Raw genomic sequence first — 113,055 nt, 5'->3', positions numbered from 1 at the left:
GTCGCCGTGCGCGGTACCACCGGCATCGACCCGGCGGTGGTGCGCTCCTTCATCTATAGCGAGCCGGGCGATCCCTATTCACCCAAGGCCGTGGCCGACATTCGCCGGTCCGTCGCCAAGGTGGAGGCCCTGGGTTCCGTCCGGGTACGCGAGGGCGAGGCGCTCGACGCGCAGGGCAACCTGCCGATCTTCGTCGACGTGACCGAGCGCGACCGCAACCTGATCGGGGTCGCGGCCCGTTTCTCCACGGTCGATGGCCCGGGCATCCGTGCCTATTATGCCAACCGCAACCTGTTCGGCGGCGGCGAGACCCTGCGGCTCGACGCCGACATCTACTATCTCGGCAACGACCTCTACGCTGCGCAGCGTAAGGCTGCCGGGATCGACTCTAACGGGCTGGGCGGCAGGGTCTCCGCGACCTTCGTCAAGCCGGCTCTATGGGGCACGCGCAACGATCTCGTGGCCAATATCTTCGCGGGCCGCGAGGCGCAGCAATCCTACGTCTCGGACGCGGCCGGCGGCACGATCGGCATCCGGCACCGGTTCTCCGACACGTTCTACGCGCAGATCGGCGTCGACGGTCAGGCCGGACGCTCGCAGGACGCGCTCGGAAAGGTCGATTACCGCCTCGTCGGCGTGCCACTCTCCGTCGCCTACGATTCCACCGACAATCTGCTCGATCCGACGCAGGGGTTCCGTGCCACCGCCTCGGTGACACCCTATGCCGGGTTCCTGGGCTCGGATCCGTCGATCTTCGTCGCCAAGGCGCAGGGCTCTACTTATTACGCCCTCGACGACGAGGCCCGCTACATCCTCGCCGGCCGCGTCGGATTCGGCTCCATCTCGGGCGCGAGCCTGGAGGACATCCCGGCCAATATCCGCTTCTTCGCCGGCGGTGGCGGCTCGGTGCGTGGCTTCCCCTATCGGACCTTGGGCCCACGCGGGCCGTTCAACCTGCCGGTGGGCGGGCGTAGCCTGCTCGAAGCTTCGGTGGAGGCGCGGGTCAAGATCACCGACACAATCGGAATCGTGCCGTTCTTCGACGCCGGCACAGCCTTCGAGGGCAGCCTGCCCGATTTCGAAGAGCGCATCCGCTACGCGGCGGGCCTCGGTCTTCGCTATTATACCGGCATCGGCCCCATCCGCGTCGACGTGGCGTTCCCCCTCGACCGCATCAAGGGGAACCGCGAACGTCCCGTGGCCCTGTACATCAGCCTGGGGCAGTCGTTCTGATGGAATTTTTCGGACGGGTTATGGTTCGGTGCGCATCGACCCTCCCCCCTCTGCGGGGGAGGGTGCCTGCGGAGCAGGCGGGAGAGGGGACGACCTCTCCGGAGCTGGCGCTCCCCTCTCCCGACCCGCTTCGCGGGCCACCCTCCCCCGCAAGGGGGGGAGGGAGAACGCGCGTCATCGTGGCGATCGTCTCTCTGACCGTCTGCATCGCCGTTCCCGCGACCTACACCCGCGCCGACGACGGCGAGAAGACCGTGCTCGGCGGGCTCCTGTCGAAGGCTTTGTCCACGCCGGGCTCCCAGGTGTCCATCGGTGCCGTGGACGGGGCGCTCTCGTCGAACGCCACGATCCGCGACGTGGTGATCAGCGATCGCAACGGTCCCTGGCTGAAGCTCGACAAGGCGCGCCTCGTCTGGAGCCGCCTCGCCCTCCTCTCCGGCCGGCTGCAGGTCGACAGCCTGGAGATCGGCCGCCTCGAAGTGCTGCGCCGTCCCCTCCCCGCCCCGGTCTCGGCGACGCCGGAGCCCGATGGCTCGCTGCTGCCCGAGTTGCCCGTGAAGGTGGAGATCACCGCCTTCAAGCTCGCCGAGCTCGTCCTCGGCGAGACCGTCGCCGGTCAGCCGGCACGACTGTCCGCCGAGGGGAAGGCCAAGCTCGGCGCCCCGTCCGAAGGGCTCGACCTCGACCTGTCCGTACGCCGCCTCGACGCCACCGGGCAGTTCGTCGCCCGCCTGCTCTTCGTGCCCAAGGGCGAGAAGCTCGAGGTGAAGACCACCCTGGTGGAGGCCGCCGGTGGCCTCCTCTCCAAATTCGCCAACCTCCCCGGCGAGCCGCCGATCAACCTCGATCTCGACGGGCGCGGCACCCTCGATGCCTGGAACGCCCGGCTCGATTTCGATGCCGGCCCCGATCTCGGCGCCAAGGGTACGGCCCGCATCGCCCGGGCCGGCGCCGACCGCTCCCTCACCCTCGACCTCTCCTCGCGGATCGAGGGGCTGCTGCCCGGCCCGGCGGCGGCGATCTTCTCCGGCACCACCAAGCTCGACGGCGCCCTGCGCTTTTCCGATAACGGCGCGTTCGGCATCGACCGCCTCGCCCTCGCTTCCCGCACCGCCCGCCTCGACGCGTCGGGCGGCCTCACGCCCGAGCGGGTCGCCGACTTCACGATCTCCGCCCGCGCCGTCCCCACCGAGGGCAGCGTCACCAAGGCGGCCAATGCCGAGCTCGACACCCTCGTCTTCGACGGGACCGTGAAGGGGCCGATCGCGCGGCCACGGGTGAACGGCGACCTCAAGGCGGCGGGCCTGCGCGCGGACGGCAACGTCCTCGAGCGGATTACCGCCAGCCTCGCCATGGAGCCCACGGGCGGCGACCCCAATGCCACCCGCTTCGCGCTTCGTGCGGATGCCAATGTGGAAGGATTGAAGCTCGCCGACCCGGCCCTGCGCCGTGCGGTCGGATCGCGCGGTGCCTTCACCTTCCGTGGCACGCTCCAACCCGATGGCGTGGTCGATGTGGCGGCGTTCGATCTCGACGCGCCCACCGCCACGCTCTCCTATGCCGGCCGCGTCGGCCAGAACACGCTCACGGGCACGCTGAAGGCGGGCCTCGCCGATCTCTCGGCCTTCTCCGATGTGGCCGACCGGACCCTGGCCGGCAGCGTCGCCGTTAAGGCGAACTTGAGCGGGGACCCTGCCCGCAAGGCCGTGACCGCCGATGTAGATGCGACGACACAAGGGCTTGTCCTCGGCCTGCCGGCCGTCGACCGGCTCCTGGGCCGCGAGCCGCATTTCTCGGGCAGGCTTTCCCAGGTTTTCGATGGGTACAGCTTCGATGGTGTGAAGCTCGACGGCGCCGAGATGGTGGCCCGGCTGGAGGGCAAGGCCACGGCACGCCTCGCCGACGCCAAGCTCCTCGTGGACGTGAAGACCCTCTCGGCCGTCGATCCGCGCCTTGCCGGCCGCGCCCTCCTCGACGGGCGGCTCTCCGGAACCCTGGGAAAGCCGGACCTCACCGCCACCCTCACCGCTGCCGACGGACGGGCGCTCGGCCGCCCGATCCGGGACGTGCGCGTGGCTGCGGCGCTCAAGGACCTCACCGGGGCGCTCGATGGAACGGTGGCGCTGGGCGGCGAGATCGGCGGCAAGACCCTGCGCGGGGACGTGCATCTCGCCCGCACGGGCGCAGATTGGTCTCTCGACCGGCTTGCGGTGAATCTCGGCTCGGCCACCCTCGCCGGCAAGGCGGCCGTCGATGCGGCGACCCTCCTGACGCAGGGCAGCGTCACGCTCTCGGCCGCCAATCTCGACGATCTGTCGCCGCTCGCCCTCACGCCGCTGGCCGGAAGCCTCGACGCGACCGTCGCCCTCTCGCGCGATGGGGGACGCCAGGACGCGTCGGTGAAGGCCAAGGGCGCCTCCCTGCGCTTGGGTGAGATCGGCCTCGCGCAGCTCGACGCCGACCTCACCGGCCGCGATCTCCTCGCCCATCCCGTGGTGGACGGCCGGGTCAATGCCGACCGGGTCATCGCCGCCGGCGAGTCCATCGACACAGTGCGCCTCCTGGCCGTGGGGTCGCCCAATGCCAGCGACATCACCCTCACCGCCAAGGCGCGAGGTTTCGATCTCGATGGGGCTGCCCGGCTGGTTCCGGCCGAGGCCACGCGGATCGAGCTGTCGCGCTTCTCCGCGTCACGCGGCAAGGATCGTCTGGCGCTGGCTGGTCCCGCCACGATCACCCTCGACCGGGGCTCGGCCGTCATCGACGGTCTCGTCATCGCCGCCGGTACTGGGCGGGTCAGCCTCGCCGGCCGCGCCGGATCGAATCTCGACCTAAAACTCGGCATCCGGGCGCTGCCGTTGGCTCTTGCCCGCATTGCCTCGCCGAGCCTCGCCCTCACCGGTACCCTCGACGGGGACGCCGATATCCACGGCACGGCCGCGCGGCCGGAAGGGCATTATGCCCTGTCGGTGGCGAAGGTCGTGACACCGGAGACGCGCAAGGCCGGCCTTCCGCCCATCGACGCCAAGGCGAGCGGCACCCTGAGTGACGGCCGCGCCGGGATCGAGGGCCGGGTCTCGGCCGGTCGTGGCGCCGAGCTGACCCTTGCCGGCTTCCTGCCCGTCTCGGCTGGCGGACCCATCGCCCTGAAACTGCGCGGTACCCTCGACGCGGCCATGGCCAACAGCCTGCTCAGCGTCGGCGGCCAGCGGGTGGGCGGCCGGATCGCCCTCGACGGGGGCGTCTCGGGCACGCTCGACGCGCCTCGTGCCGAGGGTGCCGCCACCCTCTCCGGCGGCAGCTTCACCGATCCGCTCCAGGGCATCGCCCTCAAGCAGATCGAGGGCCGCGTCACCGGGCGGGGCGATACCCTCGTTGTCGAGCGTCTCACCGCCCAGACCCGGAACGGCGGCGGCCTTCAGGCCAGCGGGCGCGTGGCCCTGGACCCGAATGGCGGGTTCCCCGGCACGTTCAAGATCACTGCCGAGCGGGCCGAGCTCGTCTCAAGCCCCATCGTCACCGCCACCGCGAGCCTCAACCTCGCCCTGAGCGGTCCTTTGGCGCGGACGCCGAAAGTGTCGGGACGGGTCGACCTCGTCTCCGTCGATGTGACGGTCCCCGATCGGCTGCCCGCGACCGTGCAGCCCCTGCCCGGCGTGCGCCGGGTCAATACGCCCGCCGACGTACGGGTGCGCCTCGATGCGAAGGCCGACCGCAAGGCGAAGGTCGCCGCATTGGGCAAGCGCAGGAAGGCGCCCCCGCCCTTCGACGCCACGCTGGACGTGGCCGTCCATGCGCCGAACCGCATCTTCGTGCGTGGGCGCGGAATCGACGCGGAACTCGGCGGTGACCTGCGCCTCACCGGCACTTCGCGCGACCCGGTGGCGGTGGGCGATTTCGCCATGCGTCGCGGGCGCCTCAGCATCATTGGTCAGCGCCTCGATTTCACCCGCGGCCGTCTGGCCTTCAACGGCGAGCTCGCGATCCCCGATCTCGACTTCCAGGCCGAGACCAAGGCCGCCGAGGTCACCGCCCGCGTCGCCGTGACCGGCCCCGCCAACCAGCCCGACTTCGTCCTCACCTCCGACCCGTCCCTGCCGCAGGACGAGGTGCTGTCGCGGCTGCTCTTCAAGAAGGCGGCCGGGGGACTTTCGCCCTTCCAGGCGTTGCAGCTCGCTCAGGCCGTGTCGCAGCTCTCGGGCGGGGCCGGCGGCCCGGACGTGTTCGAACAGGCCCGCAAGGGCCTCGGCCTCGACAGCCTGGACGTTTCCACCGGAGCCAGCGGCGGTCCGGCCCTGGGTGCCTCGCGCTATCTCAGCGACCGTCTCAGTGTCGGCGTCAAGGCGGGCGCCAAGCCTCAGGATACCGCCGCCACCGTGGATTACGACGTGACCCGTCGCATCAAGATCCAGGGCGAGGCCGGCAGCGACGGCCGCACGGCCGTGGGGGTGGGAGCCGAATGGGAATATTGATGGGGTCGGAGCGAATGACCGGCACCGGAGCGGCCTCGAAGACGTTATCGGCCGGCAGGACTCTCAGGGCCACGGCCACCTGACGGCTGACATAGCCTGCGGCGCCGAGCGGAGAGTGCCCGCCACATCGGGAAGGGGCACGCCGAATGATGGGCTGGTTTCGGGCCTTGATGCCGCGGGAGGATCGCTTCTTCGACCTGTTCGAGCGCCATTCTCAGACCCTCGTCGCGGGAGCGGAGGCGCTCCAGGGTGTCCTGAAGGGCGGCGACGGCGTGCCGGGCTATTGCCAGGTGATCGTTGATCGCGAGCACGAGGCGGACGCGATCACCGCCGAGGTTCTGCTCGCGGTCCGGCGCAGCTTCATTACCCCGTTCGACCGCGGCGACATCAAGGACCTGATCCAGTCGATGGACGACGCCATCGACCAGATGAACAAGACCGTGAAGACCATCGCCCTCTACGAGATCCGCTCCTTCGAGCCTCTGATGCGCGAGATGGGCGACACCGTGCTCGAGGCGGCGCGTCTCACGGCCGAGACGATCCCCCTGCTCAACGCCGTCGGCACCCATGCGGGACGCATCAACACCCTCACGGAGCGCATCACCCGGGTCGAGGGCCGCTCGGACGAGTTGCAGGAGCGTGGCCTCAAGGCCCTCTACCGGGCCCATCGCAAGGATGGCGGCGACGGCGACACCATGGCCTACATAATCGGCGCCGAGATCTACGGGCACCTGGAGGATGTGGTCGATCGGTTCGAGGACGTCGCCAACGAGATCAGCGGCATCGTGATCGAGAACGTGTGACGGGCATGGACGCCGCCTCCCTCGCGCTGCCGGCGCTGGCCGGCCTCATCGCCGTCGCCCTGTTCTTCGACTTCCTCAACGGCCTGCACGACGCGGCCAATTCCATCGCCACCATCGTCTCGACGCGGGTGCTGCGCCCGCAATACGCGGTGCTCTGGGCGGCGTTCTTCAACTTCATCGCGTTCCTGTTCTTCGGCCTCCATGTGGCGCAGACCCTGGGGACCGGGATCGTCGATGCCGGGATCGTCGACCCGCGCGTCATCCTGAGCGCGCTGGTGGGCGCCATCGCCTGGAACATCGCCACCTGGGTGTTCGGCATCCCGTCGAGTTCTTCGCACGCCCTGGTGGGCGGCCTCGTCGGGGCGGGCATCACCAAGGCGGGGTTCGACGTCGTGGTCTGGTCCGGCCTGTCGAAGACGATCGCCGCCATCGTGCTCTCGCCGCTCGTCGGATTCCTGCTCGCTCTCCTCCTCGTGCTGATCGTGTCCTGGACCTGCCGGCGCGCCACGCCCTTCGGGGTCGACCGGAGCTTCCGGCTCCTGCAATTCGTCTCGGCCTCGCTCTATTCCCTCGGCCATGGCGGCAATGACGCCCAGAAGACCATGGGGATCATCGCGGTGCTGCTCTACTCGCAGGGGCATCTGGGGAGCAGCTTCCACGTTCCGCTCTGGGTGGTCCTGGCCTGCCAATCGGCGATGGCGCTCGGGACCCTCTTCGGCGGCTGGCGCATCGTCCACACGATGGGCTCGAAGATCACCCGCCTGAACCCGATGCAGGGTTTCTGCGCCGAGACGGGTGGCGCCATCACCCTGTTCCTGGCGACCTGGCTCGGTGTCCCGGTCTCGACCACACACACCATCACCGGCGCCATCGTCGGCGTGGGCGCAGCCCGCCGGACCTCGGCGGTCCGTTGGGGCATTGCCGGGAACATCGTCGTCGCCTGGGTCCTGACCCTGCCCGCCGCCGCCCTCATCGCCGCGTGCTGCTACGTCCTGACGGGCTGGCTCGGCTGAGCGATCTTGCCCGGCTCGCCTGGAGCCATGATGCCGCGAACCTCCCCGCGAGACCCTTCTACTTGTGGTCGAGGAAATCAGGCACGCCTCACACTACCGCTGCTGCGCCAGTATTGGTGGCAAGTTGTGATGCGCGCGAATACTGAAATAAGTTTCGCGGTAAGGTTTTCGCGAGTTGGACGTGACAATACATGATTTGTCGTTATTCAAGTCATTGGTGGGGCGGGCAGAGTTTTTATTTACGTAAATTTGAATACGTGACCGTTCAGGCGGAGCGAATATAAATCAAATATCGATGAACTATATTTCATACAAGTAGTTATAAAATATTAAATAAGACTCTTTATTCGGTTATTATCATTGTATCGTTGGGGGAGTATAAGTCATGCGATTGTCGATCAAGGCCGTACTGATCGGCTTGTTCAGCATCGTCGTTTCGATTTCGGCAGCGCAGGGCTTGGTGGCCCTATACAAGCTTCAGGACATCGGCACGAAGATTGCTGTTCTGGTCGACAATGCCGTGCCGTCGGTGACTCAGGCCGACAAGATCAATCGTCTGGTGCTCCGGGTCCGCACGTCCCAGCTGCGCTACCTGACCGCTCCCAACAGCACCATCGAGCAGGCCGATCTCAAGCTCGCGAACGAAATGATGCTGGAGCGCAATAAGTCCATCGAAGACTACAAGTCCCTGATCACCGAAGCGGAAGAAAAGGCGATCTATGAGGATCTGATCGCCAAGATGGAGATTCTGAAGGCCGATTGGGGAAAGCTCCGCTCCATGCGCGAGAGCGACAGAGAGCAGGCGCTGAGCTTCTTCCGCGAAGGCAACCACGCGAATTATCGGGCGGTCGCCGACGCGGCCACCCGTCTGGTGGAGATCAATGTGGCGGCGGCCAACGCCGCCGGAGAGGCGGCGCGCAGCCAGCAGGCCGAAGCGATCCGGATCTCGATCATCATGCTCACGGTTTGCATCGTGATGGCCGTCTCGGCCATGATCTTCTCGTTTCTCGGCGTTGCCCGCCCGATCGAGCGCATGACCCAGGCCATGCGTCACATCGCCGGCGGTGACGAGACGACCGCCGTTCCCTCCATGGGCCGCCGCGACGAGATCGGCGAGATGGCCCAGGCGGTGGAAGTGTTCCGGACCAACCTGATCCGCACGCGTCAGCTCGAAGAGGACACGGTCCTCGCTCGGGCTTCCGCCGAGGAGCAGCGCCGTGCTGGAATGCGCAAGATGGCCGAGGATTTCGAGACGGCTGTCGGCGGCATTATCGGCATGGTCTCCTCCTCCGCCACCGAGCTTCAGGCCACGGCGCAGGCCATGACGGTGACGGCGACACAGACCGCGTCGCAATCCACCACCGTGGCTGCCGCAGCCGAGGAGGCCGCCGTCAACGTGAACACCGTCGCTGCCGCTGCCGAGGAACTCGGCACGTCCGTGCAGGAAATCGGCCGACAGGTCTCGAGCTCCGCCACTCTCGCACAATCCGCCGTCACGGAGGCCGACATCACGGCCGGCCTCGTGCAGGAACTCAGCGGCGCCGTGAGCCGGATCGGGGATGTGGTGAGCCTGATCTCGACGATCGCCAGCCAGACCAACCTGCTCGCCCTCAACGCCACCATCGAGGCCGCGCGCGCCGGTGAAGCGGGCCGGGGCTTCGCGGTGGTCGCCGCCGAGGTGAAGGAACTGGCCAACCAGACGGCCCGCGCCACGGAGGAGATCTCCCAGCAGATCGGCCACATCCAGGGCGCTACCGGCCAAGCGGTCTCGGCCATCGGTTCGATCACGATGCGGATCCGGGACATCAATGCCGTGGCGACTGCCATCGCGGCGGCGGTCGAGCAGCAGAGCGCGGCGACGCAGGAGATCGTGCGCAACGTCTCGCAGGCCTCGGCCGGTACCAACGAGGTGACGAGCAACATTGCCGGCGTGGCCAGTGCTGCCGAAGAGACCGGAGCCGCCGCGAGCCAGGTGCTCGGCGCCGCTGGCGAACTCTCTCAGCAATCCGAACATCTCACCGGAGAAGTGCACCGCTTCCTCGCCACGGTGCGGGCCGCCTGACCCGATTCCACCGCGCGGACCTACAAACGGGTCGGGCTCGCGGGAGCCTGACCCGTTCTCATGTCGACCGTCCGGGTTCACCCCCGGTGGGCGAAACCCTCACCGTCCGTCGGTCACCCTCTGTCCCGTCTCGCCGTAGCCGAGCCGGGCTCCCTGGCGGTTGACGCTTCCGAAGCGCAGGATGGCCTGTTCGAGGTAGTCGATCGCATCGATGAGGGCATCCCGCGCGGCCCCGACCGCCTCCTCGCCGTCCTCGTCCGGTGTCTCGGCGAAATTGACGGCGGCGATGAGAACCCGGTCGCGTTCCTCTTCGATCCGGCGGTCGCGCTCCACATGTCCACGCACATCGGCATCGAAGGCCTCGATCACCGCCCAGGGCAGTGCGTCCTTCGACGACGATCCGTCGAAGGCGCGGGCCTTGCGCCGGGCCTGTGCCGCCGCCGCCCTGACGATGTCAGCGAGTTTGACATCCATGGTCGGTCTCCTGGGGTGATCGGGTTCGAGGCGCTTTCGTTACCGTGCATCCCCTCGCCCCGCCCGCGGTGAGAGGGGGAAACCAGCCGCTCAGCTCCTCAGCCCCGGTGCCTCCTGGCCGGTGCGCGCGACGTATTCGGTGTAGCCGCCGCCATATTGATGGATGCCGTCGGCGGTGAGTTCGAGGACGCGGTTCGACAGGGCGGCGAGGAAGTGCCGGTCGTGGCTCACGAACAGCATCGTGCCCTCGTAGTTCGCCAGCGCGGTGATGAGCATCTCCTTGGTGCCCATGTCGAGGTGGTTGGTCGGCTCGTCGAGGACGAGGAAGTTCGGCGGGTCGAACAGCATCTTGGCCATGACCAGCCGGGCCTTCTCGCCGCCCGAGAGCACGCGGCAGCGCTTCTCGACATCGTCGCCCGAGAAGCCGAAGCAGCCGGCCAGCGCCCGCAGGCTCCCCTGGCCCGCCTGCGGGAACGAGCGCTCCAGGTCCTGGAACACGGTGAGCTCGCCGTCGAGGAGGTCCATGGCGTGCTGGGCGAAGTAGCCGAGCTTGACGCTTCCCCCCACGGCGATGCTGCCGTCGTCGGGCGGGGTCGAGCCGGTCACGAGCTTGAGCAGGGTCGACTTGCCGGCGCCGTTGATGCCCATGACGCACCAGCGCTCCCGGCGGCGGATCGAGAAGTCGAGTCCTTCGTAGATGGTGCGGCTGCCGTAGCGTTTGTGCACGTTCTTGATGATGACGACGTCGTCGCCCGAACGCGGCGCCGGCTGGAACTCGAACGCCACCGATTGCCGGCGCTTGGGGGGCTCCACCCGCTCAATCTTGTCGAGCTTCTTCACCCGGCTCTGCACCTGTGCGGCGTGGCTGGCGCGGGCCTTAAACCGCTCGATGAACTTGATCTCCTTGGCGAGCATCGCCTGCTGGCGCTCGAACTGAGCCTGCTGGTGCGTCTCGTTCAGGGCCCGCTGCTGCTCGTAGAAGACGTAGTCGCCGGAATAGGTGGTGAGTGTGCCGCCGTCGATCTCGATGACCTTGGAGACGATGCGATTCATGAACTCGCGGTCGTGCGAGGTCATCAGCAGGGCGCCCTCGAAGTTCTTCAGGAACGCCTCGAGCCAGATCAGGCTCTCGATGTCGAGATGGTTCGATGGCTCGTCGAGGAGCATCACGTCCGGGTTCATCAGGAGGATGCGGGCCAAAGCCACGCGCATCTTCCAGCCGCCCGAGAGCTTGCCGACATCGCCGTCCATCATCTCCTGGGAGAAGCTCAGCCCCGCCAGCACCTCGTAGGCTCGGCCTTCGAGGGCGTAGCCGTCGAGCTCCTCGAACCGGGCCTGGACCTCGCCGTAGCGCTCCACGAGGGCATCCATCTCGTCCATCCGGTCCGGATCGGCGAGGCCGGCCTCGATCTGCTTCAGTTCTGTGGCGACCACGCTCACCGGGCCGGCCCCGTCCATCACGGCGGAGACGACGGAGCAGCCCGACATCTCGCCGACATCCTGGCTGAAATAGCCGATGGTGATGCCCCGATCGGTGGCGACCTGGCCCTCGTCGGGCTCCTCCTCGCCGGTGATCATCCGGAACAGGGTGGTCTTGCCGGCGCCGTTCGGCCCCACGAGGCCGACCTTCTCGCCCTTCTGGAGAGCGGCCGACGCCTCGATGAAGACGATCTGCCGTCCGTTCTGTTTGCCGATTTTCTCGAGGCGGATCATGCGCGCATCGTTGTCCTGAGATCTGTCCCGCGGCCTTACGGCATGGCGCGCGGAAGCGGAAGGCGGGGTACCACGGGCACGATCCGGGAGGCACGGCTTCGCTGTCGCGGATGGGTGCCCCGGCCGGACCCGAGCCCAGATGCCGCGAGGGCCTTGCTTGGACAGCGCCGGGCCGATCGCGTATCCACGCATCGCCTCATTCAAAGGGTATTTGCCGAAGCTTCTCTGCCGAAGGTCCCCTACCCCGTGCCGGTCCAGTCGCTGATCCTCTACCCCGATCCACGGCTGCGTCTGCGCGCCGAACCGGTAAGCGTGTTCGACGAGGACCTTCGCCGCGATGCTGCGGATCTTGTCGCCGCCCTCGCCCGGGTTTCGGCCATCGGCCTCGCCGGGCCACATGTGGGGTGGCTCGCCCGCGTGGTGGCTTTGCGGCTCGAGCCCGGTACGCCGGCGACGATCTACGTCAATCCGGAGATCGTCTTCGCCTCACCCGAGACGGAGCCTCAGACCGAGGGCAGCGTCTCGATGCCGGGCGTCTCCGACATCGTGGAGCGGGCGGCGCGGATACGCCTTCGCTATGCCGATCTCGATGGGGCCTGGCATGAAATCGAATCGGAGGGGTTCGAGGCGGCCTGCCTGCAGCACGAGATCGACCAGCTCGACGGCATTTTCTGGATTGAGCGCCTGTCGCGGCTTCGTCGGGACCGTGCGGTGAAGCGCTACGCGAAGGCGAGGCGCGCGGCATGAGGCGTGGATCCCATTCCCGCCCGCTGGCGGCCTTGTTCCTCGCAGCGATAGGGGCGGCGCGCGCCGAAGCGCAGCCGGCCAAAGCTCCGACGCCCCTGCCGTCGTCCGCGGCCCTGCCCTCCGCGCCGGCGATTGGCTGCCCGTCATTGGCCAATCTGCGTCTTCTCCTGCGCCAGTCGGAAGGTGACCTCAAGAAAGCGGCCGCGACCCTGGCCGATCCGAAGGCCGACCACCTGAGTTGCAATCTTCTCGGACGTGATACGGTCGATGCCATCACGGACCATGCCGCCCTCAACGGCAACGAGTACGACTGCGTTGGCATCACCGGAACCAGCATCTGTTCCTGGACCATCGCCGGAACGGTCGTCCCGGCCGATCCGGCGCGAGCGGTCAAAAAGGCGCCGCCCCCCAAATCCAAGCGCTGACGGCGCGGCATGGCGGCGGGCGATGCCGCAGCGCGCCCTATATCGCCTCCGGTAGAGCCAAGCCGGAGATCCACACCATGAAGCTGTCGCAACGCCGGGGAATCGCCCTCCTGTTGATCATGACGGGAGTGGGCATGGCGGGAACGACCCTGGCCGGCGCCGGCTCGATGTCGGCGAGCGAGGTGGTCGCCTGCGATACCTTGGTCAACCTGCGGGTCTTGATGGGGCAGGCTCGGGCCGATCTCGGCGACCATCCCGGCTGCCGCCGAATCGCCCGCGATCGTGTCGGCGCACCGGAACACCGCGCCATGATCGGCGGCGCTCCGTTCGAATGCCTCGCGGTGAGGGACGAGCCCTCCTGCCTCTGGATCAAACCATAGGAGTCGTGCCGGAGGGAAGCGGATATTCGGCACCTAATACCGATGCGCTTTTCCGACGAACCGCCCTACCTTAGCCGCAACGAAGGGGGGTAAACTCATGGGTGACACTGCCGGATCATGCGGTGGAGAATCGGCTGGCCGTCAAGGGCGCCGCATCGCCTGCATGGTCGCTGTGGGATTGTTGGGATTGGTCTCGCAGGCTCGAGCAGAGGCCCCGATCAAGAGCCAGCAGGATGCAGCCTGCCGTAACGAGGCGCGTGCGAAGGTGTTCGTCACGCCCGATCCGGGTGGGATTGGGCTCTACGCGGTCGGCCGGCAGATCTACATGACCTGCATGGCGCGTTCCCAGCCACGCGCCGCACGTCGGCGACGATAGGCTACGTCCGCCGACGATCAGACGCTGCGCGGTGCGCCGATACGCGCCCGCAGGCGCAGGCGCAGGTTCTCGTTGGCCGTAGCGTCTGCATCGACGGCGAACATCAGCCGAAGAAGCCGGCTGATCGGGGTCGTGCCGTCTTGAACTGCGGCCTCGACCTGGTCCTGGAGCGCCATCCGCTCATAAGGACGCTGAGAATCGAAGCTCGACTGGGCCTGATGCGCCATGGTCTGCGTTCCGTCGCTCGGGATCACTTTTCCCCGGGCGGTTCGCTACGCGAAGACGTCCGCCTCCGCCAGTCCCTTTCGCCGACTATTCATAGCCGGCAGCCGGTTCGGACGCATTTGTGTCATGTGTGGCTTGCAGAGCGGTTCCAGACTGGACCCTCAGCGCGGGACAATGTGGAGACCATCATCGGGCAAGAGGTTGCGTGCCGGCCCGCCGGTCTGCTGGCCACGGCCCTGCTGATAATAGGGCAGTTCCGGCCGGCGGTCGTTATCGCTGCCGGAATCGTATTCCCAGGCCTGGTTCCACGGCGCCCGGCCACCCACGGTGATGCCACCGGTGGAGTCGATGTCCCGCACCACCGGACGATCCCGATAGGGACCGGAGCCGGCCTCCGCGGCAAAGGGAGCCGCCATCATCGTCAGGGCGAGCAAGGCGGAAAAGGCGGTCTTCATCACAGGCCTCGGAAGCACTGGCCGGGATCCGGCGCGAATCGATCACGTGATCCTATAACAGCAAAGGTTGTCGCGACGTTCCGCCCGTCCCATCGCTGCGCCATGGGAAGGGCGGACCAGAACGGAGAGGATCTCCATTGGTTCTGCCCGACCTGTCCCTACGCTCTCGGCATTTCCCCGACCCAAATGCCGCGCTCGACATGGTCCGTTTCATCAGGCGTTCGGGCATCAACACGGCCTACCATCTGGGAGCCTGGGCCTGTCACCTGCGTCATCCCGGCCTGCCGCTGCTCTTCGCCACCGGGTTCCTTGTTCTCGGCGTCTTCGTCGCGACCTTCAACGACCTGACGTTCCGGCTGAGTGCCCTGCCCTACGGCCTCAACCAGGCCCAGATCAGTCTGGTCTTCGCCGTCTTCCTGTTCGGTGTGATGTCATCCTCGACGGCAGGCTCCCGGGCGGACCTGTTCGGTCGTGGTTCCGTCCTCGCCTCGGGGATCCTGATCATGGCGGTGGGCATCGCCCTCACGCTGCTGCCCTCGCTTCCCGGCATGATCGCCGGCTTTGTGGCGGTCACGGTCGGGTTCTTCGTGGCGCGTTCGGTGGCGAGCGGCTGGGTCGACCGGATGGCGGCCGGGTCCAAGGGCCATGCGGCGTCCCTGTACCTTCGCATTGACTATCTCGGTTCGAGCTGCCTTGGTTCGGCCGGCGGATGGTTCTGAACAGCCGGGGCTTGGCCGGCTGTGGCAGCGTTCAACGTTGTCCTGCTCGCGCTCGCCATGGTGGCGGCCGCGCTCTTGTGCTGGAGCGAGCGACGGCGCGCCGCCTGAATCACAAGGTACAAAAAAGAAGCCCGACGCCCGGCGAGGGGCGGCGGGCTTGAGCGGATCCGCTTGCCGTCAATGCACGGTCGCGGCGGATTCCATCGGCGCCACGGCGCGCGGCTTCGTGGCGCGGAGCGGTTTCGTCGCCGTGGAGCTCGATGCAGTCTTGTTCGATGCGGTCTTGGTCGCGGCAGTTTTGGTCGAGGCGGTCTTGGGCGCCTTGGGCGCGGCCGGTGTTTTGGCAGAAGCAGCCTTGGCCGAAGACGATTTAACGCTGGCCGTCCTGGTCTGGCGCGGCGCGGTCTCGGACGCCTGGACCACGGCCTTCTCGGTGACGGCCTTGGCGGCGGTGCTCCGCGAGGCGCGGGGTTTCAGGGTCTTGGCCGGGCTCGGTGCCAGGCTGAGATCGGCGGTCACGGGCTGAACGTAGACCGGTGCGGAAAGGCTCGCCGCGCGCAACTCGGCCTCGGCCGTCAGCCAGTGATCCTCGGCGCGGCCGAACACTCGGCCCTCGCTTTCCCAAATGTCATAGGCGCGCTCGCGCACCAGCTGCTCGAAGGGATTCATTCGCGCTCTCCTCGTGGGTGGTGGCCCCGATGGAAGCGGAGGTTGGTTAATGCTCGGTTAATGTCACCCCGCGGCCAGGGCGTCTCAGGCTTGCGAGAGGCGTCGCGCGTTGGCGCGGACCTTTCGGCGGTATCCCGTGACCACCTTCTGCGTAGAGACCCCGGTCGCGATCATCATGGCCGCCTCGCCGGCCGCCATGATCTTCTCGCTGACCATACGCTGAGCCTCGATCTGCGCGGCCGGACCGCCCAGGGAGAGCTTCGCGAGACGAAGGCCGATCACCTGCTGCGATTCCATCGCGAGCAGGGTCGCGTCCATGCCGAGCTTCCACCACGCACCGAACATGTCAGTCCTCTCCACGCCGATGGGCGCAATGGCCGCGCTTATGCCACGCGGCTCGCCATGGTCGAAACGGGCGGCTCGGTCGAACCGACGTCACGGATGCACGATTCCGTGAGCGCGTCTCAATCGAAGGAGCGCGACTTCGCGGAGGACCCGCCGAGGCTGATCTTCTTCGGGGCCGAACCGCCGCCGAGGCTGATCTTGCGGGGCGGCGGCGGGGCGGCGGGGTTCGGAGCCGCAGGCCGTGCGGATTTTATCTGCGCCTGGCCATGGACCACCGAGCCGATCTCGCCCGCGACACGCACGAGGTCGTCCCGCTCGCAGGCTCGGGCGACAGAGAGGCCGAGCTGATGCATGTGGCTCTTGCCGTAGAGATAGACGGCAAGCTTGGCGCGAGTGGTGGGGGGGATTTCGGCGAGGATCTCGGGCAGGTCCTCGGGCTCGGCACGGTAGACCGCTCCGAGCAGGTCGAGGGAGACCGGGCAGGCGGGATCCGGCTCGGCGCCGCTGGTGGGGTGCGACTGGGTCATGGAATACCTGTCTGGCTCGTGGATGTCTGGGCGAGTGTGTGGGCCGGAGCCGTGTCGGCGGCGGGCGGTGTCGTCTGCGTCCGGACGACGGCGTCCTCCGGGCGCGGTTGAGGATTGGGCCGCGCCGGCCGCTCCGGCTGCAGACAGCCGCTGCAGACGGAGGCGATCGCGATGCGGGCGCGGCGGTCGGCTCGCTCCCACACCGCTTCGCGAGCGGCCCGGGCCCGTGCCACTTCCTCCGCCGATGGCATTCCCCCGCTGGCGCCGATCTCGGCCGGAGCGGCGTCGGGAGGCCTGATTCTCAGGAGGAGCGGTTCCTGGGCCAGAACGGGCGATCCTGCAAGAGTGCAGGCGAGAGATGAAGCGGCGAGCCGGCAAGCGAGGATCGTGCGGCCCATCGGCTCCTCAATCGGATCGGCAGACCCCTGGTCCGTCCGGGAACGATCGTCGGCCCAGGGTTAACATGACCTTAACGCGAAGACGACCTTGCCCCATGGGAGTCTCCATTCTCACCCAACACCGCTGTGCCCCGTATTCGACCCGACAGCCCGAAGCGCATCGCTGCGCATATGTCGGAGGGCCTGCCGGTTGCCGAGGGATGAATCTCGACCAGCGACGGTCGGCGTCTGGAGCTTCGCTGACAGGACGACAAAAGCCGATCCGGCTCTACACCACCCGTCAATATCTGAACCGTCCGGCATAAACAGGCTGCCCGGAACGGATACCGCACGCCTCGATCGCGCAATGACAGGAGAGGGCCAACCAGCGAAAATCCGTGATCTTCGGACTCCCCACGGCTGGACGAAGCCCCCTCTTTCCTTTTACGGGATAGGCGTGGGGCCTGTAGCTCAATGGTTAGAGCCGACCGCTCATAACGGTCTGGTTGCAGGTTCGAGTCCTGCCGGGCCCACCACCTTTTCCCTCTGTAGCTTCGACCTGCGGGACCCACTCCCATTTTAGGGGGACATTTATGGGGACAGATACGCGCGTTTCGGCCCCACTCGGAGGTTCTCCGGCGGGGTTGTCGGCGACTCGGGATTAGGGCTCGTGGCTCCGTCCGTGGCGGTCACGGGAGCCGCATGCATCTGCTCCCGTGACCCGTTCCAGGTCACGCCGCGAGCAGGCCGCTCTTGATCCTAGAGACGGGTCGGTCGGCATCCATTAGCACCGCCGCCTGCAACACCTTGGGATCGAGGGGCCGATCCTTGTGGACTAGGCCCCAGGTGACCTGATCCCGGAGCCAGCCCGGCTTGACCCGCGGACCGCCCTTCCCCCGCAGTTGCTCGCACCAGTCTTCGATCTCGGTCACTTGGAGCCGGCGGTTGAGGACGTTGAGCACGTGCTGCGGGGGGAAGTCGGGGGCGACACGAACGTCGTCGTAGACGGCGTTCAGGGCGAGCCGGGCGTCGTTGGCCGTATACTAGGCAAAGCTCATCTCCACCGTCTCGATGAAGAGACCGTTTGGCTTGTTGCCGTCCTTGACGACCCCGTCCATCAGGCGGTTCAGTTCGGTGTTGCGGGCCTCGGCGGCCTCGATGCGGGCGACGGCGACCTGCGTCTCGAAATCCATTTCCATTGCTGCTCTCCCTCGTTTGATGGGAGGCAAGCTGAGCCACGGAAGTGACCGCCACGCTTAGGAGCCGGGGCCAGTGGGGATCGCGGTTGCCGCCCGGTTTCCGGGATCAGTCGCATTCTACCCGTTAACCCTGGGGGGGGGGGCGAGCCGAACCGCCTAGTGGAGGAAATCTGACGCTTGGTACCCTCTGGCCGCGTCCGAATTCGACCCAACCCGGAAGTTAGGCTTGCCCGCTCCGAAGGTCCGATCTTGCGGCCACCGCGGCTTCCGAGAGCTTGCCGACCTCGTCGGCGACCATCGGAGGCAGCGTGAGCACGCCAGCCTGCAGGACGTCGCGGATGGGCACGAGAAAGTTCGTCCGGTAGGGCTTCGGCGTCTGTTGCCCCAAGAATTGGACGTGGACCTTCGATTTCGCACCGCGGGTGGCGGGAGCCGTCGGGAAGCCTAGGCGGCCGTGTACCCACACCAAGGTTGAGGGCTCCACTCGCTCGGAGCTTGTGGCGGAGCGGAGTTCGGCATCGGGACATGCCCCTATCGCGTCCGACAACAGGCGCAACGCCTCACCCGCCCTGACCGTGCCGAGCCAAGCGCGGGTGGCGGCGAGGCGGTCGTTGGGGGGCAGAAGTCTCGACGCCCACCGGTCGAGCTCGGCCAGCACGGACTCGGCCGACCCGCCGCCGAAGAGCGATGGATGCGCTTGGTGGAACACCGCGGCCGAGAGACGGAACCAGAGCGCGTCGGCATCCTCGGCCGCCCACTCTGTCGCGCTCCAGAGGGCGAGGGCGGCCGACAGCCGCGGAGAGCATAGCGCCGCCATGAACGCGTCCCTGTCCGGGGCCGCGATGGAGCCAATTCGAGTGGTGAGCGTTCCAGGGGCATCGCCGCCCCCGAAGAATAGGGTGCTCCACAGGCCTCGGGTGGCGCGTCGATAGTCGCTCGGCTCCAAAAGCCCGGTGGCGAGCCCTTTGACGAGGAGGACGGCCGCCATGGCTAGGTCGGCCCCGAGCAATGCAGGCGTCCGCGTCTCCACGAAGGCCGGCGCTCGCAGCGCCTGCTCCATCGCGGACAGGGCGCGTCGCAGCCGAACGCCCTCGCGCTCGTCTGGCGCGGGGGGGCGTTGACCGAGTAATTGCTGCTCTGCGGCTTCGGCATCCGGCTCTTCGCCGTCGGCGTCGCCCAAGTCTGAAGGCGCTGCGGGAGGATCGCCGGCTGCCCCGCCGACCGCGAACAGCGCCTCGACGATGGAGAGAAGGTCGGCGGCAGCTGTCTCGGCGTGATCGCTGGCAGCCCGCGCCGAAGGGCGCCCGAATTCCTCCGAGAAGGCGTCCAGGGGATCGTAAGGCTGGGCGGCGCCCCTGCGCGGCGGCGCCCGCTCGAAGTGCCGCCGGGCGGCTTGCGGATCGCAGACGTAGTCCCTGAACAGCTCGAGCACGTCGCGGAACGTGCGGCTCGGCAGCCAAGCCGCATCGCCCTCGTCACGAAGGCGCTGGATAACGCGCCGGAGCGTCGCAGGAGCCGAGAGGCTCGCCTCGTCGTCGACCCATGCCTCGGCGCTGACAAGTGTCGTTCCGTCCGGCGCGAGGGCCTCGATCGATACCGTCCTCGGCCTTAAAGGGACATCGAAGGCCACGACGCCGGCCGCGGGGTCAAGCTCGGTCGCGCGCTGGGCCGATCCGGACAGCACGACCCGGACGCGATCAACCCCCATAGGGCCGCGATAGGCGATCCGCAGCCGGCCGGCCTCGAACCGTGCAGCGAGTATCCGGAGCGGCGCATCGGCCGGGATATCCCAGCCCTCTGAAGGAGGCGACTCCGGCAGCGGCGGGGGAACATCGCTCCGCACTAGCCCGGCGAACAGCGCTTCCGCGACTTCATGCCTGACCGCCTCGACCGCCATCAGCTCGGCGTTGCCCCATGAGCCCTCGGCGAGGAGCGCGGCCTGCGAGCAGTTGGCGCTGCCGACGGCCAGGACCGTCCGAGCGTCGCCCCGCAAGGCCAAGACTTTGGCGTGGATGAAGCTGGGGCGCCGGTCCTGCTCGCAATCTATGGATTTCAGGGTGACGGTCGCGGGCAACTCCTCCGCCGCGGCGCGCGATAGGCCGGCCCTGCCAGGCTGGATCCAGCATGTTACCGGCGCCGCGAATCTTCGCGCGACGGCTGCAAGGGCGGCCCCGCGATCGTCGTGATAGGGAGCGAGCACCTCGACCGCACGCACCGGCTCGTGGACATGGGCCGCTATCTGCTCAAGGAGGTTACTCGCCGCGGGCGAGCCGACGAGACCCGCCGGCGCCGGCAGCTCCGCGGCCCAGGCCTGTTCGCGGTCGAACACCGCCCCTAGCCAGTCGCTGAGCGGTTCCGAAAGCGGCAGCCGCGGAAGCAGGGAGGTTACGTAGTCGCGCAGCGCAGCGATAAGCGACGCGCCCTCGCCATCCGTCGCGGCGAACGCCCACGCCTCGTGATTGGCGGACATCCCCCCATGAGTGAGGTTCCCGCTGCCCACCGCCAGCGACGCCCCGGCCCGACCGGAGAGCAAGAGCGCCTTCGGGTGGAAGCGCCTCGCACTCCCGAGGTCGACGGGCACGACGCGGTACCGGTCGCCGAGGCCGTCGAGCAGGCCGGATTGGGCGGCGAACGCCTGGGATGCGCAGGCCGCGTCGGCGAACACGACGAGCCGCGGATCGCCCGCTCGGCGGAGCATTGGCGCCATTACGGATTGCAAGAAGAGGAAGTCGATATTGTGGGTCAGGACCAAGGCGTGCAGCGCGTCGGGAACCTTGCCGGTCAGCCAACCCAGGACGTTCCGCCTCACGATACGGCCCCGAGGCCGGGTACGCCTGCGTCCTGGAGCATTTTGATCGCGTTCCACAGCCGCGTGCCGCTCCGGCCGGGGCTCGTCGGCCTCCTCGTCGCCAGCAGTTTCGGCCCTTCGGGGAAGAAGCGGAGTGAGCACTTCTGGCGGCCGCCCATCTTCCGGAAGGTCGTCGCGAGATGTGCTTCGATCGCGACCGCGGCCAACGACTTTAGCGTCTCGGCGAAGGGACGTATGTCTGCGGCGGCGACGCACGCGAGCGCGCGCTCGCCGACGGCCTGCCGGTCGGCGAAGCGCCCCGTGGCCCGAAGGTCCGCGCTTTGGGCAGCCAGCGCGGCGACGAGCGCGAAGGCGGCGAGGGCCCGCGCGTGCGGGCGGAGCGATCCGAGGTCGCTTGGGATGGCTTCGCCGAGCCACAGTTCCGGCGGGACACTTCCCCGTGCGTCGACGCCGGACATGGCGCCTGCCTCGCCGGCCCTCGGCCAGGCGACCACGAGTCGAGCGGGCAGATCCGCCTCCGCCAGCCACGCGGCGATCAGCTCCGAGACAGTAGCCTCTCCTTGCGCGTCGACCGCCGCCGACACCGCGCTCAGCATCAGCTCGATCGCGAAATGCAGGCGGCAGCGCCACTCGTACTCAGCCCAAGCGAGGTCAACCAGATCGGCACTCGCGCCGGTCGCGGCACGGCGCCATGCCGCGGCCAGCAGTGCATCCGCGCGTATCGGCCCAGGCCCGCTTCCGGCGCGCAGCCAATCGACGGTCTGCGCGAAGCGGCAGTACGCGTCGGCAACCCGCCCGGGGCCTTCATGAGGGTGCCACGGCTCCAATAATGCGCTCTGTAACGCGGCGCGCTCGTTAGGCGAGGTTGTCAGTGACTTTAGCGAGAAGTGAGCGGCGAGGGCGCGCGCATCCTCCCGTCCGATACCTTCGGCCGATGCGACCGCTCTCCACGCCGTGCCGTTGAGCGCCTTTCGGCGGATCTCCCACACGGCGCTCCCGCGCGTAGTCACGGCGATCGGAACGGCCGAGCCTGCCGGTGGGTTCGTGAGCAGCCCCACGGCGCGGCACGGGCCGAAGTAGGTGCCAAGCATGGCGCCACCCCCTGTCGCCGGGAAGGACACGACCTCGCCGGCTGCGAGCGCCTCCATCTGGCTCTCGAACGTCTGCCTACCGATGGCTCCGGACGCGCCCTCGCCCGCGTCGACTGTCGTGCAGGCCAGCACGAGGAACTCGATACGGCGCAGGAACGCGGCGAAGCGGTCTTGCGAGTAGCTTGCCTCTCCGGCTGCGGACTCGGACGAGAAGAACTCCGCGACCGCCCAAGGCAGGATGGTTATGTATCGCCCTCGCTGCGAGACGGTCGTGATGCCGTTGACAAGCGAGGCCTCCATCTGCTGATCGAGCCCCCTGACCCCGGCGATATCCAAGCCGGCCGTGCTGTCCTCGGCCGCATCGCCCCATGCAACATCCACCGTCGAATTACCCCTCTGGCACTATCAAGCGGGATGCTGCCATGGCAGTGCAGTTGGTGCCATATCCTTGCAGTCTTGGGTACTTTGCCGAGGCGATCGCTGCCAGGTACCATTCAGCGCGCAGCCCCGTTCCGACATCCGTGATCACGCGCGTAGCGGCAACAGGCTACCGGGTGGGCGAATGGTGAGAAAAACAACCGGACACTTCGGCTTACGCCAAAGGCGGCGGGATTTCCGGACCGACCGCATTCTGCCAGACCATGCCGAAAGCAATATGCTCCAGCTAGGCACGGAGATCCGCTGTTGCGTGCAGACCGGACATTCCGGAGCCCACCGCTTGAAGTCCGAAAACCACCCATAGCGAACGATACCAAATGTCGGATATGGTCCACTAGGCTGCCTGGGCCTTCGGGGCGCGCCGCGGCGGCCGGGCCTCGTCCTCGATCATGAGGGCTAGGTGGAAGCGGGCGTACCTCGGGTCGGCCTCGCGCAGGTCGGCGTGCTTGGGCCGCGCGAGTTCGACGAGCCGGCGGGCAGCGTGATGCGCGAGCCAAATCGCGTCCAGCCGCGGACCGGCCAGCCGCTGGACCGCGGCCGCCCAGTTCCGGCCCTTCGCCGCGGCGTGACGCAGCCGGGCGCTGAGCGCCAGGTTGACCATCCAGTCGGGGCTGTCCGTCCGTATCCGGACCTTGCGGCAGAACACGTCGAACCTAGCGATCTGCCGCGCCTGGGCTTTTGCATCCCATGAGAGCGGGATTCGACCGTGAGCGAGTGCCACGCGCCGCATGTCGTCGATGTCGTCCTCGTCCATCACCGGCATAGCCCGCCCTCCGTCGTCGGGGCGAGATCCTGGGCGGTGCGGGTTACCGCCACGCTCAGTTGCCAGGGCCGATGGTAATCGCGGTTGCTGCCCGGTTTCCAGAATTGTTCGCATTCGAGCCATTCGCCCTCATCGCGGGTCGTTGTTGACTGGCCACCCGGCCCCGCACGACGCGCGGCAGATGCGTCACAATTCTTTGGATCCGATCTGGAGCCTTGGCTTACCGATTGACCCGGCGGCCGCAGCATGGCCCCTGTTTGTTCGGGTTAAATTTCTTCAGAGAGAAGGCGCATCATGCCGATCCTGGCCGGAAACGACGACAGATGAACTTCATGTTCCCCGCAACCACCCCGGCGTCCGATCCGAAGGGTCGGTATGCCGCGCTGAGCGCGGACAAGTTGCGTGGTGGGTACTACACGCCGTCGCCGGTGGCCGAATGGCTGTGCGCCTGGGCCATCCGTGACAAGGGCGACACGGTCCTCGAACCGAGTTGCGGGGCCGGGGCCATCGCGACCGCCGCCGCCGCGCGACTGCGGACCCTCAAGGCGAGTGCCACCACCGCGGCTAAGCAGGTGACCGCCGTCGAGCTCGTCGCCGACGAAGCAGCGAAGGCGAGAGACGGCTTGGCAGTGAGCCTCGGCAAGGGCGCGGCCAAGGCGGTCGTGGAGAACGACTTCTTTGCATGGTGGGACGGGTGCCAGGAGCCCGCGTTCCATGCCGTCGTCGGCAACCCCCCGTTCATTCGATACCAGTCGTTCCCCGAGCCGGCACGTGGGCGCGCGATGGCCATGATGGAGCGTCTCGACTTCAAGCCCAACAGGCTCACGAACATTTGGGTGCCGTTCGTCGTCGCCTCCGCCGAGGCCCTTCGTCCCGGCGGACGCCTCGCCATGGTCATCCCGGCCGAACTGCTGCAGGTCACCTATGCCGCGCAATTGCGCAGCTATCTGACCGCCAAATTTCGGCACATCGACATCGTCGCCTGCAACGAGCTCTTCTTCCACGGTGCGGAGCAGGAGGTCGTCCTGCTCATGGCCGACGGCGCCCTCGCGGAACGGTCGCCGACCAACGTGTGCCGGGTTGCCGTCACCGAGGCCGCGACCGTCAAGGACCTGCTCTCGTCCGATCCCATCGACCTCCTGTCCAAGAGCGAGGAGAAGGACGTCCGAGGCGACAAGGAAAAATGGCTCAAGTACTTCCTGTCCGCACAAGAGATCGGCCTGCTGCGGGATCTGCGCGACCACCCGCGCATCGTGAACCTCGGCACCCTGGCCGACGTCGATGTGGGAATCGTCACGGGAGCGAACGCGCACTTCGTCCTGCGACGCAGCGAGGTCGCGTCCAGGAAGCTCAAGAAGCACGTCTGCAAACTGGTGTCGCGGTCGGCGCACCTGCGTGGTGCCAGCCTATCGAAGGACGATTGGGCGGCCCTCGATGCGGATGACGAGCGCGTCCATCTGGTCGACATCCGAGCGGGCTTGGCCGGCCTTCCCCCTGGGAGCGCCGCCGCCGCGTACGTCGCCGTCGGCGAGGCGGCCGACGTCCATCTCGGGTACAAGTGCAGCATTCGGAAGCCGTGGTTCCACGTCCCGAGCCTGTGGTCCCCGGATGCGTTCCTCTTCCGCCAGATCCACGACTTCCCGCGGATGGTCCTGAACGGCGCCGGCGCGACGGCGACCGATACGATCCACCGCGTAAGGTCCAGGACGGTCGATCCGGGTATGCTGGTCGCCGGAACCTTCACCCATCTGTCGGCGGCCTCGGCCGAGATCGAAGGGCGGAGCTACGGTGGGGGCGTCCTTGAGCTTGAACCGACCGAGGCGGAGCGGCTGCTGGTCCCGGATGCCGAGGCCATCGCCGCAGCCCTGCCCTTGGACGAGTGCGACCGCTTGGTGCGTGCCGGCAAGCTGAACGACGTGCTCGTGGAGAATGATCGCCTCGTCCTTCGCGGCGCCATGGGCCTGTCGGCGACGGACTGCGAGACCCTTAAAGGCGCATGGGACCGGATGCGCGGGCGTCGATTTGCTCGCGGACGGGCAGCAAGAGCGAAAGCCTAGAATCTGAACTCAAGCTGCTTCACATTGCAGCTCTGCTCGCGACACCTCTCGGACGTTCGCTGCTCTCCGGGCGCTCGGGGAAGCAGAAGTAAACGAGGCCCCGCTGGCCCGATTCTCGACTGAGATATGTGAGATATCGTTCCCATGAACCGCGGCGCCAAAGGTAGATGGCCGGCGCAACAGATTTGCTCTCGGAACCAAGAAGCAAGGTTGCGCTCCGCTACCAGTGCCGCTCGGGATCATCGCGCCGCCAAAACCGCCATTCGTCTGGATCATGGCGATGCCAAGCAAGCAGCAGCGTAGCGCGCTCCCGGACTTCGTCGCCATAGCGCTCTTCATCCGCGATTTGCCGTAGCACGGATAGCGAGTCTTTCGTCATTCCCCAAAGCGGCATAAGGCTGTAACCGAGACTGGGCCGTTGAAAATCGCACTCCGGCAATAGCGCAAGAGCCTTGGCTATCTCGTCGGCGCCGAACTTTAGCACGGCAGATACTGCACTACGCCTCACATCATTCGGAATATCTCCGGAGTGATAGCCGATGTCGTCGTGCCCGAGCAGCATGGCGAAAGAAATCGGCGTATCAATAGTTAGTTGTTCGAGAGGCCGGTTTCGATAGGCTTCTAACAGGCACTTCCATGCAGGTGCTTTATCTCGGTGCCGGGCTCGAAGTACACGTGCTCCAAGGCCATGTGTTTCTGGGTCTGTATCATTGATCCACTCGCAAAGTGTGTTGAGTGGAATGATCGGCGCCTCACCGAGGAGCGTGGGCACGAGAATGTTCGAAAATTGGACGGCATCAAATCGGTTCCAGGCCGATTTGGCAAATGTGAATGTCGTTCCAGTCTTAGGCGTGGACTGGCGATGATGGCGGGAGGCGGCTTGTAAATCGATCCAGTAAGCAGATGCCTCGCCTGGATCATAGACGACACCAATAGTAAGCAAGTCATGGTTTGCCCAATAATAAATATGAGCAGATTTCGCTGGAATACGACAGTGATCTGTCGTTACATAGCTGTCGCCTGACTTAATTTGGAGCGCGATCTCTCGGGGGCGGACTACCCCGTCCACCACTAATACGATGGTAGCGTCCTGGCCGACATCGTGCTGGAGATTGATCTCCTTAAAAAACGAGCCCGCGCTTTCGACTATGGTGCGCGCATAGTTTACGCCAGCGCGCTCGGTGACGAGATTGCCCCTGGTCTTCATATCGTGTTTTAACCCTAAATCTCAGCCCCCCGGCGGCGGCACCGGGACATCGAGCTCCTCGTCCTCGGCGATCTCCGCCGCCTCCTGCTCCTCCTCCGCCTCATGCGGGGGGAGGTTCTTGTAGCGGTCGAGATAGGCCGGATAGATCCGACGGGGCATCTCCTCGATGCGGAGCGGGCTATCGCGGGGCGGGACGTTCTGGTCGATCAGCCCGGTGTCCGGGTCCCAGACGCACATCGCGATGGCCTCGGCCAGGTGATGCTGATCGAGTTCGTCGTCGCGCGACCCGAGGCGTTCGAGGGTGCGGATAAGCGCGCGTTCCTGGGCCTGCTGCAGGGCCGGACGCGGCAGGGCAACGACGAACGCCACGATGCAGTAGGGAAACCTGGTGTGCACGGTCGACGCCTCGGTCGCGAGGTCGTTGATCATGTTCTGCCAGTTTTTCCGGATGCTGCTGGCCTCGTTCAGGCTCTTGGAATCGTAAACGACGCGCGGCCCATCCGGACGATAGGCGGCGTCATAGTTCTGGGGTCGAATGCCGCCGACGATGCGCGTCTTGCCCTTCTCGACCGAGTTCGGATGTTCCGGTGGCGGGAGCAGGCTGTCGTTGACCGGATCGACCACCGGGATGTCGCCCAGCATCGCCGCAAGCGCATTCGCGAACGCGGTGTCGAATACCATGCCGAAGTCCATGCCCTGCTTCTTGTCGAAGCTATTCACGGCCTTGGCCTTAGGGACACCAGCGGCGGTCGGAGTTCCGACGTCGCTCCGCCAGATCCGGCCCCATTCCAGGAGCGTGGCGACATCGACCTGCAATGGCGGCATCTGTCGGAGGATGCTGGTCTGACGGGGTGCGCGCGGCCTTGGCGGTCGTCTGGCCATCATCGTCCCGGAGCTTGAGTGCAACCTCACGGCCGTATCTGATTCCATCCCGGAGGCCTAGCGGCGTCCCGGCATGGCGCCGGCTTTCCGACCTTAACCAAGGAGGAAAGCCGTCGTTGACGAGATTTCCGGCCAGGGTAGGTTGGGATGACCGCCGCGTTGGCGTTCAGACCACTCAGTCGAAGCGGAGCCGGCATCAACACCGGTGATGTTTCGCCTCCTCGTGAGGGCAAATCCTCGTGGGCGATCCCACCGGTCAGGTGGCCTGAGTTGATTTCCCGGCGCACTCAAGCTGGGGCATACCAAGACGGAACTGGGCTCCCAATCGGGGGCCCTTTTTCGTACCAGCATGCTATCCATGGGCCCCATGCTGATCGTCCTTGACCACATGCTGCCCGACGTCTGGCCCGCACCTGAAGGATGGATCGTCGTCGGACGCGTCGGCTCCCGGGCCCTGGCCTACGACGAGGCGCGGCGGCCGTACCTGATCGGCGACGGCGAGCCCGAGGCCCTCGATCCAGCCGCCGTAAATCCGGCGCTGCTCCCCGCCGTCGACGCCGCCTGCCTGCGCCTCTGGCCGGGCGGCTGGGTCCACGCCCTGCCGGCGGCGCTGGGCCTGAATACCCGCACGACATCGAGGGACCGGATCGCGGCAAAGGGCCTGTCGCCGAACGTCCTGCGCGTCATCGCCTCCGCGTCCAGCCACGACGACGCCGAGGCGATGGGACGGCTCCTCTCCGCGCTGGCCCACTACGCGGACACCGTGTCCGACGGCCCCGGCGAGGGCGACCGGATCGAGGACGCCCTACGCGCGGCCGAGAACGCCGCTGACATGTTGGCCAGCGTCCGCCGGGGGAAAACCTCACGACCAGAAGGATGACCTTCACCGTCCGTTAGGATTGCCCTGCTAGACTTGCAGGCATTCGCCAGACGGCTGCCTCGTGCATCCCCCGTCAGGCTCCTCGCCCAGCGGCTGCCTCTGTGCATCGCCGCCAGGCCAACACGGTGACTTCCGATGACCAACGACCGTTCGCGGGCGGCTGCGGCCGCCGTCACGCTCGACGCCTGCCTGAGTGGGCTCTGTCCACCCCCCTCCCGACACGACTCGCCGTTCCGGCTGCTCCACCTGCTCCTTGCGGTCCGCTGCCCGCGGGACCAGCCGCGCCGGCGTGACGTGACGCGCTTCGGCGACGATGACCGGGTCCTCGCCCTATGGCAGGCTGCGTACGCAACGGCCGAGGACGTCCGCGACAAGGGGTGGACCGACCCGTACCGGGCGCACACCGCCCGGGTCCGCCTCGTTTGCCTCCTGGAGACGTCGGAGCGCTTGCTGCAGGAGCTCGAGGAGCGCCTGGACCTCGACGCGTCCGAAGTCGAGGACGTGCTGGTCTTCCGGGAGGAAGTCGAGCAACTCGCGGGCGCGGCCGCGGGCTGCCTCGCCGAGTGCGGGGACCAGGCGGGCCACGACTACTGTCGGGAGCGCGCCGCCTGGCAGTGCGAGCACGGCCTGGAAGGGCACCGATTCGCCAGCGCCCTGGTCGGCCTCTCGGGCGGGTTGCGGTGCTCGTGGCGGCCCGGAAGTCCTGGCCTCGGGACGTTGGCTGCCGCGCTGCAGAGCGGGGACGCGACGGTGCATGATGCTGCCCGTGCGGCCGCGCCGGAGACGCATTCCGAGGCCACGGACGACGACCGGGCGGGGCTCCATCGGCTGCCGCCCAGCGTTGACCCGGAGCCGAAGCCCTCGCCGCTGACGCTCGTCGTGTGCCCGCGGCTCGATCACCTCCCCAAGCCCGGCACGCACGCCCGCGACCGAGGCGAGAGCCCGCGTGCCCTATGCGACAGCGTTTCCGAGGTCGCGCTGCCGCTGTCCCCGACGCCCGATCCTGTCGCGTTCGCGGCAGGGCTGCGGGCGGCCTATCCCTGGGCGAGCGAAGTGATCGAGCGGTACGCCACGGACCTCGCAGGCGCGACGTACGCAGCGTTCCGCCCACGTGTCCTCGTAGGCGGCGCCGGCTGCGGGAAGACCTCGTTCGCCCTGGCGCTGCTCCGGGCGGCGGGCCTGCCCGAGACGCTCTTTTCGGCGTCTGGAATGATGGATGGGGGATCCTGGGCAGGCACCAGCCGGCAATGGGGAACATGGCGACTGTCCGTGCCCGCCCAGGCCATCCTTCGGGCGCGCTGCGCCAGTGTCGGTATCGTCGTCGACGAGGTCGAGAAGGCCGGACCATCCCGCCGGTGGGGCCGCCTCGACGAGACGCTCCTGCCGTTCCTGGAGCGGGGGACGACGGCGAGGGCGATCTTCGACCCGGCCGTCGAGGCGCCCTTGGACTTGAGCGGCGTGTCCTACGTGATCACCGCCAACGACACCGCCGGCCTGTCGGGGCCGCTGCTCGACCGGGCGCCGGTCGTCCATTGGCCGCTGCCGCGGCGGGAAGACCTGCCCGTCGTGGCGGCCGCCATCCTCGACGGTATCCGGCGCGAGCAGGGCCTCGACGAACGCTGGGTCCCGGCCCTGGACGGCAGCGAAATGGACGCCCTCTCGGCCTGGCGTGGTGGATCGCTGCGGCCCCTCCGCCGCATGGTCGAAGTCGTCGTGGCGTCTCGCGACGGGTTCGCCCGCCGCCAGCCGAACTGAAGGGGAGTCGGTTGAGATGGGCGCCCTTTCCGAAGTCCGGGACCGGCTGCGGCTCGCCCAGGCTTGGGGCGAGCCGTCGCGCCTCTTCCTCGTCGCCGCCGAGCTCCATGTCGGGCGCCTCGAAGACCACGTCGGGGCCGGCCTCATCGGTCCAGACGTCGCCCTGGCCGAGGCCCTCACGGCGGAGGCGGCCGCCCACGGCGTTCACAACCGCGGGTCCGTGGAGGCGCGCCATGACCGGCCATCGCTTTGAAGGCGTCGAGGTCTACTGGCACCGCGGCCTCCATGCCTGGAGCGTCCGCGGTGCCCCGCGCGGCCGGGTCGTCGGGCACGTCCCGGCGCTGGCCCTGGCGGACTGCCGGTTCCTTGCGTCGGACGCGGCGCGCCGCCGGTGCCAGGCCACCGGTCGGCGCGAAGTCCACGCCTTCGTCCGGGGCACACGCTTCGACGGCGCCCGGCCGGCCGGTGCCGTTCGCGTCGGCTACCGGATCGATACGCCGGGTTTCCGGCGGAGCGACACCGGCGGGATCGTCACCGCCGCGACCGCGGCTTGGTTCGAGGAGGATGGCTCATGTTGGTTCGCGTAGTGCTGATCGCCCTGGCCCTGGTGGCCATCCCCGCCGCGGCGCAGGCGTTCCCCTCGGAGGGCGAGCCCTGGCACCTGGAGGTCCGCGCGCCCGGGCCCCCGGGCACGCAGCGATTCGCTCGGGTCGTCGCCGAGCCGGAGGCGGGCAGCGGCTGGTCGGTCACCGTCACGTGCGGGACGGTCAATGCGCGGACCGGGAAGGAGGCCGTGGATCTCCGGGCCCGGGGCCACGCCGCCATCGGGCGCGGGGGGCAGCTAGGCGGGACGTGGACGCCCGTCGGCGGTGGGACCACGGGCGGGTTCTCCGTCGACCGGCCGGACGACAGGTTGCTCGACGTTCCGGTAACGATGGCGGCCCCATGCCCGTCCGGCGGCGGTGACCTGTCGACCGGGGACTGAGTGAGCCCTGGTGCCATGCGCGGCGCCGGCGGAGGATCGAGACAGGACGAGGGAGGCGAGCGTGAGACTGAGGGACCAGACCAACGAGGAGCTCGCCGACGCCGCCGCGCTGCGGGCGCGCCTGGCCGGGGCGTTCGGCGCCGAGGCCGCCGCCGCGCCGTTCTTGGACAAGTGGGAGCTCAAGCGGGCGCCCGTCGGCCACGGCGTGGTCTTGTTCGGCTTGTGCTGGGGGCACCCTCTCCACGGCGACGCGTTCGTCACGACGTCGAACGTTACCGAGCTTGGCGAGGGCTACGCGAGGACGGCGTCGGGCCGGTTGTACGCCCTCGGACGCGAGGACCGAGAACACCGCCGGCGGCGAGTCCTGACCGGGCAACGGGGGCCGTTCCGGATCGAGCAGGCCCCCGAGCCGGACGCGGCGCCGGGAATCCGGCGCTAGGCGTTTTCTGCGACCCTGGGCGGCTTCGCCAGGGACACGGCCTCAGGTGCGGCCTTCGGGGGCTTCGCTAGGGACACGAAGAACCGCGGGTTAGCCATGGTCTCGGCGTAGACCTTCGCCCGCCTCGCGCAGTCGGTCTTCCACCAAGCCTCGAAGCGGGCCAGCCTGGCCTCCTCCTTGGCCGCCGCCGCGGCCTTCTTGGCCGCCGTCACGGCCTTCTTGGCATCGGCCACGGCCATGTTTTTGGCGTGGATTTCCAGTGCACGCTCATGGGCGGCGCTCCTCCTTCCCGCTTGGAGATCGACCAGCGGGCTCGCGAGCTTGGCCTCCCCGATGGCCGTGAGCGCATTGATGGCGAGGGTTAGGAGGTGGTCCCGCGCCTTGCCCATCTCCTCCCTGCCCGGGGCACCCTCGCCATCGCGCCAACGTCGGAACGTCCGTTCGTCGCCTAGACCGAGGCGTTCTCTAGCGTGCACATGCCAGCGGGGTCCGAGGACATCAGAGTACATCCGGTTGAGGTTGGCGTAGCTCGGCTCCAACTCGGGAAGGAGGGCGGCAGGATCGACCGCCTCGGGCTCCACGGGCGGGACAGGCTCGATGCCCTGGTCGGGCGCGGTGGGCTCGTCGGGCGGGCCGTTCCCGCCGATGGCATGGCGTGCCGCCTCGGCCTCGGCCTGCTGGGCGAGGAGGACGTTATCCAGCAGGGGGATCATGTCGGTTTGCCCCGGCAGGTTAAGCCTCGGGCCGAATGTCGGCTTAATGTCCTTGGCCATTAGCCGATCCTCGGAGCAGGGCCGCCGTCTTCGTCGACGTCGGGCGCGAGTTCCGCCGCGGGGCCCAGGACCCGGGAGAGTAGCTCCTGCTCGATCTTGCTCCTGAGCTTGTGCGTGGCGACGGTCTGGCGCCGGAGCTCGTCGACCCGATATGCCATTACAAGGCCCAACGCCTCGGCGACCCAGGCCGGCACGGGGCGGGCATGCGAGATCCACTGATGGACTTGCGACGGCGCTACCGTCCGGCCAACGTAGAGGCTGAGCGTCTCGGCGAACGGCGCGATCCACCGCTCCCCCCAGGCCAGCGCGGCGAAATCCGCCAAGCGCTCGATGCTGATCGACAACCGACTTTCCTTGGCCATCAGCGTGCTCCCCCCAGGGCCCAGGCGTACCGGGTGTCGCCAGAAAAGCGGCGGCGATGGGACGTGGCGGCCCGACGGCCGACGAGGGCCTCGTCGACGAGGCGGGCGCGCGCCTGCCGGCGGACGAAGCGGACGGTGCCGTAGGCGGCGAACAGGCCGAACGTGGCCCCGAGGAAGAAGGAGATGAGGAGGAGAATCATCAGCGGGCTCCATGGTTGATAAATAAACTGTGCCCATCTGATGCGAATTCGTCAACGGATTTGATAAAGAAATACCGCCCATTCACATGCGGCGGATTGCGTAGGCCCGGAACGAGAAGCCCCGGCAGCGCGGGGCTGCCGGGGCGATGGGGAACCTACGGGGAGATCGGTACGCGTTACTCGCGCGGTGTCAGATGCCGGGGAGCAGGCCCTGGCGGGGTGGTGGCGGGTCCTGCCCCTGCCCGAGGGCGGCCGCGGCGAGGATCGCGAACACTGCCAGGTATGCCTCGCCAGCCTGCCCCGCCGGTTTTCCAGCCATCACCTCCCGGGCGGCCGTGACCGCGTCGGCCGAGAACAGCCGCGCCTCCTCGGCCGGCGTCAGGGCCCTGCGGCAGGGATCAGCCTCGGCCATGTTCGGCCTCCGCGGCGTCGAGGGCGACTAGGGCGCGTTCGAGGGCGGCCTGCATGGCGTCGGGGAGCGGCCGGTCGTCCGCAAGGTCGAGGTACCACCGGCGGTGGCGGACGACGTCCCGGGCCGCATCGAGGGCGGCCTGCGTAGCCCCGCGGTCGATCTCCGGACGAGGCGCCATAACGATGGTCACGGACGACCCCTCCGGAGACGAATGATGGCCGCGGCGACGTCGGCGCGGGCCGGGGGCGGGGGCACCGTCTTGACCCGCAGGACCGCCACGACGCGGTCGAGATCGGGTGCCGGTGTCGGGGGCGGCACCCAGCATGTCAGGGCGACCAGGGCGGCGACCGGGGGCACGGCTTCCCTCTGACGAGACCGCGGACGGCCCCGAGGCGGTCGCGGCAATCGGCGTGGGCGTCCCGCAGGTCGACGACGTAGCCGGCGACGTCGCGCTGGGTCCCGCCCTTCCGCCATGTCGGCGCGTCGGCGCAGGTGAGGAGGGATGCGGGGACGGTCGAGCGACCCGCTGTCTCGCAGCCGGCGAGGCAGGCGGCGAGCGCGGCCGCGGCGAGGATGCGGATCACCGGCCGCCCTCCAGGACCTGGCGCAGGACCGGCGCGACGGGGGCGTCTTCGGAGGCCGGCGCGGAGAGGATGGCGTCGCGGGCGGAGCGGGTCGCCTTCGCACGGACCGCTGCTTTTCCAGCAACTCCCTCGACGGCCTTGATGCCCGCCGCTTTTCCGGCGGCGTCGGCCTTGGCCTCGTCGCGCTCCCGGCGGGCGGCGCCGAGTTCAGACTGGAGGGACGCGATGTAGGCGGCGCCGGCCAGGATCACCGCGACCGCGGCGAGCGGCAGGGCGAGGCGCGGCATGTAGACCACGGTCAGCGCGGCCGCGCCGGCGGCGACGATCCCGAGGGGCGTCCAGACGAGGGCGAGGAGCAAGTCAAGCACGGCGGGCGGCCTGGGCGATGGCTGCGTCCATGAGCTCGCGGGCGCGCCAATGGTCCGCCTTGTCGGCCGAGGCCCGGAGCCGGTCCGCCTTGGCTATGTCTTCGGCCAGCGACATCAGCTCGTGCGCGTCCATCCGAGGCTGGGACCTGGAAGCCCTCCAGGACCTCCACATCGACCTGCCCAGCATCCAGGTCGCGTAGGCGAGCACCACGATGGCGGGCAGCTTGAGCAGCAACGCCAACCCAGGCGGGACGCCGGAAGCGTCGACGGCGTACAGCCAGAACATGCTGGCGATGCTCAAGGTGAACGGCTTGTCCGTCGCGATCCGGTTCGCGAACGCCTTCCGGTCGAGGAACATCTCGCAGACCAGGGAGGCGGCGAGGACAAGGAGCACGAGGGCGTAGAGGGTCACGGTGAGGATCTCCGACGGGGACGGGATGGGCGGACGGGCGCCGGCAGGTCCGGGGTGGCCGGCGCCGGGGACTGGGAGGGGCAGGCCCACGCGAATCGAGGCGTCCCCGCGGGGACGAGCGGAAGGCCGATACTGAGGCAGGCGGCGAGCGCGAGGCCCACCGTCAGATGCCCTTCAGGCAGAGGGCCTGCTCGCGCTTCCGGCGGGCGACGAGCCCGGGGACGACCCGGCCGCCGGCGCGGTTGAAGGCGAGGACCGCGTCGCAGGCGCCACGGTGGTCGCCGGCGTTCCAGCGCTTGACCACCGTGCTCTTGCAGAAGGCGCCGGACCCGATGTTGTAGGCCAAGTCCAAAAACGCGACGTAGGGCTCGTCCTTGATCGGCCCCTTGATGCAGCGCTCGACGGAGCCGTCGGCGAACTCGCCCATCGCCTTGACGAGCATGGCGTCGCACTCGGCCTTGGAGAACCGCATGCCGAGCTCGATCCCGCGGGTCTCTCCGAGGCAGACGGTCGGCAGGTCCCGGGCGAGCCGGTCCTTGTAGGCGACGAGCTTCAGGCCCTCGTTCGGGCCCGTGGTGTTGACGGCCATAGCAGCCACGCCGGTGACCGTGCCGGCCGCGGTGATGGCGGCGAGGATCCTGTTCCTGGCCTTGCCGGGGGCCTTGGCCGTGGTCGATTGCCGACGGAGGCCGAAGATCGAGAATTTGGGCAGGGGCATCACTGGTCTCCGGCGAGGGCGGGTTGGGCGACGAGGCGTGCGACGGCGCCCGCCAGCGAGACGCCGGCGAGGCAGAGGGCGAAGGGGACGGGTGCGATGGGCGGGCTGCCCGCGAGGACGCCCATGCCGGCCTCGGCGGCCGAGCATGCGAAGCCGAAGATCGCGAGCCAGAACGACCACGAGTGCTTGGCGACGCGCTTCGGGTGGGCGACGAGCCGGGGGCGCCTCATGCGTGCGGCCTCCGGTTCCGATGGGACCGCTGCGACCTGGGCGGAGGCGCGCCGCCGTCGTCGCCGTCGTCGGGCCGGAACGCCCGGCGAAGGATCTCGCCGTGGTCGTTCAGGGCCCGCGTCAGGTCGGTTCCGGTCCGGACGAGCGTGTAGCCGAGGTCACGGTCGGCGGGATCGAGGGCGATCCGCGGCGACCCCGTGACCGTCTCGGCGGGACGGCGCGATTCCTTGATGCGGGCGACGACGTAGGTCCCCAGGGCGAGGAAGGCGCCGCCGAGCAGGGTGCCGGCGGTCTTCAGGTACTCGGCCGGGAGGGCGGCGACGGAGGAGAGCCAGTCGGTCACGCCGCGGCCCTCCGGACGATGGCGGCCCGGGCGTCGTTTCGGCCCTGGTCCCAGATGGCGCGGAAGGCACAGTAGGCGTCGACCGTGGCGAGGACGCCGTAGGCACCGCAGCCGGTGTTCACGCCGGGGTAGCCATCGTGCCAGAGCAGGGCCGTGACCCAGCCCCAGACGGCGGCGCCGGCCGCGGCGGTGACGAACCGGATCGACGGACTGTGCCTTTTCCACCCGTTGACCCAGAGGCCGAGCATCCGGATGAAGGACACGCCGAGGAGTGCGGCCCCCCATGTGCCCTCGGGGGCGATGGCGGCGAAGGCGTCGAACGTCGGGCGGCTGAACGTCGGGCCCGGCAACAGCAGGGCGACGGCCACGCCGGCCAGGATCAGGGCGCCGACCCATTCGGCCTCGCGCCGCTCGTGGTGACCCTGGAACGGGGCGCCCATCACGACCGGACCTCGGCGTCGTCGAGCTCGGCCACCAGGTCGTGTTCGACTACGCCGGTCAGTCCGCAGCGGGAGCAGGTCACCGTCCGGGAGGCGTAGCCGTCCGCCTCGAACTCGGAACCGCAGGTGGCGGGATCGGCGCAGCGCGCCTGGCGTCAGCGACGGCGGTGGCGCCGGTGACGTCGAAGGCCGTGGTGATGTCGGGGGCGGTCTCGGGGGGCACGGGAGGCACGGGGGCGGTCTCGGGGACCGCGACGCGGTCGGGATGACCCGAGGGTGCGGTCGCGCCCGTGACCAGTTCCAGGCCACGCCAGGGAGGCCCTTAGGCCCCGCGCATGACGACGGTGACGACCCTCGATCCGGCCAGCACCAGCCCCACCTTCCCGACGACGACGCCCTTCGCCCCCCAGCGCGGCCCCGGGTAGCCGTAGAACGCCAGCCACCTCCGGATGCCGTCGACGTCGTATCCGAGCCCCATGACGGCATCGACGGCATCCACGTCGTCGAGCCCTTCCAACGCCGGCTCCAGGCCCATGACGCGGTCGGCGAAGCGGCGGATGGCGTGGAGCGTCACGCGCGCCCGGTAGCCACCGGACCGATCATGGGTGACGCCGGCTGGCGCCGGGGACGGGTGAGCCGGCGGGGCGGACAGGGCGACGAGGGAAGGGGCAGCAGCGGGTACGAGGACCTCCGGGTGTGGAGGAACGGTGCTCGCGTCGGACCGATTTGGGCAGGCCGCAGGGGCGAGGTCGTGCCCGTCGCGGTCCCGGATCGGGGAAACCAGAAACGACGACGCCCTCACGCCGGGTTGCGGCGGAGGGCGCGTCTCAACTGTGGTGCAGTTGGCCCGGGTCAGGACATGTGAAGTCTACTGGGGAGGCATGCCCGGCACAAGGTGAAACGGCCTACAGGCCCGGCGAAACCTTGCCTGAGCGAGGGAGGGCGTGCGGGTCGTGGCCGAAAGCCTGGAGCGCGCGGGCACGGGGCTCCAGGAACAACGGCGGCCCTGTAACGACTCTGCCGTCGGGTTCCACGACGCGCCAGCACTTCCCCTTGGGAACGTCGAACGCGGACCGGGGACGGGGGGCTGGAGGAGGGGCGAGCGTAGGGGGCATGACGATGTCCGACACGACGTTGGGGAGACGAGACGGCGACTTGGCCAACGGGACGCGGGGGGCTGTAGAGCCGACACCACGGAGCCCGGCAGGACGAGGGCCAGGGACCGGCACGGAGGCGGCTTCTACTAGCACGGGGAAGAACATCGCGAGGAAGGCGGGGAGAGCCACCCCGGGCTCCGCAGGAAGAGCCACCCGAGGCTCCGCCAGGAAGGCTCCCACGGGCTCCGCAGCAGGGACCCCGGGCTCCGCAAGAAGGACCACCCGGGGCTCCGCCAGGGAGGCTCCCACGGGCTCCGCAGCAGGGGTCCCGGGCTCCGCAGGAAGAGCCACCCGGGGCTCCGCCAGGAAGGCTCCCACGGGCTCCGCAGCAGGGACCCCGGGCTCCGCAGGAAGGACCACCCGGGGCTCCGCCAGGAAGGCTCCCACGGGCTCCGCCCGGAAGGAAACCCACGGCTCCGCCGAATGGGGGGCATTATGTAGGCGAGGCTGAACCGAAGCCTTTGAAGAACCTTGAGAAAGCCTGACGCGGGTACGGTCCATCACCTCCGTCATGATGCCCTCCACGACGTCCTTCCTTCCAGCCTGGCACAGGAAGCTGTCGTGGACCGGAAGCACGGGGGTGGTGGCCTTGGCGCACCGGTCCATCACCTCGCCGGCCATCTCGGAATCGATCCTCATCAGCCTGATGCCCGCGTCGGTCGAGAACAGGTTCCGGATCGGCTCGTGCCGTTCCTCGATCCGGTCCAGCACCGCCGCGGTCCCGGCCCAGTCAAGCCGGCGCGGCCATGCCGGCCTGCCGTCGCGACCGGCCTCGTAGCGCTTCTGCAGGAGCGACCGGATCGTGGCCGTGCGGTCCTTGGCGTTCAGGGCGGTGTTGACCGCGCCCTTGATCTGGTTCCGGCTGACGCCGTTCACCTTGACGTCGTAGGCGTCGCCGTCGAGGCGGAGGCCGCACATGGCGTAGGCCAGGTCGAGGTGGATGCAGTGGTAATCCGGCTCCTCGACCGTCTCGCCGTTGATGAGGAGCTCGGCCCGCCGGATTTTCGGCAGGCTGGACCACGCGCCGTACATCCGGCCGTGCAGATCGAAGCGGCCGCGCGAGAACATTTGCACGGCCAGCGGGGTCTCGATGGCGAGGGCGACGGCCCAGTGCCCGCTCGCCGACATGACGTGCCAGTGATGGTCCGAGAACCGCCACGCGCCGGACGCGGCCGCCTTCGGGTCGACGGTGACGCCGATTCCAGCGAGGAACTCGTTGCGCCTCTCCATTGTCCTGACGATGCGGCGGACCTTTTCCGTGTCCGGGAGCGGCAGCGGGTCTCCGTCGTCGTCGCGCAGGAGAACAGGCACGCGCGGGGTACGGTGCTCGATGGGCTCACCCCGCATCCGCGCGACCAGGCCCTCGGTGGCCCAGATCGCCGACTGCATCCGGTCGCACTCGCGCTCGGCGAGATGGGCGCCGGGCTTGGCGCGGTGCTGATGGAACAGGCCGGCCTTGGTCATGGCGTCGGCAAACCCGACTACCCTGCTGCGCCCGAGCGGCGTGCAGGGGAAGCGGCGCAGGGCCCACCAGTCGCCAGACCGGGAGATCGAGATGCGTCGACCGGCGCCGTCGGCCTCCACGATGGCCTGCCCCACCATGGCGCATGTGACCGCCAGATCGTCGCGTGTCCGGCCCAGCGGCACGCCTAGAGCCCGCACCGCATCCTCGGATGCATGATGCATGTAGCTGAGAGGCGCATCGTCGCCTCGAATGAAGAGCATGGGGATGTTCCTGACCCAGAACTGCCGCTCAGCCGAGGCACCACACCCGACGCGACGGACAATTCTTGATCGCGGAACCGCCTTCCACCAGAGGGGCTTAGCCGCCCCTGGCCGCCCCCGCCTGCTGCAGGTGCCAGACTCTAGGGCACGGCATCCAGCCCCATCGATTTCGGCGATTGAGCCGTGGGATCGCCACGACCTCCGCGAACCGAGGGTGATTTCCCATCGGCTCTCGAAAAGCCCTGGAAGGCACGTCCCTGTGCCTCATGCGGGCCGGGACTTTATTTTCGGGCCTGTGGATCGCCCCATGGCGGCCCATGAAGCCCGTCATGGGCTGACGCATGGCTCCATGGGCGGCATGGGCCAAGGATGGGCGATCCATTCCTTCGAGGCATGGCACGACGATTCGGTGTCGCTGTGGCCTGGAACGTGTCACGCTGGCCGGCGCACGATCCCGGCATGGCGAACCTCGGCTTCAACCTCACCACGGACCTCGGGGACCGGATCGCGCTGTGGGCGCGCCAGTTCGCCGAGGAGACGACGTTCAAGCGCTACGAGCGAGCGTGCGCCTATGTCATGGACGAGAGCGCCAAGCGACTCGCCGAGCGCATGAACGAGGCGACGGAGGACGTCGTCGACAACCCGACGACCTGGATGAAGCGGGCTTGGGCGTACCGTCGCGGCCTCAGCAAGCAGCGCAGGCGACCCGGCGAGGTCAGCGCCGACACCTACGTGCTCGACGACCAGAGCATCGTGATGAAATTCCTCGTCGGCGATGGGCCCAACGTCCGCCGCCCGGGCGACGTCGGCCTCGCCAAGGACCGCATCCTGCTGCCGAACTGGCGCAACCTGGCCCTGACGCAGGGAATCCGTCCGGACCGCCATGGCAACCTGCCGGGCAGCGTGGCGGCCCGCCTGAACCGCGAGGCCGGCGGCACCGTCGCCAAGCGCCGGGTCAAGGGCCGCTGGGGCGTCTACAAGGGCGAGATCCCGGTCGGGGGTAGCCGCCTCCTGGGGTACATCGTGCGGCCGCCCCGGGTGAAGGCGCCCCTGGGCAAGAACGGGCGCATGATCTGGGTCAACCAGGGCCGCCCGCGCATCCTGCTCGTGGCCGTCCACAAGTCCGTCCTGCAGGTGCCGTACGAGGTCGCCGTCCGCGATGTGATGGATGGCATCCCCGAGCTAATGGCGGCCGAGCTCGACGACGCTATCGCCTACCAGCAGCGCATCGCCTCGGGGCGGTAAGGCAGGGTGGCGTTAGGCGTCAGGATCTGTGCCGGGCCTGACGTCCTTCGCGGCCGCTTCCAAAATCGCCTTAGCTGCCGCCACCGTCTCCATCAGCGGAATTTTGTTTCGTGAGGGGACGTTGATGTTCTGCCATTTCGCGCCGACCAGTGCGACCGACTTGCCAGCATAGGCTTTATCAACCGCTACCCCCACGATCCCGTCAGCATTCAAATATGTCGGCTTGCCATCCGGTGTGTGTAGTGACGCGAGGCGTACGTAAGGCGCAAACAATCCAGCAATTGCCTGAATGTTTCCCAGTGCGAAGATGCCGTAGTTCCCGCCATCTACGAGCGTGCACCCATCCGGATCGCCCAGATTTGCTAATGCAGGGCGCAGCTTTAAGAGGCTTTCCGCCTCAAGTTCCGCTGGATTACCATGGTAGTCCGTCAGCTTGATGAACATTGAAAAAGCCTCACGGGCTGCGCTGATAGAGCAATCATCGCAAAGCTGCACGTTTCCAGTTGCCCCGGCAAGCCCGATAGACCGTGGCCTGGAACTGGTCACGGGCGGGGCGGCACGCTGATCCCATCCCGCCTGCCCGATGGGCGCGCGGTGGTGTCCGATCACCCCGACCTTGGAGACGACCATGAGTAGGCTCTGAGACACCGACGTCCAGGGAAGGCCACCACACGGTCTGCTTGTCCAAATGGGCGATCATATTCGCCTAGAAATCGAGGGGCCTTTCTGACCTCGCCAGGACCGAGCCCGACCCATGGATGGGGTCCCCTGGACGCATGGAGAACCTGCGGGGAGGCATTCGCCCCCAGGATCCCGCTACTTGTGAAAGCTTTTTCGAACCCTCCGGATTCCGCATTCGATTTCGGCCCAAGGCCCTGACCGTAAACGGCTTCGAGGTTCGGAATATGCGGAAATGATAGACTTCCGACCACCCGGATGCCGCAATGCCCCCCCCCGCCTCTACCTGAGTTGACCCCATCGTCGCCGCCGCGTCCGGATTTCCGGCGGGGTCCGGTGGCGCGACGGTGTCCGGTAGGGGCAACAACCCCCGCCCGGGAGGCTCGTGAGCATCTCGGACTGGAGATCATTGGGGGTCGCGTCAGGGCGAAACGGGCTCATCTCGTAGTCCAGCCCGCAACCGCGTCGACCCGAGAATAGGAGCCAGCGACCAGCCCTAGTGGTGAAATTCGGATAGATGGGACCCACGCCCGGGGTCCGCTTGCGACCCAACCCGGCCGCCCGGACTGCCGCCGGCGCTTCTACAAAGCAGCCGTTTGACCGCCCTCCGCCGACGTCAACTCGAGGACGGCGAGCGGACGGCAGCGGGCCAGAGGGTCAAGAAAATGTCCTCATCGATATCTAGGAGTACCGTGCAAATCTGTAGGCGCACTACGGGAAGATACATGCAGAAGAACAGCAGCTTTCATGACTTGAGGCCTGAACTGGTTGCACCCATTCAGCAAACCCACCTGCTCGTTCGCTCGTATCTCGCCGGATTGGCGTTTATGGTGAGCGATACGTCGCGTGATCCAAAATATATCTCTAATCACCTTCTTTCACGGCTATCGCAAGATATTCTTCAATCGGCTATGTCAGTTGCTGTCCTAGTTTCGGAGGGCATTCAGAACGTGGCTCGACGGGAGTTGAGATTTCTACTAGAGGCTTCCGTGAAAATTACCCACGTACAACGCGCGAGCTACGCTTCCTCTATAGATGAAAAACTTGCCGTATTCGATAAAGATCTTCGCTCCCCGTCCATCTCTATTAAGAGAGAAATCAATTTCGATTTGCTACCCGAGGACCACAGATCAATTTTCGACGAGGAGATCGGTCGGATATATGGCCTTACATCAAATTATGTGCATTTGACTCCTGCACAGATATTACAGTCAATCGAGGCCGCAAAAGCAGGAGTAACGGCGGGCAAAGAGCGACCCGAGGATGTTGAAGAATTCAATAGACTGGCGGCACGTGCAATGGCAGCCTCTCTTGTCCTGCTCTTTCACAGCGTGCCCTCTTGGGTTGCCGGTGATTTTCTAGTTGAGCAAGATGGTTCAAGCATCCAATGGCAATTCATGCAATCGAGATACATAGCCGCAATTGATGAGCAGTTTGATTACAAACACGAGCGGCAGGAAAATCTCTCTGAAATCAAAAGAGCCCGAACTGCCAACGTCCGATTTCAGATGTCATGTATATGGCTCGCCCCAGACGGACCAGAGCCTCCACTACTGAGCTTCGCACACTGTCCCAAATCATCTGGCTACGGACAGGTCAGAGTCACCGCTCGAACAGGTTTTCGACGTTGAAGGATGCGATCCGCATGGCGTCATCTCTCCCCCACGGCGCAACCGACCGGATCGACTGCATCTGCTCTCACTCTAGGCAATCGAAGCGTGTATCGTGACGGCTGCAAGATCAAGTCGTCGCGCAAATAATGGCGACGGTGGGAGGAGACAGTCCATGGCAGCAGAGATCACCGATGACGCGAGCCTGACGGCGTGGCTCGCGGACATCGGCCGAGCGCCAGCCGTCCTCGTCGGTCTCGATCTACGCAGATACGAAAAAGAGCTCGCCAGCGCGCGCCTCGACGGCTGCGTTCTGGTCGGCGGGGCGTTCTCCCCCGTCACCGCGGCGCAGGCCGCCGAACAGGGTGCGACGGTGCTCGGACGGCGCGGCGACGTACCGTTCGATATGTATCGGTCCGATGTCTACAGCGTGGCCGATATCTATGCCGACTTCGATCCGGCGACCGAGGGGTCATGGGAGAAGAGCTTCGACCACCAAGCCTATTTCTGGTTCATGGACCCAGCGAAGAAGGTGCCGAAGCCGATCGGCTTCGCCGACACGATCGCCGCGCGGGTCCATGACGCCGCGATGGAACGCTCGGTCGTGCGATTCCTGCAGAGCGCGCGGCGGCCAGCAGTAGCGGTCATGGGCGGTCACGACCGAGACCGCACCGATGCGGGCTTCCTTACGGTCGCCAAACTCGCTCGCGAGTTGTCCCGCAAGGGACGCATGATCGTGACGGGAGGCGGGCCGGGGTTCATGGAGGCTGCAAACCTGGGCGCGTTCCTCGCCGGCTTCCCCGACCAAGCGCTTGACGACGCGATGGCGATCCTCGTCACCGCGCCCAAGTTCACTGCGTCGCACCAATGGTTGAGCACAGCATGCGAAGTACGCCAACGCCTGCTCGGCGACTGGCGCGCGACCGCGCCGGCAGAGAGCAGCAATCTCGGTATCCCGACCTGGCTCTACGGTCATGAGCCGCCAAACCTGTTCGCCACCCACATCGGCAAGTTTTTCTACAACAGTCTGCGCGAGGACGGGCTCGTCACCGTCGCCGATGGCGGGATCATCTTCGCGGAAGGCAACGCGGGGACGGTGCAGGAGGTCTTCCAGGACGCGACCCAGAACTATTACCGTGCCGACAAGACGGCGCCGACGCCGATGGTGCTGTTCAACTCGACGCCGGGCTTCTGGGACCTGCCGTGCGACCAAGTCGTCGACAAGGGCCGAAAGAAGCCGTTGCTGCCATTACTGCGGCAGCTTGCCGGCGAGCGGGCGGCGACAATGTTCGACGAAGCGGTGCGTATCACCGATGATCCGGCGGCGATCGTGTCCTTCCTGCTGGAGTTTGGCGAGCCGCCCGCTACCAAGGCCGCCATGTGGCGGGCCGCCATTGTAGATGGAGCAACAGCGAGCGCCTGAAAGCTCAAAGGGCATGTTTTCGCGAGAACGGCTTCCCACATTCCTGGCTCAACCAGGCGGCTTGTAGCACTCCGCCTCATTATCGGAGTTCCGGATGCCGAATCCGACCCGCATAGTAGTCCCGATCGATAGCCAGGACCCATCCGCCTGGGCGCATGCGCTGGCCTATGCCTATGCGATCGGGGCCAGGGGGCAGCCGGAGGTGCGGGACTACATTCTCCTGACCCATGGCAAGCAGCAGCTGAAGTCGACGTCGCTCGCCGGTCATGTCGGAGCGCAAGAGGCCAAGACACTGCTTGGCAATGCGGTGGTGCCGCTGCCGACGGGTGGGCAATTGCGGCATGCCACGCTCCAGACCCTTCGCGGTTCGGGACGCGGGGCGGTGATCATCGCCTACTACGCCGACGAGGGAATACTGGAGATGCTTGACGGCGTCGCCGGGATCATCGGCATCGTCGCGGTGCCTGACCTACCGGGCGAGATCGACGGCTGGATCACGCGTTGGAACCCGCTGGTGCATGGGCAGCAGCAAGCGAGCGCGCCGTCGCCACTCATCACCGATCCTGTGGTCGAGAAGGCGCTCACGGCGTTGTCCGGGTGGATCAACCTTTCGCACGCGCTCATGAACCCGCGCGACAAGAGTCACGCGGACGAGACGCTGCGCATCCTGCGGGCGAAAGGGCATGCATTGGAGCCGGACAAGATCAAGTCGTGGGCGATCCGAAACGGCTGGAAGCCGGGCGCTGCCGATGAGTTGGCGAAGCTCGCCGGCCGGATCGGGGGCATGAAGACCAAGCCGTCGCTCAAGGACTTCCACAACCCGGACGGCAAATACGAGAGCTGGAGCAAGTAGGTGGCGAAGCCCGGGCAGAAGATCGCCGGCTTCACGGACCTCTACCAGCACATGGTGGGCGATCGCCCGTTCATCGGCAGCCTCCTTACTGGCCATCTCGCGATCGAGTTCCTGCTGCGACGCCTGTTGGCGCAGTATGACGCCCGCCTCGCCGAACACGCCGACACGCTGCGCCACCACGCGCTCATCACGCTAAATTATCAGATCGGGACGATCAGCGAGGAGCAGCGCGACGTGCTCATGGCGATCAACCGGCTGCGCAACAAGCTCGCGCACCAGATCAGCTTTGAGCCGTCCATGGAGGAGTTGCGGCAGCTCTGGGCGCAGGCCAGCGGCGCCTTCTCCGACCTAACCGACGGCATCTCACAAGGCATCGAAGCGCTCGGGTCCGCCGCGTGCCTCGACGCCGTCGAGGAGTGGATCCTCCCCGAGCTGTTCGTGCAAATCTGCTACGACCTGCATGGCGAGTATGTCGAACGCGGCGGCGACGACGAGGCGTTCTAGGCGAGACGGCGGCTGAACAACCAACACTGGCGTCAGCGGAAGCTGCGCGGAGGATTAGGATCACCTCGCGCTTCCCTCACAGCCACCCGTGCCGCTGACTTGGGGGGAGCCGAGTGGGCCTCGTCACGGCGGTCGCGGTATGGCCGATAGTTGCCCAAGCCGGTCCTTCGATCTGGAAAGGCGGTCAGGCTACCCCGATGGCAGCACGGTTCGTCGAGATGAGCCTCCACCGTCTGTACATGCACGCCTTCTCCGGTGCGAATCTCGCCGGCCTGTGCGAGCAGACAACCCGGGACGTGCCCGAGGTCGCCGAGATCCTGCTGAACGGACGGTGTTGATGTCCGCTTGAAGCTTTCCACCCAACCCGGTCATAGAGCGGACGGACGGGTGCCGACTCAACCTTGCCGTAGCAGTCCCCTTACGCGAGACCCAAAAGCGGTCGTTCTGCGTGCCGTTTTACTAGCCCACGGGAATAGCTCGCATCAGCGATGGTGCTCATGCATCACCGTCTCGGCGAAGTGTGCGGCCGTGAGGGCCCGGGCATCGTCGCCACGGCGGGCAATTATCTGCACGCCGAGCGGCAACCCGGCCGGGGTGCTTCCCACCGGCACGGTCACGCAAGGAACCCCCATCAGCGTCCAGAGGCGGTTGAAGCGGGAATCGCCTGTGCTGGCATAGCCTTCCGGCGCCGGGCCGGGTGCCGAGAGCGTCAGGATCACGTCCACGTCGTGCTCTGCAAACAGATCGGGCAATTGCCGCCGGGCGCGATTCGCCACCTTCAAGGTCGCATCGTAGGACTTGGGCGACACGCCTTGCGCGGCATCGAGATGCGCGCCCAGGAGTGGTCCGAGGTCCGCGCGATGCGTGGTGTATTCCCAATCCAGCGCCTGGGCCGCCTCAAAATCCTGGATCGTGCCATGAAGCCCGAAGGCTTCGGCGAAGACCGCTGGCAGGCCGACATCGCGCAGGCGGGCTCCGGCGGCTTCGGCGGCAGCCCGCACGCGTTCGAGGGCATCCAGCGCTTCGGGCTCCGCAGCGGTGCAGAAATCCTGCAGGACGACGCCGATGCGCGGCGTGCCTAGCTCTGTTGCGGGAAGGTCGAGACCCGGACGCCCCGTCATTAGCGCGAGGGCGTGGGCGGCATCGGCGACGCCCGCAGTGAATAGGCCCAGCGTGTCGAGCGTCCAGGAGAAGCATTTCATGCCCACCGTGGGCAGGAGCCCGAAGGACGGTTTCATCCCCACCACTCCGCAATAGGCGGCCGGGCGGATCACTGAGCCCCCGGTCTGTGTGCCCAGCGCCAACGGCAGCATCCCCGCTGATACAGCGGCGGCCGAACCCGCCGACGAACCGCCCGGCGTATGGCCAAGGTGGCGCGGATTTCGGGTTTGTGTCGGGTCCAGGAAGGCGAAGGCCGTTGTGGTGGTCTTAGCCAGCGGTACGGCGCCGAGCCGCCTCAGGCGTGCCACGATGGCCGCATCTGCGCGCGGGCGCCAGCCTTCGTAAATCGGCGACCCCATCTGCGTTGGCAGGTCCGCAGTGTCGAGGATATCCTTCACTCCTACGGCGATGCCCGCGAGGGAACCTCGCTCCGGTACGACCGGATCGGGATTTCGGCTGACCAGCGCCTGGATCTCAGGCTCGTGCTCGGCAATCGCGGCCTCGGAGAGGGAAATGGCCTCGCGCGGCGTGAGTGAGCCGGCATCGATCTGCTTGCGCAGCGAGAGGAGGGACAGCATGGGGCAGCGTTCCGATGATCGCGATGTGCGGGTTTTCAGGAGGCGGGGCCGAAGACGGGAAAGGTGATGGGACGGGCCAGGACCGTCTCGCACCAGCGAGCTGTGCGCAGAAGCGCAAGATCATTGCGGTAGGTGCCCACAAGCTGGATCCCGAGCGGAAGCCCTTGGCTTTCCCCAGCCGGAAGCGCGACGGCCGGAACGCCGAGGCAGGTCCAAGGCACGCAGAAGGCGGGGTCGCCAGTCCAGACCAGCCCTTCTGGGGCAGGGCCGGAGGCCGGCAGGGTGAGGACCGCATCGGTGCCTGCCAGCACCGCATTGAGGTCCGCCCGCAGATCGGCCTGCCGTCGTAGGGCTTCAACGTAGGTAATTGCCGGGATCTGCGCACCTTCCGCGACGAGATCCTTGAGCGGCTGGCTCGTCCGGCCGGGGAAACGTTCCACCAGAGCTCCGAAGCAGGCGCTGGCCTCGACGGCGAGAATGGTGCGCGCGCATTCCCACAAGCCTTCGAAGGCGGCCGGGAGCACGAGGTCGGACACATGGGCTCCGGCCGCTCGGAAAGCTGCCGCCGTGGATTCGAGCAGTGCGCGCTGTTCCGGTTCGGCCCTGTCCCAGATCGTGGTCCGAAGCAGCGCGAGGCGCGGCGACTCACGGGGCGCCAATCCCGTGTCGAGGTCGACGGAAAAGCTCGGCAGCGAGCGGCCGTGCAGGTCCTCTTCGTCCTGGCCGATCAGATGCGCTAGGGCGAAGGCGGCGTCCGTCACCGAGCGGGTGAACAGGCCGACATGGTCGAGTGAGGGGGCAAGGGGATGAACGCCGACCCGTGGAATGGCGCCGTAGCTCGGCTTGAGACCGACGACACCGCAATAAGCGGCCGGCCGGATCACCGATCCGAAGGTCTGGGTACCGAGGGCCACGGGAACAATCCCAGCCGCGACGGCAGCGGCTGATCCGCTCGATGAGCCCCCCGGCGTGTGTCCGCGCTTCCATGGATTGTGCGTCGGTCCCGGATGGCGCCAGGCGAATTCGGTGGACACGGTCTTGCCGAGCACCGAGGCGCCGAGGGTTTTCAGGCGGGCAACGATCCAGGCATCCGCAGCGGGCACGTGGTCCGCATAGACCGGTGAGCCGTTCGTGGTCGGCATGTATGCAGTGGCGATGATGTCCTTCACCCCAACGGGGATGCCAGCCCAGGCTCCGTCTCCCGGCGCGGGATCCGCCGAGAGAACAGTGAAGGCGGCAAGATCCGAGCGGGCAAGGGCTGCATCATGGCTGGCCGCGAGGTAATCGCCGGGCGAAACGCGCCCATCACGAAACGCCCACAGGGCATCGACGAGACCGAGTTGGTTGAGCATCGAGGTTCCGTTGTCTTGCGCAGCCGAATGCCGCGCCGACGCGGCGCGGCATTCGGAAAACGCGGCTTCAGTTCGCCGCGAGGCTCTTCTCGATGAAGTCGCGGCGCACGAAGGTGGCGTAGTCAGGCAGGCCTGAGAGATTGCCGAGCGCGACCTGCGTCTCCATGCCTGTTTTGAGGGCCTCAGCGGTGATGTCGACGCTATCCGGATAGACCTTCTCACGCATCATGCGCTTGACCGCGGCCTCGACCACGGCGGGGTCAAGGTTCGGGAACTGCTTCTTGGCGATGGCAATCGTCTTCTCGGGCTCGGCGTGCATGAAGCGGATCGCCTTCTGCATCCCAGTCACGACCTTCTGAGTGATGGCGGGATCGACGTCCTTGCGGGCGCTTACGGCCGAGAAGGCGTAGGGGCCATAGCGCTCAGGAAAGCTCAGCACGACCTTCATGCCCTTGGCCACCACCTGGTCGAGCCCCGGCTCGTACATGACGGCAATCTTGGCCTGTCCGGCCAGAAGCGGGCCTGGCTCGGAGCCGAGTTGGACCTGGGTCATCTCAACATCCTCGGGCTTGAGACCGTTCTCCTTCAGGAGCTTCAGGAACAGCGATGTGCTCGTGGTCGGCATCAGCCCGGTGACGATCTTTTGACCCTTCAGGTCCTTCACGTCGTTGAAAGTCACATCCGGGGTGGCAGCTATCCAGACTGCGGCCCCGTTGACCACGTTGGCCACGACGTTCACAGGCGCGCCCTTCGAGGCAGCGATGGCGGTCCATTCGGGGCCGTGGATCGAGTACTGCGCGCTCTTCGAGATCACGGCTGAGAGCGCGACGGCTGGGGCGCCCGCCGTTTCCTTCGTCACTTCGACGCCTTCGCCCGCGAAGAAGCCGCCATCCATAGCGACGTAGAAGGGCAGGTAGAGCATCGATTGGAAGGCTTGGGAGACCGTGACCTTGTCCGCTGCGCGGGCGGGCAATGCCACGAGGCTGGCGAATCCCACGGTGACTGCAAGGGAGGTTGAGAGACGCAGACGCTTGGAACGGATCATCCGTGAGGCCCTTCTTCGACAAAACTTCGGTAAGCAGGAGTTTGGAAAGCCTGTGCCCAGCGTCGATCACGCAGTGCGGCCGAGGACAGCAAGCCCACCGGCACGTCTGCTCAGAGATCAGACCTGAACTTGGCCGGCGGCGATGATCTGCCGCCAGGGCAGAATGCGACGCTCGGCGAAATCGATAACGTGGTAGAGGAGGAAGCCCACGAACATCAGCACGAACAATCCGACCCAGACGGTATTGAGGTCGTAGAGGCTCGAGGCCGAGTAGATCAGGTGCCCGAGGCCGCGCTGGGACGAGATGAACTCGCCGACCACCGCGCCCACGAGGGCAAAGCCGATATTGATGCGGAACATCCCGATGATGGCCGGAAGGGTCGAAGGCACGATCACGCTCTTAAAGATGCGGTTCTTCGAGGCGCCCATTGAGGCCAGAAGGGCCTGCAGGTCGGGGTCGGCGTCGCGCGCGGCCTGATACGCGGCGATCAGGGCCACGAGGGCAGTGAGCGAAACTGCGAGCGCCACCTTCGAGACGAAGCCTGTGCCGAACCACAGGATGACGATCGGTGCCAGCGCGATCTTCGGCACCGAGTTGATCGCCACGATGAAAGGCTCGACGAGCCGCGCCACGAAGGCCGAGTACCAGAGGCCGAGGCCGGCCAGTGACCCCAGGAGCGTGCCGATCAGGAACCCGATGATGGCTTCGATCACAGTGTACCAGGTGTCGACCGGCAGCGATCCGTCCAGCATCGAGGCGAGGAAGACCCGCCAGATGCCTGAAGGGGCACCGACTAGGAATTCCGTGAGCCAGCCGGCTCGGACCGCGATCTCCCAAGCAAGAAAGAACACTGCGACCGCCAGCAGTTGAATGATGCCGCGCCCGAGTGTCGTGTCGGCCGCTCGCACGAAGGCGCCCGGCTTCGCGCGGGGCCGGGCGACGAGTCTCTGAGCGGACCGGACTGATGCTGGAGAGGAAGATTTTAGGTGCTGGGACGTCTTCAAGGCTTCCGACGTTTCCAAGGTGTGCGTCGCCATCAGGCCGCCCTCTGACGGGTCTGGATCTCTAGTTCGCCACACAGGGTCTGGAAATAGTCGGAGAAGCGCGGATCGCTGCGCGCGCCGATGGGCGAACGGGCATCGAGTCCGATCTCGTGGACGGACTTCACCTTGGTGGGACGATTGCCCAGGACGACGACGCGCTTGGAGAGGGCGACGGCCTCGTCGATGTCGTGCGTCACGAGCACCACGGTCTTGTGGAAGGTCTCCACGGCGTCGAGGAGAACGCCTTCGAGGTAAAGCCGCGTCTGGTAGTCGAGGGCCGAGAAGGGTTCGTCCAGGAGCAGGATGTCGGGATCCATGATCAGGGTCCGGATCAGCGCCGTCCGCTGCCGCATGCCTCCGGACAGCATCTTGGGGTAGGCGTTCTCGAAGCCCGACAGACCGAAGGTCGAGAGATATTCACGGGCCGTGTCGAGGGCCTGGGCCCGGTCGACGCCCTTCATCTCCAGGCCGAGCATCACGTTCTGCAGGACTGTCCGCCAGGGAAACAGCAGGTCCTTCTGCATCATGTAGCCGACCCGGCCCTGGAGCCCGGGCACCACCTCCCCGCGAAACGTCATCGTTCCGCTGTCGGGTTCGAGAAGTCCGGCGATGACGTTGAACACCGTCGTCTTGCCGCAGCCGCTGGGGCCGATGATGCTGACAAAGTCGCGCTCGTAGATATCGAAGCTGAGACCGTCGAGGACCGGGACCGGACCGCCCTTGCCGGGAAAGGACTTGCGGATGCCGTCCAGGCTGAGTTGGACCTCGGGAACCGTCATGAACCCTCCATGTGTGAGGGGCGGCTCCAGCAAACCTCAGGCCAACGTAATTATGGATGCAAAAAATCTCGCCGAGCGCCGGTCTATGGACTGATGAGCAAGGCGCCGCCAAAGCGACGCTCTTCCGCAGCAACGTGGGCCTCCACGACGTCATCGAGCGTGAAGCGGCACCCGATGTCGACGTTGACATGACCCTGGGCGATGGCCTCGAACAAGTCGGCCGCATTGGCACGGAAGGTCGCCGGGTCGGCGTTGTGGGGAAAGACGGAGGGGCGCGTCAGGAAGAGGCATCCCTTCTTGTTGAGTAGCTCCGGGTCGACCGCTGGGGCCTTGCCGGACGAGGCACCGTAACAAACAACGAGACCGAACGGTGCCGCACAATCGAGTGACTTGATCAGGGTGTCCTTGCCGATCGCGTCGTAAACGACACGAGCCTTTCGACCGCCGCTCGCTGCCAGGAAGGCTTCAGGCCATTCCGGATCGTTGAGGTCGATGACATCCACGCACCCAGCGGCGAGCGCGGCCTCCCGCTTGCGGGGTGAGCCTGTGGTGCCGATGACCGTGGCGCCCAGCGCCGTCGCCCACCGCGTCAGGATCTGCCCAACGCCGCCGGCGGCCGAATGCACGAGCAGAAGGTCGCCAGCCTGCACGGCATGTGTCTTCCGCAAGAGGTACTGGGCCGTCATCCCCTTGAACAGCAGAGTTGCCGCAGCCTCGTCGCTCACCGTGTCCGGCAATGCGACGAGCTTGTCGGCAGAGACGTTTCGAAGGTTTGCATAGGCGCCGACGCCAGCGTTCATGTAGGCGACCCTATCGCCGATCCGGATGCTCGTGACACCCGAACCAACGCCATCGACGACCCCCGCCGCCTCGAAGCCAAGGCCCGTTGGTAGGGGAAGCGGATAGATGCCCTTGCGTTGGTAGATGTCGATGAAGTTAAAGCCGATGGCCGTCTGCCGAATCCGCACCTCATCCGCCATCGGTGGTGGAAGCTCCTCCGTCGCGATCGATAGCACCTGGGGCGAGCCGAACTCGGTGAGCTTGACGACGCGTCTCGTGACCATGCGAATGCGACTCCGTGACAGCCTGATGCGGTAAAGGGGTGATAAGCCTCGTCGAAGGCTGTCGCACACGTTGGATCCAGCCGCCACGGCCAAGGTGTTATTCCCCGGCGACCCCAGCTCCGTTGGGGCAACCACGGATCATTAAGGACATACCATCGCTCAGCTGGAAGCGATGTCCGGTTAATGACCTTACGCTGTCAAAAGCAGATAGTCCGCTTGCCACCCGACTTGGTCGTACGGCCTTGTTTCATCGTGTGCGTGTAAAACGTGCCCTCCCCACGTTATGTAGCGGATCGCGATTTCCGGAGATAAAGTGGGTCAATTCTGCCGTTCACCTGTAACGCAGGCAAACATTAGGATCCTGACGACGAAACGTGCATGTCGGCTCAGCAGGGCGCTCAATAGGTCGAGGTCCGCCTTTCGGTTGGCCGGCAATACTGGTGGCTGACGACCGACACCGCCAAGCGCATCGGTGCGCAGGTCGCCGTCGAGGAGGGCCGCGAGCGCGACTCGGTCGAGGACGCTTACGTCATCGACCCAAAGTAGCAGCCGGCCGATATCGACATCTGATCCGTGCGTCGGATCAGAAAGGACGCTGGCGGATGAAATCGTGCATCTGGTTTGCGTTGTCGAAGAACCGACACGTGGCAGCGAGCAGAATCTCCTTCGAAACGGCCGCATTTCCCTCGATGCCGATGTAGACCGACATGAGCTCCTCTTCGGTCACGTCCACCTTGGCATCGAAGATCTCACCCTCCGCCTCCGTGAGGCCATCTCCCCACTGACGGGCGGTGCGGAGCAGCGTGTTGGAGGGGGCCGGCGAACGCTCGCCCGGCGGGAACGCCACGACGCGCGCGCCATCCAACTCCCTGGGGAGGCGGGGCAGGATCAGCGCCTCGGCGGCCTGCTTGACCGTCTCACCTCCCGTCGAGAGGAACGCCTTCGGCAGGCGCTTGCGCGAGAACCGCTTGTCGGTGCGGACCCGGCGGTTGCCGAAGATCACGCCAAGGCGCGTGCCGCGCGGAAGGCCCAGGAGGTTCACGCTGCGAGACAGCAGCGTGCCGAGACTGGTCTGAACTAGGGGGATGCGTCTTGCGATGGGCATGAATAGACCTCTGAAATAGCGACGGGTCCGCTATATCGCAGGCCTCGCTATAGCGGGCAACCCTTTATTTCAAAAATCTGGCGTGGTCTGAAACTGGTCACGCCCCCTGCGGGACACTCCGATCAGATCAACAGAGATCCCGCGTGCCGCAGGCCGGCCAGACAGCGACGACCCCCAAACCACCAGCGCCCGCGCCCGCGCCCGAGAGCCTGCGGCTTTGCTTCGACCGTGGCGAGCGCCGGGCGGCTGTGTCCGTCCCCGCCACCCGCGGTCTTGCGACCTGGGACGACGGCACCCGGACCTTCGAGTTCGTGCTGGCGACCGAGCCCCCCCCTGCCGGACCTACCGCTGGGATCAACGACGCTTCAATTGAAGCTGGCCCAGAAGGCCAAGCCGACGGTCAATGGTGAGGAGGTCTCTTGCCATGTGGCGGGCGATCCGGGAGACGGCAAGTCCACCTTGCGCTATCTGTCGCCGGCGTGCTCCGGCGCAGCGACCTGCTCGACATCGACGGGTCGGTCTACCGGGTAGGGATGCCGACGGTCTGGCCCGCAGGCGACCTGAGGCGGTACGTGCTCGCTCCGGTGTGACCGCCGGCTTTCCGGCGGTCCGAGACACCTCACCCGACGGTGTTTGCATCCCTGTCGCTGACGTCATTGATGACGACTTCGGCATCGTTGCTGCGGAATATCCACCGCGTCTTTGGCTCGGTGCTGCCGGCCGGCAATTGCTGCGGTTGGAAGATCGGCTCGACTTTCACGTCCGAATAGTACCTCCGCACGAAGTCCCAGATTCCCGGAAACCGCTCTGACAGGCTGCTCGGATCCTTGAAAGCGTTGCGTGGTTCGTCGGGTAGGATGAGCGGGTTGGCCGGGCGAGTGGTGCCCTTCTCTGAGGCTCGGTATTTCCGGTCACCGTCGTCATCGACGATCTCCCAGATGTCGATCTCAACCTTCGTGATCATGTGGGTGTCTCGCAAACATCAAATCGAAATGTGGCAGTCTGCAATACGTCCGAACCTGGGCTGTAAGCGGCGGTCGTTCAAGAGGTGGGGCCGTTGGTATCGGTCTCTCGCCTTCGCGTAGGCGGGAGACCGGGTGCGGGCGTCATGCATTCACGGTGATCGAGATTGCCTCGGGGCTCACGCCAAAGGTCCGCGCCAGGGCCGCCTTCGCCTCAGGGATGGTGAGACGCAACGGTTCCGCCTGAGGCGTCGAGGTGGCCACTGGCTCCGGCTCTGCCTCGACCTCGACTTCCTCAGCCTCAGTCGTGTCGCCGTGGACGGTGTCGACATCCAGCCACTCGATAGGCTCGTCGAAGACGACATTCCCGTGCGGCAGCAAGTGCCCGGCGGCCATGCTGGTTCCGCTACGGTTCGCGTGCTCGTCCAACGGAATCCACTGGATGCCAGTCTGCCCTTCCTTCTGTGCCCGTGCGTAGACCTTGGTGCCCATCTCGATCAGCACCTTCGGGGCAAATGCGATGATCTGCAGTCGGTTCATCGCAAAACGGTCGTCGAAGGTCACGACGAAGATCTCCTTCGCTTGACTGACAAGGCCCCAACCACCTGAAGCGTCGCGCGGGATGCCGACCCAACGGTCAGCGCTGGTCTTGATGCCAACGCTGGTGTCCTCGCCGCCGTGCTTCGCAAAGTACCCGTACGCCCCGGGGACCTTCAACGTGTCGCCGATCACGTATCCAAGATCACGTAATACACCTAAAGCGACGAGGGAAAGGGCGCTTTGGCGCGCCTTCATAACACGAAGCTTCTCCTTCTTCGACATCTCGGGGACGGGAAGAAGCGCCTTGGACAGCTGAACCGACATAACCAATCTCTTTGCTCGATGACATCCATTCTCTGTCATGGTTTGTTGTCCCGCACAAGAAGCTTCTTAAGCGGGTAAAGAGGCGTCGGTTAACTCTGCAAGGAGCTGCAAGGCAATCCAAGCGCGGCCTGGAACTGGTCACAGGCAAGGACCGACACTCCCTCTCGCGCGAAGCGAGAGCCTGTCCCGTTGTCCGACGTCGATTGCCTGACCCAGTTTGAGAACGCTGTCGTCGCGCATCTCGAAACCCGCCTCGGCGGGGCGGTCAAGCGCGTCCTGACGCCCGAGGACGCCGGCCCCGACCGTCCGATCCCCAAACGGTTCCTGCCCTGCATCCTCGTCGTAATCGGCGCCGAGTCGCCCGGCGCGCCCGGGCCGAACGAGGGCGGGCAGGACCGCCTCGTCCCACAGACAGTTCAGGTCGACGTCATGGTCGCGACCGACGGCGGCGAGAAGGGCTTCAACGCCAAGGTCCGAACCATCGCCTTCGCCGTGCGCACCGCCATGGCGGACCTGATCGGCGCGACCTGCCTGCCGCTCGACGAAAGTGCGCACCCAGCTTCGCGCCGGCACATCGACGGAGGGGCCTTGACCGGCTCCTGGCGGTCGCCGCCAGCCTCGGGCTCAAGGCCGAGATCCGCCTCGAGCCCGCCGCCGGCTGAAGGACGCGATCCGCCGCTTGCATGGCGTCCTGTCGGACACCGTCCTTGTGCCTCACGTACCCGCCCGGAATCATGGCTCCATCGCACCGATGGAGACCCGAGATGACGTTCGGACAGCACCCCGCCCAGGACCTCCTCGACGAGCTCGCCGGCGAGCTTGAGGATGACGACTTCGCCCCACCCCCGACCCCTGCCAGCGCCGCCGCCGCGGCCGCCGCCTTCCGTCGGGCCGACGCCGCTCGGAAGCGTGACGAGCGGGCCAAGCGCCGGGCCGAGGGCCTGCCCGACCAACGTGTCATCGACGCCTGCATCACCCAGGGCATCTCGGATGCGCTCAAGGCCGTCGACGCCCGAGGCCACATGCTCCGGCATGGACGCCTCACAGGCCTCGACGTGCCGGTCGCCGCGGTCATGAAGGCGGCGCTGCACCACCTGATGGACCGCGGCTGCGAGAAGGCCGTCGCGGTGCGCGTGCTGCAGGGCCGGGTGCTGCCGAGCGCCTGAGGCGCCGCCCGCGTCCCTTCAACAAGGCGTTACGCAAAGCCACAGTAACGGGACGCTCATAGAGATGAGGGCGTCCCTTCTGCTGTGACGTCCGGGGCCAGGGCTTAGTTAACCCCAACAACAGGCCATTGCCGTGGGACTCTTTCGGACCGCCATCAGAGCTGCGATCTCTATGGGGCAGCACGGCGATGCGGGAGGCCACGATGAGCAACCACAGCTACAAGAGCTATTCCGACGCCGGTCGCTTCGCAGAGAGCGCCGAGAGCTTGGCGTACGGTTTCGCGGGTGTCGCAGCCCGGGCCTGGAGCGACGCCTACGAGGTTACCCGAGCCGACGCTGCCCAGGCCGCCGTCTACCACGCCGCCTCGGCCCGCCTGCATGCCGCCCGCCTCAAGCTAGCCAGGGCCGATGCAGCCGCGGCCGCCCGTCGTAGAGACGCCGCCGCCCGGGAGAGGGACGCCCAGCGCTTGGAGGACGCTCGCCGGGCCCGGCTCCTCGCCCAGCTCGCCGCCTGAGCACTAACGTCAGCATGTGTGCGCACGCGGTGTGCTGACGAAATGCTCTCACGGCTGCACAGGGAAAGTTTCTACGGCAAAGTGATGGGTGCGCTCGCATGTCGCAGGGTGCGCGCAGGTCAAAATGAGGGCCCGCTCCGGTCTCCCGGGCGGGCCCTTTTCGTCTGTGGCCCGGGACGTATCCAGGGCGGCTGGACGGTGTCCGGGGTCAGCGCATCCCGAAGCGGACGGCGTCCTCCTCGGGCTCGTCCGCTGCGTCCGGAACGTCCACCCCGCGAACGACGCGGCGGTAGTCGGCGGGGTCGGGGGAGTGCTTGGCCTTCACGAGCCTTGCGGACTCAGCCTGCTGCCACTCCCGGTACAACGGCACCCTGGGCATCGTCGCGAGCCGCGCGTCTCCGGAGAGATGGCGCCCGATCACCTCGGCCTGAAGGCAGACAAAAATCGCCAGCCGGTCGCGCGGCAGGTTAGCGAGGTACGACCTTGTCTCGTCGGACAGCATCGCGGCCAGGGTTGGATCGGCGTCATCCTCGCACAGGAGATGCTGCAGGGCGGCCCTGCCGAGGTTACGATGGAAGTCGGGGCCGACGTCGGCCTTTACGATGCCGGTGGCTGCGGCGATCTCGGCCTTCGCCTCCGTCTCGGCGACGAGGTCTGCGACTTGCTCTATCAGGGCGTTCTCGGCCTGCCTGGCCTCCGCAGGCGGGGCAAGGGAGCGGAGGACCCAGCGCCCGCCCTCCCAGATAAGGCGGGGGGCAGCCGCGATGGCGGCTAGGGTTGCGGCGACGAGGGCGCCAACGGCGCCAAGGAATCGACGAACGGTCACGGGTGTGCTCCTGCGTGGGGTAGTGGTGATGCGATTTTCCGGCGGGGGGGCGCATCCCACCAGGGCTAGAAGTGCGCCTTGCCGAAGATCCGCATCCGCAGGTCGTCTGGAAGCTGCCGCTTGTGCCGGTGGACCGCCGCCAACGCCTGGGTCTCCATGATCACGGACAGGGTCGGCGAGCTCATTCTTCCGCTGAGACCAGGCCCAGTGGATACGGCGCTGACGCCCGAGGAGAGGGCCCTGGCAGAGAAGGCGTACACCGAGCTTCTGGCCGATTGGAACGCGCCGGAGCAGCGGTAGTGACGGCCCTCGACCTCAAACGGTGGCGCCGGGAAACCGGCGCGGTCGACCGCCTCGTCGATGGCCTGCTCGCCCGGGACGGGGCGGAGCAGGCCGCCGCGGTGCGGGAGATCTCGGACGACAACGAGGCCCACGCCCGGATATGGGCGCGGACGCTGCTGCTCGTCGCATGGCACGCAGACCACGGCGAGGACTGACACCTACGCCCCGCCGGCTTCCCGGACCGCGCGTTCGGCCTCCTCCGGGAGCGTCGGCGTCGCCGCCATCCGGGCGATCACGTCCTCGACGCGCGCCGGCGCGTAGCCCCATACGTCGACGCCGACGTCGCACGATCCCGACGTCCCGGGCATCGCACCGTGCGTGTGTCCGTGGACGTGCAGGACGCCCTGGAAGCTGCCCGGCCAGGCGCGAAGCGGGTAGTGGTCGCACACGATGCGCCGGCTGGCGGTGTGGACGATGAGCCGTTCCTGGACGCTATCCCAGCCCAAGTCCGTCACGCGCGGCCGGTCGTGATTCCCCACGAGCAAATGCTTCCGCCCCTTGAGCGCCGCGAAGATCTCCGCGGTGCGCGCCGGGGTGTGCCCCCACTCGAAGTCGCCGAGATGGATGACCGTGTCGCCGGGGCAGACGACCGCGTTCCACGCCTCGACAAGCAGGCTGTCCATCTCGGCGACGTCGCGGAACGGCCTGTTCGTGTGGCTGATCGATCCGGCATGGCCGAAGTGGGTATCAGCGGTCAGCCAGACGGTACCCGCGTGTGGCGTCAGGTTGTGGTGGTGGGTCTTCATGAAGGCAGCCTCCTGGGTGGGGCTGCCGCGCACGGCGTCACGCCCCCGGGGTAATGGGTCTCGTCAGGCTGGGAGCGCGTATCGGTTTCACAGGTCCCTCCGGAGTGGCGTCGAATTCATTCCGAAACGGAATTGGTTGGCCGGTGGAATTGGCAGGTCTAGCGGAAGAAGTTTGCGAAATCCCTGGCCGCGGGACCGGCAGGGGCATGGATCCACAACTGAGCAGTCAAACCTACGCCGGAGGCCGTTGACGCCCCGCGGCGAATTCGGGAGCCTTGATGCATGACGACATACGAGATCATCGTCGCCGACGACATCAACCAAGGCCGGCCTCAAGTTGCCGCTGCGGCCGAGGCCGACACGCCGCTCGATCTGGAGACCGCTGTGTGGGTCCCCGAGATCTGCATGCCTGTGCGGCTCCCGGGCGCGACGGCGACGACGTACTGGCCGATCCTCTCCGTGAGGCAACTGCGCGAGGCCATCACGCGCGGCGACCTTCGGCCGGAGCGGTGGGGCCGCCAGATCGTCGTGAGCCGTCGCATTATCATGGAGTGGAGAGAATCATGCCGAGACGCGCCCTCGGAGCGAGGCTCTGGGAGAAGCCGGCCGAACACCACCCGGACGGCAAGCTCCGGAAGCGGTCGGTCTGGGTCATCCGCGACGGCAAGCTCCCGAACGTCGTCACCGGCGTCCCAGTCCTCCCTGAACTCCCTGATCGCAATCGCGGGGCGGCTGAGCCGGCGCTCGCCGACTACCTGACGGCGAAGCACAACCCCGCCCGGGACGAGGATCGGGCGCTCGGCGAGATCCTGGTGACCGACGTCCTGGCCGTCTACGGGGAAGACGTCGCCCCGAAGCACGCCCGCCCCGAGAAGACGGCGGCCAGATTGTTGCAGCTCGGCGCTTGGTGGGAAGGCAAGACGGTCGCCGAAGTCAATGGCAAGTCTGTCCGGGCCTACGGGGCATGGCGGAAAAAGACTGCCTGGAAGTCGGCCAAGCCGGGAGTGACCGGCAGAAAACCGCGCACGGTCACGGACGCCGGTGTGCGTCGCGAGCTCGAAGACATGCAGGCGGCACTCAATCACTACCTGCGCGAGGGACACATGCGGGCAGTGGTGAAGGTGCCACTGCCCGAGAAGAGCGCATCGAAGGATCGGTACCTGGAACGCACCGAGGCCGCGCAACTTCTTCGGACGATGTTGCACATGCCCGAAAGACAGCGCCGGCACCGTGGTCCGGACAAGGGCAAGGTGGTGGCTACGTCCAAGCGTCCAGCGAGGCACCTCGCCCGATTCCTCCTCGTCGGGATCTACACCGGCACCAGGGCCGCCGCGATCTGCTCGGCCGGCTTCGCGCCCGCGGATGGGCGGGGTTGGATCGACCTGGGCCGCGGGGTATTCCACCGTCGCCGTGTCGGGGCGGCGGAGACGAAGAAGCGTCAGCCGCCCGTGAAGCTACCGAAGCGGTTGCTCGCTCACATCCGCCGCTGGGCCCGAACCCCGCGCACGGATGGAACGATGCCGGAGTTCGTCGTCGAGTTCCGCGGCAAGCCGGTCGGGGAGGTCAACAAGGGCTGGGCTGCAGCCGTAAAGGAAGCCGGGCTCGGGCCGGACGTCACGCCCCACACATGCCGGCACACCTGTGCGACTTGGATGATGCTCGCCGGCGTGGATCTCTGGCAGGCGGCGGCCTTCCTAGGCATGACTGTCCAGATGCTGGAGAAGGTCTACGGCCACCACCGTCCCGACTACCAAGCCGAGGCCGCCGGGGCACTGGACAGGGCCGGCCGCCGCGTGGCGGAGACCATCGACGTCGAGGACGCCTTCACCCGCCACGCAGCTTGAGGGTCCCGTTTCGTTCTAGGGGGACAACGGGGGGACAGGAACGAGGCGGAAATCGGGGGAAATGGGCGGCATCCGACGGGTGTCGCTAGAGCGCGCCGCAGGGCGTGCGAACGTAAGGCGGACCCGCTCATAACGGTCTGGTTGCAGGTTCGAGTCCTGCCGGGCCCACCACTCACTCCCTGCGAACGACGGACGTTCGGGTTTGGCGGGAGACGTGCGGCGTCTCAAGGGCATAGCGAAAAGCTGCCGCTTTGAGGCCTCTTCTCCAGGGCCGTCCTGCGGCCCGGATTCTCGGCGGTTTCGGCCGGTTTCTCGCCTGCCGCCGGTGCAGCTTCCGCAGCCTTGCATCTGGCCTTGCAGGAGACGGATTCGCAGGCCGACGGAGCCTTGGTTCGCTGGCTGTCGTGCACTGGTGTGTGAGCCATTACTGCCACTTCGGACTGGACTTGCGCTGCGAATGGAGCGGAATTGTCAGCGTCCTTGAGGCCGCCGACGCGGTGCGCCCTCGACCCCCTGCCGATCCCTCGCGATCCGCGGGGTTGCGCTGGTGGTAGCAGACCCGCTGCCGACCCATCGCAAGGTCCACCCTCATGATTGACGAGAACTACCACGCGCTGCTGAAGGCAGCCGCAGAGTCACACGACCAGTTGATCGCCCGTCCCGCCGGACTGAACGCTCGAGCCGCCAAGGCGCTGTTGGCCAAACTCTGCAAAACCGAGTTGGCGGTCGAGGTCGTCGTGACCGCGGACGAGCCACACTGGCACAGCGATGAGCGCGGTCCGATCGGGCTGAGCCTCACAACCGCCGGTCGGGAAAGCCGCTGCCTCGATGCCGGACCGGACAGGGCTGAGACAAAGCCGCGATCCGGCACGAAGCAGTCGCTGATCATCGCGATGCTGCAGCGTGATGAAGGGGCCACACTCGCCGACCTGATGGCCGCCACCGGCTGGCTTGCCCATTCGACGCGCGCCGCCCTGACCGGCCTGCGCAAGCGAGGGATGACCCTCACGAAGGGACACGATGCCGAGGATCGGACGGTCTATCGCCTGGCCGACGTTGCCACGGTGGAGGCCCGATGATGGCCGCCGTGATCAGCCCCGAGCTCAAGCGTGAGATCGAGGCGCTTGCCTCCCTCGATCTGGGCGACCTGCGCATCCGCTGGCGGCAGCATCTGCGAACGGCCCCTCCCCCGCATCTGTCCCGAACCCTGATGGTGCGGCTCCTGGCCTACCGCATCCAAGCCAAGGCGTTGGGCGACCTCGATCGCGACAGCGCCCGGCTGCTCGATCGGATCGCGAAGGAACGCCTGCGCCGGCGTGGCGCCGCCGAGCGGGCGGCCAAACCGAAGGCGCCGCCCCTCGTCCCGCCGATCCCGACACCCGGGCTTCGGCCCGGCACCCTGCTGGTGCGGGAGTTCGGCGGCGAGGTTCATACCGTCACCGTGGTCACGGGTGGGTTTGCCTGGAAGGAGGCAACCTATGCCAGCCTGTCGGAGGTCGCCCGCGCGATCACCGGCACCCGCTGGAACGGTCCCCGCTTCTTCGGGTTTCGGGACAAGGGAGCCACCAGGGCGCCCAGCAGCGGCGACGAGTCCTTTTCGGCTGTGGCCACGGGAGGGATCGCGTGATGGCATCGCCCTCCAATTGGCTGCATGCCAAGGCCCTGCCGTCGAAGACCCAAGCACCCAAACTCCAAGCCCCCAAACCCCAGGCCCCCAAGGCTCTGCGCTGCGCGATCTACACCCGCAAATCCACCGAGCACGGGCTCGATCAGGCCTTCACCTCCCTCGACAACCAGCGCGAGGCCGCCGAAGCCTACATCAAGAGCCAGGCGCATGAGGGCTGGCGCCTGCTGCCGGAGGCCTACGACGATGGCGGCGTCTCAGGCGGCAGCCTCGAGCGTCCGGCCTTGCAGCGGCTCCTCGCTGAGGTCGAGGCAGGACGCATCGATGTGGTGGTGGTCTACAAGGTCGACCGGCTGACCCGCGCCCTCTCGGACTTTGCCAAGCTCGTCGAGCTGTTCGACGCGCACGGCGTCTCCTTCGTCTCGGTGACCCAGGCCTTCAACACCACCAACAGCATGGGACGGCTGACGCTCAACGTCCTGCTGTCGTTCGCCCAGTTCGAGCGTGAGGTCACGGCAGAACGCATCCGCGACAAGATCGCGGCCTCGAAGCGCAAGGGCATGCGCATGGGCGGACCGGTCCCGCTGGGATACCGTGTCCACGACAAGAAGCTGGTCCCCTGCCCCGATGAGGCGGCCCAGGTCAGGACGATCTTCGATCGCTACCTCGCGCTCGGCTGCCTCAACGGGCTGGCGGCCGATCTGCAGGCCCAGGGCATCCTGACCAAGCGATCCCCGCGCCGTGATGGCACAAGCCGTGGCGGCATTGCCTTCACCAAGGGGCCGCTGGCCTATCTGCTGCGCAACCGGGTCTATATCGGCGAGGTGATCCACAAGGATCGGCACTATCCCGGAGAGCACGAGGGTATCGTCCCACGCGAGCTGTTCGATGCGGTCCAGGCGGCGCTGAGCGAGAAGTCGCAGGCGCAAGGCTCCGCTCGGGGCAACACCGGCTCGTGGCTGACGGGTCTGCTCTACGATGACCGCGGCAATCGGATGACGCCGAGCTCGGCCAGGAAGGGGGCGCTCCGCTACCGCTACTACGTCTCACGTGCGCTCGAGACGGGACAGCGCAGCGAGGCGGGCTCGGTCCCCCGCGTGTCGGCGCCCGAGATCGAGCAGGCGGTGCGGGAGGCGCTTACACCACCCTCCCCTGATCAACCTTCAGCATCTGAAGAGATGCCCCTGCTCACGCACATCAGCCGGATCGTCGTTCACCTGAGCCATCTTGCCATCAGTTTCGTCGAGCCGGACGGGGCAGAGCAAGACGACAGCACAAGCGGAGCAGGAGCCATCGAGCTGGCCCCCCTTCGTGTGCCCTGGTCGGCCCGACCGAGCCGTCGTCGGCGCCAGATCATCCGCGCTGAGGGTGATGAAGGGGCGATGCCGCTGCGGCCGATGCGGGTCGAGACCCGAGCCCGTCTCGTCGACGGGATCGCCAAGGCGCGCTTCTGGCTCGATGACCTTGTCAGCGGCCGCGTGGCTGACACCCATGCCATCGCCCTAGCCGAAGGCTGCAGCGAGCGCTCGGTGCGCATGACCCTCAACCTTGCCTTCCTGGCGCCGTCGGTCGTCCAGGCGGCGATCGCTGGCACCTTGCCGGAGGGGGCCGGTATCTCCACCCTCATGAACGCGCCAATGTTGTGGCAAATCCAAGTGGGATTTAACTGAGCTTGTCCCTCTGGCAAGATAGCGTCAAGTATAGCAGGCGAAGTTCAAACGTTCGAATCGTGTCGGGTGCGCCATCGCTTTATCACCGGACAAAAACCGCCTAACACCCTAAAGAATAAGGTGAGATTGGCCGTTCTCAAGCCTTCACCACGTTTATAGCGTAGCTGGTCGGCAAAATTCAGTTTTAGGACAGCATATTTGTCCTCGACATATCCTGTTTTCCAAACACAACAAAGACATGAAACGAAGTCCAAAGCTATTCTAAGCTTTTGTCAAAATCCTGTGCCGGGATTGCGCTTTCGCCTATCTTTTTAGCAATCAGCAACTTTTCCTTTTCGAGCTTCACGACCTTGGCTTCCAGCCCACGCACCACTGCCGGCACCATCGTCTCGATGATTCGCTCGACCGCATTATTAGTCTGCTCTTCGACCGTGGCGAGTGCGGCTTTCAATGCCTATGCTTCGTTCTTCGCGTTCGCCTGCTTGCGGTCGCCCAGCTTGTGGAACATCACGGCAGCGACCTTGAACAATTGCGGCCGCGGCTGTGCCAGAGGGACGAGCGTTTAGAACTCGCTCTCGATCACATCGCGGCGGATTGCCTTGCCATACAAGTCGCAGCCCTTCTTGGGGCACTGATAGTATGCGTGCCGCTTTCTCCTTGCTGCCGCTCGTGGACCAGCAGGCCGTACGCAGGATGTCGCTCACGCGCTGATGCGGAAGGACGCCCGTCTTTGGGTTAGGATGGAGCGGGCGGGAGTTGAGAAACTCGGCAACGTCCGACTGCATCTCGAAGCGGCCCAAGGCGTAGCCTTCCAGAGGCTCGGTGAGGATCGTCGCCTGCGGCTCCTCCCGAGCAAGCACCTTGCCTTTCAGACCGGGAACGCGGCCATAACGGTATCCGCTTGTCGCCGCGAATACGGCGAAGCCGTTTTGCTGGCGCGTCACCATCCGGTCGACCGTCTGTTCAACGTTATTGGTCCGGTTGAACTGACCGGCTGGCTTTGGACCGTGCTGATTGAGAAGATCAGCCAGGACCGAAGGAGCTGGACATGCGGCGAAGTCAGAAGACGGGTACGGAGCAGGTGGTGCTGAAGCTGCGCCAGATTGAGGTTCAGACGGCACAAGGCAAGAGTTTGGCCCTAGCTTGCAAGGAAGCCGAGATCTCCGAGCAGAGCTACTATCGCTGGCGTAAGGAATATGGCGGCCTGCAGATCGACCAGGCCCATCGGATGAAGGATCTGGAGCGCGAGAACGCGCGATTGCGGCGGCTTGTGGCTGATTTGTCCTTGGAGAAGCAGGTGCTGGCGGACGTCGCCGCGGGATCCGAAGGCCAGTGCCAGCAAACCTCGCAGCCCCCGAGCGACGCTGGCAGGCGGTCGACGCGATCCAGGAGAAGTACGGCTTCTCGGAACACCACGCCTGCCGGATGGTTGGCCTGCACCGGGGCACGCAACGCTAAGTGCCCACGGTCCCGGCTGACGAGGATGCACTGACCCGCGCCATTGTAGCCCTTGCATCCGAGTACGGACGCTACGGCTACCGCCGCACCGCGCTGCTGCGGGCCGCCGGGCGGCAGGTGGGCAAAGATTGGGTTCAGCGCATCTGGCGTCTTAAGGAGGCTCAAGGTCCCACAGAAGCATCGGCCGCGAAGTCGTCTATAGTCGTGCGTCTGCGCGGCCGGATGCCCGGGTCCGATGGCCGGCCGGGGCACGTGTGCTCCAGGGCCTGGATCTGGCTCTTCTTGTCGATGGACAACACGACGGCATGGGCAGGCGGGTCCATGTAGAGACCCACCACATCCTCGACCTCCACAGCGAAGGCCGGATCGTGCGAGCGCTTGAACGTGCGCACCCAGTGCGGCTGCAGTCGGTGCGCTTCCCCGATCCGTTGAACGGCGCGCAAGGAGATCCCAACGCGCTTGGCCACGGCGCGCCCGGTCCAGTGGGTGACCTCGTCCGGCGGCTTCAAACAGGTCAGCGCCAGTGCCCCCGCCACCGTCCGCGTGGAATGGGGCTGGGTGCCGGGTGGGCGGGGCTTGTCGCGTAGCAGGCCGTCAATGCCCTCCTCGGAAAAGCGCTGCTGCCAGCGCCAGACCGCGGGCCGAATGACGCCGGCTTGCCAAGCCACCTCCTGCACGGTCAGGCGCTTGCCTGAAAGCAGGACGATTCGGGCGCGCAGGATGTGCTTGAGGGGACAGGAGCGGTTACCCGCGACCCCAGCCAACTGAGACGTCGTGACGTCATCGAGGAGTACACCGACAGTCTGAGCCATGGCCCAAACTCGCACGCTTCACGACCTACGTGAATCGTCAGTCCGCGTCACTGCACTAGCTGGCAAATCGAAAAGATGTTCGACAAGCAGGCCTCACAATAGGCGCCCAGCTGCTAACGGTTCCCTCTTGCAGCGCCGAACGCCAGTTCGCCATCACCACCCAGAAGCTGCAGCTAAAGCGCTATCTGCTTTTCCACAAGACCGCCAAAGCTGCGGTACCATCCGGCACAGCTGATGGAGTTGGCTTCGAATGGCTGCCGCTTTACCTCCGTCGAGATCACCGTATGCAACCTCCAGAAACCAATCACCAACAACTTTGCACCAATTTTCTAAATCCAAATTCGCTGCTGCTGCAATTAAGCCAATGCGTATCAAATTTTCTGGCGGCATCTTGGTACTGTCACGCTTGCAAAGCGAATTTGCAAGCAAAATGACGTCTTTAGCAAGCTCGGGCGTCCTTGTAACGGCTGATATCATTGCCAGACCCGAAAGCAACGGAAATGTTAAATGCGGCTCATCACTCAAATTTAGCCGGTGATTTACACTTCGCAGCGCGTCCATAACAAGCCCGGCATGTTCGGGGGTGATTTTAAATATGAGGGCAGAATTTACGATCCCTGCAAAAAACTTGCTTTCTAAAAAGACCCCTTGAACAGGTTTGTGAAGGTCTGCAAGTAATTCTTGAGGTAGATCTGCAGGTGAAACGCTCCCACCCTCTAACGGGCCTGGAAGGAAAGAGAGTGGGAACTTCAGGCGCGTACGGACACCGCCAATCTCAGTATCTTGGCTACAGAGAAATCTCTTAAAGTCCAGTGACATACCTCTGTCTTCCGACGCCATTCCCGCGTTCGCAATACGCGAAATAAATTCAGCCTTCAGCTGATGGCTATCGATGAAATCAGGCAACCATCTGGGCTCACGCCGAAGATCTACAAATGTTTGTAGGTAGAATATACTTCCTCGGGCATTTAACGCCCATTCGGAGAAGCTTAATATATCAATACCTGAATGAAGCAATTCACGCTCGATAAGTGACGCGTGGGCTATACTTGCTAGCCTCCGAAGGAAAGGGGGCCAGTCTGTTAATATGCCGGTACGCGACAACTCGCCATCGACAAAAACAACCAGAATTGAAGTTAGTCGGGCTCTAGAATGCTCCGATTCCGGATCGTCGTCACAGATTTCTTCTATTATCTTCTTAAGATGTATTTCTAAGTCAGGAAACTTTTTGAGATGTCGCAAGCCAATTTCGACAGCTGAAACCTGGGAAAATCTATCACCGCTTGTGGAGATCCATTTGAAAAACTCAACCACTTCTGAAGCTTCGTAGTTATTAAGATGAATTAGAGATCCGATTGTTCCGTGTGAAGCAAGGGTCAGAGCTTGGGCTAGTCCGCGCAGCCGATCCCAATTGACCATTTGATTAATATGCCTGGCGGCGACGTCTGACACATATGTCTCCAACGTATCAACACCGGATGAGATACCAACCAATCGCTCATAGTAGGTCAACGATTGCGGTATAAGGGATGCAATAGAAATTGATCCACTAGTAAGAGAAGACCTTATCTTAACGGGGACATCAACAACATTCATCTCTGTATAAAGTAAAAATTTGTCTATTTCAAAACCAACTAATGGACCCGCTTCTAATTTCTGCTTCCATATATCTACATCGATGCCATGAAGATTTTTGCTCACCACAAGCTCATCAAATTTTCTGGCCCGATGCCCTAAATCAGGCGATAAAAACCAAAACGAAGGCAACTCGATAATCCGATCTTCGGCTTCCGCTTTTATGAATATATTGCCAGATCGTTCTGCGAATCGCAATGAATAATCGCTTCCATGTTGGTCATTAATTATGACGCAACCGTCCTCCCCAATATAAAGCTGTTTAATAGACCCAAAGAGCTGCCCCTGATCAAACGAGGGATCGTCAGATCCAAAAGTAACTGTCGCGGAAACTCCAAGATTAAATGAACTTACAAACTCATTTGATTCTGCGAGCGAACTTCGAATCATAGGCGAAAACGAATGCATCAGCAGCATCACCAACTGTTGCTCATCATCCTCAGACTCAACCTCAAACTTCAACATTAGAAGTCTCCAAACGCTGACGATCAACGATGCTGCGAATAACGCTACCAACGTTTTTGACTACGTCATTGTAGAGCAACGGCTCGGCATCTTGAAGCGGTTCAAGAACCACTTCTTCTAACCAGGTCCAATAGGCTGTGCGCATGTCAGTCGTCAGATTGGGTAACATTATCAATCTCAATATCTGCAGTCGCCGTATGGCCAGCGGATCGCCATCATTCGCCGCAAACCTATGTCCCCAGCTTCGAAAATCTAAGAGGGATAACAACCAATTAGAACGAGCTCCAGCCTCCCCTACATCATTCTGTTGATGCCAAATTTCCCTCAAAGTATCCATAAAAGCGCTATGGTTGTTCTGAAGCCAAGCGTACTCCTCGGGTATCTGGAGAATATCCGTCATTCCGACACGCAAACTTGCCTCGCGAATGCCTCGAAGCTCCGCCGTCTCGACTAGTCTTTTATCAATAATTTTTGCGCTATTTATAAGTCGTGATAGCTCTCTGGCCGAGTGCGGCACTAAGGCGAAACCGGCACGTCGAAGTTTCGTAAGAAATTCTATTTCCGTATCTTCACTAGCCTGTCCTAATTGAACACGTTGGGCCAGCAAGTCGATTGACGTAAGAAGCGGCTTTTTCCCAAAACTGGTATCGATCTCTATGAACTTGTTTAAAAACCGATCATCAACAGCAAAACCATCGACATGTTCAGCTGCAGAGAAAAGCATAGACGAGGGGAGAAGTTCGATTTTCTCCGACTCGGTTTCAATTTCTTTGATAAGCGGAGCCAATCGTACTGTTCCAGCTTCGATCCCAGTAGATAATATCGATCTAATACTCGCGATGATCTTCTTTGCATCATCATGTACAGCCGCGTGACGGACGAGAGCGTCTCCTTCTTCAATCTCTGACACAGGGATCAAAACGTCAAAGCCCGCAGCTTTTAGTTTGCCAAGCAGCCCAAGATGTTGGAAGTATGAAATGGAAACTCTGTCGAGATACAAGACGGCGTTTGGAGCGATTTCTGGATTATGGGGCCATGGCTGTTCTTGATGAGTAAGATAAGCCTCACAGTGCGCTTGTTCTGCAGCAGTGATCTGACCCAAGCTACGCAGAGCACGAACGACATCACCACATCCTGCTAGCGAGTTTTCAAACGCAGCAACATCGGCGACTTCGTCCATAAATGTGCTAATTTTACGTATAGGATATGGTATTACAACATACTTCCGCCGCATTTCTCCGGGCGCAGTTAAATTGGCTGCTGTCAATAAATTGGCAAGCTCGTCGCCAACTTCGGATTCTAATTGTGGCTTGGCATCGATTGTGCGGTCAAATCGTCGAAGCTCGCCTGCATCGATACAACGCTTTACATATAAGGCGTCTCGCAATCGGCTTGGTTGATGGTACTCTATTTGTTGCGATTCCTGGAAAAGCCAGCCGAGGGTCGTATGTGGGATGAAGACGGAATCGAACGACTCAATAGTTTCTTGCAGAACGCCTAGAAACGCTAATGTGAGGATAACAGTAGGATCTAACGCAATTCGTCTGATGATGTTTTTTTGGATTCCTCTGTTGCCAGCGAATGCAGGGATAATAGACCGCCTTCTAACATCTGATTGCTGTGAGTTCGAAAGAGCATTAACCAAAAACATTTGTAGAAGTGTTTGATTAATGACAACGCCCGCAAGATAAATCGGTATCTTTGCAGAGACAAGATCTTCAGATGTCTTAGACTGCCGGTCGTTCCAATCTGGGCGCATATTCAAAAGCTCGCGCATATTCACAGTTTTTATTGGCCCATCAGTTCCCGAAATGGTTATGGCACGCTGGAACCATTGGAATGGATTCGGATCGTTCTCCCAACCTGCTGCGGTAGCAGCTGAGTAACACGCCACAAGAATTGCAGCGTCGTCTTTCGCCTTCTCAGCAGCCTCCGTTATAAGGTCGCGTGCTCGCGACGATAGTCCAACTCTGTGGGCAAGTTGACCAGCGGTCCAAAGCTCTTTGGGCGTGCGATCAGCTCGACGGATCCATTCATTATCGACGAAAGTTACAAGCGAATCCCAGTTTCCAGAAGCAGTCATTATATTCACGAAAAGTATTCTATCATTGATAACATCGCGATTGCTCATCAATCTCTCTAATATCGATCTGGCAATAATCAGGTCTCCGTATCGATAGTGCGCCCACGCTGAGAATGTCGTGATCTGGCTTGACTGACCCGCAATGATTGAATTTTTCACAATAAAATCAATCACCTCTTTGTCTTTGCCCAGCACGTACATTGCATGGACGTAAAACTCGGCATGAGTAATATCTTTAGTCTCCTGAAACAATATCTTTCCATAAGTATAGAGTTTATCCCAAGCCTCCTTTTCTTTGAGAGCTATGACCAGAACGTACAGATCGCTCAACGTTTTCGTCTGTTCATATTGATGCTCTCGTGCAGATATGGTATCTGCACCTGCGATTTCAGTACAAAGGCGCTCTATACGAAGAATGGCATCGGATTTGAGGGCTGACGATTCAAGCGTTTCGATTTTAGTTCTTGCGGCAGGTACATCACCGCCACGCGCGAGCATTTCCGCTTGAAGCAGTAAAATCGTCTCTGGATTTATGTATTTTATCAACTGTTTATGATGACGCTCTATATAAGACGCCACTTCTTGCGGTGATCGTTTCGTGTGTGCGAGTGCAAATCGCCCTATTGCGGCCCCGAATGAAGACCCTCCAGTCAAAGCGGTTTCACGGTCAACCTCAAGCTCTATCGCAGCAAGATTAACCTTCAAATTATAATCTAAAGCCATTGGAAGGCGACGTAAACAAGTTTGTCGGTCTGCTAGACTGGATCTAAGATCATCCAATGCGGACTTTTCGGTCTCTGGATCGCGAAGGTCAAGCCATATAACATAATCTGCAGCAACTTCCGCAAGCTGTGTTTGTCCAATCTCTGACAATGCTGCAATAGCGGTCTTGTAAAGCTCTCTAGCTTTCCTTCGATGCTCAAGAGAAATTTGATCCGCCGAAAGAGGAAAATCTCTAGCATTGATTGGTGGATTCTGGGCGATGGCCGTTCGCAATTCGGGATGCGTAACTTGCGCTAGATGCACGAAGGCTGCTGTTATAAACAGCAGTGGCGTTCCAGCCATATCATTTATTTCTAGCGATTGCACTTCATCAAGCGCTTTACTCCAATCGCCTGTCTCTTGTCTTTTCAAGAGGCATAATAATTTTCCGTCAGGATCAAAATCGCCAATAGTAAGATTAGTTTGTTCAAGCCAAGCGAGGCCTTCAGACGAATTTTTATTTAACGTCATGGCGGCGAAAGCTGCGGTGCGGACCGCGGGCGTATTTAAAGGTTTTAGAATTTCCAAAACTTCAGAATCTTCTCCTTTCGCTGCCGCTGCTATGATTGCCGCTGCAATGCGATTTTCGGTTCCGGGACCTATGCGATTGGCCTCAGCAAGCATTTTATGAGCTTCATCTAAGTTTTTAGTTGCCGTCATTCTTGCGCACCAGGCGAACGTCACACGCCGTTGGTCCGCAAAGGATGTCGAAAGGTCTCCCACGTGAGCTTCGTTAAACAGCCGACTACATTCAGTTTCTAGATCGAAATTTGAGAAGAACCTTGATTTGCGAACAAAATCTAATCGTCTTTTAAGTTCATCTGACACGACTTGATTGCTCTGTCCTCGAACAGTCCTCTCAAGCTCGCGTAGTGCGCCAGATTGGACCTCTCCAAATTCACTGATTGTTTTATGAAGCGACTCTGCATTCGATCTCACCTCCGATCTGAAGGTAGTTAAAGATTCAGCTTGTGTGTCAAGTTGTAGTTCTATGTTTCCTAAACTTTGGCCGACGCGGACATTAGGATGGGGGAAAGCGACAGGGCGTCTAATAAAGTCACGCACAAAACCATATACTTGTGTGTCTCGATTTTGTGGAGATACTATAGATTCATGATCCTCGTCTAAAGGAATGACTCTGGTAGCCGGGGATAATCCAGGATCTGCACTATCGGGCTTCACGATTTGCCACCGGAGCAATCGCACGCCCAAAATAGGGATTGAAATTAAGGGCATTTGCTTGGTTTCGTATAAGACCAAGGCATCGAGCTTGTTTTTGTCCGCAAAGCTGCGAAACCAAGCGTTGAGATCCCGCAAATGCGGATCATTGCGCGATAGACCAGCCTGCGTAGGTCGCGGTCGGGTAAGTAGCTTAATCGAGTTGCCCAGACTTGCAAGGTCTGATCCCGCGTGCGGTGTACCGATAAAAATTATTCGCCTTACTCGATTAAGAAATGCGTCGACATTTGAGTCATAAGGAGCTCTGCTCTCTGCAAGTCTAAGTATTTGCTTGACTACTAGTCCTCCTAGGCTATGAACAACAAATATTATATTACCGGATTGCAAATTTGGCTCATCGGCTAAAGCTGGCAATATGCTTTGTGCACGATCGGGGAGGGCCATCGCTGCCCCTTGCTTCCACCAGGATGATGCCGCAGGGTATCCCAAGCTCCAGACGGCTGACTGTGGAATATCTGAAGCAAGCCAATCTGGCCAGAACTCGGGGATCGGACCCCGCGACCTCCAAGTTTTGTATTTATCACCGTTTAATCCGTGAACGAATATCACGTGAGAGATAATTTGTTCGGGGATTTTTTTAGGTTTGATGAAATCAACCAGGGCGTGCTCCTTACGATTTTTGGGGCTATCATAACGGGTTGCCTTAGCGTTGGCATCCTGTTTTTTCAAAATATTGATCTAATACTGCCCCTTTGAAGGTCTATCTCGGTATTGAGAATTCGAAATTCAATTCATTTTGAATTCGTTCCATCTCTATTCTCAGTTCTTGGCGATTTACGGAGGAACTGTGTTTTTGTCATCTCCACATTTTTTCAGCATTCCACTCAATCCCCAGCTTCCGCCACAACTCCCGCATTTCTACCGTAAAGAACCCTAGATCGTGTGCATCCAGCAACCCCGTTTCGCCTCCCGTCGACAGACGAATGTCTTCGACGTGAAGGATGGCTCGGGCTTGCTCAGCAAGGTTGTCCCCCAGCCGTTCATCTGGTTCGAGTTGACGTTGAAAGCACGCGCCATTACCGTTGTTTTGCCTGAGCGATATTTTATCTCCTTAAGGGTGTCGCTGTTTGGTAGGCCGCGATAGAGCGTATGAGCCACAGCCTTCTTGAGAATGCGGGCCGTTTCGCGGTCATAGCGTGATTCTATCTGTGCGGCTGCATTCTGAATCGCGCCCAGAAAGTTGATACCGCCCTAGCGGTACTGCGTCAAAATCTGCTAGAAATTCGAGACATAGTGCCGGCCCCACTCCTCGCCGACAACGAGGGCACGGAGTGGGCCATGCGAATCTGCGAGGCGATCGATCACAGCTGCGGTGATGGCACCGACAAGCGCCCGGTTGGTCTCGCTGCGTGCCGACCCTATGATGAAGAGCTCGGTTAGCTCTGTCTTCATGTCCGCTGGATCGAAGCTGGTCCGCTCAGCAACGGTCCGGGCGGCGGTGCCGGGCTGAAAGGCTTGCAGCCTCTCGATGATTTGGGAGGATTAGGCGTTCCAGTGATTGGTCGAGTCGGTCAAGTTTGTGAAAAGGCGTCGAAGGTTCACCCTTCCCAGAGATGAGCTCAATACGTTGAGATAAGTGCAGAATTTCCTTCGAGGTGGGGTCACGATCGGCGCCGATCGTGACCCCACCTAGATCTCGATTTTCGGAGCTCCAAGAGAGAGTTAGCTAGATCCTTGCCGGGGTCATGCTTCAAAGGCGATTCACAGCCAAGCTGCGCTGAGAAGGCCTGGATGTCAGCCTTCCTCGAACGCTTTGCTCCCAGCATCACCGCCGCCTCCGAGGCGGAGAGGGGCGTCTGATATAGACCGGGAAGGTCAAAGCAGGGCGGGCTCGGTGCTTACCCCGCCAAGGATTCGTCTAATGGGCTGAAACCGCGAGGAATGCCTCATCCTCGGATTCGGTATCGCGAGCGACCAGCCCACACTCGGCGGCAAGCGCCATCGCCGTCCATAGTCGGTCGGAGGTCGGGCCGAACGGACCGCTTAGACGCCCCTTGCGCAAACGCATCCATCCGCGCTCCCCAAGTGCAATGCGCAAGCGCTGCGTACCATCACCGTTGCGCGCGACAGACCACCGGACATGCTGGCCGATGACCCATGCCTCGATGATCTCGGCCCACAGGCTCCGCAAGCTTCGGTCGTGTGCCGCCCTCAGACGTTGGCTCGCCACCGCGAGCGGTAGTCGGTCTGGCGGCCCCCCGAGTGGACCTTGGATGCCCGCAAGGACGCCGGCCTCTGAAAGGGCCGTGGTCATTGCGTTCGCGTAGGCGAGCGCCCGCAGCGCCAAGCCCGGGACCCGAGCGCAGCCCTCCTCGTTCTGGGCCTCGCCGAGATCGTCCATGAGGTCGAAAATGTCCGTCCCTTCGCCGAGCCCGCAGGCGGCTGGCCACCCGTTCTCGCCGGCCCGACCCGCGGCAAGGTCGAGGTAAGCGCCGACCGTCGCGGCATCCGCGTCCTCCTCCTCCTCGCGGGCGGCCTCATCGGCGTCGTCGGCAAGCTCTTCAGGAAGCGATCGTCCCTCGTCGATACGGTTCTCAATCCAGCGCAGCATGCTTTCGAGTGCGAGCCTCTGGAGCTGACGTGCCTGCAGGGATGCCCAGTGCAGCTGGGTCTTCTTCTGGGTATCGGACAGAACGAGGGGATCTCCCTCAGCTCTAAGGCCCGATGCCATAGCGCGACGGACCCCTCTTACTCCCATGCCGACCTCCGCCTGCGCGAGGACAGCAACCATGAGATCGAGGGTCTGTCGCCGTTGCCAAGCGGGACTGTTATCCGGAGCGGTTTCGCCCAGGCCGTAGAACAGATGCCTGAAAGTCTCGCGCTCGGCCTTCCTGGTGCTGCGAACCGACCAAGCCGCATGCAGTGCTTCCGCGACCTCTGGAGCGATCGATAGGGGGCCCGGGGTGAGCAGCGCATCCGGAACGAGATCGCCGATTTTTCGGTCGAGCGCGGCGATGGCGGCGGATGTTTCGCTAGAGGGACGCAGGGCACCGTCCTGCGCCCGAAGCCACCCGAGCGCTCGGATCGATGGGCCGTACTGGATTGGGGCCATGATGCCCGTGCTGGTCCGCCGAGCCGCCTTCAGGCTTTTCCAGGCAGCACCATGGAAATCATACGCACGCTTCGAACCCTGGACGGGAAGCTTGTCGGTGATGACGAGCCGTCCCGGCAGGCCCTCGCCATCGTCGGCGAGGAAGTGTGACCATACGAAAAGGACCTCCAGACGATCGACGACATCCTGGAGCTCGGCGACGCTGGCGGTGGATGCACCGCGCCGCTCGGCGGCCTGAGCCACTTTCCACCACGCCCAGGACATGAAGACGTAAGGGCGCACATACCGCGTCACGTTGTTGATGCCAGGGAAAGCCGCGTCCATCAGGTTGAGGTTGATCTGCCTGAGACCGAGGGGATCGACGCCGCCAGGATTCAGCTTCATTTCCTCTACGATACGAAGGTGCGGGGCTGTCTCGAAAGAGCGGTCCAGGTCCGCGAGCGACGTTGCGGGCATGGGTCACTCCATGGACGGGTCGAGCAGGACCCTGCTGCAGCATGGCGTCACCGTCATGCGATGCTCACGAAGCCGTTCCCTCGCGAGAAGCGGCAGGTTGAAATAGCATTTGGGGCAGGCCGGATTCTCGCTATGGAACGCGAGCGTGGCGACCCTTTGCGCCGCTGGCTTGCCGGCTGCGACTTGCCGAAGGACCGCCGCCTCAGGCGCCAGTGCTGGTGGGAGGTCCGGCATAGGTCCAAGGCCGGCCAACGCCTGCTGGACCTCGTTGACATCCATCCATGAGGTCCGCGTAGCCGTCGTCTGCCGCATGGCCGCGATCCATGCTTTGTCGCTTGCCTCTCTGTTCAACCGCCGCTCGCGGATCCCGGAGGATGTCGGCATGACGGCGACCATCCATTCAGGAGCGACGGCACCTCGGCACCATGCCTGAAGCCAAGTGTGCATCCGGTTCGCTTGGGAATGATCCGTGATGACGCGTGAGGCAAGCACGGCGACGAAGGCCCTATCGAGGGCATCGGTTTCGCCCTTCGCCGCGCCGGCACCACGGACGATGCCGATCCAGCTACGGACGTAGTCTGCCTTGAGTTCGTCTGGCTCTTCGGACCGGTCCGCGGCGAACAGTACGAAGTCGAGGAAGCTGACGGCGTGCCGTCTGAAATCATTGCCTCCGATCGGAAGCGCTTCTATGAAGTCCGCGAGGGCCTCGATGACCGGTTCGATCCGCCAGCGGGGGAGCGCTCCGGCATTCCCGCCATCGCCCTGCGCAGCATCGTCCAAGTCATCTGCATCCGCGAATGCCCGGGCCGGTGGAGGGGCTGATCGCACATAGCGCCGCATGGAGACCAGCAGGCGTTCGAAGGCGGTTGCGCCCGCGATTGGAGCGTTGGAAACGATCTCGCCCATGAAAGCGATCGTGGGCCTCAGGCTCGCGAGCTCGACCGAGCCACCCGGCTCATCGGAACGCTTACGGCTTCCGCCCCCTATCTCGGGAGACCCGACGTCGTCCTCCAGGAACGCCCCGGGATTGGCGACGAAAAAAGACAGGATCACCGCAATATCATCCGGCTCCTCCGAACCGGCGAGCGTTCGAATCATCGCCTCGGCCACTGGTCCCCGTTCGCGGACCGCACCAAGGATCTGGTCGAATACGACCCACCCCCTGATCTCTGCGGCATCGCGGGCGAGCACCAGCTGGGTCGAGCGTATCAGGTTGCGGAAGGGCTGCGTGTCGCCCGGCTTAATCTCGAAAGCACCGTCGGGAGCCACAATGACGGATGGCAAGTGAGCCTGGACCGCTCCGGCGGCGACCCGCGCGCTCCATGGTCCGGCTGGGGACTTCTGCCCGAACAGACGACCTTTGATGGTGCCGCCGTCGAACCTGGCGGACAGGCACGCACCTCCTGAAGGATCCGGATCGCCACCCTCCCCTTCGGACAAGTCCCTCTCGTTTGTCGGACACCAGCCGAAAGTCAAGCGATCGTCGATGATCCTCAGCACGGATGCCTCGACGTTAGCGGATGTCACGAGAGCGGGCTTCGTCGCGTTGACGCTGCCCGAGAGCACCAAACGGCCCTTGCGACATGTTACGTCGATGATCTTGGCGTGTAGGAGAGAGGTCGACGAGAAGGCATCCGACCGGACAGGATCAGCGCGCAAGCCCAGGGATTGTAACGCCGCGAAGTCGAAAAACTCGGGCGCCCGTCCGGTTACGGCGACCCGAACCTTGCTGCATCCGAGCGCTTTCGCCAGGACGTGAACGGCCTCGGGACCGCCGAAGTACGGAGAGACGATCGTTATCTCTTCCGCCCCTCCGAGCGCGTCCGCCTGTGAAGCCAGCTGGCTTACGATCGAGCCATCGAACGTATGGATGAGACGCGTCTTGCCATCGCCGGCGACACGTCCCGCTTTCCGACATGCCTGAGCCATCGTGCCGATGATTGATGGTCGCTCGGGAGCAGCGATGGTGCCTTCGTCGACGGATAGTCCGAGGTACTCCAGGAAGTCGGCCAGATCGTTGAATGCGGCGGGGGCCAAGCCCGGGACAAGGAGATCCAATGTCTCGACGTTATGACCCCAGCCGCCGAATGTCAGGTTGCCGGAGCCGACGGTAGCACGGAGGCCATCAGGTCCATCCAGAAGCATGATTTTGGGATGGAAACACCCGGTAGCGACCTTGAACGGCACCAGATCATAAGTGCGCCCGACATCGGATACGCCGGCCTCCGCCAAGGAGGCTTGATATCCGGTTACGTCGGCGAGGATGCCGATGTCCTGCGCTCCGGCTTTACGAAGCGCGTGTAGAGGCACCGCCTCGAAGAAGGAGAGGCTCAGCGAGAACGTTGTGAGGAGTGCCGTGTGCCATTTGCCGGCGCAGAGCACGTCATACGGCGAGACGAGAGGGATCATCGCGCGCGCTGGCGGTCCTGTCGAGGAACGAAGGATTCGGGATCCGACGAATGCCGGATCCGGATAGGTTGACCGAAACGATTGCCCGCATCAAGCATCCTCAGGCGGTTTCACGCGGACGCAAGGCTCTGCGTTGATCACCGAGAATGTTCAACGGTGGCTCGGGGAAACCAACAGGGAAGGGTCAAAGCGGCTCGCTTCACTGGCGTGACCGCGTGGGTTGCACACGATCCGGGTCGGTCCGACAATGTAATCGGCCGCTTCATGAATGTTCCCGTGGACCCAGATGTCGGGACCCCGTGCGTGGATCAGGTCACGCAGGTCCGACGCGTAGCACCAGCGCATGTCGGCATGCGGGTCCGGCAAGCTTTCGGGGTGCGGGGCGTGGTGGGTGACCGCTACGGTTGGTCCCGGGTGGGTCTCGGCGAGGGTCGCATCCAGGAAGGCTCGGGTCCTTCTGTTAATGGCCAGGACCTCGGCCGGCTCGATGCGATGGCGGGAGCTCGGACCGGTACGGATGCGGCGGTAATCGACCTTGCCGAAGCGGCCTTGGGCGGTCCGCATGGCGTGGGTCAGGCTGAACGCGCCGAGGCGAAAGTCCGTCCAGAGGGTCCCGCCGGCGAAGCGCGTGCCGCCGATGACGACGGCGTCGTCCATCAGTAGTTGGATCCCGAGACGGGCGGCGATGTCCCGTCCTTAGGACATTTGGTCGGCGAGGGTGTAGCGCTCCTCGCCCCGGTCCCACCAGAAGTCGTGGTTGCCCGCGTCCAGCGCCGGCAGCGTGTCGCGATCCTGCACGTTGGCCGGCAGGACGGCCAGCGCCAGCACGTGCCCCTCGGCGTCTACCAGCGCGACGCGTTTGCGCCCGACCAGCTTCTTGGCTCCGTCGTAGCCACGCGGCCCCGCACCCCGATGCACTTGACGCTTTGTGTGCCGATGATCGCCAGCCTCGGATCGGGCCGACGTCCGCAGCGCCGCCGCTGGCGAGGGGCCAGAGCCCGCATCAGGCTCTCGAACAGTCCCTTCTCAATCCAGCGCCGGAACCAGCCGTAGACCGTGCGCCAGGGCGGAAAGCCCGCAGGCAGCGCCCGCCACCCTCCGCCCGTCCGCAGGTACCAGGCGATCCCCGCCAACACGTGGCGCGCCGCTGTCGCGTCCGGTCGGCCCGGCGGATCGGCTCGTTCCAGGAAACCGGCCACCTCGTCCAGGCCTGCCTGCAGCACCATGTCCTTCAGGCGCGCCTCATGGCGTGTCCGATGTCGGTCCGTCCACATCTGCTCTCCACTCCGCCCCGCCAGGCGGAATTTGTGTTTGCACAGGAAACAGATGGGGACGGCCGGCGGAGGACCTCAAACAGGCTCTGAGATTGCGGAGGCGATCGGAGAAGTGCCCCTGCGAGCTAGTGGTCGGGCTTCTCGCGGGAAGCGACGGTAAACCCGCCTAGAGGCGCAACATGAACCCCTCGAGGAGGTTCAAAGCAGGCGCGTCCTCCGTCTCCCGAACTTCGTCGATGACCGAGAGCGTCATCGCGCGCAACGTGGCTCGCCCGCCCGCGACCGCCCGGATCTCGGCCAGGGACACGCCATTGGCCTCGAGGGTGAGGAGCAGGCTCATGAACTCGCGGTCAGGCAGCGCGAACGGCTCGACGAGGCTGGGCAAGCTTCCCGCCGCCCCCGGTGCGGGACGCAAAGGAAAAGTGACGTTCCAAACCATCGCGAGGCGCCTGCGAGCCTTAGCCAGGATCGACGTCGCCGCTGGCCCGCTCGACGTGAGCGACGCCTCACGCGTCATCGCCTCCAAACGAGCCCAGAGCGCCTGCGCGACAGGCGAGCCTGGCGCCGTCGATTCCAGGGCGGCAATCCCCCAGCCGATGCATAGGATGTTGGCGTCCACGTCGTCCCCGCGTCGACCAGCAGTGTGGCGGGCGCGGTCGCGCAGGAGATAGGTCTTGTTCCATAGCTGGTCGAGCCATTCGACCGGATCGGGCAAGCGCGAGACGACCTCGCCGGTTACCGCGACGGTGAGCTCGGAACGGTGCGCCACGATGCGCTCGTTGCTGCCTGCCAAATCCTTCGTCGCGATGGTCAGGAGGAGATCGCCCATCGCCGCCGGTGCAGTGCATGCTTTCGCGGCGGCCAGGACGGCCAGGACGCGATCGCCTCTCCATGTCGCTTCCTTCGCTTCGATCCACCTCACAGGATCGGGCACGGCCGGGGTTGCGAGCGCGACCGCCATGAAAACCCGCTCAAGCGCGTCCGGAACGGCAGAGTCGGGAGGCACGCTCCACTCTCTGTTCGCATACTCCTTCCAGGCGAGTTCCTCGAGCCAGGCGTGGCCGAGCGCTGCGGCGTCTGGACGAGTCGCGATGGCCGCGCAGACGCGCGTGAGCGTCGCATCGAAGCCTTCAGCGCTGCCGTTGTTCTCGATCGAGCCAGCCAAGCGGATGAGCAGGCGCTCGGCCGCCAGGAGCAGATGAAAGACGACTTTGTTCTCACGACGCCAGACGAGGTCGTCCCCGAAAGGCGATGCGGCCTTGGCGATGAGGTGCGCCAAGCCGTCAAGGTCGCGCTCGGGACGGCAGCGCTCGACCACCACCGAAACCGGTTCGGGCGATGGGAAGCCCTCGATCACATCGAGCCAAAGAGTCGATTCTAGCCTCGAGAGCAGCTGGTACGCCACGCCGTGCCTCAGCATCATCTGTGGAACGCCCGGATAAGCGCACCAGACGTCCTGCAGCCGACCGCTGCGCCAGAAGGCCTCGACCATGGCGCAGGTGCTCGAGCCGCCGATCATGTAGACCGCGTTTCGAGGAGCCGACGTGAACTCGGCCACGCGGCGCCGGAGCAACGCCGCGAGTTCGGCCGGTGCGGACGGATTTCCCTGCGCGGCCTCCAACGCGGATCGCCTGAACGGCTGGTCCGCATCGTGGAGTAGCTCGGTCAACCGCGCTGCGAGGTCGAAGGAGGCATCGGTAGGCTCACTACCGACCAGCCGCCCGAGGGCTAGTCCGATCGTTCTCTCCACCATGAGCGGCTCGGGCGCCGTCACCGGCGAACTCTCGACGGCGAGGCTTTCGACGCGCCCGGCCCAATCGCCCAGACCCGACTGGCGAAGCCGGTCCGGCAGGGAGAAGGATCCCGGGTGGACTTGGGTAAGCACCGCCCGGTCGCGCAACCGGGACCCGCCGTCCCGCAGCGCCTTGAGCCAGGATATAACTTCATCGAGCAGTGTCGCGACGAGGGGCTCGTCCGCTAGCCCAGCGTCGGCCGCCGCCAACGCGGCGCGCCTGCGCGTTTCCCACCTGTCAGCATTGGGGCTCACGTGCCGCTCCTGTCGCGACCCAAGCGCCGCATCATCCGTGAAAACCAGAAGCGGAGGCCCTCCAGCAACGTCGACCGTCGCGAGGCTCCCGCGCCGGACGCCGATGCCGTGCTCTCCGCGACAGCCCGCTCGGCGAGCACCACCTTCCAGAAGGCGGCGAAGTCCTCCGCCCGATCGAGATCGTCCAGTATGGTCTGGCGAAGGGCGTCCGGGTATCGGACGAGGCCCATCATGCTCACCTCGCCTCGGCCGACCTGATTGAAAGAGTGGCCGCAATGCCAGACCTCATCGTCGATCACGAGGAAGCGGTCATGGTACTTGCGGCAGGCATCCCCCATGAGACGCAGATCGATAGGCGAGAAGACGCGACTCCCGTTATGACGTGCGATCTCCTCGAGTTCGCCCGCGAGAACATCCCCGGCAGGAGGCGAAGCCTCATCTGATGAGCGTTTCAGGTGGTCGCGGCCTAGCAGCACCCGAACGTCAATCTCGGGATAAACGGTGGCGAGCGCGAACTCCCGCAACGCGACATGGTCGAAGAAGGGATCGACAAGGATCATCTGGCGCTTCGCTGTCTCTATTCGCGCGCGGATGAACGCCGCGGCCGCGGCGCGGTCGTCATAGAACACGACCTCCTCATCGAGCCTGCCGTACCAGGGCGCATCTGGGCGCGCCTCGCCCGTGCGTCGCGTGCGACGTCTCCAGAGTTCCGCAAGCCGCTTGGCAGCCCTGGACGTCAGGTCGACGCCGACGCTGATCTCCTCGCGTCGGCGGACCTCCTTTGCGTAGGCGCTCGGTCGCCCTCCCCGCCGCGGCGATGGCACCTCGATGCCGACGCTCGCGCCGACAACATCCAGGTTGGCAATCGCGGTTCGGATTATGCGGCCCTCACCCATGACGCAGAGGAGGCCGCGAACCGGGCAGACAAGGTCGGCCGTGATCGAGTGCGACAATTCCGGAAGCGCGATCTCGCCGTTACCACATTGGTCGAGAGCGATGTCCCACGCCCCGCTGATCGCCCCAAAGCGGACCTCGCGAAGCCGGACCAAGAGGGACGCGCTCGACATGCCCTGACGGGGCGGGACGGAAATCGCGAACGCTTCGTCCCCGCTGGGGCTGGGGGGCGATCCGGCGATGTGAAAGGCTCGCGCGACCGGATTCGGGGCGAGCAGCGCGATCCCGCTGATCCAGTCGTCGTGGGCCAGCAAATCGAAGTGGACGCGCTCGGCGAGCCAGCGGCGCGCCTTCATCTGTCGCTCGGTCGGGTCGGACAGCGAGACGAGCTTCTGGACGGGGTTGCCCGGATCCCCGAGCGGCACCAAGCGGTGCATGCGTGGGTGGGCGTGCCACGTCGGAGCGAACGGGACGTGATGCGGGCAAACCAGGCGCCCCATCATGGGCTCCGCCCCCAGGGGCGGGGACGTCACGACGAACGTCGTCCCTGGGACGCGCAGGCGACCCTGAAGAGCCTCTTCATACCATGTGAGCGCGTCGCGCAACGAAAGCGGGGCCAAGCCGAAAATGAGGCGCGCATCCCCGAGATTGAGAGATTCTCCCATCGTCCCCGGCGGGACCGGAATTTCTCGGGGATATAGCTCGACGCAAGCGAATAGCAGGTGCGATGCGCCCTTCTCGGCAACCGTGACGAGGCGTACCGCGGCGCCCGCGTAATCCTGATCGAAACCTGCGGGCCACATCCCTGATTGTATCCTGGCTCAAGTCGAATGGAGAGCGCGTCAATGTCGGCCTCAGCGGCGGACGTACCGCGCTCCCGCGAGGGTTCGAACCACCCCTGATGTCGCCGCCCCGGCGTAGGCTCGGGAGGCCCGGTCATGTACCACGCATCCCGGTACCGTCGAAGGGTTCGATGTTCCGGCAGTCTATGCGCCGCTCGTCGGCGACCAGACGCTCGCTGACGCGGCGATCAACGTTACCTCAGCAACAACGTGTGACCTTGCCGGCCGGTACGGCAGCTGCGACGGCGTTGAGGAAGCGGATGAACTCGCAGTGGTGGTGACGCTGCATGCAGCGGCCCATCACCATGCCCTGGAGGATGTCGAGCGCGGCAAACAGCGTCGTGGTGCCGTGCCGGGTATAGTCGTGGGTCTGAGCGGCCGGATGCCCGGGGGCGGTCGGCAGTGTAGGACGCGTGCACTCCAGTGCCTATATCTGGCTTTTCGCATCTAGCGAGAGCAACACGGCATGGGCCGGCGGGTCCATGTAGAGGCCCACCAGGCCTACGACCTTCTCGGCAAAGGCAGGCTCGTTTGAGCGCTTGAAGGTGCGGATCCGGTACGGCTGAAGATGGTTGGCCTGTCAGATCCGTTGCACGGAGCGCAGCGCGATGCCGGTCGCTTCGGCCACGGCTCGCTCAGTCCAGTGGGTGACCTCGTCGGGCAGCTCGGAGCAGGTCAAAGCCAGCACCTGCGCGACCGTGCGCGAGGATATCGGCTTCCGGGCGGTCGGGTCTTGTCGTGTAGGAGAGCGTCGACGCCCTCCTCGCCGTAGCGCTACTACCAGCGCCAGTCCGCCGGTTGGCTCACGACGGCTTGCCGCGCGACCTCCTGCACCGTCAGGCGCTCGCCCGACAGAATCACGATCCGGGCGCGCAGGACATACTTGAGCGAATTGGCGCGGTCGTCCGCGATGGCAGTCAGCCGCGCTTCGGCGGCTCCATCAAGAAGCACCCAGACAGTCAGCGCCATTCACCCAGACTCGCACATCTCCGTCTACCCGTAAATCCGCCGTTCGCGTCAAAAAACTAGCGTCGCGCCCGGCTCGCTCGCGGTCGTCCCTCGTGAATGCAGCCTGACCTGGCTCTGCAAATTATCGCGCTTTACATTATCAATCCTTTAAAGCAACAATTCCGGGAATGTTCCCCCTAAGGTGCGCTCCCCCTCTGGAAATCTGTGATGTTTTGAGACAGAATTGCATGTTTCAATACAAGCAGCTTTATTCATTATGGCAATCATCATGAACGATAAGATAAATTTCCTCAAAATAGCTCTCGCTACAAAGGACATGGGAGAGCCAGCGCCACTAGTTCCTTTTTCGCAATGGGACTATTACTATATTGATCGACCATTGAAGTGGCAGTCTAATGCGAGTTCAGATTTAAAAATTGAGATACCAAAAGGTTTTGTCACAGATTTGGCAAGTATACCTCAGGTATTTTGGTCAATTTTACCAAAAACATCAAGCTATACATATCCCGCGATATTCCATGACTATCTATATTGGTTTCAACCAGCGGAATATGACCGCAATCGTGCCGATAGCGTATTCAGTGAAATAATGTTAGAAGTTGGTGTGAATAAAATCACGAGGAAGGCTATTTATGAATCAGTTCGGCTGCTGGGCGGCAAGTCCTGGGACGCTAATAAGGTTGCGCGGGAGAATGGCGAAAGCCGAGTGCTGAAAAGGTTTCCGACAAAAGCAACAATTAGCTGGCAAGATTGGAAATTAGAGCCGGATGTATTCCTCTGATTGGCAGCTTTTACTGGTGGTCATATGATTATCTACAAACGCTATGCGCTTATATTGGGTAATGCTGAGTACTCAGGTCGGATGAAATTAGAAAGCCCGGCTCATGACGCCAAGCACGTCGGAGGCATTTTAAAATCATTGAACTTTGATTGTACAGAGAAATATAATCTCACGTCTCGGCAAATTAAAGATGAATTTAATGAATTTGTGCTAAAGCTTAGTGAGAATGCAGCCGAAGTTGCTTTGATTTACTATTCAGGCCACGGCCTTTCTAACCAAGATAAAAACTACATCCTTCCAATAGATTTTGACACAGGAGAAATTCCTGTAATTGATAAAATTATCGAGATCAAACCTGAAATAGACCGCATATCGAACTATAGTACTGTTAGATTAGTATTCTTGGATGCTTGCCGGAATAATCCAAATGCACCCAAACCCGTAAAAACTAAGGGTCTTGATGACGTAGTCGCTTTGAAGGCAATATTTTCGGGAAACCAAGAAATTCGAGTTTCCGGTCTTAGTGAGATGAAAGCGGATCGAAATACTTTCATTGCATTTGCTGCCGCGCCTGGTGGTTATGCGTATGACGGCAGCATAAAATTCGACCATTCTAGCAAAGTTACCTTAAGCCCTTTCACGGCTGCATTGGCTCGACACTTTGAGTCAGTAGATTTACCTTTATCAAACCTAATGAGTAGAGTGCGGAAGGAAGTATATGAAATTACAGGCAGGATGCAGATTACTTGGGACCAATCTTCGCTCGACGACCCATTTTATTTCAGCCCCGGTTCTACAATATTGTATATTGGAAATATTATGGCTCTAGTCGGGTTGTTTATTTCTTTTATTCAATACTCATTGGTGATTAGTTCTGGAAGCGCGACGGGTACACAAACCATCATTGCTTCGCTTTTACCACTACTCTCTCTTGCAATTCTTCTTTATGGCATGCAAAGTGTATACTCACGGATCAGGGGCAATCAATACGAGCGCGACTTTAAAAAAACTACAGTAAAAGACCACCTTAGATTAAGTTTAGAGAAAGGTGTCATTGGGGGATACCTCGGAGCATTGCTGGGATCCATCTGGATTGCAGTTCCATACTACTATAGCTGGGTAAAAGCTGCAAAAAAAGATTCCGACCTTGATGCCCCAGGTAGTCTTGGCGGTGTAATGACTGAAGTTTCAATTGCGACGGCACTTGTTGCATGTTTACTTGGTGCTCTTTGCTTCTTCGCAACGCGGATCACTATCGATCGCCGCCAGCTAGGTTTGCTGCAGAGTAGAACTCCGCGTCGCACAGTAGTCAGTTCTGCCATGGGTGGGATAGTATCAGGAATTATCGCTGCGCCAATGTTGATGTGGTATTTTGGTAGAATGGCAAGACCAGAGGTTACGCCTGAATATCTTTTGCCAGGAGCAGTTCTTGGATCATCTATCCTCATATTCGCAATTGTAAACTTCGACTATGAACGATTGAATAAAGATAGGATTTATCATAGTATGATTGCTGCTCTAATTTCGTTATTATATGGTATTATTATAACATTAGCAATGTTTGTTCCATTATATGTTTTTGGTATAGTTCAATTTGTAATCAAAGCCTTAAGGGAGGATTTTGATAACTTTGCGGTTATGACCGCGGGAAGCATCGCGTATGGGATACCTGTCGGATGCATTCTTGGAATTGTAATTGGCTACGCAATCGTTCTTACTGAAAAACGCTCAGCCAAACCTGTGATCTGATAATAAGTTATAATTAGTAAAGCACGATTTGACGACCTTAGAGCCTATCTCGCTAGGCATTGTGATGGGCCGTCCTATCTTGATGGGATGAGCGAACCTCGCAAGCGCCGCACGAGCAAGCCGTCGGTTCTGGACGATGGTTATCGTCTGCCCGACGATCTGTGGTCGCGGATGGAGCCCCTGCTGCCGCCGCGTCCGCCCCATTCCCTGCGTTGCCACAATCCGCGGACACCCGATCGCAAGGCGATGGACGCAATCCTGTTCGTCCTGCGCACCGGGTGCCAGTGGAACGCCCTGACCGCCACCGGCATCTGCACCTCGTCCTCGGCCCATCGCCGGCTCCAGGACTGGACGCGGGCCGGGGTGTTCGAGGCGTTCTGGCGGGAGGGCCTGCTGGCCTACGACGCTCTGGTCGGGATCGGCTGGACGTGGCTATCCCTGGGCGGCGCCATGGGCAAAGCGCCGCTCGGTTGGGGATAAAACCGGCCCCAACCCACCGACCGCGGCAAACGCGGGGGTAAGCGTTCGTTGCTCACTGACGGGCGCGGCGTGCCGTTCGGCGTCGTCATCACGGGCGTCAACATCAACGACCATCTCCTGATGGCCGAGACCCTGGAAGCCGTGCCCATCGCCCGACCCAAACCGACCCGGCGAACACCCCAGCACCTCTGCTTCGACAACCTGCCGCCACGTTCGACCCTATTCACCTACTTAAGAGGCTGGCGCGACGAGCGGTTGTTTACTCGCATCAACCACGACCTCGTCATGGCGGACCGCGGGCGTGTCGGACAGGAAGCCTCGCCATCGGCTGCGGTGCTCGATAGCGGTAGTGTCTCACTTTGAATTTTCTGGCCGCTTCTTCGTCCGAGGCCTTGAGACAGGATTCACCCCTCTAAGAAATTCGTCAAATGAAACGAGGGCCGCATCCAAGGCGACCTGATGCAGCACCCACCATTGTTGCGGGGTCATTCCCTTAGTTTCGCCTGGCATATTAAAACTAAAGCCGAATGCGCCGTATATTGTTTTCAGGGCTTTAAGTCTTTCTCTGGCGTTCTTCATGTAGTATCTATAAGACCAATCCCTATTATTCCTATCTTGTGCGTAGCCTATTGCGTTGTTTTGAATAAGCTCAATAAGAAACTTCTCAACATCATCCATAAGCGTTCCTTTTTCTTGCTTGAGATCCGCAAGAAACACAGAACGCCAAAGTGAAAATGCTATGCCAAGGAGAGATTGCGAAACAGCCCTATATTTTTTATTTTTATCGATCTTGGATTTATGTTTAGCTATCAACTTATATATATCTAACGTAGATTTTTGATTTCGAGATCTATTTTCGACAAGCCATTCAAAGCTTGCAATTTTATCGCCGGCCGTATCATTTTTACTAAACATTATCTCGCTTCCTGTAGGGGCCACGCTTCCCTGGCGCAGCCGTAGCAGCCTCTACTAGCGCCGCCACGTCCTCCATGCTCCAAAGCCGATCCGACACGCCCGCGGCCATAGCCGGGCTCATCCGGTGCTTCTTGTGCATCTTCACGAAGTTGTACCAGACCGTGTAGAGCGCGACCATGTGAGCGTGGTTCTCGAACTTCTTCGAGAACGCGTTTGAGAGGCGTGTGAACCGCTTCATCTGCATGCGCATCGTGAGGTTCTGACGCTCGACGTAAGACGTGGAGACGTGCGCCTCGTCGGGCGAGCCGGTCACGGTGGTCTTCTTGATCCCCGTGCATTCGGCGGGGCTGTAGCGTCCCGTGATGCCGCCGGGAGCCGGGCCGTAGAGCTTCACCAGCATGGCGTAGTCCACGTCTGCACCGAACGCGCCCTCAACGGCTTCGAGGTACGCCTTGTGCCCGTCCGTAGTGAGCTGGACGCGCTTCGTCAGGCGGCCCGCCAGATCACCCATGAAGGCGTCGGCGTACTCGGCATCGCGCCCGCCGACGAGGTAGGACACGATGAGCTTGGAATCGGCGTCGAGGGCCGTCCACGTCCACATCGACGACGCCAGCGACTAGTCGCTGCGGCCCGTGCAATCTCAGCGCGCCTCTCAGGCGTCATGTTCGCCGCCCGCGCCGCCGCACCCTTCCGCCCCATCTCGGCGGCGGCTTCGTTCTTCTCAGGGACGGGCCTTAATCCTCCGGCTTCTCCTCGGTGGCGATGCGCATCACTTTAACGGCATTACCGATAGCGTCGGCGGGGCGATTCTGGCCCTTAGGTCCGGCGGGCATCAAACACGCCAGAAAGTGTATGGAGAGACACTGGTATCCTGTCGCATGACAGGAGGCTTTTCAGTAGTCATATGCTTCAGCAAGCTACGAGTATGGGGCTGGCTGTACCCCCAGCGCTCGACGGCTTCCTCGACTGTAAAGGGAGGGTCGCCGGGTTGCGTCTCATCTAAAATTTTTTGCCATAACGGATCATCGCTCATCAACGGCACTCCTGCTTGACGCCAAGCATACGCCAGTCGGAAGGCTCGCGCGAGGGACCGGAACAGGAACGCGAGACTCAACCGTTCAGGATCAAATTTCAAGCTGAGACACTACCTCGATAGCCGTATTGTCAAGACCCCGCGGGGAGGCTCAAACCCTACGACGCAGGCTGCAATCATGGTCCGTCGTGCTCAGTCGCTTCAGGTCAAACTCACTATACCAAATGCCGGAACCATGCATTTGAGCCGCTGCCGTCATGATCCTCGTCCGGAAGTTTGGCCTTGCCGCTAGAATTAACAGGTGAATGCTAAGTAGCAGTTCGTCCCATTTGGAATTTTATATTCTGTCAGCGCAGAGCCTGAGAGAGCGTGTTGCCGATCTGAATAATTGCATCTTCCGTGTTTTTCAGTCTTTGATCCCTTATCGTATCTCGCGCAAAATCAGCGCGAGAATTTGTTAGATCGCCATTTATAGACGGGTTGAGCAGCTTGCCACGATTTACCGTTCGCTGAGAATCAAAGTCGTAGAGCGATCCCCCAGCCTGCCCCATAACTTTCTTTGCATCAGGAGAAGTAGATGCAACTATGATGACTTGATGCTTATCCTTGCGATAATCTTCTGTTCCGAATGCTGCGGATGAAAGCAATAGGCCCATACCTGTAGGGTTAAGTGCAAAGCTCGGTGCAATAGAGCCTGTAAATGTCGTTGTAAATACTATCGTGTCGCCCATCTGTGATATTGCGGGACTTGTTTTTGTCCCGGATATGGATTGAACGTTGTTATCCTTTTTAATACTTCCAAGTCTATCAAATTGATTTATTCTGATGTAAGACTGGAGAAGATCACCTACAGGAAGCTGACCCACTATAGGATAGACAATGTTAACATCGGGGGTGTGGATGCAGTCACTTTCTTTGATTTTCGAGAGGAGTCCGCCAAACGTATCAACAACAGTGAATGCCCTTTGGACATTTCTGAGACGCTCCGACGAGGCGCCAATACCAAGTGTATCCTTCCGTGTCGAAAAACTTCGATTGAAACCTAAAGTGGCGCTGTCTTTATTTGACTCGGTAAGATCCAGGGTGAATTCATATGCAATTTGAGAATTCTCATAAAAACTGAAATACCTCTTTGCATCACCCTGGAGATCTCCCGCTGATATTGCCGCAAAGAACTTCGGGTCTGTCTCCAGATTAGCGGCCAGATCCGCACCCGTCCTACCTTTGTAAACAGGCGTATTTACGTAGTACTTGCTTGTAAGCCACTCAATGACAGTTTGCTTAAGTCCTTCGCGTGCCTCGCAACGAATATGACGTACGATCGCCGCCGTTGTTTTTCCTGTTGTATCTTGTACCAGTGGGTAAGTTGAGCAGCCCGTGGCAAAAATCGAGAAGAATGAACTCACAATCAGATTGCGCGCGTTCATAGCTGCCTGCCTATATTTCGTATCACTACAAAAACTTTACCCATTTGATAGAATCATTTTCATCAGGTTTGTATGCATCAAAATTACAACAGTGCATTTAAATTGCAATGTTTCCAGCGCCGAGGTCAACACAAAACGTGAGATACCGATCTCTTTGGCTCAAACGGTGGATGAAGGGAGCTCTAGAATGCTGACTTGGACCCCGTCCGACAACGCGTGATATGGGTTGAGTAGCTCGGATGGCGGTGATTTCAGAAGGGTGCTGAAGCCAGATCTGGACGTGCCATTTGAGCCCCGACCACCTCCTCGCAGTTTAGTCGTGCGAGCCTGCGCTACGAACCGACCTAATGAATGCAAAATAGGCGGTGGTGGCGCCGCTGGTGCCGGAGCCCGTCCCTTGCGGTCGTCCGCTCGTCTCAACGATGCGCGAGATTTGGACCGCGACCTTCGACATGCTGTGGGGCGGCATCACCTGGCGTGTGATCCCCAAAGACCTATGACGTCCCCCTGACCCTGACCCAGCAAAGTGGCTCTTCGCCAAGTTCTGGTGGATTAGGCTGTGAGGAGGAACCGTCGTCGTAGGAGGTCGAGATTGGCGCGGCACGCGACGGTCAAGCGCTACCACTATGGCAGCCGCGAGCAGCTCCGTGCCCATCTGGCCGACTTCGTCAGCGCCTACAACTTTGGCCGGCGCCTGAAGACCCTGCGGGGTCTCACGCCCTACGAGGCCATCTGCAAAGCATGGTCCGTTGAGCCCAGTCGCTTCAGGGCAATCCCGCTCCACCAAATGCCGGGACCAAACACCCGCATCTGTCCCGGACTCTGATGGTACTGTCATATCCGTCCGCAGGCACCTCTGCCATACGACATTGAGTTTGTGTCGCGACATAAGAATGTTGTGACCGCCGGAGTCTTCTCATCTCTGGCCTGATCTTCTCCGATAAGGAGACCTTCGGGAGATCGAACGTGAAAGTTCGTTGAAGGCGAAAGGCGACCGAGCATCGCTCGCGGAGCCAACGTTCTCTATTCCGACATTTAAATCCCAAATCAGACTGGCAGAAACTGTTTCCTGACACATAGACAGCCCTTCCGGCGAAATCAGGTCGATGTAAAATACAATATAAAAAAAGTATTTAGCGATCTAACTCAACATGTTCCGGCGTTAAGGTTCTCGCAACCGACACGACAACCCTTCGCATTTTCGATTGAGACGAACCTACAGGCTCACGAAGCGCGCCGCTGCATTCAACTTCGTCGGGCGGAAGTCCTGACCGATTATCATGACCTTTGGTTGACGCCTCTACCCGGCAACGGCATTGCTTGTCGATCAGCCACTTCGGCTGATTCGCCGGGAGCGTCCGCATGGCCAATGGGGCAGAAGTCCTCGCTGATCTCTTCCATCGTAGCCGATTTCAGGTGCCGCAGTTCCAGCGGGCATACGCCTGGGAAGGGTTGAACCTTGCGGACTTCCTAGCTGACCTGCAGAACCACCCTGGGGACGCGGGCCGACGCTATTTCTTCGGCACGATCCTGTTGACCAGACGGGCCGAGAATGATGGCTCTTCCGAGTATGACATCGTAGATGGGCAGCAGAGGCTGACGACGGCCGTCATCTTCGCGACCGTCTGCATTCAAAAGCTGAACAGTATCGGGCACGTGCGAGCGGCTCATTTCGAGACGATGTTCCGTAAGACGTCGGAGGGGCGTGACCGCTTCAGGACTATCCACGAGGACCAGGAGTTCTTCGCTCGATTTATAGTCGGCGACTGTCCGACGTCAGCACCTGTGGGACAGAATGAGGGTCTTCCCGAACGGAGGATGGCTGGTTCATCGTAGCCCCTGAGGAGCGAAGATGAAGCAGACATCCGGACCGGCCAAGAAGCCGGCAGAAGCGGTGATCAAGGACATCCGCCGGGCCACACGTCGGCAGTTCTCGTCCGAGGAGAAGATCCGCGTGGTGCTGGAAGGCTTGCGCGGCGAGGACAGCATCGCCGAGCTGTGCCGGCGCGAGGGGATCGCCGCCTCGATGTACTACGGCTGGTCGAAGGAATTCCTGGAGGCTGGCAAGAAGCGCCTGTCCGGCGACACGGCGCGTGCGGCAACGACGGACGAGGTGCGGGATCTGCGCCGCGAGACGGGGGCGCTCAAAGAGGTCGTGGCTGATCTCGTGCTGGAGAATCGCCTGCTCAAAAAAAGTATGAGCGGGGCTGGGGGCGACGAGGCATGAGGTACCCGGCCCCCGAGAAGCTGGAGATCATCCGGCTGGTCGAGCAATCCCACCTGCCGGTGCGTGCCACCCTGGACAAGCTCGGCATCACGCGCTCGACGTTTTACCGCTGGTACGACGCCTACCAGCGCGGCGGCCCAGAGGCATTGAAGGACCATCCTTCGCAGCCGAGCCGGGTCTGGAACCGTCTACCTGCGGAGATCCGCGAGCAGATCGTTGCCCTGGCCTTGGAGCAGCCTGAACTCAGTCCGCGTGAGTTGGCGGTGCGCTTCACCGACGAACGGCGCTACTTCGTCTCGGAAGCGACCGTCTACCGGTTGCTCAAATCTTCGGACCTGATCACAAGCCCGGCCTATATCGTCATCAAGGCCGCCGACGAGTTCCGCGATAAGACCACCGCGCCCAACCAGCTTTGGCAGAGGGACTTCACCTACCTGAAGGTCGTTGGCTGGGGCTGGTACTACCTGTCGACGGTCCTGGACGACTTCTCACGCTACATCGTCGCCTGGAAGCTGTGCACGACGATGCAGGCCAGCGACGTCACCGCCACGCTCGACCTGGCGCTGGGTGCGGCTGGACTCGATCAGGCGCGGGTGATGCCGCGGCCCCGCCTGCTCTCCGACAACGGACCGAGCTACGTCGCCAGCGACCTGGCTGACTGGCTCGGCATTCGGGGCATGACCCACATCCGCGGTGCGCCATGCCATCCTCAAACGCAGGGCAAGATCGAGCGTTGGCATCAGACGCTCAAGAACCGCATCCTGCTCGAACACGCCTACTTGCCCGGCGAGTTGGAGACGCAGGTTGCCGACTTCGTCGAACACTACAACCATGCCCGAGCCCATGAGAGCCTGAGCAACCTCACGCCCGCTGACGTCTACTTCGGACGCGGCGAAGGGATCCTGGCCGAGCGGGAACGCATCAAGCGCCAGACCATCATGGAACGACGCTTGCGCCACCACGCGCAGGCCGCCTAACCTCTCACCCCAGATGGACCAGAGCCTCCGCTCCTGAACACCGCTGAATGTCCCAAATCATCTGACGACGGACACGTTTCACGAACGAACAGATCGCCTTCGCCCGCGGCTGACGGAGAACGGCGCGACGGTGGACTGTGAAAAAGCATCCACCGATGACCCCTCTATCATCTCGCGCTAAGTCTTTGCTTCCATAGCGCAATCTTCGCCGAAGGTGGGATCACGATCGGCGCCGATCGTGATCCCACCTTCGATAAAAATTCCCTATCTTTCATAAGGGATTACGTCCTGTTTTGCCCAGGGTCATCGTTCGACGCCGATCCACACCTTCCGCCGGGGACAGCGCTACGGGGCGCTGGTTTGCGACCTGGAACGGCGACGTGTCATAGCCCTGCTCCCAGATCGGGAGAGCGGCACAGTCGAGGCGTGGCTCGCGGCCCATCCCGAAATCACCGTCGTCGCCCGTGACCGCGGTGGTTGCTACGGCGAGGCGACGACGCGGGCGCTGCCCCATGCCGTTCAGGGCGCTGACCGATGGCACTTGATGGAGAACGTCAGCGCCGCCTTCCTCGATGCCGTGCGCAAGTCGATGGCGGCTATCCGCATCGCGGTGGGAGCCGCGACGGTCGATCTTGAACGACTGACCTGCGCCGAGCGCCTACAGTACGGCGGCTATCTCTGGAGGGAGGCGACCGGCGCAGCGATCCTGGCCCTGTCTCTGTAAAGGCTGTATGAAGCCATTGCCGCTCAACTTCAAATCTGCCAATCCTACAACTGGCAATGGCATCAAGACGCCTTTCAGTCAGGGAGCCGCAAGTTGCGTGATGTGATCGAAGAGGTGATCGCGTTGCAGCGCGTCTACTCGGACCAAAACACTAAGGAGATGGAGCGGCGCGGTCAGCTTGTTCGGGACGTTCTACCCACGGAGTTGCGGCGCGTCGCTGCCACCTTAAGGCCAGCTCTCGGTCCTTTTGGTGAGGATGCGACCGCTGAGGGGCGAGATGGAACTGGACGCAAGACACACATCCCATGGGTCAGGTGGTACTCCCCGTCTCGTTCGCCATCAGCGCAGAGCGGATGGTACGTCGTCTACCTCTTCCACCCAGAAGGAGCGGGTGTGAGCCTATGTCTCAGCCATGGTTCTACCAGTCTTCAGAACGGCAGCTACGTCAGCCGAAGCGACGAGGAAGCTGCTGAACTCATGACTTGGGCCGCGTCAGTGGTTGGAGCGGAGTTCAGAGACGACAAGAAAATTCGACGTGGAATCGAGCTCGGAAGCCGTGAGCTTGCGCGAGCCTACGAAAGGACGACAGTGTTCTCGAAGCTGTATCCAGCCGGGAGCATTCCGCCTGATAGGGATTTGTTGCAAGACATCATTCGGTTTTGTGAGCCGCTGAGGAAACTATACCGGGCTCAAGAACTCGGGCTTGTGCCTGGAGAGACCCATGTGGACGTGGCCGCACTCAATCAGGAAATCGACAAGTTTACAGCTCCACTGCGCTCTCGCACTGGCGGGCAGGGCCGCGGACTACCCGCACCACTGCGGAAGCTGGTTGAGATGCACGCGATGGGACGAGCCAAGGAGTGGTTGAAGGCACAAGGGTTCACCTACAAGGACGTCTCTGCGAGCGACAGCTGCGATTTTCGCGCTCTCAGAAGCGGTGACGAGTGGGTTGTAGAAGTGAAAGGGACGACGGGCGGCCCGAGCAGCATCCTCATAACTCGGAACGAGGTGGCGCTTCATCGTCAGGCTTATCCAAAGAACGTGCTGCTTGTTGTCCATGGCATCGAGTTGGATGCGACGACACCAAAGGTGTCTGGCGGTGATCTGCTGGCGATGGTGCCATGGCGGGTAGATGAAGAACGTCTGAACCCGATCTGCTTCGAGTACCGGCTGGGGTAAGGGCCACCGGCTGGCGAACACCTAAACGCGCGTTTGGCGAGCCAAGATATAGGCTCTCTTCATTGATCAAGGCGATATGGCCTGCGGCCGGTTTAGTGGCCACCATTCCAAGCTAATTGAGCTCGGTTTTCGAACTCGACCGGGCTGACGTAGCCCAAGATCGAATGCCGCCGTGCCGTGTTGTAGAAGCGCTCGATGTAAACGAATACGTCTGCCAGGGTGAGAATGCATCCACCGATGACCCCTCTAGCATCTCGCGCTAAGCATTTGATTTCATAGAGCAATCTCCGCCAAAGGTGGGGTCACGATCGGCGCCGATCGCGACCCCACCATCGATAAACGTTTCCTATTTTTCATAAGTGATTACGTCCTGTCTTGCCCAGGGTCATCGTTCGACGCCGATCCACACTTAGCGTCGTCAGCAGATCCCCATGAACCATCCGAGTGCGTCGATGCGCTAATTTTCCTGGTCTAAAAGGTATCAGCGAATAGATCCGGGTAGCAAACGCCACCCGACATCGTCTAGAATTTCGTCATACTGGCATGACGCCAGCGAAGATAACACGCTGCCGTCGCGAGAAAGAATCGGCGGTTCTAGCCAACGTTGGAGGAAAGCTTGGAACTGATATCAGTCGTGGTCCTGATTGTGATCGGGGCTGCCGCAATCGCTGTTATTGCGAACAAGGCCCGCCGCAAGCGTTTGATAGAAAAATACGGTGATGCCCAGGTCGTCGACAGGATTATGGGGAAGATAATCTGGCAGGGAATGTCAGCGGAGCAACTTATCGACTCCTTGGGTCGGCCAGTTGCTACCGATCGGAAGGTCTTCAAAAATAAAACGAGCGAGACCTATAAGTACGATCAAGCTGGCAGAAACCGATATCGACGTCGCGTGACGATAGAGAACGGCATCGTCGTTGGCTGGGATATCAAGTAAGCTTCTATCGATCGATGGCTTGCTTGTCGGCAGTGGCTTGCAGGAACTCCCGACGAACAGCCTCCACCTGCGGTGCCATGTGCTGCCGGGTCGATAGGATCTGCGCATGGGCCTGACGTAGCTCGGCCAAGCCTACGTTGATGCGATCCTCGATCTGCGTTTTCTTGACGAGGATCTCCCGCTCGACCTTCGCGATATCACGTTGGTCCACATCACGGGCTGGATCGAAGACGAAGCGCTGCTCCATCGACGCTCGCCAGGCGAGCATGCGAGCCTGTGTCTTCGGGCCAAAACCAGGTACCTGGGCCAAGGCGCCTTGGGTCACGTCGGCGGCGGTCTCGATGCCATAAGAAGCTAGGGTTAGCTTCCGACCTTTTCCGATACCCTCGATCTTCGCCTTCTCAATCTCGAATTGATCGATGAACCTCAAGCGTTGCGACCTCTCGCGGTCGCGCTCCAATTGGGCCAGCATCCGAAGCCTTAGGCTTGGAACTTGATCCCACTCGCTGCGCAGCCCGACCAATACGGCTCTCCGCTGTTCAAAGAGCCCGGGACCAGCCTTGAGCGTCCATTCCTTCTCGGCTTTTTCCCATCGGGCCGTCGCGGCTATATAAGCATTCTTGATTGGGCTCGTCCGTTCAGATCCGTCCGTAGCTGCGAGCACGACAAAGTACACGACGCCGGCAGCTAACAGCATAACGGGCCCGACGGCGACACCGAACGCCGCAGTGATGATCGCTATGATGGCGGCCGTGGCATGGCGTTTCATCGTTCGGGAACCAAGGCTCACAGCCTCAGCGGACGGCTCCGGCATCGGTACAACGACGTCGGGCGCCCTTCCCGGATGCGTAATGGCCTCAACCTCCCGCCATAGCCGAGCCATATCGAAGATCGTCCCAGCCGCGTTTTGGATCACGGCTGGGAAGAGGGCGATACCGGTGGATCCCTCCATTGGACACCACGGACACGAGGATGTCCGATGGTGCCAATGCGCTGGGTTCGACGCGCACTGCTTGAGATCTTTCTCCAGCCCATCCAAGGCCGCCATCCAATCACGGGCGGCGGGCCGCCCAACCCTTGGCGCATCGGCAGCGAATGCCAATTCGAAGAGTTGCTCGATAGTAGGTCCGACGATGGATAAAGGCGGAGTGCCGGGGGGTTGGGTCATCTGTAGCGCCGACCGCTGATGGCCGTAGGCGAAGCGGAATTCCTCGATGGCGCGCGATATCGGCATGTCGCCGGGGCCGGAGAAGCGGCCAGCAAACGGATGCCGCCCCATGAGAAGGAGTAGGAACACCATCACGGCCAAACCGAAGTCGTCGTGCGACGCGCTGCGCACCACTCCCTCGAAAGACTTCCCTTGCAGTTCGGGCGGCGTGAACGTCTCGACCCCGACCTCGCAGAGGAAGCGCCGACCGCCATGCATGACTTGGAAGCTGTCGCAATCGATCAATGTGACGGTAGCGTCCTGCCCGACGAGGACTCCACCGTGGTTTACGTCGCCAATGACGCAACCAGCCGCATGGACGGCTGCGAAAGCTCGGGCAGTATTGGCTGCAGCCCTAACGAGAAAGCGCCAATCTGCCCGCAGGAACTCGGATCGACGGCTCTTCGGACTATATAGGTGATGAATATCCTTTTGATTGACCACTCGCCGGGTAACGAGGCCCACGGGTGTGCCTGCCACGCCGTCCAGCAAGAGCCCCCTGGGCCATGCCGTAAGCCGACCCAAGGCATCGTTGCCGATCAGGCCCATGGCCCTGATCTTGTCCGCTCTCTCTCTGGATAACGGCTTGTGATAGACTTTGGCGACCACATCGGGCTGGGCGACCACTTCGTATACGGCGCCCTCGCCGCCCTGCCCGACGATGCCTCCAAGCCTTACCACGCGGCCGGCATCGTCGACGACTTTCGGCAGCCCTTTGGCCATCTGGGATCCGTTAGGCGGACAGCAGACGCGAAGCTAGGACCAACGACTTGTCGTCATCGGTCCGCTCGCAGACGCGGGGAGAAGACAGATATGCTGTCAGGTCCGAAGAAAGCCGTACGTCGAGCCCAGACTCGGCCGCCCTCCGGACGGGGGCGATCATCTGTCTGAAAAAAGGTTCGAACACCGTCTTGGTGGCGTGATGCAGGACAAGATTTTCCAAGCCGTCAGAAAAGAGGGCCAACTCTTGAAGAGGCTCGGGCACATAAGCAAATTCGAGCAGGTCTGCCGCGTCCCGAGAGACGACGAAGTTCGTTGTGTTGGCGAACTCGCCGTGCTGTGGCCAGAACACGTATGACCAATCCTCGTCCTCGCCGCGGGATATAACGATCGCACCGTCGCCGATCTGCAGAAAGGCTGCGCTCCCCTTTGCAACAACGGCCACCAGCAAAGTGCAGGCATAGTCTCGGACCGACCGCCCCTGGGCGGCGGCATCATGTGTCAGCGCATCCGCGACCCGGACGAGCCAAGCCCTGCCGCACGCCAAGTCAACGTCCGCCATGCGGCCGCCCTCCTCGAAATGCAGCTCGACCAGTTCCATCATCGTCTCCGCCGCGAGCCAGGCGCCGATTTCTGCATGGGCGGCACTGCCAGCGCCGTCGCAGACGATGGCGACCAGCACAGGCCCTTCGGACGTCTCAATCACCCGACAAGACGCTTGGTCCTGGCAAGGCGTGTTCGAAGCTTCGTGGGAAGTTCCCTTGGCGACGGCCACGGCCAGTCGCCAAGGACGACGGGCGTCGGTCAAACCTCGGCCCACCCCGTCGGCGCGGCCAGGGGCACGGACTGCCCGACCTGCGAGCGCGAGACACCGCTCAGCGACGACGACAGCCACGCAAAGAGCTCACGGAACCGGAGCCCTCCCAATTTGAGGGGCTGACGGCTTGAGATGCTCGCTAGGATGTCCATGTTCGCGCCTTCGACGCCCACCGCAAAGAACGAGAACGCCTTCGTCTCCTCTCCTTCCCGGACCAATTGCGCCGCACGGGAGTAATTATCGGTCGGAGCACCATCGGTGAGTAGGAATACCCAAGGACGGTAGTAGGAGATGCCGTTGGCCCGGTAGGCATCTTTCCTCTGGCGGATGAGGTCGACGCCGCGTTCGATGGCAGCGCCCATCGGCGTGTCACCGGTCGTTTCGAGGGTGCGCGGAACGAACAGGTCGGGCGTCTGGAAGTCGCTGACAACGGAAACCGGACCGAACGTCACCATCGCGATCTCGACCCGCTTCATTGCCAGGGTATCAGCCGCAAGCTCGTCCTTGAACGCGACTAATCCTCTGTTTAACTCGGCAATGGGTCGACCCTGCATGGAATGGGAGGTGTCGAGTAATAGCAGGCAAGGGCACCGGGGCTCCGGGTTATCGGCAAACTCGGCAGCACCGAACGGAACCTGATCGAACTCGGACATACACACTCCCCGCCGCTACCCTGCAGCATAACGCAAAGTGGTACGCGATCCTCCCAGTCATGCAAGTGCTACGCTAATGAACTCTCGGCACTTCGTGCCGACGAAGATGCACCCGAGCCAGCGACGTAAGACCTCGCAATAGTGCGGTCCCCATGAACCTACCGTGCTAGGATCCCGTGGCTGCGTGTTTCCAGCGAGGAATCCGGCGGGTCGGCGCTTGGCTCAGATCAAGCCAAACACGTGCGCGGAAGCCGCTGCGATTCAACGACCCAGCGCCCCAAGGTTAGGGCCTGTCGTCGCCTGAACAGATTGGCTTGGCTTGCGTTTTCGTCTCTCTGATGGAGGGGGACGATGCTGAGCGACGCGCAATGGGCTGATCTAGAGCCTCTGGTTGAAGCCTGCCGGCCCAAGGCCAAAACGCCTCCGCAGGATCTGCAGCGCACGCTCTCGGGCATCCTTTGGCGGCATCAGAACGGGGCCAAGTGGCGGGCCATTCCCGAGGAATTGGGACCTTGGTGGCGGGCCGCCCAGATATTCATCCGCTGGTCGCGTGCCGGCGTCTGGGAGCGGCTTCTTCACCTCGTGCAGGAACGCGGCGTCCAACTCGGCATGGTGTTCCTCGACGGAACGAACGTGCGGGCGCACCAAAAGGCGGCGGGAGCCGCCAAAAAGGGGGATCTACGGCCGAGCGAGACGCTCGTGAAGCTCTTGGCCGCTCGCGTGGCGGCTATGGCACCAAGGCTTGCGTGATCGCCGACGGGCGGGGCCGCGCCATCGCCTTCCGGCTGGCGCCCGGTCAGGCCCATGAACTACCTCACGCTGTTCCCCTGCTCGACCAACTGCCGGGGGTGCCCAAATGGGTCGTGGGGGACCGCGGCTACACCAGCCACGTCTTTCGCGAACACATCTGGGGTATGGGCGCTCGGCCTGCGATCCCGCCTCAGCGCCACGAAGCGCCCGTGGCCTGCCCGGATTGGATCTACAACAACCGCAATCAGGTCGAGCGCCTCTGGGCCAGGCTCAAAGAGTGGCGCGCCATCGCCACCCGCTACGAGAAGACCGCCGTCAGCTTCATAGGCGTCCTCTTCCTCGCAGCCGCCCTCGATTGGCTCAAGCGATGACACGCCTTAGTAGGCCGGCCTCCACAAGGGCCGCCCCTAGCATGAGGAGGGTAATCGACACCACGATTGCGGCGGTCCGCACTAAGTTTCTCTTATCGGCGTTTGCTGTTGATAGTGAGAAGCTTCAGAAACCGTCTTGACACCCGACGGGTAAATTGCGCATTTTTATTAGGTCTTGAGTTTTGTGTCCGCAGCGGACCAGCTTGGACCCACCTGCAATCGTGATCCTTTCCGAACGGCGCGCCTGACCGGCCCGCCGCGCGATCGCATATCTCCTCGCCCCGTGGCTCCCGCTCCGGGGCGTTTCTGTCTCCGGGCCTGAGCGGCCCCTTCTCTCACAGCACTGCGCCGACTTTGACCCTGCAGCCGTCCGGCACGCGGGCTCGTCGTCGTGCGCGCTTTTCCAGGGATATCCCCATCATGACGACGAACGCACTGGCCTTTCCCACGGCCGGGTTGACCATCCTTGACCAAGCTCCGATCTCCCTCAGAGCCAACCCGCGCAACGCTCGTACCCATTCGAACGAGCAGGTCGTGGCTGTCGTCGGACGCTTGGCACTGCTGCGCGGAGCACCGAGCGCGACTCAGGTCGATAACGGGCCTGAACCGAAGGACCGCGTAGCGAGTTCGTCTTGAAAGCACTCGACTGCTGGGCCTACGACAACGGTGTCACGTTGGACTTCTCGCGCCCTGGCAAGCCGACCGACAACGCCTACATCGAGTCGTTCAATGGTCGCCTACGGGCGGAATGCCTGAACGCCTCGTGGTTCCTGTCGCTAGCGGATGCACGTGAGCGCATCGAAGAATGGAGGTGCTACTACAACGACGATCGACCCCACACGGCCCTGGGCGGCTTGACGCCCCGAGCCTTCGCCAATCAAGTTGTCATTGCCCGAGAACTTGCATAGGTCGTGGACCACAAACGGGGTCAACTCCAGACTGGAGGTGCCACTACAACGACGATCGACCTCACACGGCCCTGGGCGGCTTGACGCCCCGAGCCTTCGCCAATCAAGTTGTCACTGCCCGAGAACTTGCATAGGTCGTGGACCACAAACGGGGTCAACTCCAAACCGACGGTGCACTAACTTCGATCCTGGGCCACCGAATGGGGGCAGGCCACAGCCAACCCTGAACCCGAGAGGTCCCCGATGACCGTCGCCTATCCAGTCTTACACGACTATGAAGTCGAGGTGGGTCAGGGCTGCCTTGGTATCTATAATGGCAAACTGAAGGGCTGTTTTCGCCGTCCCGCTACCGTCAGCGTCGTATGACAGGGCACCGGTGGTATGGTTGTAGAGGATGCGATCGTTAGCATCGAGCTCCGCGCCGACACTGCCCAGATCTTTGAACGCGGTTTCCGTGAGCTGCCCCATGGACAAGGTGCTGAATACACTCCTCGCTAGTTGGACCGTATCATCCGTCACCGCAAAGTCGGTAATGCGGTCAATGTTGCCAGCACTCACGGCCGTCGAGAACACGAAGGTATCGTTGCCACCTCGACCGTAGAGCAGGTCAGCACCGGCACCACCGTTGAGGGTGTTGGCACCAGCGTTACCCAACAGGGCGTTAGTGATCTCATTACCGGTGAGGTTAATAGCGGCAGTGCCTGTCGCGCTCGCGATGTCGAGCCGCTCGATCTCTTGGCCGGCTGCGAGCTTATAGCTCACGCTCGTCAGCACCCGATCGGCGCCGTTGCCCGCCGTCTCGAACACGCGGTCGCCTGCGTTGTCGACGTAGTACAGGTCGTTGCCACCTCGACCGTAGAGCAGGTCAGCACCGGCACCACCGTTGAGGGTGTTGGCACCAGCGTTACCCAACAGGGCGTTAGTGATCTCATTACCTGTGAGGTTAATAGCGGCAGTGCCTGTCGCGCTCGCGATGTCGAGCCGCTCGATCTCTTGGCCGGCTGCGAGCTTATAGCTCACGCTCGTCAGCACCCGATCGGCGCCGTTGCCCGCCGTCTCGAACACGCGGTCGCCTGCGTTGTCTACGTAGTACAAGTCGTTGCCACCTCGACCGTAGAGCAGGTCGGCACCGGCACCACCGTTGAGGGTGTTGGCACCAGCGTTACCCAACAGGGCGTTAGTGATCTCATTACCTGTGAGGTTAATAGCGGCAGTGCCTGTCGCGCTCGCGATGTCGAGCCGCTCGATCTCTTGGCCGGCTGCGAGCTTATAGCTCACGCTCGTCAGCACCCGATCGGCGCCGTTGCCCGCCGTCTCGAACACGCGGTCGCCTGCGTTGTCTACGTAGTACAAGTCGTTGCCACCTCGACCGTAGAGCAGGTCGGCACCGGCACCACCGTTGAGGGTGTCGTTGCCCGCTTCACCGTAGAGAATGTCGTTACCGGTGCCTCCATTGAAGGTGCCGTTCGTAATATCGTTGTCGTGGATTGAGGCATCTGCAATGCTCTGCAGCGGCGTCCGCTGATAGCCGCTGCCTTCGAAAACGTAGGCACTCAGTCCCTCGGTGGCCTCGGCGACGGTGTCGTCGATGATCGTGACTTTGAGCACAGCCGTGGCCGAGCCGGGCTTAAACGTCACTGTGATTGGCGCGGCGACGAAGTCCTGACCCATCGTGGCGGCGTTTGATGTCCAACCATTGACGTATGTGTTGACTGTCAGCGCCTGCGAAAGGTTGCCGGTACGGGTCAGCGTGAACGAAAGCCCGTCGCCGGCTACGCCCTCCTTGGCCGTTCCGTCTGTAGTAGCAATCGTGACCGTGGGAAGCGGAGTCGAGCCACTGTCGTTGTCGAGGATTGAGGCATCTGCAATGCTCTGCAGCGGCGTCCGCTGATAGCCGTTGCCTTCAAAAACGTAGGCGCTCAGTCCCTCGGTGGCCTCGGCGACGGTGTCGTCGATGATCGTGACTTTGAGCACAGCCGTGGCCGAGCCGGGCTTAAACGTCACGGTGCTTGGCGCGGCGACGAAGTCCTGACCCATCGTGGCGGCGTTTGATGTCCAACCATTGACGTATGTGTTGACTGTCAGCGCCTGCGAAAGGTTGCCGGTACGGGTCAGCGTGAACGAAAGCCCGTCGCCGGCTACGCCCTCCTTGGCCGTTCCGTCTGTAGTAGCAATCGTGACCGTGGGAAGCGGAGTCGAGCCACTGTCGTTGTCGAGGATTGAGGCATCTGCAATGCTCTGCAGCGGCGTCCGCTGATAGCCGTTGCCTTCGAAAACGTAGGCGCTCAGTCCCTCGGTGGCCTCGGCGACGGTGTCGTCGATGATCGTGACTTTGAGCACAGCCGTGGCCGAGCCGGGCTTAAACGTCACGGTGCTTGGCGCGGCGACGAAGTCCTGACCCATCGTGGCGGCGTTTGATGTCCAACCATTGACGTATGTGTTGACTGTCAGCGCCTGCGAAAGGTCGCCGGTACGGGTCAGCGTGAACGAAAGCCCGTCGCCGGCTACGCCCTCTTTGGCCGTCCCGTCTGTCGTGGCAATTGTGACAGTCGGAAGCGAACCCATAACGGTTTCCTTGTAAAAGAATTGGAAGCGGCAGGCTCCCTATTACTGAACACAGCGGTAGATAACAGATCATGGGCTTAAGGTGTGTTGCTAATGCGTCACACTGGGTTTCCTATAAGGACCTTGCACGAGCGAAGACCCGATGCCTAAAAAAACGAGGGTTTGCCCGACATATGCAGGCGGCCACGTCCGACACTGCCTGTGTCAAAACTGTGCGTCGGCTTTGGGCTCAGTGTCTGGCTTTCGCCAGCTTGAAGAGGTTGTGGGCGGTGCAAATCATCGCCCATTCGCCCTGGACCTGATCGAGGCCCCGGAGCAAGAAATGCCGGAAGCCTCTGGCCTGCTTGATCTGCCTAAACACCGGCTCGACGACCTGCTTCCTCAGGCGGTAGCGGCTCCGGCGGCCAGCTCGCTTCGGCCGCGCGGCCATCGCACGCATCAGGGGCGTCTTCGTCAGCTTGCGGCGCCCCGTTGCATTCGCCTCGCCATGGCGGGCTCGGCCCGGAGCCAGATAGGCCGTGATCCTGCGGTGCTTCAAAGCGGAAAGGTTCGCCTCGTTGGCAAAACTGGCATCGCCCGAGACCTCACGCGGCTTGCGGCCGAGATGGATGCGGACGTCGTCGATCAGCGGTACGAGGGCGCGGGAGTCCGCGGAGTTTGTCACAATACGGTGCGCCACGATGACCTGATGAGCCACGTCGACAGCGATCTGGCCGTTGTAGCCTTGCACAAACCCGTCACGGGTCGGCAGGATGTTGTTGTCCGGATCGGTGAAGTTGCGCTGTGCCCGATCGGGTGGACCGCCATCCTCCCCGCGCAAGGGTCGACCTTGCAAGCGCATGCCGGACAATGCGCCCGGCCCGCTCTGGTCGTCGGGATCGGGCGGATCGGTTGCTTCAGCCTCCAGGGCGGCTTTCGCGGCGCGAATCGTCTCCAGCCGCCGCTGCTTGTCGGCCATTCAGTCCGGCGTCTCGTCGCCGCGCCGATCCGTGCCCAAAGTCCCACCCGAGAGCAGCACGAACAGGATGCACCGTCAGTGCGGCCCGGTTCTCAATCGAACGACGTCCGCCCTTCAGAAGGGGCCGGGGCGGTAGGAGCGGAGCGATTTCATCCCAGAGATTATCGGGGAGAAGCGGTCTGGCCATGCTAAACCGACGTTCATCATATGGCTCGGTGCCGTTCTGTTAGGCACTCTTAGTCCCTTCGGCGCATCTGATGACCCCTGCATGCTGTGGGCTTTTGGAAAGATGTCGAATGCAGTATGCCAAATTTATTGTTCCAGTTTGCCGTTGACGCATTCGAACCTCAAGCTACGCAGGAAGCTATGTCGGACGATAACAAGGATGGAAACGCGGGTGCAATTGGCCTTCGCGTAAAGTCTTTGCGACGTTCTGCTGGGCTGAGCCAAGCTAGTCTAGGAAGTGCCTTGGGTGTAACATTTCAACAGGTACAGAAATATGAGAGCGGCCAGAGTAAAATAGCCGCTGACAAGCTTCAATAGATAGCGCAGGCTTTGGGAGTCGATATCAGCTCCTTTTACAACGAGCACTCTGAGAGAACTTCCGCTGTCGAGATGCTGGAACTCAGCGGACTTTCAACCTCACCGGACGGGGTATATTTCAGGGAAGCGTTCGATAAAATTAAAGATCCGCGCGCCCGTTATCTGTTGGCTGAGCTTGCTCGATTATTCTGTGACATAGAATCTGCAAAATAGTATTCTTACCTAAGACAATTTTATGTAAATGAGTTGGTGCGCCATAAGGAAAGAGCGTTTGTTGCTTGATTCGGAATGGTTGAAAATAACTAATTTTTTTTGCTAAGCAACTTGCTGTTGCAGGAGGACTGGGGCGAACATGGCTTGACACCCGACGGGCAAACTGCGCATTTTCGCTAAGAGCGCCTAACAGAACCGTTTGATCTGGTTGAGAGTGATGAGGCTGGTCGCGAGGCTGGTGAAGGCCTCGTAGATGTCTGCACGTCGCTCGTAGCGGACGGGCAAGCGGCGGAAGCGGTTGAACCACGCGTGGGTACGCTCGACGACCCAACGATGCCGACCGAGTTTCTCGCTGCTTTCGATACCCTTCCGCGCGATGCGCGGGACGATGCCCCGCGCCCGGCACTCATGGCGGCGGGGTCGGGCATCGTAGGCCTTGTCGGCGTGCAGCTTGTCCGGACGGCGTCGCGGTCGCCCTCGTCGACCACTCCGCAGAGGCGGAATGGCATCGAGGGTGGCCGCCATCATGACGGTGTCGTGTCTGTTGGCCCCGCTCAGGCAGAAGCCGAGCGGCGTGCCGCGCGCGTCGGTGACGAGGTGGCGCTTCGTGCCCGGCTTCCCCCGGTCCGTCGGGTTCGGGCCGGTGGCAGGCCCCCTTTTTTAGCCGGGACAGACGCGCTGTCCAGGCAAGCCCGGTTCCAGTCGATCTCACCCGCTGCGTGCAGGCGCTCCAGCAGCACGTGATGCAGGCGGCTCCATACGCCCGCCGCTTGCCAGTCCCGCAGCCGCCGCCAGCAACTCATGCCGGAGCCGCAGCCCATCTCGGCCGGTAGCATCTCCCACGGCAGACCCGAGCGCAGCACGAACAGGATGCCCGTCAGGGCGGCCCGGTTCTCGATCGGACGACGCCCGCCCTTCGGACGGGGCCGAGGTGGCGGGAGGAGCGGAGCGATCTCATCCCAGAGATCATCGGGGAGAAGCGGTCTGGCCATGCCAAACCAACGCTGAACTTCCAGCTTCGTGCCGTTCTGTTAGACGCTCTAAGTCGAAGGTTTCGTGTCCGCAGCGGACCAGCTCCGACTCACCCGCAATCGTGATCCTTTCCGAACAGCGCGCCTGAACAGCCCGCGGCTCGATTGCATGTCCCCTCGCCCCGCGGCACCCGCCCCGGGGCGTTTCTGCCTCCGGGCCCGAGCGGCCCTCCTCTCAAACCACCGCGCCGACCTTGACCCTGCTGCCTTCCGGCACGCGGGCCCGTCGTCGTGCGCGCTTTCCAAGGACATCCTCATCATGACGACGAACACGCCTGCCTTCCCGGTGGCCGGGTTGACCATCCTCGACCAGGCTCCATCCGCCCTCAGACCCAACCCGCGCAACGCCCGCACCCATTCGAAGAGGCAGATCGCCAAGATCGCCGACAGCATGAGGGCATTCGGCTTCACCGTTCCACTTGTCGTCGACGAGACCGGGCTCGTGCTCGCCGGGCACGGACGGTTGTTGGCGGCAAAGCAACTCGGCCTGCCCACCGTCCCGACCGTCCGGCTCGATCACCTGAGCGACACGCAGAAGCGCGCCTACGCCATCGCCGACAACAAGATCGCGACCCTGGCCGGCTGGGATCGAGCCACGCTCGCCCTCGAACTCGGTGAGCTCGCCATCCACCTGCCCGAGATCGGCCTGGATCTCTCCGTCACCGGCTTCGAGATCGCCGAACTCGATCTGCTGACGGGGGATCTCGAAGAGGAGCGCCTCGCCTCGCGCGAGGACGAGCAGCATGAGCCCGAAACACCGGTCTCGCAGCTCGGTGACCTCTGGCAGCTCGGCCCAAACCGGATCCTGTGCGGCAGCGCGTGCAGCCACGATGACGTGGAGCGTCTGATGGGTGGACGAGAGGCGGACATGGTCTTCACCGATCCCCCCTACAACGTCCCCGTCAACGGTCACGTCATGGGCCGTGGCCGGGTCCAGCACCGCGAGTTCGTCATGGGCTCGGGCGAGATGACGGAGGACGCCTTCACGGCCTTCCTGAGCGAGAGCCTCGGCAATGCGGTCTCGGTCTCCCGTGATGGCGCCCTGCACTACGTTTGCATGGATTGGCGGCACCTGCCGGAGCTGCATGCCGCGACCCGCCCGCTCTATGGCGAGCAGAAGAACCTTATCGTGTGGAGCAAGACCAATCCGGGGCAGGGCTCGCTCTACCGCTCGCAGCACGAACTGATCGCGCTCTACAAAGTCGGTACAGCCAGCCACACCAACAACGTCGAGCTTGGCCGGCACGGGCGCAACCGTTCGAACGTGTGGACCTATTCCGGCGTCAACACCTTCAAGGGCGCGGGCGATCTGGCGCTGCATCCCACCGTCAAGCCGGTGGCCCTGGTCGTCGATGCGATCAAGGACGTGACGCGCCGCGGTGCGATCGTCCTCGATCCGTTCTCAGGCAGCGGTACGACCCTGCTGGCTGCGGAGAAGACGGGACGTGAGGCACGGGTGCTCGAACTCGACCCGGTCTATGTCGATGTCGCTGTTCGGCGCTGGCAGACCTTCACGGGACGGGACGCCATCCTCGACGGCACAGCTGAGACCTGGGACGAGGTCCGATCGGCCCGTATGGCCCCTGCCCTGCTCGAAGAGGCTGCGTGATGGCTGACGCTGCGAACACCGCGATGACCAAACCGAAGCGACCCGCCGCGTACGAGGTCGGCTACGGCAAACCGCCGGCCGACCGCCGCTTCCGGAAGGGTCAGTCCGGCAATCCCCGCGGTCGGCCCCGAGGCCAGGCGGCGCCGCTTGGTCGGCGCGATCTTCTGGATGCGTTCACCCAGGCCGCACGTGAGCCGATTGCCATCACCAAGGACGGTCGTACGATCCGGACAACTCAGATCGAGGCGCTTGCCCAGCAACTCACCCGGAAGGCACTGCAGGGGGATATGAGGGCGGCGAAGCTCCTTTTCGATAATATCAAAGCCCTGGCTCCGGCGGACGAGCCCGATGGCATGTCGTTCGAGGAGCGACTGCTACTCCTTGATGAAGGACCAAAGGATCTTCCTGGCATCACGGTCCGGTTCGTCGACGCTGATGACATCCAGAGGAAGCCAATGGGGACCTGAGCCCCCCTCCCCTGATCCCTCAAACATCATGCAGCCGGGGAGCCTCACGGCTCTCCGGCTTTTTTGCATTCGAACCCGGACGATCCCTGCTCCCACCGATAGGCTTGCCTGTTTCGGCCAAACACGCTCCCTGTTTGGTCAGGACCAATTCCCTGTTCCGCCGCACAGGGAATTGTCTCTTAAATCATTGCCTCGGCTGCAGTATTTCCAACCTAAATCGAGCCTGGAAGCTGCACCGCGACGTTTTCCCTGTTGTTTTCCCTGTTAGCAGGGAAACGGCAGCAGAGACCGGTTTGGACAGGATGCGTGCCCCACCACTTGCCTTCTAAGGGCCTGTGGTGGCACAAGATACTGATGGAAAACAGCTTCTCAGACGCGACTGTGACACACGACTGTGACACATTGAGCGGTGAACCTGTGGCCCACCACCCCAATCTCACGACCCGCGAAGGCACGTACTATCTCCGCATGCGGGTGCCGGTGGATATCGCCCGTGACGTCGGGCGGTCACATCTCGTTCGCAGCCTTCGGACGAAGGATCGGCGCGTCGCGCTTACCCGGTTTCGCATTGAGCAAGCGCGGCTGGAACGAGAGTGGGAGACCGTGAGGCGGCAGCGCTCAGAAATCGCTCAAACGCGGCAGCTTCTCGCATCCGGCCGCCTAGAGAGGCTTGCACCGCGCGAAATCGAAGACCTTGCCATCCGGTGGTTCGAAGAAGCCGTGCAACAAGTTGCACGCTCGCCCGAAGAGAGGGACGAACTGCGTTTTGTGGATTGGGAGACGGTCCTGGCCGATGCGCGGGCAGAGGGCCAGATCCTCGAAAGCCCTCGGCCGGACGATTACCTCGAAGCGGTGCGGGCGACGACAGATCAAATTCTACTGCGCGCTGGCATGCCTCCGGAGCCACACGGTCCTGGAAAGCTGCGCCGTTCGGTGCGCCGGCCGAACATTGACTGGAACGGCGATCCCTACCGCCGACTGGCAAGCGTAGTGCGGCGCGCCATGCTTGCGCTCAACGCCCGACAAGTGGCTGCCCTCGCGGGCAGCACTGGTAGCAAAGGCGATCCACTCTTCGACGGCACGCCGCGACCTGATGCGCAGCCAAAACGGACGCTGGACGATCTTATCCGCGCTTTCGAAAGCGACCCCGGTCGGGGCGCGCGTACCGGGAAGACGAATGCGGACTATGGAATGGTCTTCCGCGCCCTCCGAGAGTTGGTCGGTACGGACATGGACATCTCCGGGCTCTCGCGCGACCACGCTAAGCAGGTTCGTGACCTGTTCCGGGCGCTACCACCGAATGCGACGAAGCGGTTCCCCACCTTTTCGCTGGCACAGGCTGCTGAGACTGCAAAGCGTGAAGGGCTGGCTCCGCTCAACACCCAGACCGTGAACTCCCACATCACGAAGATGGCAACGCTCTTCAATTGGGCTGTCCGGGAGGAGTGGTTGAGCAAGAACCCCGCCACTGGGCTAACGATTGAGGAAGCCCCCCAAGCGAAGCGGGAGCCGTTCTCGCTTCAACAAATGCGGGCCATTTTCAACGCACCGCTCTACACCGGATGCACTGACGACGAGATAGGCTACGCCAAGGTTGGTCCTCTCCGCCCACGCCGTGCGCGATTTTGGGTGCCAATCCTGAGCCTGTTCCACGGGCTTCGGCTGAATGAGTGCTGCCAGCTTGCACCGGATGACATTGCGGAGCGCGACGGCGTAGCGGTGATCCTAGTTCGGGCCGCCGAAGCCTCACAGCGGGTTAAGAGCAAGACGGGAACCCGCATCGTCCCGCTACACCCTGAAATCCTCGCCATGGGGATTCTCGACTTCGTAGCGGACGCTCGAAAGGCGTCCCAAGGTAGGCTGTTCCCAGAGTTGAGCGCGGATAGCCGTGGATACTTCTCCGACGCGTTTCAGAAATGGTTCGCTCGCTTTTTGAAGAGTTGCGGCGCAGCGAAAGCTTCGACCACTTTTCACTCCTTCCGACACGGCTGGGCCGACCGGCTCCGTGAGGCTGGCGTTCCGGAAGACCGGCGACGGGCTCTCGGCGGATGGGCTGATACCGGAGTAGATGCCGGCTACGGACGAGGCTTCCCGACGAAAATGCTCGCCGACGACATTGCAAGCGTCAAATTCTCAGGACTTTCTCTCGAACACTTAAAGATCTGAGCGGCTGGTGGTCCAATTCTAACAATTGGCACCATCCGCTCCCGACCTTTGTCGAACCCTAGGAAGGTCTGCTTCCCAGTTGCGTGGTGGGCGGCGACCCAAGACCGGGTTGGGTGGGTTTCTGCCATTCGGTTTCCGAGCATCGAGCTCAAAAAGCGGACATTATTGTCCTGACCGCTCACGACCCAATGCGGAACCTGAAGTCGTCACCTTGTGGGCAATTTAACTTCAATCCAGGAATGATTCTTGCAAACCGCGGTCGAGTTTTGCTGTCGTTAGGGCGCGGCCGATCTCACCAGCGGCCTTGCCCGCGGCCTGTACGACGAGGGCAACGATTGCGTTCACTTACCCTATCGTAGCCAAGCTCCCGCTCAACCGGGAGCTGGAGTATTTCGCAGATTAGGCAGATGACGCTAAACCGCCGGAGGTCGCGGCAGCCTCCGACAAAGGCCTGTTACCGTGCGCATTCAAGAAGCACCGCATATCCACCATTCCTCGGCGCTGATCTTTACATCGAGTTACTAATACGGCCCACGGTAATTGAGAATGTCATTCTCCGTAGAGGTAAGCACAAAGGACTACGTTATCATTATCACAAAACGCAGTCCCCAGGCGAAACCCCGGGCGAAAGGCTTTGGACTAGCTTATCAGCTGTGATCGAATCAGGATGCAAAAGTCCAAGCCTGGCAAGGCGTAGATCGTGTGCTTTGATAGCACAAGCTAGCGCTCCCGTGATATCGCCTCTTCGCTTTTGCAATTGCGCTCTTACGAATAGGATCGTCGCCCACTGTGGACATGTTTCTCCAACTTTCCTGGACACGATCTTAGCCGCGGACGAGAGTGCCAATGTAGCACGGTTCAGCCTGTCACCCAATTGACTGTCCTCCGGATCTAGAACTAGCGACTGAGCTTGGAGGATTCGCGTGCTAGCGGTTTCAATCCCGTCCAGGCCGAAAATAGGAACTTTAACTTTGAGTGCGTCAGATGCCGTATTGAAGGCCAGATC

105 protein-coding genes, 2 tRNA genes and 12 pseudogenes (2 of these 119 cut by a window edge) are annotated in these 113,055 nt (G+C 63.2%); 52 read left to right on the top strand and 67 right to left on the bottom strand.

The window, feature by feature from the left end; all coding sequences use genetic code 11:
* From ACYQR9_RS15525 to ACYQR9_RS15505, 5 genes are all read left to right on the top strand, one after another.
* A protein-coding gene (locus ACYQR9_RS15525) for an autotransporter assembly complex protein TamA (RefSeq protein ID WP_461227160.1) crosses the window boundary here: on the top strand, positions 1–1,233 show its 3' portion. The gene continues 681 nt to the left of window position 1, outside the view; 1,233 of the gene's 1,914 nt are visible here — the last part of the coding sequence; its start codon lies beyond the left edge, outside the window; the stop codon is at positions 1,231–1,233.
* 176 nt (positions 1,234–1,409) lie between these two features.
* A complete protein-coding gene (locus ACYQR9_RS15520; RefSeq protein ID WP_461229817.1) occupies positions 1,410–5,705 on the top strand; it encodes a translocation/assembly module TamB domain-containing protein in 4,296 nt (1,431 codons plus the stop codon).
* A 146-nt stretch (positions 5,706–5,851) separates the two neighbouring features.
* A complete protein-coding gene (locus tag ACYQR9_RS15515; RefSeq protein ID WP_207412466.1) occupies positions 5,852–6,508 on the top strand; it encodes a DUF47 domain-containing protein in 657 nt (218 codons plus the stop codon).
* Positions 6,509–6,513: 5 nt separating this feature from the next.
* Complete coding sequence (locus ACYQR9_RS15510) at positions 6,514–7,521, top strand: inorganic phosphate transporter (RefSeq protein WP_311274389.1); 1,008 nt, start codon at positions 6,514–6,516, stop codon at positions 7,519–7,521.
* A 385-nt stretch (positions 7,522–7,906) separates the two neighbouring features.
* Positions 7,907–9,583: a methyl-accepting chemotaxis protein gene (locus tag ACYQR9_RS15505; protein ID WP_461227158.1), complete on the top strand. Its 1,677-nt coding sequence runs from the start codon at positions 7,907–7,909 to the stop codon at positions 9,581–9,583.
* 99 nt (positions 9,584–9,682) lie between these two features.
* On the opposite strand, the gene ACYQR9_RS15500 is transcribed toward ACYQR9_RS15505, so the two are convergent.
* Together ACYQR9_RS15500 and ACYQR9_RS15495 are read right to left on the bottom strand one after the other, a co-directional pair.
* Positions 9,683–10,057 (bottom strand): hypothetical protein, encoded by a 375-nt coding sequence (locus ACYQR9_RS15500; RefSeq protein ID WP_461227156.1) that lies wholly within the window; start codon positions 10,055–10,057, stop codon positions 9,683–9,685.
* A gap of 90 nt (positions 10,058–10,147) precedes the next feature.
* Entirely contained in the window at positions 10,148–11,770 is a 1,623-nt protein-coding gene (locus ACYQR9_RS15495) for an ABC-F family ATP-binding cassette domain-containing protein (RefSeq protein WP_461227154.1), read from the bottom strand.
* A gap of 246 nt (positions 11,771–12,016) precedes the next feature.
* Here ACYQR9_RS15495 and ACYQR9_RS15490 point away from each other — a divergent pair, with 246 nt between their 5' ends.
* The 3 genes from ACYQR9_RS15490 to ACYQR9_RS15480 all read left to right on the top strand — a co-directional run bounded on the left by ACYQR9_RS15490 (position 12,017) and on the right by ACYQR9_RS15480 (position 13,322).
* On the top strand, positions 12,017–12,517 hold the full coding sequence (locus ACYQR9_RS15490) for a peptide deformylase (protein WP_461227152.1): 501 nt from the start codon (positions 12,017–12,019) through the stop codon (positions 12,515–12,517).
* The gene (locus ACYQR9_RS15485; protein ID WP_461227150.1) at positions 12,514–12,942 is read left to right on the top strand and encodes a hypothetical protein; all 429 of its coding nucleotides are present in this window, start codon (positions 12,514–12,516) and stop codon (positions 12,940–12,942) included. The genes ACYQR9_RS15490 and ACYQR9_RS15485 overlap by 4 nt, the downstream gene beginning before the upstream one ends.
* Before the next feature lie 77 nt (positions 12,943–13,019).
* Positions 13,020–13,322 (top strand): hypothetical protein, encoded by a 303-nt coding sequence (locus tag ACYQR9_RS15480; RefSeq protein ID WP_461227148.1) that lies wholly within the window; start codon positions 13,020–13,022, stop codon positions 13,320–13,322.
* Between the two features lie 393 nt (positions 13,323–13,715).
* Here the strand turns inward: ACYQR9_RS15480 and ACYQR9_RS15475 are convergent, their stop codons facing one another.
* Together ACYQR9_RS15475 and ACYQR9_RS15470 are read right to left on the bottom strand one after the other, a co-directional pair.
* Positions 13,716–13,952 (bottom strand): hypothetical protein, encoded by a 237-nt coding sequence (locus ACYQR9_RS15475; protein ID WP_461227146.1) that lies wholly within the window; start codon positions 13,950–13,952, stop codon positions 13,716–13,718.
* Between the two features lie 132 nt (positions 13,953–14,084).
* The gene (locus ACYQR9_RS15470; protein WP_461227144.1) at positions 14,085–14,378 is read right to left on the bottom strand and encodes a hypothetical protein; all 294 of its coding nucleotides are present in this window, start codon (positions 14,376–14,378) and stop codon (positions 14,085–14,087) included.
* Between the two features lie 200 nt (positions 14,379–14,578).
* Between ACYQR9_RS15470 and ACYQR9_RS15465 the strand changes: the two genes are divergently transcribed.
* On the top strand, positions 14,579–15,097 hold the full coding sequence (locus tag ACYQR9_RS15465; RefSeq protein ID WP_461227142.1) for an MFS transporter: 519 nt from the start codon (positions 14,579–14,581) through the stop codon (positions 15,095–15,097).
* A 177-nt stretch (positions 15,098–15,274) separates the two neighbouring features.
* On the opposite strand, the gene ACYQR9_RS15460 is transcribed toward ACYQR9_RS15465, so the two are convergent.
* The 4 genes from ACYQR9_RS15460 to ACYQR9_RS15445 all read right to left on the bottom strand — a co-directional run bounded on the left by ACYQR9_RS15460 (position 15,275) and on the right by ACYQR9_RS15445 (position 17,036).
* Positions 15,275–15,766: a DUF2934 domain-containing protein gene (locus ACYQR9_RS15460; RefSeq protein ID WP_461227140.1), complete on the bottom strand. Its 492-nt coding sequence runs from the start codon at positions 15,764–15,766 to the stop codon at positions 15,275–15,277.
* A gap of 84 nt (positions 15,767–15,850) precedes the next feature.
* Positions 15,851–16,111 carry a hypothetical protein gene (locus tag ACYQR9_RS15455; protein ID WP_056433811.1) on the bottom strand — a complete coding sequence of 87 codons (261 nt, stop codon included), beginning with the start codon at positions 16,109–16,111 and terminating at the stop codon, positions 15,851–15,853.
* A gap of 119 nt (positions 16,112–16,230) precedes the next feature.
* A complete protein-coding gene (locus ACYQR9_RS15450) occupies positions 16,231–16,638 on the bottom strand; it encodes a hypothetical protein (protein WP_461227138.1) in 408 nt (135 codons plus the stop codon).
* Positions 16,635–17,036, bottom strand: a complete 402-nt coding sequence (locus ACYQR9_RS15445; protein WP_311274380.1) for a hypothetical protein — start codon at positions 17,034–17,036, stop codon at positions 16,635–16,637. Before ACYQR9_RS15445 ends, ACYQR9_RS15450 begins: the two co-directional genes overlap by 4 nt.
* Positions 17,037–17,475: 439 nt before the next feature.
* Between ACYQR9_RS15445 and ACYQR9_RS15440 the strand changes: the two genes are divergently transcribed.
* Positions 17,476–17,551: transfer RNA gene (locus ACYQR9_RS15440), tRNA-Ile, on the top strand.
* A 195-nt stretch (positions 17,552–17,746) separates the two neighbouring features.
* Here the strand turns inward: ACYQR9_RS15440 and ACYQR9_RS15435 are convergent.
* The 5 genes from ACYQR9_RS15435 to ACYQR9_RS15415 all read right to left on the bottom strand — a co-directional run bounded on the left by ACYQR9_RS15435 (position 17,747) and on the right by ACYQR9_RS15415 (position 23,315).
* Positions 17,747–17,977 (bottom strand): hypothetical protein, encoded by a 231-nt coding sequence (locus ACYQR9_RS15435; RefSeq protein WP_461227136.1) that lies wholly within the window; start codon positions 17,975–17,977, stop codon positions 17,747–17,749.
* 81 nt (positions 17,978–18,058) lie between these two features.
* Positions 18,059–18,214 carry a hypothetical protein gene (locus ACYQR9_RS15430; protein ID WP_461227134.1) on the bottom strand — a complete coding sequence of 52 codons (156 nt, stop codon included), beginning with the start codon at positions 18,212–18,214 and terminating at the stop codon, positions 18,059–18,061.
* Between the two features lie 220 nt (positions 18,215–18,434).
* On the bottom strand, positions 18,435–21,023 hold the full coding sequence (locus tag ACYQR9_RS15425; protein WP_461227132.1) for a hypothetical protein: 2,589 nt from the start codon (positions 21,021–21,023) through the stop codon (positions 18,435–18,437).
* Positions 21,020–22,495: a hypothetical protein gene (locus tag ACYQR9_RS15420; protein ID WP_461227130.1), complete on the bottom strand. Its 1,476-nt coding sequence runs from the start codon at positions 22,493–22,495 to the stop codon at positions 21,020–21,022. The genes ACYQR9_RS15425 and ACYQR9_RS15420 overlap by 4 nt, the downstream gene beginning before the upstream one ends.
* 391 nt (positions 22,496–22,886) lie before the next feature.
* Positions 22,887–23,315, bottom strand: a complete 429-nt coding sequence (locus tag ACYQR9_RS15415; RefSeq protein ID WP_461227128.1) for a hypothetical protein — start codon at positions 23,313–23,315, stop codon at positions 22,887–22,889.
* 215 nt (positions 23,316–23,530) lie between these two features.
* Between ACYQR9_RS15415 and ACYQR9_RS15410 the strand changes: the two genes are divergently transcribed.
* Positions 23,531–25,372 carry an Eco57I restriction-modification methylase domain-containing protein gene (locus tag ACYQR9_RS15410; protein WP_461227126.1) on the top strand — a complete coding sequence of 614 codons (1,842 nt, stop codon included), beginning with the start codon at positions 23,531–23,533 and terminating at the stop codon, positions 25,370–25,372.
* 220 nt (positions 25,373–25,592) lie between these two features.
* Here the strand turns inward: ACYQR9_RS15410 and ACYQR9_RS15405 are convergent, their stop codons facing one another.
* Both ACYQR9_RS15405 and ACYQR9_RS15400 read right to left on the bottom strand, forming a co-directional pair.
* The gene (locus ACYQR9_RS15405) at positions 25,593–26,579 is read right to left on the bottom strand and encodes a DUF4365 domain-containing protein (RefSeq protein ID WP_461227124.1); all 987 of its coding nucleotides are present in this window, start codon (positions 26,577–26,579) and stop codon (positions 25,593–25,595) included.
* Between the two features lie 21 nt (positions 26,580–26,600).
* Positions 26,601–27,404 carry a hypothetical protein gene (locus ACYQR9_RS15400; protein ID WP_461227122.1) on the bottom strand — a complete coding sequence of 268 codons (804 nt, stop codon included), beginning with the start codon at positions 27,402–27,404 and terminating at the stop codon, positions 26,601–26,603.
* Positions 27,405–27,828: 424 nt separating this feature from the next.
* On the opposite strand from ACYQR9_RS15400, the gene ACYQR9_RS15395 reads away from it, so the two are divergent.
* The 6 genes from ACYQR9_RS15395 to ACYQR9_RS15370 all read left to right on the top strand — a co-directional run bounded on the left by ACYQR9_RS15395 (position 27,829) and on the right by ACYQR9_RS15370 (position 31,520).
* Positions 27,829–28,341, top strand: coding sequence for a hypothetical protein (locus tag ACYQR9_RS15395; protein ID WP_461227120.1), 513 nt, complete (start codon positions 27,829–27,831; stop codon positions 28,339–28,341).
* A gap of 135 nt (positions 28,342–28,476) precedes the next feature.
* The gene (locus ACYQR9_RS15390) at positions 28,477–30,096 is read left to right on the top strand and encodes an AAA family ATPase (protein WP_461227118.1); all 1,620 of its coding nucleotides are present in this window, start codon (positions 28,477–28,479) and stop codon (positions 30,094–30,096) included.
* Between the two features lie 16 nt (positions 30,097–30,112).
* A complete protein-coding gene (locus tag ACYQR9_RS15385) occupies positions 30,113–30,349 on the top strand; it encodes a hypothetical protein (RefSeq protein ID WP_461227116.1) in 237 nt (78 codons plus the stop codon).
* The gene (locus tag ACYQR9_RS15380) at positions 30,330–30,683 is read left to right on the top strand and encodes a hypothetical protein (protein ID WP_461227114.1); all 354 of its coding nucleotides are present in this window, start codon (positions 30,330–30,332) and stop codon (positions 30,681–30,683) included. The genes ACYQR9_RS15385 and ACYQR9_RS15380 overlap by 20 nt, the downstream gene beginning before the upstream one ends.
* Positions 30,668–31,081, top strand: a complete 414-nt coding sequence (locus ACYQR9_RS15375) for a hypothetical protein (protein ID WP_461227112.1) — start codon at positions 30,668–30,670, stop codon at positions 31,079–31,081. Before ACYQR9_RS15380 ends, ACYQR9_RS15375 begins: the two co-directional genes overlap by 16 nt.
* A gap of 61 nt (positions 31,082–31,142) precedes the next feature.
* The gene (locus ACYQR9_RS15370; protein WP_461227110.1) at positions 31,143–31,520 is read left to right on the top strand and encodes a DUF6634 family protein; all 378 of its coding nucleotides are present in this window, start codon (positions 31,143–31,145) and stop codon (positions 31,518–31,520) included.
* Here ACYQR9_RS15370 and ACYQR9_RS15365 read toward each other — a convergent pair.
* The 12 genes from ACYQR9_RS15365 to ACYQR9_RS15310 all read right to left on the bottom strand — a co-directional run bounded on the left by ACYQR9_RS15365 (position 31,517) and on the right by ACYQR9_RS15310 (position 36,363).
* A complete protein-coding gene (locus tag ACYQR9_RS15365; RefSeq protein WP_461227108.1) occupies positions 31,517–32,293 on the bottom strand; it encodes a hypothetical protein in 777 nt (258 codons plus the stop codon). The genes ACYQR9_RS15370 and ACYQR9_RS15365 overlap by 4 nt on opposite strands.
* Positions 32,293–32,655, bottom strand: coding sequence for a hypothetical protein (locus tag ACYQR9_RS15360; RefSeq protein ID WP_461227106.1), 363 nt, complete (start codon positions 32,653–32,655; stop codon positions 32,293–32,295). The genes ACYQR9_RS15365 and ACYQR9_RS15360 overlap by 1 nt, the downstream gene beginning before the upstream one ends.
* Positions 32,655–32,855: a hypothetical protein gene (locus ACYQR9_RS15355; protein WP_461227104.1), complete on the bottom strand. Its 201-nt coding sequence runs from the start codon at positions 32,853–32,855 to the stop codon at positions 32,655–32,657. The genes ACYQR9_RS15360 and ACYQR9_RS15355 overlap by 1 nt, the downstream gene beginning before the upstream one ends.
* A 190-nt stretch (positions 32,856–33,045) precedes the next feature.
* Positions 33,046–33,267 carry a hypothetical protein gene (locus ACYQR9_RS15350; RefSeq protein WP_461227103.1) on the bottom strand — a complete coding sequence of 74 codons (222 nt, stop codon included), beginning with the start codon at positions 33,265–33,267 and terminating at the stop codon, positions 33,046–33,048.
* A complete protein-coding gene (locus ACYQR9_RS15345) occupies positions 33,254–33,457 on the bottom strand; it encodes a hypothetical protein (protein ID WP_461227101.1) in 204 nt (67 codons plus the stop codon). The genes ACYQR9_RS15350 and ACYQR9_RS15345 overlap by 14 nt, the downstream gene beginning before the upstream one ends.
* A 136-nt stretch (positions 33,458–33,593) precedes the next feature.
* Positions 33,594–33,851, bottom strand: coding sequence for a hypothetical protein (locus ACYQR9_RS15340; RefSeq protein WP_461227099.1), 258 nt, complete (start codon positions 33,849–33,851; stop codon positions 33,594–33,596).
* The gene (locus tag ACYQR9_RS15335; protein WP_461227097.1) at positions 33,848–34,219 is read right to left on the bottom strand and encodes a hypothetical protein; all 372 of its coding nucleotides are present in this window, start codon (positions 34,217–34,219) and stop codon (positions 33,848–33,850) included. The genes ACYQR9_RS15340 and ACYQR9_RS15335 overlap by 4 nt, the downstream gene beginning before the upstream one ends.
* Entirely contained in the window at positions 34,212–34,721 is a 510-nt protein-coding gene (locus ACYQR9_RS15330; protein WP_461227095.1) for a hypothetical protein, read from the bottom strand. The genes ACYQR9_RS15335 and ACYQR9_RS15330 overlap by 8 nt, the downstream gene beginning before the upstream one ends.
* A gap of 73 nt (positions 34,722–34,794) precedes the next feature.
* Positions 34,795–35,349 (bottom strand): lysozyme, encoded by a 555-nt coding sequence (locus tag ACYQR9_RS15325; protein WP_461227094.1) that lies wholly within the window; start codon positions 35,347–35,349, stop codon positions 34,795–34,797.
* Positions 35,349–35,579, bottom strand: coding sequence for a DUF7940 domain-containing protein (locus ACYQR9_RS15320; RefSeq protein ID WP_461227093.1), 231 nt, complete (start codon positions 35,577–35,579; stop codon positions 35,349–35,351). The genes ACYQR9_RS15325 and ACYQR9_RS15320 overlap by 1 nt, the downstream gene beginning before the upstream one ends.
* The gene (locus ACYQR9_RS15315) at positions 35,576–35,923 is read right to left on the bottom strand and encodes a hypothetical protein (RefSeq protein ID WP_461227092.1); all 348 of its coding nucleotides are present in this window, start codon (positions 35,921–35,923) and stop codon (positions 35,576–35,578) included. The genes ACYQR9_RS15320 and ACYQR9_RS15315 overlap by 4 nt, the downstream gene beginning before the upstream one ends.
* Positions 35,920–36,363, bottom strand: a complete 444-nt coding sequence (locus ACYQR9_RS15310) for a hypothetical protein (protein WP_461229816.1) — start codon at positions 36,361–36,363, stop codon at positions 35,920–35,922. Before ACYQR9_RS15310 ends, ACYQR9_RS15315 begins: the two co-directional genes overlap by 4 nt.
* 41 nt (positions 36,364–36,404) lie before the next feature.
* On the opposite strand from ACYQR9_RS15310, the gene ACYQR9_RS15305 reads away from it, so the two are divergent.
* Positions 36,405–36,632 carry a hypothetical protein gene (locus tag ACYQR9_RS15305; protein ID WP_461227090.1) on the top strand — a complete coding sequence of 76 codons (228 nt, stop codon included), beginning with the start codon at positions 36,405–36,407 and terminating at the stop codon, positions 36,630–36,632.
* A gap of 53 nt (positions 36,633–36,685) precedes the next feature.
* Here ACYQR9_RS15305 and ACYQR9_RS15300 read toward each other — a convergent pair whose 3' ends face one another.
* Positions 36,686–36,937, bottom strand: coding sequence for a hypothetical protein (locus tag ACYQR9_RS15300; protein ID WP_461227088.1), 252 nt, complete (start codon positions 36,935–36,937; stop codon positions 36,686–36,688).
* Between the two features lie 331 nt (positions 36,938–37,268).
* Positions 37,269–39,245 carry a hypothetical protein gene (locus ACYQR9_RS15295; protein ID WP_461227087.1) on the bottom strand — a complete coding sequence of 659 codons (1,977 nt, stop codon included), beginning with the start codon at positions 39,243–39,245 and terminating at the stop codon, positions 37,269–37,271.
* A gap of 393 nt (positions 39,246–39,638) precedes the next feature.
* Between ACYQR9_RS15295 and ACYQR9_RS15290 the strand changes: the two genes are divergently transcribed.
* Positions 39,639–40,490 carry a hypothetical protein gene (locus ACYQR9_RS15290; RefSeq protein ID WP_461227085.1) on the top strand — a complete coding sequence of 284 codons (852 nt, stop codon included), beginning with the start codon at positions 39,639–39,641 and terminating at the stop codon, positions 40,488–40,490.
* Between the two features lie 12 nt (positions 40,491–40,502).
* Here ACYQR9_RS15290 and ACYQR9_RS15285 read toward each other — a convergent pair whose 3' ends face one another.
* A complete protein-coding gene (locus ACYQR9_RS15285) occupies positions 40,503–41,120 on the bottom strand; it encodes a hypothetical protein (RefSeq protein WP_461227083.1) in 618 nt (205 codons plus the stop codon).
* Positions 41,121–41,893: 773 nt separating this feature from the next.
* Between ACYQR9_RS15285 and ACYQR9_RS15280 the strand changes: the two genes are divergently transcribed.
* The 5 genes from ACYQR9_RS15280 (at position 41,894) to ACYQR9_RS15260 (ending at position 45,896) form a co-directional block, all read left to right on the top strand.
* Positions 41,894–42,799 carry a hypothetical protein gene (locus ACYQR9_RS15280; RefSeq protein WP_461227081.1) on the top strand — a complete coding sequence of 302 codons (906 nt, stop codon included), beginning with the start codon at positions 41,894–41,896 and terminating at the stop codon, positions 42,797–42,799.
* Positions 42,800–42,953: 154 nt separating this feature from the next.
* Complete coding sequence (locus ACYQR9_RS15275) at positions 42,954–44,201, top strand: LOG family protein (RefSeq protein WP_461227080.1); 1,248 nt, start codon at positions 42,954–42,956, stop codon at positions 44,199–44,201.
* A 94-nt stretch (positions 44,202–44,295) separates the two neighbouring features.
* Entirely contained in the window at positions 44,296–45,054 is a 759-nt protein-coding gene (locus ACYQR9_RS15270) for a hypothetical protein (RefSeq protein ID WP_461227078.1), read from the top strand.
* Positions 45,055–45,558: a hypothetical protein gene (locus tag ACYQR9_RS15265; protein WP_461227077.1), complete on the top strand. Its 504-nt coding sequence runs from the start codon at positions 45,055–45,057 to the stop codon at positions 45,556–45,558.
* A gap of 197 nt (positions 45,559–45,755) precedes the next feature.
* The gene (locus ACYQR9_RS15260; RefSeq protein WP_461227075.1) at positions 45,756–45,896 is read left to right on the top strand and encodes a hypothetical protein; all 141 of its coding nucleotides are present in this window, start codon (positions 45,756–45,758) and stop codon (positions 45,894–45,896) included.
* Positions 45,897–46,040: 144 nt separating this feature from the next.
* Here the strand turns inward: ACYQR9_RS15260 and ACYQR9_RS15255 are convergent, their stop codons facing one another.
* From ACYQR9_RS15255 to ACYQR9_RS15215, 9 genes are all read right to left on the bottom strand, one after another.
* Positions 46,041–47,297, bottom strand: a complete 1,257-nt coding sequence (locus tag ACYQR9_RS15255) for an amidase (RefSeq protein WP_461227073.1) — start codon at positions 47,295–47,297, stop codon at positions 46,041–46,043.
* A 35-nt stretch (positions 47,298–47,332) separates the two neighbouring features.
* Positions 47,333–48,649 carry an amidase gene (locus tag ACYQR9_RS15250; RefSeq protein WP_461227072.1) on the bottom strand — a complete coding sequence of 439 codons (1,317 nt, stop codon included), beginning with the start codon at positions 48,647–48,649 and terminating at the stop codon, positions 47,333–47,335.
* A gap of 67 nt (positions 48,650–48,716) precedes the next feature.
* Positions 48,717–49,694 carry an ABC transporter substrate-binding protein gene (locus ACYQR9_RS15245; protein WP_461227070.1) on the bottom strand — a complete coding sequence of 326 codons (978 nt, stop codon included), beginning with the start codon at positions 49,692–49,694 and terminating at the stop codon, positions 48,717–48,719.
* A 117-nt stretch (positions 49,695–49,811) separates the two neighbouring features.
* Positions 49,812–50,603, bottom strand: a complete 792-nt coding sequence (locus ACYQR9_RS15240; RefSeq protein WP_461227068.1) for an ABC transporter permease — start codon at positions 50,601–50,603, stop codon at positions 49,812–49,814.
* A gap of 128 nt (positions 50,604–50,731) precedes the next feature.
* On the bottom strand, positions 50,732–51,517 hold the full coding sequence (locus tag ACYQR9_RS15235) for an ABC transporter ATP-binding protein (RefSeq protein WP_244031534.1): 786 nt from the start codon (positions 51,515–51,517) through the stop codon (positions 50,732–50,734).
* A gap of 83 nt (positions 51,518–51,600) precedes the next feature.
* A complete protein-coding gene (locus ACYQR9_RS15230; protein WP_461227066.1) occupies positions 51,601–52,497 on the bottom strand; it encodes a quinone oxidoreductase family protein in 897 nt (298 codons plus the stop codon).
* 667 nt (positions 52,498–53,164) lie between these two features.
* Positions 53,165–53,686, bottom strand: coding sequence for a hypothetical protein (locus tag ACYQR9_RS15225; protein ID WP_461227065.1), 522 nt, complete (start codon positions 53,684–53,686; stop codon positions 53,165–53,167).
* A 619-nt stretch (positions 53,687–54,305) separates the two neighbouring features.
* Positions 54,306–54,650, bottom strand: a complete 345-nt coding sequence (locus tag ACYQR9_RS15220; RefSeq protein WP_461227064.1) for a hypothetical protein — start codon at positions 54,648–54,650, stop codon at positions 54,306–54,308.
* A 142-nt stretch (positions 54,651–54,792) separates the two neighbouring features.
* The gene (locus ACYQR9_RS15215) at positions 54,793–55,512 is read right to left on the bottom strand and encodes a hypothetical protein (RefSeq protein WP_461227062.1); all 720 of its coding nucleotides are present in this window, start codon (positions 55,510–55,512) and stop codon (positions 54,793–54,795) included.
* A gap of 189 nt (positions 55,513–55,701) precedes the next feature.
* Between ACYQR9_RS15215 and ACYQR9_RS15210 the strand changes: the two genes are divergently transcribed.
* From ACYQR9_RS15210 to ACYQR9_RS15200, 3 genes are all read left to right on the top strand, one after another.
* Positions 55,702–56,280: a hypothetical protein gene (locus tag ACYQR9_RS15210; protein WP_461227061.1), complete on the top strand. Its 579-nt coding sequence runs from the start codon at positions 55,702–55,704 to the stop codon at positions 56,278–56,280.
* Positions 56,277–56,678, top strand: a complete 402-nt coding sequence (locus ACYQR9_RS15205; protein WP_461227059.1) for a hypothetical protein — start codon at positions 56,277–56,279, stop codon at positions 56,676–56,678. The genes ACYQR9_RS15210 and ACYQR9_RS15205 overlap by 4 nt, the downstream gene beginning before the upstream one ends.
* A 203-nt stretch (positions 56,679–56,881) precedes the next feature.
* Positions 56,882–57,193: a hypothetical protein gene (locus tag ACYQR9_RS15200; RefSeq protein ID WP_461227057.1), complete on the top strand. Its 312-nt coding sequence runs from the start codon at positions 56,882–56,884 to the stop codon at positions 57,191–57,193.
* 208 nt (positions 57,194–57,401) lie between these two features.
* Here ACYQR9_RS15200 and ACYQR9_RS15195 read toward each other — a convergent pair whose 3' ends face one another.
* Positions 57,402–58,019: a hypothetical protein gene (locus tag ACYQR9_RS15195; RefSeq protein ID WP_461227055.1), complete on the bottom strand. Its 618-nt coding sequence runs from the start codon at positions 58,017–58,019 to the stop codon at positions 57,402–57,404.
* Positions 58,020–58,318: 299 nt separating this feature from the next.
* Between ACYQR9_RS15195 and ACYQR9_RS15190 the strand changes: the two genes are divergently transcribed.
* Positions 58,319–58,516, top strand: a complete 198-nt coding sequence (locus tag ACYQR9_RS15190) for a hypothetical protein (protein ID WP_461227053.1) — start codon at positions 58,319–58,321, stop codon at positions 58,514–58,516.
* 3 nt (positions 58,517–58,519) lie between these two features.
* Here ACYQR9_RS15190 and ACYQR9_RS15185 read toward each other — a convergent pair whose 3' ends face one another.
* Positions 58,520–59,107 (bottom strand): metallophosphoesterase, encoded by a 588-nt coding sequence (locus tag ACYQR9_RS15185; RefSeq protein ID WP_461227052.1) that lies wholly within the window; start codon positions 59,105–59,107, stop codon positions 58,520–58,522.
* Between the two features lie 563 nt (positions 59,108–59,670).
* Here ACYQR9_RS15185 and ACYQR9_RS15180 point away from each other — a divergent pair.
* The 5 genes from ACYQR9_RS15180 (at position 59,671) to ACYQR9_RS15160 (ending at position 64,245) form a co-directional block, all read left to right on the top strand.
* Positions 59,671–60,951: a site-specific integrase gene (locus ACYQR9_RS15180; RefSeq protein WP_461227050.1), complete on the top strand. Its 1,281-nt coding sequence runs from the start codon at positions 59,671–59,673 to the stop codon at positions 60,949–60,951.
* Between the two features lie 77 nt (positions 60,952–61,028).
* Positions 61,029–61,122, top strand: a tRNA-Met gene (locus tag ACYQR9_RS15175).
* Between the two features lie 419 nt (positions 61,123–61,541).
* Positions 61,542–62,030: a DUF3489 domain-containing protein gene (locus ACYQR9_RS15170; RefSeq protein WP_461227048.1), complete on the top strand. Its 489-nt coding sequence runs from the start codon at positions 61,542–61,544 to the stop codon at positions 62,028–62,030.
* On the top strand, positions 62,027–62,578 hold the full coding sequence (locus ACYQR9_RS15165) for a DUF2924 domain-containing protein (protein WP_461227046.1): 552 nt from the start codon (positions 62,027–62,029) through the stop codon (positions 62,576–62,578). Before ACYQR9_RS15170 ends, ACYQR9_RS15165 begins: the two co-directional genes overlap by 4 nt.
* A complete protein-coding gene (locus tag ACYQR9_RS15160; protein ID WP_461227044.1) occupies positions 62,578–64,245 on the top strand; it encodes a recombinase family protein in 1,668 nt (555 codons plus the stop codon). The genes ACYQR9_RS15165 and ACYQR9_RS15160 overlap by 1 nt, the downstream gene beginning before the upstream one ends.
* Positions 64,246–64,501: 256 nt before the next feature.
* On the opposite strand, the gene ACYQR9_RS15155 is transcribed toward ACYQR9_RS15160, so the two are convergent.
* Complete coding sequence (locus tag ACYQR9_RS15155) at positions 64,502–64,696, bottom strand: hypothetical protein (RefSeq protein ID WP_461227042.1); 195 nt, start codon at positions 64,694–64,696, stop codon at positions 64,502–64,504.
* A gap of 259 nt (positions 64,697–64,955) precedes the next feature.
* Between ACYQR9_RS15155 and ACYQR9_RS15150 the strand changes: the two genes are divergently transcribed.
* Entirely contained in the window at positions 64,956–65,336 is a 381-nt protein-coding gene (locus tag ACYQR9_RS15150; protein ID WP_461229893.1) for a hypothetical protein, read from the top strand.
* Positions 65,294–65,902: pseudogene (locus ACYQR9_RS15145) on the top strand (transposase); the annotation flags it as partial. The gene ACYQR9_RS15150 and the pseudogene ACYQR9_RS15145, both read left to right, overlap by 43 nt.
* Here the strand turns inward: ACYQR9_RS15145 and ACYQR9_RS15140 are convergent.
* From ACYQR9_RS15140 to ACYQR9_RS15085, 12 genes and pseudogenes are all read right to left on the bottom strand, one after another.
* A pseudogene (locus ACYQR9_RS15140) lies at positions 65,896–66,515 on the bottom strand (helix-turn-helix domain-containing protein); the annotation flags it as partial. The pseudogenes ACYQR9_RS15145 and ACYQR9_RS15140 overlap by 7 nt on opposite strands.
* 153 nt (positions 66,516–66,668) lie before the next feature.
* The gene (locus tag ACYQR9_RS15135; protein WP_461227040.1) at positions 66,669–68,615 is read right to left on the bottom strand and encodes a hypothetical protein; all 1,947 of its coding nucleotides are present in this window, start codon (positions 68,613–68,615) and stop codon (positions 66,669–66,671) included.
* Positions 68,602–73,368, bottom strand: coding sequence for an esterase/lipase family protein (locus ACYQR9_RS15130; protein ID WP_461227038.1), 4,767 nt, complete (start codon positions 73,366–73,368; stop codon positions 68,602–68,604). The genes ACYQR9_RS15135 and ACYQR9_RS15130 overlap by 14 nt, the downstream gene beginning before the upstream one ends.
* Positions 73,369–73,572: 204 nt before the next feature.
* On the bottom strand, positions 73,573–73,845 hold the full coding sequence (locus ACYQR9_RS15125) for a hypothetical protein (RefSeq protein ID WP_461229815.1): 273 nt from the start codon (positions 73,843–73,845) through the stop codon (positions 73,573–73,575).
* 712 nt (positions 73,846–74,557) lie between these two features.
* Complete coding sequence (locus ACYQR9_RS15120; protein ID WP_461227036.1) at positions 74,558–76,135, bottom strand: hypothetical protein; 1,578 nt, start codon at positions 76,133–76,135, stop codon at positions 74,558–74,560.
* A 75-nt stretch (positions 76,136–76,210) separates the two neighbouring features.
* The gene (locus tag ACYQR9_RS15115) at positions 76,211–78,616 is read right to left on the bottom strand and encodes a phospholipase D-like domain-containing protein (RefSeq protein ID WP_461227034.1); all 2,406 of its coding nucleotides are present in this window, start codon (positions 78,614–78,616) and stop codon (positions 76,211–76,213) included.
* 150 nt (positions 78,617–78,766) lie between these two features.
* On the bottom strand, positions 78,767–79,273 hold the full coding sequence (locus tag ACYQR9_RS15110) for a metallophosphoesterase family protein (protein ID WP_461227032.1): 507 nt from the start codon (positions 79,271–79,273) through the stop codon (positions 78,767–78,769).
* A gap of 39 nt (positions 79,274–79,312) precedes the next feature.
* Complete coding sequence (locus tag ACYQR9_RS15105) at positions 79,313–79,534, bottom strand: transposase (RefSeq protein WP_461227030.1); 222 nt, start codon at positions 79,532–79,534, stop codon at positions 79,313–79,315.
* Positions 79,459–79,890 (bottom strand): transposase, encoded by a 432-nt coding sequence (locus ACYQR9_RS15100; protein WP_461227028.1) that lies wholly within the window; start codon positions 79,888–79,890, stop codon positions 79,459–79,461. Before ACYQR9_RS15100 ends, ACYQR9_RS15105 begins: the two co-directional genes overlap by 76 nt.
* A gap of 166 nt (positions 79,891–80,056) precedes the next feature.
* Positions 80,057–81,937, bottom strand: a complete 1,881-nt coding sequence (locus tag ACYQR9_RS15095) for a hypothetical protein (RefSeq protein ID WP_461227026.1) — start codon at positions 81,935–81,937, stop codon at positions 80,057–80,059.
* Positions 81,934–83,634: a VPA1262 family N-terminal domain-containing protein gene (locus ACYQR9_RS15090; protein ID WP_461227024.1), complete on the bottom strand. Its 1,701-nt coding sequence runs from the start codon at positions 83,632–83,634 to the stop codon at positions 81,934–81,936. The genes ACYQR9_RS15095 and ACYQR9_RS15090 overlap by 4 nt, the downstream gene beginning before the upstream one ends.
* Positions 83,635–83,887: 253 nt before the next feature.
* Positions 83,888–84,642: pseudogene (locus tag ACYQR9_RS15085) on the bottom strand (IS630 family transposase); the annotation flags it as partial.
* A 256-nt stretch (positions 84,643–84,898) separates the two neighbouring features.
* Here ACYQR9_RS15085 and ACYQR9_RS15080 point away from each other — a divergent pair.
* The 4 genes and pseudogenes from ACYQR9_RS15080 to ACYQR9_RS15065 all read left to right on the top strand — a co-directional run.
* Complete coding sequence (locus ACYQR9_RS15080) at positions 84,899–85,423, top strand: DUF1353 domain-containing protein (RefSeq protein WP_461227022.1); 525 nt, start codon at positions 84,899–84,901, stop codon at positions 85,421–85,423.
* Entirely contained in the window at positions 85,424–87,172 is a 1,749-nt protein-coding gene (locus ACYQR9_RS15075) for a caspase family protein (protein ID WP_461227021.1), read from the top strand.
* A gap of 87 nt (positions 87,173–87,259) precedes the next feature.
* A pseudogene (locus tag ACYQR9_RS15070) lies at positions 87,260–87,850 on the top strand (IS5 family transposase); the annotation flags it as partial.
* A pseudogene (locus tag ACYQR9_RS15065) lies at positions 87,851–88,006 on the top strand (IS5/IS1182 family transposase); the annotation flags it as partial. It abuts the pseudogene before it with no gap.
* Here ACYQR9_RS15065 and ACYQR9_RS15060 read toward each other — a convergent pair.
* The 4 genes and pseudogenes from ACYQR9_RS15060 to ACYQR9_RS15045 all read right to left on the bottom strand — a co-directional run bounded on the left by ACYQR9_RS15060 (position 88,007) and on the right by ACYQR9_RS15045 (position 91,027).
* Entirely contained in the window at positions 88,007–88,567 is a 561-nt protein-coding gene (locus tag ACYQR9_RS15060; protein WP_461227019.1) for a hypothetical protein, read from the bottom strand.
* A pseudogene (locus tag ACYQR9_RS15055) lies at positions 88,560–89,177 on the bottom strand (IS1 family transposase); the annotation flags it as partial. The gene ACYQR9_RS15060 and the pseudogene ACYQR9_RS15055, both read right to left, overlap by 8 nt.
* 222 nt (positions 89,178–89,399) lie before the next feature.
* A complete protein-coding gene (locus ACYQR9_RS15050) occupies positions 89,400–89,600 on the bottom strand; it encodes a hypothetical protein (protein ID WP_461227017.1) in 201 nt (66 codons plus the stop codon).
* 347 nt (positions 89,601–89,947) lie between these two features.
* A complete protein-coding gene (locus tag ACYQR9_RS15045; RefSeq protein ID WP_461227015.1) occupies positions 89,948–91,027 on the bottom strand; it encodes a hypothetical protein in 1,080 nt (359 codons plus the stop codon).
* 598 nt (positions 91,028–91,625) lie between these two features.
* Between ACYQR9_RS15045 and ACYQR9_RS15040 the strand changes: the two are divergent.
* From ACYQR9_RS15040 to ACYQR9_RS15020, 5 genes and pseudogenes are all read left to right on the top strand, one after another.
* Positions 91,626–91,853, top strand: a pseudogene (locus ACYQR9_RS15040) (IS3 family transposase); the annotation flags it as partial.
* Positions 91,854–92,389: 536 nt separating this feature from the next.
* Positions 92,390–92,863: a DUF262 domain-containing protein gene (locus ACYQR9_RS15035; RefSeq protein WP_461227013.1), complete on the top strand. Its 474-nt coding sequence runs from the start codon at positions 92,390–92,392 to the stop codon at positions 92,861–92,863.
* Positions 92,864–92,879: 16 nt separating this feature from the next.
* Positions 92,880–94,231 (top strand): IS3 family transposase gene (locus tag ACYQR9_RS15030; protein WP_461227011.1). Its coding sequence is split into 2 segments (ribosomal slippage): positions 92,880–93,216 and positions 93,216–94,231, totalling 1,353 coding nucleotides; the frame shifts between segments, so codons are not numbered across the junction.
* Between the two features lie 328 nt (positions 94,232–94,559).
* A pseudogene (locus tag ACYQR9_RS15025) lies at positions 94,560–94,949 on the top strand (transposase); the annotation flags it as partial.
* A gap of 108 nt (positions 94,950–95,057) precedes the next feature.
* Entirely contained in the window at positions 95,058–96,134 is a 1,077-nt protein-coding gene (locus ACYQR9_RS15020; protein ID WP_461229814.1) for an MrcB family domain-containing protein, read from the top strand.
* A 92-nt stretch (positions 96,135–96,226) separates the two neighbouring features.
* Here the strand turns inward: ACYQR9_RS15020 and ACYQR9_RS15015 are convergent.
* A pseudogene (locus ACYQR9_RS15015) lies at positions 96,227–96,349 on the bottom strand (IS3 family transposase); the annotation flags it as partial.
* A gap of 401 nt (positions 96,350–96,750) precedes the next feature.
* Here ACYQR9_RS15015 and ACYQR9_RS15010 point away from each other — a divergent pair.
* Positions 96,751–97,071 carry a hypothetical protein gene (locus ACYQR9_RS15010; RefSeq protein WP_461227009.1) on the top strand — a complete coding sequence of 107 codons (321 nt, stop codon included), beginning with the start codon at positions 96,751–96,753 and terminating at the stop codon, positions 97,069–97,071.
* A gap of 4 nt (positions 97,072–97,075) precedes the next feature.
* On the opposite strand, the gene ACYQR9_RS15005 is transcribed toward ACYQR9_RS15010, so the two are convergent.
* From ACYQR9_RS15005 to ACYQR9_RS14995, 3 genes are read right to left on the bottom strand one after another with little or no spacing between them, the layout of a single operon-like run.
* Positions 97,076–99,001, bottom strand: coding sequence for a hypothetical protein (locus ACYQR9_RS15005; protein WP_461227007.1), 1,926 nt, complete (start codon positions 98,999–99,001; stop codon positions 97,076–97,078).
* Positions 99,002–99,011: 10 nt separating this feature from the next.
* Positions 99,012–99,773 carry a PP2C family serine/threonine-protein phosphatase gene (locus ACYQR9_RS15000; RefSeq protein WP_461229813.1) on the bottom strand — a complete coding sequence of 254 codons (762 nt, stop codon included), beginning with the start codon at positions 99,771–99,773 and terminating at the stop codon, positions 99,012–99,014.
* A 29-nt stretch (positions 99,774–99,802) separates the two neighbouring features.
* The gene (locus ACYQR9_RS14995; RefSeq protein ID WP_461227005.1) at positions 99,803–100,468 is read right to left on the bottom strand and encodes a vWA domain-containing protein; all 666 of its coding nucleotides are present in this window, start codon (positions 100,466–100,468) and stop codon (positions 99,803–99,805) included.
* Between the two features lie 351 nt (positions 100,469–100,819).
* Here ACYQR9_RS14995 and ACYQR9_RS14990 point away from each other — a divergent pair.
* The 3 genes and pseudogenes from ACYQR9_RS14990 (at position 100,820) to ACYQR9_RS14980 (ending at position 102,631) form a co-directional block, all read left to right on the top strand.
* Positions 100,820–101,589, top strand: a protein-coding gene (locus ACYQR9_RS14990; protein ID WP_461227003.1) for an IS5 family transposase whose coding sequence is annotated in 2 segments (ribosomal slippage) — positions 100,820–101,135 and positions 101,135–101,589 — 771 coding nt in all. Because the reading frame shifts where the segments join, the coding sequence is not laid out codon by codon here.
* A 525-nt stretch (positions 101,590–102,114) separates the two neighbouring features.
* Positions 102,115–102,497 (top strand): annotated as a pseudogene (locus ACYQR9_RS14985) (integrase core domain-containing protein); the annotation flags it as partial.
* On the top strand, positions 102,395–102,631 hold the full coding sequence (locus ACYQR9_RS14980) for an integrase core domain-containing protein (protein WP_461227001.1): 237 nt from the start codon (positions 102,395–102,397) through the stop codon (positions 102,629–102,631). The pseudogene ACYQR9_RS14985 and the gene ACYQR9_RS14980, both read left to right, overlap by 103 nt.
* A gap of 130 nt (positions 102,632–102,761) precedes the next feature.
* Here ACYQR9_RS14980 and ACYQR9_RS14975 read toward each other — a convergent pair whose 3' ends face one another.
* The 3 genes and pseudogenes from ACYQR9_RS14975 to ACYQR9_RS14965 all read right to left on the bottom strand — a co-directional run.
* Complete coding sequence (locus tag ACYQR9_RS14975; protein WP_461226999.1) at positions 102,762–105,062, bottom strand: beta strand repeat-containing protein; 2,301 nt, start codon at positions 105,060–105,062, stop codon at positions 102,762–102,764.
* Positions 105,063–105,291: 229 nt separating this feature from the next.
* Positions 105,292–106,056 (bottom strand): annotated as a pseudogene (locus tag ACYQR9_RS14970) (transposase); the annotation flags it as partial.
* 4 nt (positions 106,057–106,060) lie between these two features.
* A pseudogene (locus tag ACYQR9_RS14965) lies at positions 106,061–106,207 on the bottom strand (IS5/IS1182 family transposase); the annotation flags it as partial.
* A 116-nt stretch (positions 106,208–106,323) separates the two neighbouring features.
* On the opposite strand from ACYQR9_RS14965, the gene ACYQR9_RS14960 reads away from it, so the two are divergent.
* Positions 106,324–106,563, top strand: coding sequence for a helix-turn-helix domain-containing protein (locus ACYQR9_RS14960; RefSeq protein WP_461226997.1), 240 nt, complete (start codon positions 106,324–106,326; stop codon positions 106,561–106,563).
* Positions 106,564–106,962: 399 nt separating this feature from the next.
* Here the strand turns inward: ACYQR9_RS14960 and ACYQR9_RS14955 are convergent.
* Positions 106,963–107,768 (bottom strand): IS5 family transposase gene (locus ACYQR9_RS14955; protein ID WP_461226995.1). Its coding sequence is split into 2 segments (ribosomal slippage): positions 106,963–107,438 and positions 107,438–107,768, totalling 807 coding nucleotides; the frame shifts between segments, so codons are not numbered across the junction.
* A 298-nt stretch (positions 107,769–108,066) separates the two neighbouring features.
* Here ACYQR9_RS14955 and ACYQR9_RS14950 point away from each other — a divergent pair.
* From ACYQR9_RS14950 to ACYQR9_RS14940, 3 genes are all read left to right on the top strand, one after another.
* Positions 108,067–109,416, top strand: a complete 1,350-nt coding sequence (locus tag ACYQR9_RS14950) for a site-specific DNA-methyltransferase (RefSeq protein WP_461226993.1) — start codon at positions 108,067–108,069, stop codon at positions 109,414–109,416.
* Complete coding sequence (locus ACYQR9_RS14945) at positions 109,416–109,883, top strand: DUF5681 domain-containing protein (RefSeq protein WP_461226991.1); 468 nt, start codon at positions 109,416–109,418, stop codon at positions 109,881–109,883. The genes ACYQR9_RS14950 and ACYQR9_RS14945 overlap by 1 nt, the downstream gene beginning before the upstream one ends.
* A 354-nt stretch (positions 109,884–110,237) precedes the next feature.
* Entirely contained in the window at positions 110,238–112,049 is a 1,812-nt protein-coding gene (locus ACYQR9_RS14940; RefSeq protein ID WP_461226989.1) for a DUF6538 domain-containing protein, read from the top strand.
* Positions 112,050–112,641: 592 nt separating this feature from the next.
* On the opposite strand, the gene ACYQR9_RS14935 is transcribed toward ACYQR9_RS14940, so the two are convergent.
* A protein-coding gene (locus ACYQR9_RS14935; protein WP_461226987.1) for a tetratricopeptide repeat protein crosses the window boundary here: on the bottom strand, positions 112,642–113,055 show its final stretch. It continues 1,386 nt past the right edge of the window; the window shows 414 of its 1,800 coding nt (coding positions 1,387–1,800); its start codon lies beyond the right edge, outside the window; it ends in the stop codon at positions 112,642–112,644.

Source organism: Methylobacterium sp. CM6241, assembly GCF_054817845.1.
This window is presented reverse-complemented; position numbering and strand designations above follow the sequence as displayed.

Bases quoted from the DNA above. Each gene is read 5' to 3' on its own strand.
- ACYQR9_RS15135 (WP_461227040.1), bottom strand. From the start codon at position 68,615: ATGTTGAAGTTTGAGGTTGAGTCTGAGGATGATGAGCAACAGTTGGTG.
- ACYQR9_RS15275 (WP_461227080.1), top strand. From the start codon at position 42,954: ATGGCAGCAGAGATCACCGATGACGCGAGCCTGACGGCGTGGCTCGCG.
- ACYQR9_RS15515 (WP_207412466.1), top strand. From the start codon at position 5,852: ATGATGGGCTGGTTTCGGGCCTTGATGCCGCGGGAGGATCGCTTCTTC.
- ACYQR9_RS15355 (WP_461227104.1), bottom strand. From the start codon at position 32,855: ATGATTCTCCTCCTCATCTCCTTCTTCCTCGGGGCCACGTTCGGCCTG.
- ACYQR9_RS15280 (WP_461227081.1), top strand. From the start codon at position 41,894: ATGCAGAAGAACAGCAGCTTTCATGACTTGAGGCCTGAACTGGTTGCA.
- ACYQR9_RS15185 (WP_461227052.1), bottom strand. From the start codon at position 59,107: ATGAAGACCCACCACCACAACCTGACGCCACACGCGGGTACCGTCTGG.
- ACYQR9_RS15220 (WP_461227064.1), bottom strand. From the start codon at position 54,650: ATGATCACGAAGGTTGAGATCGACATCTGGGAGATCGTCGATGACGAC.
- ACYQR9_RS15060 (WP_461227019.1), bottom strand. From the start codon at position 88,567: ATGTTTAGTAAAAATGATACGGCCGGCGATAAAATTGCAAGCTTTGAA.
- ACYQR9_RS15445 (WP_311274380.1), bottom strand. From the start codon at position 17,036: ATGGGCCGCACGATCCTCGCTTGCCGGCTCGCCGCTTCATCTCTCGCC.
- ACYQR9_RS15310 (WP_461229816.1), bottom strand. From the start codon at position 36,363: ATGGGCGCCCCGTTCCAGGGTCACCACGAGCGGCGCGAGGCCGAATGG.
- ACYQR9_RS15295 (WP_461227087.1), bottom strand. From the start codon at position 39,245: ATGCTCTTCATTCGAGGCGACGATGCGCCTCTCAGCTACATGCATCAT.
- ACYQR9_RS14995 (WP_461227005.1), bottom strand. From the start codon at position 100,468: ATGTCCGAGTTCGATCAGGTTCCGTTCGGTGCTGCCGAGTTTGCCGAT.
- ACYQR9_RS15465 (WP_461227142.1), top strand. From the start codon at position 14,579: ATGGTCCGTTTCATCAGGCGTTCGGGCATCAACACGGCCTACCATCTG.
- ACYQR9_RS15050 (WP_461227017.1), bottom strand. From the start codon at position 89,600: ATGAGCGATGATCCGTTATGGCAAAAAATTTTAGATGAGACGCAACCC.
- ACYQR9_RS15380 (WP_461227114.1), top strand. From the start codon at position 30,330: ATGACCGGCCATCGCTTTGAAGGCGTCGAGGTCTACTGGCACCGCGGC.
- ACYQR9_RS15080 (WP_461227022.1), top strand. From the start codon at position 84,899: ATGGCAATCATCATGAACGATAAGATAAATTTCCTCAAAATAGCTCTC.
- ACYQR9_RS15350 (WP_461227103.1), bottom strand. From the start codon at position 33,267: ATGGCCGAGGCTGATCCCTGCCGCAGGGCCCTGACGCCGGCCGAGGAG.
- ACYQR9_RS15360 (WP_461227106.1), bottom strand. From the start codon at position 32,655: ATGGCCAAGGAAAGTCGGTTGTCGATCAGCATCGAGCGCTTGGCGGAT.
- ACYQR9_RS15365 (WP_461227108.1), bottom strand. From the start codon at position 32,293: ATGGCCAAGGACATTAAGCCGACATTCGGCCCGAGGCTTAACCTGCCG.
- ACYQR9_RS15255 (WP_461227073.1), bottom strand. From the start codon at position 47,297: ATGCTGTCCCTCCTCTCGCTGCGCAAGCAGATCGATGCCGGCTCACTC.
- ACYQR9_RS15285 (WP_461227083.1), bottom strand. From the start codon at position 41,120: ATGGTCGTCTCCAAGGTCGGGGTGATCGGACACCACCGCGCGCCCATC.
- ACYQR9_RS14945 (WP_461226991.1), top strand. From the start codon at position 109,416: ATGGCTGACGCTGCGAACACCGCGATGACCAAACCGAAGCGACCCGCC.
- ACYQR9_RS15260 (WP_461227075.1), top strand. From the start codon at position 45,756: ATGGCAGCACGGTTCGTCGAGATGAGCCTCCACCGTCTGTACATGCAC.
- ACYQR9_RS15170 (WP_461227048.1), top strand. From the start codon at position 61,542: ATGATTGACGAGAACTACCACGCGCTGCTGAAGGCAGCCGCAGAGTCA.
- ACYQR9_RS15325 (WP_461227094.1), bottom strand. From the start codon at position 35,349: ATGCCCCTGCCCAAATTCTCGATCTTCGGCCTCCGTCGGCAATCGACC.
- ACYQR9_RS15385 (WP_461227116.1), top strand. From the start codon at position 30,113: ATGGGCGCCCTTTCCGAAGTCCGGGACCGGCTGCGGCTCGCCCAGGCT.
- ACYQR9_RS15035 (WP_461227013.1), top strand. From the start codon at position 92,390: ATGGCCAATGGGGCAGAAGTCCTCGCTGATCTCTTCCATCGTAGCCGA.
- ACYQR9_RS15225 (WP_461227065.1), bottom strand. From the start codon at position 53,686: ATGCCCATCGCAAGACGCATCCCCCTAGTTCAGACCAGTCTCGGCACG.
- ACYQR9_RS15450 (WP_461227138.1), bottom strand. From the start codon at position 16,638: ATGACCCAGTCGCACCCCACCAGCGGCGCCGAGCCGGATCCCGCCTGC.
- ACYQR9_RS14960 (WP_461226997.1), top strand. From the start codon at position 106,324: ATGCCAAATTTATTGTTCCAGTTTGCCGTTGACGCATTCGAACCTCAA.
- ACYQR9_RS15405 (WP_461227124.1), bottom strand. From the start codon at position 26,579: ATGAAGACCAGGGGCAATCTCGTCACCGAGCGCGCTGGCGTAAACTAT.
- ACYQR9_RS15165 (WP_461227046.1), top strand. From the start codon at position 62,027: ATGATGGCCGCCGTGATCAGCCCCGAGCTCAAGCGTGAGATCGAGGCG.
- ACYQR9_RS15470 (WP_461227144.1), bottom strand. From the start codon at position 14,378: ATGAAGACCGCCTTTTCCGCCTTGCTCGCCCTGACGATGATGGCGGCT.
- ACYQR9_RS15375 (WP_461227112.1), top strand. From the start codon at position 30,668: ATGTTGGTTCGCGTAGTGCTGATCGCCCTGGCCCTGGTGGCCATCCCC.
- ACYQR9_RS15320 (WP_461227093.1), bottom strand. From the start codon at position 35,579: ATGAGGCGCCCCCGGCTCGTCGCCCACCCGAAGCGCGTCGCCAAGCAC.
- ACYQR9_RS15480 (WP_461227148.1), top strand. From the start codon at position 13,020: ATGAAGCTGTCGCAACGCCGGGGAATCGCCCTCCTGTTGATCATGACG.
- ACYQR9_RS15455 (WP_056433811.1), bottom strand. From the start codon at position 16,111: ATGTTCGGTGCGTGGTGGAAGCTCGGCATGGACGCGACCCTGCTCGCG.
- ACYQR9_RS15200 (WP_461227057.1), top strand. From the start codon at position 56,882: ATGAGCAACCACAGCTACAAGAGCTATTCCGACGCCGGTCGCTTCGCA.
- ACYQR9_RS15430 (WP_461227134.1), bottom strand. From the start codon at position 18,214: ATGGAAATGGATTTCGAGACGCAGGTCGCCGTCGCCCGCATCGAGGCC.
- ACYQR9_RS15005 (WP_461227007.1), bottom strand. From the start codon at position 99,001: ATGGCCAAAGGGCTGCCGAAAGTCGTCGACGATGCCGGCCGCGTGGTA.
- ACYQR9_RS15150 (WP_461229893.1), top strand. From the start codon at position 64,956: ATGCGGAAGGACGCCCGTCTTTGGGTTAGGATGGAGCGGGCGGGAGTT.
- ACYQR9_RS15290 (WP_461227085.1), top strand. From the start codon at position 39,639: ATGGCACGACGATTCGGTGTCGCTGTGGCCTGGAACGTGTCACGCTGG.
- ACYQR9_RS15230 (WP_461227066.1), bottom strand. From the start codon at position 52,497: ATGGCGGATGAGGTGCGGATTCGGCAGACGGCCATCGGCTTTAACTTC.
- ACYQR9_RS14980 (WP_461227001.1), top strand. From the start codon at position 102,395: ATGGAGGTGCTACTACAACGACGATCGACCCCACACGGCCCTGGGCGG.
- ACYQR9_RS15400 (WP_461227122.1), bottom strand. From the start codon at position 27,404: ATGCCGCCATTGCAGGTCGATGTCGCCACGCTCCTGGAATGGGGCCGG.
- ACYQR9_RS15500 (WP_461227156.1), bottom strand. From the start codon at position 10,057: ATGGATGTCAAACTCGCTGACATCGTCAGGGCGGCGGCGGCACAGGCC.
- ACYQR9_RS15460 (WP_461227140.1), bottom strand. From the start codon at position 15,766: ATGAATCCCTTCGAGCAGCTGGTGCGCGAGCGCGCCTATGACATTTGG.
- ACYQR9_RS15235 (WP_244031534.1), bottom strand. From the start codon at position 51,517: ATGACGGTTCCCGAGGTCCAACTCAGCCTGGACGGCATCCGCAAGTCC.
- ACYQR9_RS15215 (WP_461227062.1), bottom strand. From the start codon at position 55,512: ATGTCGGTTCAGCTGTCCAAGGCGCTTCTTCCCGTCCCCGAGATGTCG.
- ACYQR9_RS15115 (WP_461227034.1), bottom strand. From the start codon at position 78,616: ATGATCCCTCTCGTCTCGCCGTATGACGTGCTCTGCGCCGGCAAATGG.
- ACYQR9_RS15120 (WP_461227036.1), bottom strand. From the start codon at position 76,135: ATGAAGCTGAATCCTGGCGGCGTCGATCCCCTCGGTCTCAGGCAGATC.
- ACYQR9_RS15180 (WP_461227050.1), top strand. From the start codon at position 59,671: ATGCCGAGACGCGCCCTCGGAGCGAGGCTCTGGGAGAAGCCGGCCGAA.
- ACYQR9_RS15250 (WP_461227072.1), bottom strand. From the start codon at position 48,649: ATGCTCAACCAACTCGGTCTCGTCGATGCCCTGTGGGCGTTTCGTGAT.
- ACYQR9_RS15510 (WP_311274389.1), top strand. From the start codon at position 6,514: ATGGACGCCGCCTCCCTCGCGCTGCCGGCGCTGGCCGGCCTCATCGCC.
- ACYQR9_RS15270 (WP_461227078.1), top strand. From the start codon at position 44,296: ATGCCGAATCCGACCCGCATAGTAGTCCCGATCGATAGCCAGGACCCA.
- ACYQR9_RS14950 (WP_461226993.1), top strand. From the start codon at position 108,067: ATGACGACGAACACGCCTGCCTTCCCGGTGGCCGGGTTGACCATCCTC.
- ACYQR9_RS15090 (WP_461227024.1), bottom strand. From the start codon at position 83,634: ATGTGGCCCGCAGGTTTCGATCAGGATTACGCGGGCGCCGCGGTACGC.
- ACYQR9_RS14940 (WP_461226989.1), top strand. From the start codon at position 110,238: ATGGAAAACAGCTTCTCAGACGCGACTGTGACACACGACTGTGACACA.
- ACYQR9_RS14975 (WP_461226999.1), bottom strand. From the start codon at position 105,062: ATGGGTTCGCTTCCGACTGTCACAATTGCCACGACAGACGGGACGGCC.
- ACYQR9_RS15205 (WP_461227059.1), top strand. From the start codon at position 56,277: ATGACGTTCGGACAGCACCCCGCCCAGGACCTCCTCGACGAGCTCGCC.
- ACYQR9_RS15100 (WP_461227028.1), bottom strand. From the start codon at position 79,890: ATGTGGACGGACCGACATCGGACACGCCATGAGGCGCGCCTGAAGGAC.
- ACYQR9_RS15485 (WP_461227150.1), top strand. From the start codon at position 12,514: ATGAGGCGTGGATCCCATTCCCGCCCGCTGGCGGCCTTGTTCCTCGCA.
- ACYQR9_RS15505 (WP_461227158.1), top strand. From the start codon at position 7,907: ATGCGATTGTCGATCAAGGCCGTACTGATCGGCTTGTTCAGCATCGTC.
- ACYQR9_RS15495 (WP_461227154.1), bottom strand. From the start codon at position 11,770: ATGATCCGCCTCGAGAAAATCGGCAAACAGAACGGACGGCAGATCGTC.
- ACYQR9_RS15110 (WP_461227032.1), bottom strand. From the start codon at position 79,273: ATGGACGACGCCGTCGTCATCGGCGGCACGCGCTTCGCCGGCGGGACC.
- ACYQR9_RS15160 (WP_461227044.1), top strand. From the start codon at position 62,578: ATGGCATCGCCCTCCAATTGGCTGCATGCCAAGGCCCTGCCGTCGAAG.
- ACYQR9_RS15395 (WP_461227120.1), top strand. From the start codon at position 27,829: ATGCTGATCGTCCTTGACCACATGCTGCCCGACGTCTGGCCCGCACCT.
- ACYQR9_RS15045 (WP_461227015.1), bottom strand. From the start codon at position 91,027: ATGAACGCGCGCAATCTGATTGTGAGTTCATTCTTCTCGATTTTTGCC.
- ACYQR9_RS15390 (WP_461227118.1), top strand. From the start codon at position 28,477: ATGACCAACGACCGTTCGCGGGCGGCTGCGGCCGCCGTCACGCTCGAC.
- ACYQR9_RS15415 (WP_461227128.1), bottom strand. From the start codon at position 23,315: ATGCCGGTGATGGACGAGGACGACATCGACGACATGCGGCGCGTGGCA.
- ACYQR9_RS15245 (WP_461227070.1), bottom strand. From the start codon at position 49,694: ATGATCCGTTCCAAGCGTCTGCGTCTCTCAACCTCCCTTGCAGTCACC.